The following is a 108,619-nucleotide window of genomic DNA, read 5'->3' as shown; positions in this document are numbered from 1 at the left end:
AGAAAAAACAGTCAGAGATGGCTGTTTTTTTGTATGTAAAAAATAAAAGCCCGCAAGGGCGAAACTACAGAGCGTGAGGGTTTCGAAGAGCATAAAGGAACGCTGACGAAAGGCGTTCACGTCCTGTGACAAACGTAGAAGTCAGCACGTCCTGTGCAAGTGACTGCAGCTGACGCAGAGATCTGCCGCTCAGCGGAAGCCTCAAGCCCCGAATACGGTCGTTAAGCTCGTGCGCCGATGGTAATTGGGGGCAAAGGACACTTCCTGTCCCTGCGTCTACTCGCTATGCTTCGAAGATGGCTTTCTCGGGACAAGCCAGCAAATAGGAGTTTAATCATGTTGTAGGCTCCCTGTGAAAGTAGGACGTTGCTGGGCAAGAGAAAAAACAGTCAGAGATGGCTGTTTTTTTGTATGTAAAAAATAAAAGCCCGCAAGGGCAAAATCTTCGGAGCGTGAGGGTTTCGAAGAGCGTTTAAAGGAACGTGAGACCAAAGCCTGTGCCAGCCCCTTACAAGTGTTTTAGGTGACGAGGAAGGGTCAATGTTGCCCCTGAGGTTTTAGTATCGTCAAGTCTATGATAAGGTACCTCTTGATTTTGCCTTTCATATCATAAAATCTTTAATAGTAAATGATGACATAGTCCTTATGGCTTTCGATAGAAGTGTGATAAGCTATAGTTAATTATTTTAGAGAACAACTATTGGAAGGGTAATATAAATGAAAATTAAGGTACTCCTTATAGCTCCTTATACAGGCTTGAAGACACTGGCGTTAAAGTTAGCAAAAGAACAAAAAGAACTAGATATTACAGTAAGAGAAGGCGATTTAAAAGAAGCATTGATTGTCATGGAAGAAATGGCGGATACACCTTTTGACATTATTATTAGCCGAGGTGGGACAGCAAAGTTATTAAGGGAAAATTTAAATCAACCTGTGATCGAGATTCCATTGTCAGGATATGATATTTTAAGAACTTTAACCCTAATAAAGGACTACAAGGTTCCTTTAGAAATGGTCGCTTTTCCGAGTATTTGTCAAGGTCTACATGCGGTTTCAAATTTATTAAATATAAATATCCCTTATAGAATCATTGAACAGCAAGAAGAAGTTGAGAAATTAATTTTAGAAGCGAAGGAAAACGGTGCAAAAGTTATCGTTGGTGATACGATAACTGTCCGAATAGCAGAGAAACATGGTCTGCAGGGGATTCTCATTACTTCAGGCCGTGAATCAGTTTTAGAATCATTTAATCTTGCTCGTCGGTTATATTCTGTATTGTATAAATATGAAAAAAAGCAGGCAATGCTTGAAAAACTGATTGATTCATTTGAGAATGGAATGGCTATTATAAATAGTAACGGTCAATTGTGTTATTCCAATAATACCTTCCTTGAGATGTTGCATTTAAATAAGACGAGTGACACCCTTTCTCTATTTGAATCTCGACCCGAATGGCTTAATACGATTCGAGAGCTTAATGATGAAGAACCTATTCTTTGCAAGTCAATGATTAACGGTACTGAGGTCTTTTTTTCACTAAGTATTTTTGAACAAAATGGATCGTCCCAATGCTATTTAATCCGATCAAGTTATAGTGAAAATAGTGATGAAGATTTGCAAGTAAAAATTGTTTATTCGCCTATCCATTCTTTTACTCAGATATTAGGAGCAAGTGAACAAATTCAAAAGACGATCTCTAAAGCAAGAGAATTATCCGCAAAAAATATTAAAGCGATATATGGAGAAGAGGGAGCGGGCAAAACTTATCTTGCGTTTGCCATGCATGGATCAGGGGCAAGAAGAGATAAAACCTTTTTAGAGCTTTCCTTCAAGCGATATTCAGAGCAAGCATACAAAAGATTTAATTCTATTATGTCCAAAAATGTAGAGGGAACTTTATTCATAAGAGGGGTGGAGAGACTAGCTAAAGACGATCAAGACCAACTTGTTGACACTTTATTTCAGTTACAAAAAAAACATATTATTTTCTCGTTTGAGGCTTCATCGAAGGACAATTTGAAGATGGCGATTTCTCAAAAGCTTTATCATTTGATTTCCCATCATTCCATTTTTGTGGCGCCACTTAGAGAAAGAGTTGAAGATTTAGATGACCATATTCGGTACTTTATAGGAAGATATAATGAGAAATATGGAAAGCAAATTGTGGGGATTCGCGAAGAGGCATTGAATTTACTTGCGAAGAGGCATTGGGAGCAAAATATTAAAGAGTGTGAAGAAGTCGTGGATCGATTAGTTCAAGAGACTAAGGGAGAGTATATAGAAAAGGAGACGGTAGAAAAAGTCGCCCCAAACCATTCTTTTGAGCTTATAGATGATTCCAGTACATCTATCGTCATTCCCTTGGAAGATTCTTTAGAAGCGATTGAACAGAAAATAATTCAAAAAGTACTTGAAGCTGAGAATATGAACCAGACAAAAACGGCACAACGCTTAGGGATTACTCGGGCAACACTGTGGCGTAAATTAAAGAATATGAGAGATTCATCAAGCAAAAGCGTTTAATTATTAAACGTTTTTGCTTTTTTTATCACTTTTTGTAGAAAAGGTGTTGCGTAATTAAGCGATTTCATGTATTATTCATAGATGTAAACGCTGTTAAATGTTAAACATCTTAAATGAGTGTTTAATTTTTAAACATAAGGGGGATAATCATGAAGATAAAAGCAACTTTAGATCGTATTCCTGGTGGGATGATGGTTGTACCATTATTATTAGCTGCCTGTATCAATACGTTTGCACCGAATTTATTAAGAATTGGTAATTTTACACAATCGTTATTTGTCGATGGGTCTAGTACACTAATTGCACTGTTCCTACTTTGCGCAGGCGCTTCAATTAATGTGCGAAGTGTAGGGGTTTCACTTGGTAAAGGTGTCACCTTGTTAGTCGTAAAATGGGTAGTAGCAGCCATTATTGGTTGTATTGCTTATCTATTTGCAGGTTCCAATGGTTTATTTCTAGGCTTAGCTCCGATCGCTATTATTGCAGCGATGAGTAATAGTAACGGTGGGCTTTACATGGCGATAGTCGGACAATATGGTAAGACAGATGATAAAGCTGCCTATTCAATTCTTGCATTAAACGACGGACCTTTCTTAACAATGGTTGCTCTTTCAATTTTTGGAGCTATGGGATTTGTAAATGGACTGTTCTCAGTTCAGTCTTTCGTGTCTGTGCTTTTACCGATTGTAGTCGGAATGGTATTAGGGAATTTAGACACTGACATGCGTGACTTCCTAGCGAAAGGCTCCGATATGTTAATTCCATTCTTTGCATTTGCACTAGGTATGGGCATTAATTTCAAGGCTATTCTTGACGGTGGTATCGCCGGTGTACTTCTAGGACTTATGACTGTCTTTATCACAGGAACTGCTGGATATTTCGTCTTCAGAGCCTTTCGTTGGAATCCGATTGTTGGTGCCTCTGAAGGGTCAACCGCAGGGAATGCTGTCGCTACACCAGCTGCGATTGCAGCGGCGAACGTAGCTTTCCAGCCCCTTGCCAATCTTGCGACAGTTCAGGTCGCTGCGAGTGTTGTAACAACAGCAATTCTATTACCACTCTACATTGCTTTTCTTGTTAAACGCTTAGAGAAAAAAGGAAAACTTGAAAAGTATGGTATTGAGAAGGTAGTCAAGAATTAAAAAATTGGAGGGAATTCCATTGAAACTGGCGATGATTGCCGATGATTTAACAGGTGCGAATGACAGCGGGGTGCAACTAGCCAGATATGGTATTGATACTTCCGTTCTCTTTAAAAATGAAGTGGATGCTTTAAAAAAACATGAGGCCATAGTTATTGATACCGATAGTCGTTCCCTTACGGACTCAGAAGCCTATACAAAGGTTAAAGAGGCTTCTGAGTTCTTAAAAAAAGGTTCGTTTGACATTATCTATAAAAAAGTTGATTCTACTTTGCGAGGAAATGTAGGGGCGGAAATTAATGCGATATATGATAGTTTTCACCCCGAGCTTGTTGTTATTGCTCCTGCCTTTCCTAAAAATAACCGCTATACAAAAGACGGACATCATTATTTAAATGGAAAGTTACTCAATGAAACTGAAATTGCGCATGATCCTAAGACGCCTGTAAAAGAATCATATATTCCAAAATTAATAGAGGATCAAACGGGAAAAAAAGTGGGTCTCATTACTTATCATGAACTTAAGCTGGGAAAAAAGGCTCTTTTAGAAAAAATAGAGACAATGATTTCTAAAGAGGTTCATTATGTTGTTTTTGATGCAGTGGTTGAAGAGGATTTACAACACATTGCTCAATTTATTGTGCAAAGTAATTTAAAGGTCTGCTGGGTCGGATCAGCAGGGATGGCCAATTATTTACCTGAAGCGTATAAAATAAAGAAGCAACAGGTGATGAAAGCAGGACCAAAAGGAAACCATCCCGTCATGCTTGTTGTCGGTAGTGTAAGTCAAATCACGCGAAAGCAATTAGACATTGTGTTAACAGAGTCGGACTTAAGGGGTATCGAACTTGATTCTGTAGCTGTCGTTTCAGATCCTGAAACGAAACAAAAAGAAATAGCTAGAGTTTTAAAAGAGGCGAGAGCTACCTTAAATAGCCATAAAGGCATTGCCCTTTATTCTTCTGGGCGACGTGAAGATATTATGCGAGCACAGGACGTTGGTAGAACCAACGGATTAGACAAGAGAGACGTCAGTAATCACATTTCAAAGAGTTTAGGTCAAGTCGCAGCCACATTGACACATGACCATGCATTTAAAGGTTTAGTCCTCACAGGTGGAGATACAGCTAAACAAGTGTGTGATCAATTAGGTGTGGTTGGATTTAACTTAATTGATGAAATTGAAACAGGAATTCCTCTAGGACTTGCTATTGGACAGAAAGAATTTCATGCGATTACTAAAGCAGGTGCCTTCGGGACAGACTATTCATTACTTAATTCGATAAAAAAGCTTCAAGGAGATGTTTGAATGAAACCGGTCATTGGAATTACAATGGGTGATGCAGCGGGTATTGGTCCAGAAATTATTGTGAAAGCTTTAGATACTGAAGAACTATATCACACTTGCCAACCTTTGGTCATTGGCGATGCTAAAATATTAGAGCGTGCCATCAATATTGTAAAATCAGAGCTCAAAATTAATAAAATTACTGACGTGAAGGACGCGAAATTTTCATATGGTGAGATTGATTGTATGGACTTAGATCTCCTCCCTGCTGATTTGCCTTTTGGACAAATTTCAGCAGCAGCTGGAGACGCTGCGTTCCGTTTTATTGAGAAAGCTGTTGCACTTGCTAAAAACAATGAAATTCAAGCGATTTGTACAGCGCCATTAAATAAAGAGGCCTTGCATAAAGGTGGGCATATGTTCCCTGGACATACAGAAATCTTAGCAGAATTAACAGGTACTAAGGACTTCTCCATGATGCTTTCATCTCCAAAGTTAAAGGTTATTCATTTAACCACACATGTAGGCTTGATTAAAGCGATTGAAATGATCAATCCTGAAAGAACTTATACAGTGATTAAACTTGCTCATGAGACCTTAACCCGTGCGGGAATGACGAACCCAAGTATTGCGGTTTGTGGGATCAACCCACACGCAGGGGAACATGGCTTATTTGGTAATGGTGAAGAGGAAGAAAAACTTCTTCCAGGTATTGAGCGAGCACAAGCTGAAGGGATTAATGCTTCAGGGCCGCACCCTGCCGATACCTTGTTCTTTAGAGCGGGACGTGGAGACTTCGATATTGTTGTCGCTTGTTATCATGATCAAGGCCACGGTCCAATTAAAGTGCTTGGATTAGAAGCCGGGGTTAATATCACGGTGGGTCTAAAGGGCGGTATTATCCGTACTTCTGTTGACCATGGAACAGCGTTTGATATTGCAGGTAAAAACATTGCTGATAAACGCAGCATGCTTGCCGCGATAGAATCCGCAATTGAATTAGCACCAAAAAACTAAACACCATTTTTTAAAAAAGAGTGCCTAAGGCGCTCTTTTTTTCTTAAAATTATAAGAATGTATAAATTGACGAGGGAAGAAAGCATTTCGGTAGAAAAATTTGTCTTCTTTGATTAGGACTTGGCGGAAGCCAAGTTTTTCTCAAAAGATCAGAAAGTATAAAATTTCTGGTCATCAGGATGGTATGGATTTCCGCTCCAGAACGTTCGCTTTCCTCATGCCGGCAGGACTAAGGAAAGCTGACCTAGCATGTTTTTTTCCCGTTTTTTCTTATACAATGCTAACCCATTCTCTTCAATGGATTTCGAATGCTGCAGCAACAACTTCGGACTCGATTTTCTTCACCAGGCGATAGTGCCCCTTTGCCAATGGATCAACTAAATTTTTCTTATCGATAGACTGTCTATACTGTTTTTGGGGAGCAAGCAGGATGCCGATGGCGGTGAATCCCATATTCTTTTTCAGAGGAATAACGTACCAATGGTGATTGTGCCATTTCTCAATCGAATAAGGTGTGCCAAAGGTTATTTGTTGTGAGCCTAGATTCTCAATAACTAAGATTAATTCCTTTGGGGCCTCTTGGTCAATCGATATTTTAAAGTGAAGCTTATTATTTTGAAAACGATTAGGAAGAGTATCATATTTTGACAAACTCAAGTCGGAGTTATGGTGATGATGATTTGATTTCACGATACCGCAGCCTGATAGAGAACAAAGTAGAAGGGCAACAAAAATATGTTTGAGAGATGCTTTCATTTTAGATCCCCTTACGCGTAATGTTTGACTTAATGACGACCTCTCAATTTCTTTAGTTTCACTTTTTTAATAAATACATACTTTTTTGATTGTTTTTAGAAAGCGATTTCTTTATACTTATAATCAACAGGTCATCTGATGACCCTATGAGTCATATATTTTTAAATAGCGTCATAAGGCACAAGCTTTTTTATCAAAAATATGAGTTGATGGAGGATTTGATAAGTGCAACTGTGGCTTGGCGAAAGCCTTAGTGTATGAAGTGTGCTTAGCGCGGCAGTGAAGTACAAGCCAAACTTTCAAAAGACCACCATGAGGTGAGGCAATGGAATATAAAAAAATTAAAAGCAAAAAGATTTATGAAGTCGTGATTGATGAATTGTTGCAAATGATTAGCACAGGGAAACTCAGGCCAGGAGATAAAGTGGCGTCTGTTCAGCAACTGGCTGAAAACTTTCAAGTCGGTCGTTCGGCTATTCGTGAAGCTCTAAGTGCCCTTCGAGTGATGGGACTTGTTGAAATGCGACAAGGAGAAGGAACATATATAAGGGAGCACAGTCCGAGGGCATTAGCAGAAGCGATGTTCAATACATTGCTCATGAAAGAAGAGGACATCAAAGAACTGCTTGAGGTGAGAAAAATCCTTGAGGTCGGTGCAGTAAGTGCAGCTGCACAACATTGGAACGAGCACGATCTCTTAACTTTAGAAACCGCGTTAGAAGAAATGCAAACCGCAGGTAATGAAGAACTAGGGGAGAAAGCAGATTTTGCTTTTCACATGGCGATCGCAAAGGCTTCACAAAACAGCCTGCTTGTACACCTCATGACGAATGTTTCTGAAATCATGGTGGAAGCCATGCGCGAGACAAGGAAACTATGGTTGTTTTCACAAGAGACCACCGTTGAAAAAATTTATCAGGAGCACCGAGAGATCTTTCAAGCGGTCAAAGAGAGAAATGCCACGTTGGCTCAAGAAAGAATGCTCTCGCATCTAGAACGTGTAGAGGAAACGCTGTTAAATAAGCCTATAACCGGTAAATCATAAGAGATTAGAAGTATAGAGATGAGAGATAGAAGGCATATTTGAGGAGGGACAAAAGTGAAGGTATCCTTGTTTGTGACGTGTTTAGGAGAAATGTTTTATCCAACAGTTGGAAAGGACGTTACAGAGGTATTGGAACATTTAGGATGTGAGGTCGATTTCCCAAAAGGTCAAATTTGTTGTGGGCAACCGGCATATAATAGTGGCTATTTGCAAGAATCTATGAAAGCTGCAAAGCAAATGATCAAAGCTTTTTCGGACGCTGAGTATGTCGTCACACCTTCGGGATCTTGTGCAGCCATGTTAAAAGAGTATCCTAAGATGTTTGAAGAAGATCCTGAATGGCAGGAAAAAGCGACACAGCTTGCACAAAAGACTTATGAATTTACACAGTTTATTGTTAATGTTCTGGGTGTGGAGGATTTAGGGGCCGTATTCCGTGCCAAAGCAACTTACCATACCTCATGTCATATGACACGCTTACTTAACGAAACCGAAGCCCCTTTCAAGCTCTTAAGTCATGTCAAGGGACTCGACTTGGTGCCTTTGCAAAACAATTATGACTGCTGTGGCTTTGGTGGTACCTTCGCTGTGAAAATGGTGCCGATTTCAGAACAGATGGTCGATGAGAAAGTCAAACACGTGGAGGAAACAGAAGCCGATATCCTCATTGGTGCGGATAATGGATGTCTGATGAATATTAAAGGGAGACTAAATCGTAAAGGCAAACCAATAAAAGTGATGCACATTGCTGAAATTCTGAATTTCGGTTTGAAGGGAGGTCATCACTATGCCGATGAAAATCGGAACGGAGCCGTTCTTTGATCGCGTCGATAAAGGGCTTCAGGATCAATTTATGCGCCAAGCCATGGTGTCTGCACAAGATAGTCTAAGAGAAAGAAAACTGAAGGCGACAACAGGTGATCGTTCTTTAATTGATTGGGAGCTTTGGAGAAATGCTGGTGAGGAAATTCGAAGGCATACGCTGGAAAACCTCGATTATTATCTACAGCAACTCAGTGAAACCTATTCGGCACGTGGTGGGCACGTCTATTTTGCAGCAACGGCTGAGGAGGCTAACCAATATATCCAAGAGGTTGTAAAGAAAAAAGGGGCAAAAAAGGTTGTAAAGGCCAAATCAATGGTAACTGAGGAAATCGGTTTGAATGAGGCTTTAGAAGCTGTCGGCTGTGATGTTTTAGAATCTGATTTGGCGGAATATATTTTACAGCTCGATGATCATGATCGGCCTTCACATATTGTTGTTCCCTCGTTGCATAAAAATAAAGAGCAAATTCGTGATACCTTTCGAGAGAAGCGCGGATATACGAAGACAGAAAAACCAGAGGAATTGGCTGCTTTTGCTAGAGAAGAGCTGCGGGAGGCTTTCCTCAATGCTGATGTCGGTATTACAGGTTGTAATTTTGCGGTCGCCGATTCGGGCTCGATTGCTCTTGTGACCAATGAAGGTAATGCCAATATGGTGACGACACTGCCAGAAACGCAAATTACCGTCATGGGGATGGAACGAATTGTACCTTCATGGGAAGAACTCGATGTTTTAGTAACGTTATTATGCCGTAGCGCCGTTGGGCAAAAACTCACAACTTATGTGACCGGTCTGACCCCAGATATTGAGGCGGGCAGTGTTGATAGCCCTCGTGACTATCACCTCGTGATCGTGGATGCCGGACGTTCCAAAGCGCTAGGAACGGAATTCCAATCAGCTCTTCACTGTATTCGCTGTGCGGCTTGCGTGAATGTGTGTCCGGTTTATCGTCATATTGGTGGACATTCTTATGGTTCCATTTATCAAGGACCGATTGGCGCTGTGCTTTCGCCTATTTTGGGTGGTTATGAGGAATATGGTGAATTGCCCTATGCTTCAAGCCTTTGCGCCGCTTGTACAGAAGCTTGTCCAGTTAAGATTCCGCTTCATGAGCATTTGATTCGCCACCGACAACATTACGTTGCAGGGGCAGGAAAGGCTAAATCTGGAGAAAAATTATCCATGAAGGCGTTTGCGATCGGCGCCAGTCATCCTTCGCTCTTTCAGATGGCGAAAAAAATGGCACCGACGATGCTTAAACCGTTCACGAAAGACGAGAACATAAGCAAAGGACCGGGCCCGATGAAGCCATGGACAGAAATTCGTGATTTCCCAGCCCCTAGTCGAGACGATTTTCGCAAATGGTTTGAGGATCACAAGCGTAAGGAGGCAAACTTAAAATGACACAAGGGACTATTCATAATCGTGAAGCCTTTCTAGATAATATTGCTAATAAACTAGGACGTGAAAGAAGAACAAAAGTGTCAAAGCCAAGCTGGAACTATCGCCCACAATGGGAGGTCTTTAAAGGAGACTCACAGGATGAACTCCTGGCAACCTTTAAAAAGGCTTGCGAGCCGGTTCATACATCAGTGAAGGAAACTAAGGCAGAGGCTTTACCTTCAGCTCTAGCTGAGCTGCTGACGACTTATGGGGGTGGCTCGATTGTTGTCGGGCAGGATCCTCGCTTCCATGATTTTGGCCTCCAGGAAGTTCTTGACCAAAATGAAACCCATATCTGGGATACTGATTTGGGCGCTTTAAATATTGATAAAGCAAAGGAGGCAAATATCGGAATTTCTTTTAGTGATATTAGCTTAGCCGAATCAGGAACAGCGGTCTTCTTTAATGATAAGTATAAAGCTCGATCCATCAGTCTCCTGCCGATCACCTCCATTGTCATCGTGCCTAAAAGCATCATTGTGCCGAGAATAACCCAGGCGATGAAAGTTATTCAAGACCGCGTGCAGGCTGGGGAGATGATAGAACCCTATATTAATATGGTCTCCGGGCCGAGTAATAGCGCGGATATTGAGATGAACCTCGTTGTCGGTGTCCATGGTCCTATCAAGGTCGCTTATCTTATTGTTCTTGATCGCTAAGTTTTAATAGAGAGTTTTAATACCGCTAATCGAAGGCCGGGAAGCACTCCCAGTTTTCTTTATAATATCAGCATTTATAAGTTTAACGCTTATAGTGTTGATCGCCACTCCAGGTCGCTCGCTTTCCTCATGCCCACACGACTAAGGAAAGCTGTTAAGAGAATAATCCTCGCAGAAAAATCGCGTTTTTACGATTTTTTGATGTGGGTAGGGTCGGCGTCCGACGCACCATCGGGGTCCCCGAAAAGTGTTCTTTACTTTTTGGGGTGGTAATCGGGGTCCCCGAAAAGTGTTCTTTACTTTTTGGGGTGGTTGAAGTGCTAGCTTTGACGTTGTCACACGGATGTGACGGTTTTAGTCGATCGACCTTAGTATCCTCAGCTAACTTGGGAATAATATAGTGAGGTTCTTAAGTATTTATGACTAAAAACCCCTGTTCCTGCGTCTACGAGTATTGCTTCGTCGTCAGCTTTCTCGGAACAACTCGAAGATTACTCGTGAAGTCACGCTGGCCCCGTTCCCGAAGGACTCTAGTTTAGGCACCCGTGAGTCAGCGGCGCTGAGGAATACACTGAGTATAAGTGTTCCGAATCTCGCGCCTTCCGTTCCGAGCAACGGGTTGCCGCTGGTGCCTTTTGGGATTAAAATCTTATTCCGTGTTTTAATAAGGACCGGGCATGCATTTCGCCCGGTTTTTCTAATTAAAAGTATATAAAATTCTGGTTATCAGGACGATGCGGATTTCCGCTCCAGAAATGGTCGTTTTCCACTCTCATGAACTTGATTGCTAGTGGTGTAAAGGCATTTTTATATTAGGGCTAGCCGCTCTTATTGCTCTGACCTTTTGGCGGTTAAAACGATGATATCCTCAAGCATGGACGACCGTTTTTAAACATAAAATAGTCATGTGTTTTTTAAAAAATCTTCTTTTCATTTATATATAAATATGATAAATTAGTAAATATAAGGGATGAAAACGATTTCAATCGCTTTTATCTTACGGATCTAAAATTGATCATCAAGGTTTTTATGACAACTGTTCTAACATAGTTTGTGTGCATCAGAAAGGAGATTTTAGAGATGGTAACCTTTATTCTTGCTATTATTTTACTTATTGTAGGCTATTTCACTTATGGGAAAGTCATTGAAAAACTTTTTGGGGTAAAAAGTGCGAGAAAGACCCCAGCCTATGCCAACCAAGATAATATTGATTATGTGCCAATGAGTACGAAAAAGAATGCGATGATTCAACTTTTGAACATTGCTGGGGTTGGTCCAATTTTTGGCCCTATTATGGGAGCGCTTTATGGCCCTGTTGCCTTTTTATGGATCGTATTTGGCTGTATTTTTGCTGGGGCTGTTCATGATTACTTAACAGGGATGATTTCCATTCGTAACAGAGGGGCTCATCTTCCTGAACTGGCGGGAAAGTTTTTAGGAAAAGCGATGAAACATGTTGTTAATATTTTTTCAGTCTTGCTTTTGCTTTTAACTGGAACCGTTTTCGTTACTTCGCCTGCTGAATTGCTTCATAATTTGATGAATGGTTGGGTGGCATTGGGAATTATTGTTGCCGTTATCTTTATTTACTATATTGCATCCACAATTTTACCTATTGATAAGATTATCGGACGTATCTATCCGATTTTTGGTATTCTTCTTGTGATTAGTGCCGTTGGGGTCGGTGTGGGCCTTATTGTAACAGGGGCTCCAATTCCTGAACTCTCGATGAGTACCTTGAAAAATCTACATCCTGCTGGGACCCCGATTTTTCCGTTGCTTTTCTTAACCATTTCTTGTGGCGCGTTATCGGGATTTCATGCGACTCAAAGTCCTATAATCTCTCGGACATTGAAGAACGAAAACCAAGCGCGACGGGTGTTTTATGGCATGATGATTGCAGAAGGGATTATTGCCATGATTTGGGCAGCTGCAGCTATGAGCCTCTTCCACGGGACCGACTTAAATGAATTGATTAATACTGCAGGACCGGCAGCCGTTGTAAGCGAAGTATCAACTAAGATGCTTGGCTCAATTGGCGGAACATTGGCGGTTTTAGGGGTTATTATTTTACCAATTACTTCTGGTGACACGTGTTTCCGAAGCGCTCGTATGATTATAGCGGATTACATTAAAGTGGGCCAAACCAAAATTTTAAATCGTATTTGGATCGCAGCTCCTTTATTCATCATTTCGTTTTTATTAACCCGCATTGATTTTAATATCTTATGGCGTTACTTCTCATGGGCCAACCAAACGACAGCTATGATTGCTCTATGGGTAGGGGCAATGTATCTTGTGTTAAGTCGGAAGTTTCATTGGGTGGCTTCGATTCCAGCGACCTTTGCAACCATCTTTACCTTTACGTATATTTTGAATGCACCTATTGGCTTTAATTTACCGATGCCGCTTTCCTTTATCGGCTCGCTTATCATTGCGGTCATCATCATCGGCTTATTCTGGATCAAAGCAAAGCAAAATATGAATGAGCAACTGCCTGTAGATTTAGAAAAGGTCGCTTAATCAATAAATACAATTTGAAAAGCGTATAAAGAAACCCAAGTTCGGCAAAAGAGCTGAACTTGGGTTTTTTCACGATCTGGAGGAGGGGATGTTACAGTTGAGTTCAGCTACTCGTTCCTTTTGAAAGATTTTTTGAATCATGATGTTGACGTTAGAAGCCGTTTGTACCAAAGAAAAGGACATCCGAATAATTTTCTAACGCCTTGATCTCTTTGATGATTTGTTTCCCTTTTAAAGAATCATTGATATTTATTCTTTTTATTTCTAACCTATTGGTCCCAAAGGTATTTATTCCTGTTGTCGTCGTAAAAATGAGCTGATGCTGTTGACTCACGATGTTTTCTATATCTTTGTTATAGGCACCATAGGGATAGGCGAAGGCAAAAACAGAGTTACCGACGTTCTTTTCTATCATTTGTTTAGCCTTGTTAATATCCCTTTTAACAATACGATGATGTTTTTTGTGGGTTAAGTGTTCCCCATCTTTGGAAGTGGGCGTTATTAAAGCTTCTTTACCGGCTTTGTTGTTATATCGCCAATGTAAATCATGGGTATGATTTTGAACTTCCACTAAACCAGAATGATACATTTTCCTTATTTGAGTCCAATTAAGAAAGGGACGGCCCAACCTTTGTCCTTTTTGAACATAACTTGTTGATATAAACAGGCAAACAAATAACTTATATTTCTTGATAATGGGATAGGCATTGGTGTAAATGGAACGATAGCCATCATCAATGGTAATTAATATTGGTTTTGTGGGTAGATGATCTTCACCTTGTAAGTAATCTAATAAGTCCCCAATTGTAATTGTAGAGTAACCCGCTTGTTTTAGGGTCGTCATTTGCTCTTCAAAGTGAGCGGGTGAAGTGTTTATATATGGAAAAGAAGGGGTGTTATCAAATGTATGGTACATTAACACAGGTATATATTTATCCTCTTTTCCAAATGCTAAATGGGGTTTGTTCAGTATACTTTCTAAAATGATTGCTGTCGTGATAAAAATAATCATAAAAAAAGGTCTCATCACCGATTTCCTCCTGTTATTCACCTTTCATAGCCTTTTACTATGAAAAGATTCTATGCATTTTAAAAAAAATTGACGTGAATATTTTTTTATGAAGGGCTGTATTCAGCTTTGTTTACCATTATGAGGCATTTGGTTGAGGAAGTTTTAATTTTATCTCTTGTTTAAATCGCACAAATAGATTAGTATAAAGGAAGATATTTAATACTATATATTGAGTGTGATTTAGTATTTAATACTCTATATTGTGATTGTCTAGAGTTAAGATGCCTTTAGGCTTAATAGGGAATCTAGTGAAAAGCTAGAACTGCCCCCGCAACTGTAAGTGCAACGAACTGAACGTACCACTGTATAATGGTTCTTCAAAACTATTATATGGGAAGGGTTCAAAGTAGGCTAATGCACGAGTCAGTAGACCTGTCTTAATTCAAATAGTTTCAGACTTCTTCGGGGAGTGAGAAGGTGATGCGATGGCAACGAAGGATAGGTTTGCATTCATGCATAATCCTCCTTTTACTGTTATTGTCTCTCGCCCGCTCTTATTCCCTGAGCGGGTTTTTTAATGTCCAAAGGAGGAATTTTTTTGAGTACATATTTACGAAGTGACATTGATTCTGTTTTAGACGCTGTGCAGAGCATCTCTGAAAAATATAACTTAGATGTTACCGAATTAAAACAACAATTGCTAGATTTGGAGGCTACTCAAAGTCAGGCCAATCAACATGCACTTTTTTATTCTTTAAATCATATTGCGATGGATCAACCGAAGTGGACTTTTGCTGCCGCTCATTTGTATCTGAATGCATTGTATAAAGAAGCAGCTGAGAATCGGAAGTATGATGCTGAACAAAAATATGATCGCTTTTATGAACTCATAGAGACTCTAACGAAAAAGGGAATCTATTCAAGCAAACTTTTAGACAGCTATTCACACCAGGAGATTGATGACATTGCTCATGCTATCGATCCTAAGTGTGATGAACTTTTTAACTATATAGGATTGTTTTTACTGGCAGATCGCTATCTTGCGCGTGACCATGACAGACATCTTTATGAGTTACCTCAAGAACGTTTTATGATCATCGCGATGACGCTAATGATGAATGAACCGGAAGATCAGCGTGTGGCGTTGGTTAAAGAGGCCTATTGGGCTTTAAGTCATTTGTACATGACAGTGGCGACGCCTACGTTATCGAACGCGGGAAAAAGTTTTGGGCAGTTGTCCTCTTGTTTTATTGACACCGTCGATGATTCGTTAGATGGCATTTATTTAAATAACTGGGATATTGCTCGTTTAAGTAAAGATGGTGGGGGTATTGGTATTTATTTTGGCAAGGTCCGGGCACTAGGCTCTGATATTAAGAAATTCAAAGGCAATTCTTCTGGTGTTGTTCCCTGGATCCGATTGATTAATGATACGGCAGTGAGTGTTGATCAACTCGGTCAACGGCAAGGGGCTGTAGCCGTCTATCTTGATGTTTTCCATAAGGATATTATGAATGGCTTTCTTGATCTCAAAACAAATAATGGGGACGAACGGCGAAAGGCACACGATATTTTTACTGGTGTGTCGATTCCAGATCATTTCATGGAAAAATTACAAGAGGTAGATGAAAGTGGCAAGAGCATTGGCGAATGGCATGTTTTCTGTCCTCATCAAGTTAAGCAGATCATGGGATGGCAGGATGAAGCCGGAAATCCTTTAGGTTTAGAAGATTTTTACGATGAAACGGATCGAAAGTATTTCACTGAGAAGTATGTGGAAGCCGTCAATCATCCGCTTTTACCGCGGAAAACCTATCGAGCAATGGATATTATGGCCCGGATCATGGTGGCACAGCTTGAAACAGGGACACCTTATATGTTTTATCGTGATGAAGTGAACAGGCAAAATCCGAATAAGCATGTGCTAGGGGAAGGGCGGACGTCCATCTTCTGTAGTAATCTTTGTACAGAAATTGCACAAAATATGTCAGCCACTACGATTGTTAAGGAGTATAGAGATGAAGAAGGCAATATTGTCATCGTTCGTAAGCCTGGTGATTTCGTTGTCTGTAATCTATCGTCTATTAATCTCCCACGTGCAGTGCGTGCGGATGTCTTAGAGCGGTTAATCCCTATTCAAATGAGAATGCTGGATAATGTTATCGATCTTAATACAATAGTGGTCGGGCAAGCGACAGCAACGAATCAAAGGTTTAGAGCAGTAGGTTTAGGAACTTTTGGCTGGCATCACCTGCTTGCACTAAAATCGATAGATTGGGAATCAGATGCAGCGGTCAATTATGCAGATGAACTGTATGAACACATTGCCTATTTAACGATTAAGGCTTCCATGACCTTAGCGAAAGAAAAAGGGGCTTATCGTCAATTCAAAGGTTCAGAATGGGAAACGGGTGTTTACTTTGAAAGAAAGCATTATCACAGCCCTCGCTGGAACGAGCTTAAAGATTTAGTTCGACAAAACGGTGTTCGTAATGGTTGGATGATGGCTGTCGCTCCGAACTCTTCGACTGCGAAAATTGGCGGCTCAACAGATGGCATTGATCCGATTTATGCTGTGGAATATGCAGAGGAAAAGAAAAACTTTAAGTTTAAAGTCACTGCACCTGATCTCGATCACAAGACATATGCGTATTATCGCCGGGCAAGACACATGCTTGATCAACACTGGAGTATTAAGCAAAACGCGGCTCGTCAACGTCATATCGATCAAGCGATTAGTTTTAATTTATACGTGCGACATGATATCAAGGCGAAAGAACTATTAAATCTTCATCTGGATGCCTGGGAGCAAAAATTAAAAACAACTTATTATGTCCGTAGTACGTCTCAAGCAGAAATCGAAGAATGCGAAGCCTGCATGAGTTAATAGCATCAAGCATCAAGGAGGAATGATGACATGGATACAACACAACCTTTAACACGCATTAAACTCTTAAACTCAGAGTTTCCAAATAAATCAACGGGTATTATCAACGGACAATCTTCGGGGTTACTCAATTGGAATGATATTGCTTATCCGCAAATGTATACCTTGTATCAAACGTTGTTGGGGAATTTTTGGAAGGCGCAAGAAATCAATATGCAAGATGATATTAAGCAGTGGGATACATTAACGGAAAAAGAGAAAGACATTTTTCTGCGGATTAATACGCAACTTGCTTCTTTAGATAGTTTACAAACACCGACAATGACACAGGTGATGGACTATGTTACAGATTCGAGCTTTAAGGCGATTCTGGCGGTCATTTCCCAACAAGAAGCTGTTCACAATGAGTCCTATTCCTATATTTTAAGTTCACTCGTCCCTTTACATGTTCAAAACGAGCGTTTTAATCAAGCGAAAGAGGATCCCATTATTCAAAAACGGAATCATCTCATCTTAGAGGCGTATGAGGCCTTTAGACAAAATCCGACACCACAAAATCTCTTTCAGTTGAGCATTAATTCCATTAATTTAGAGGGGATCTACTTTTATGCAGGGTTTGCTTTCTTTTATAACCTCGCGCGCGGGCAAAAAATGTTGAAGACAAGTACGATGATTAGCTATATTCAACGTGATGAAATGCAACATGCTTATTTTATATCGCAGTTTATTAGAATTCTGTTATCTGAGAATCCTGAGTTAAATACGAAGGAAAATATTCAATACATTTACGATACGATCCATCAGGCGGTTCAACTAGAGAAAGAATGGGCAGGTTACATTTTGAAGGACATTGAGGGCATTGATCTAAAGGAGTTTGCGGGTTATATCGAATATCTCGCCAATAAACGGCTTCGACAAATGGGGCTAGAGAATTTCTATGAGGCCCGTGAAAATCCGATGCCCTGGATTCATGTGTTTAGTGATGAGATGATCAATGAAACCAAATCTGATTTCTTTGAACAAAAATCACGGACGTATACGAAGGTGACGCAATCCAATGGCTTTGATGAGCTGTAAGCTAAAGGGGTAGGTCCACTGTGCGTGAAAGAAGTGTAGGTGAGTCGATGAAAATAGCCATCGTGTATACATCAGTAACTGGAAATACGGAAGCACTCATGCGTATAATCAAACAAGCCTTTCAAGAAAAGGATCAAGCGCTCAGTCTCTTTATCTATTCCGTTGACACCTTTGACCTTTCAACTTTAAGTCGTTGGGATGCGGTTGTAGTGGGCACCTATAGTTGGGGAAATGGCAAAATTCCTAGAGAGATGCGGAGCCTATTCACAGCCTTTGAAGAGCAGGAGGTTTCACCGCTCGTGACGGGGGTGTTTGGAACTGGAGATAGCTTTTACCCCCACTTTTGTGGGGCTGTGGATCGGTTTCGCGATATGCTCTATGTGCATACTGATTTGGCGGTGACCTTAAAAGTGGAGCTGCTGCCACAACTACAGGATTTGGAGCGTTGCGCGCTTTTTGTCGAACGGCTCTTGACCCGATTGAAGCAAAGAAACATTGGAAAAGTTTTTGCATAGCGAGTAAAAATGGCTCTATTATCTATGTTGGGTCTAACAATCCTTTAAAAAGTTTCTTTTAAACATCTTCAATAGGTCTCTATTAAATGCGGAGGTTTTCTAAAAGAGTGTTGCCTTTTCAGGTTGTGAAGTGTAGGAGTAGAAGGGAATGGCGACGTCAGTTCGATCGGCTTTGGCAGCTCATACCTTATTATATTTAGTGTTTAACAACCTCTTCGGCAGAATACTTCGCTTTCCGTGGGCACGGCCTCAGCTAACTTTGGAGTCAGTTTTTGGTGCTCCAAAGTGGATCTTCGGACGCGTGCTGTTCCCACTGGAGTCTGCGTATTCTGCCTACGCTAGGTAAGATGATCTGATTTACTTGCAACTAGAGTTAATATTAGCTTGAAAAAAGCAAAGATGCCCAATCTTTTCTTCAAAAAGCATCGACAGCATGGAAGTGGATTGGAGCGAAAGGCGCTCTAGCTTCTTCGGGAACGGGGCCAGCGTGACTTCACGAATACACTTCGAGTTGTTCCGAGAAAGCTGATGAAGAAGCCATACGAATGGACTCAGGAACAGGAAATTTGTAGTATAAAGACTTGGGAACACAAATATAACAACCAAGGAACTTCGGTTGAAAACGTCGCGTCCGTGTGACAACACCGAAGCTAGCACATCAATACCACCCCAAAAAGTAAAAAGCACTTTTCGGGGACCCCGATTACCACCCCAAAAAGTAAAGAACACTTTTCGGGGACCCCGATGGTGCGTCGAACACCGATCCTACCCACATCAAAAAATCGTAAGAACACGATTTTTCTGCGAGGACTAATCTCTTAGTCGCTTTCCTTAGTCCTGCGGGGGCAAAGGCAGCGGTGAGACCCCGGAGCGCGGAGCGTGAAGAGGCTCACCAGCCGCCCGCGGAAAGCGTAGTGGATTTCCAGAGCAGTCAGATTAGACACCCAACTACTTTCTCAAGTTATGTCGCAATCTATAGCCATTATGCTTTTTTACGTTTTGTTTGAGTCTCGCTATTTCGTTTTGAAATCTTATTATTAGTTACAATCTTCTATTTCTCAACATTTGCCTTAGAACGGTAAAAATAAATCTACCACAATTAAAAAAAATGTGGTAGATTTATTTTAAAGCTATAATATTCTCAATCTTCATAACTGGTGATATTTTTGCATATAAGCACATAGTGTTTAAATAGCATGACCCTGCATCCAAGAAGATAAACAAAAAGAATACGTTCAAAAAGGAGTGACACCATCGTCTATTAGATCATGTGCTTATAGAGGTTTGTCTTTTTGTTACTCTGCTTTTTATGAAAGGATTCTAAACTATTATTTTTTGGAGGGGAAAGGATGACAGTTAAGATTGGGTTTATCGGAGTTGGTGGCATCGCCAGTGTGCATTTGCAAAATGTGAGTCAAATAGAAGAGGCACAAATTGTGGCAGTGTGTGATATTGATCAAAACAGGGCAGAAGAAGTTGGCCGGAAGTATGAGGCTAAGGCCTATACAGATCACCAAGACATGATGGATCACGAAAAGCTTGATGCTGTCTATGTGTGTATCCCACCTTTTGCTCATGGGGATGTTGAACTCGCAGTCATTGAACGTAATCTGCCGATGTTGGTAGAAAAACCCCTTTCAATTGAAAGAGAGCCTGCGGAGACCATTGTTAAGGCGGTAAGTCAGCAACAATTAATGACGGGTGTTGGGTACAATTGGCGTTATTCAGAGGCGTCGAATTGGGCAAAAGAGATATTGGAAAATCATAAACCAGGAATGGCTCAAGGATATTGGCTTGGTGGTATGCCTATGGTGCCATGGTGGCGTAAAATGGATGGCTCAGGTGGACAAATGGTAGAACAAACCACACACATTGTTGACCTTTCAAGATATTTACTCGGAGAAGTGGTCCAAGTCTATGCCGCATATGCTCAGCGTGAGATGCAGGATGTTGTCGAGGGGACAACGGTGCCAGATGTGGGAACGATGGTTCTTAAATTTGAAAGCGGTACCATAGCGACGATTTCAAATACGTGTTTATTAAACCAAGGATACACTGTTGGTTTAGACATCTTAGCACGAGAAACGATTCTCGAAGTCCGAAACGGTCATTTAACGGAACGAAGGAATAAAGAAACGATCGAAAGACATAATTCTCTCAATCCCTATCTTGAAGAAGATAAAGCTTTTATTAAAGCAGTGCAAACCGGAGACAGGACCCTTATCCGCTCAAACTATGAAGATGCTTATAGAACGCATTTAGTGACTGTAGCGGCAAACGAATCGGCAAAAACAGGTCAGCCCATAGATCTCCAAAGTCTTTATCCTGTTTTATAACTTAGAAAAAGATGCTTCTCTCAAATCTTGTAAAAGAATCTAAGGAGTGACACACATGAAATATTCGTTATGCATTGGGGCCTATCCGGGCAAAGACGTGCTCTATCATTTAGAAAAAATTAAGGAGCATGGGTTTCATGGTCTTGAGTATTATTCATGGTGGAATCTAGAGGATCTTGATCAAATAGCAAAAGCGCAGGAACGGTTAGGGGTAGGGATTATTGGTACTTGCACTAAAGAGTTTAACCTGGTTGATCCCTCAAAACGAGAGGCTTATTTAGCTGGCCTTAGAGAAACACTTGTGGCTTGCCAGAAACTCAATATTCCAGCGATGATTACACAGACAGGTAATGCAATTGAAGGTGTTTCCAGAGAACAACAACGCAGCACAATGGTCGAGACGCTTAAGCAATGTGCACCATTGCTTGAGGAAGCGGGAGTTATTCTAGAAATTGAACCTCTTAATGGGCTTGTCGATCATGCAGGTCATTATTTACAGCGCTCAGATGAAGCGGTTTCGATTATTGATGAGGTGGATAGTCCAAATATCAAACTTGTGTTTGATGTTTACCATCAACAAATTACCGAGGGTAATGTCATTCGTAATGCGACGCAATATGTAGAGCGCATCAATCATTATCATATTGCTGATAATCCTGGACGCAAACAGCCGGGGACGGGAGAATTAAATTATGTGAATATTCTACGGGCGATTCAGGAGACAGGTTTTGATGGCTTTGTTGGTCTAGAATGTGGGTATACGATTGAGACCGATCAGGCGATTGAGCAATTTAAAGAAACGATTTTGAGCAAGACGGTGAATGTTTAGGATTCCTACAGGCAGAAACAGTATGGCAAGTGGAGGGACTTGACCCCATTCAAGTCTTTCTACCCTTTCTTATTTATTTTAATTTTCTAAGTCTGATGGTTATCTCTCAATTTTGTAAGCGATAACAATAATAACCAGGAGGTTTTCGCATGCGCTATCTTCGCCTTTTTATCGTTTTGGCTTGTCTTTTTTCATTGGTTGCCTGCGGATCCACGTCTTCTTCTACAGGCCAGCACAAAACAAAATTAACACTCTGGTATTGGAATCGTTCGTTATCAGATGATCTTATTGCTCAAGTAGAGAAGAAATTTCCAAATATCCAATTGGAACCACAAAAAATTGGAGGGGATTTCCGCCTCAAATTGCAGACCACGCTGGTGGGTGGCGATGGAGCACCAGATATTGTGATGTTCAATGACTGGATCGCTCAATATTTACCCTATAAGGAGTACTTTGCTAACCTTTATGACTTAGGGGCTGCTGATATTCAAAAGGATTATTTAGATTGGAAATGGAATTTGGCTGAGGCCCCAGGGGATAAGAAGGATCTCATCGCACTTCCCGTTGATACAGGTCCAACCGCCCTATTTTATCGGACAGATTTATTTGAGAAAGCAGGACTGCCGACAGATCCCGATCAAGTGTCCAGTCAATTAAAAACTTGGGAGGATTATATTGCGGCAGGGGAGCAGTTAAAGGAAAAAACAGGGGCCTATATGGTAGACAGTATTGTCAATGTCTATAATCAAGAATTGGGGCAACTGCCAAAAAAATATTTCGATAAAAATGAAAACTACATTGGAGATAGTCCAGAGATTAAAAAAGCTTGGGATATCGCCGTTGAATTTAATAAGCGGGGATTATCAGCCAAAATTGATAGCGGGACAGACTGGAACGCTGCTGTTAATAATGGAAAAATTGCTTCTTTTGTTAATGCCGTCTGGGAAAAACAAATCATGCAAGATGCCGCTCCAGATACGAAAGGCAAATGGCATGTCGCCAGTGCACCAGGTGGCGCCGGAAATGTCGGCGGTTCTTTTATTGGGGTGATGGCGTCCTCTAAACATCAAAAAGAAGCGTATGAAGTGATCAAATGGTTGATGTCACCGGATAACCAACTGAAAAACTATTTGGATGTTAACTTGTTCCCTTCAGCGGTTGGTGCTTTAGAAAGCGATAAGATGAAACAAAAAGAAGACTTCTACGGAGGGCAGGATACTTCTACTGTGTTTGAAGAGTCTGCCAAGGAAGTGCCAAAGACCTATTTTGGCGAACATTACGTGACGATCAATTCGATTTTCCAAGATGAACTAAAATTAGTAGAGCGTTCAGGGAAGAATCCTGATAAGGCATGGAAGGATGCCCAAGCACAAGTGAAAAGGGAACTTACAAGATTTTAAGACAATAATAAAGGGGGAATGAAGGATATGAAAGAAGCCTTAGGAACAAATACCAATGTCCTTCCAGTCAAAAAGCGAAGCCTTTGGAGTGAAATTTGGAAAAATCGTGTCTCGTATTTGTTTATCTCGCCTTTCTATATTTTGTTCTTGATTTTCGGACTTTTTCCGATCTTGTTTTCTCTTTATTTAGCCTTCCATTCATGGACAGGTCTTGGAGAAATGAAGTTTGTTGGGCTTGCCCAATTCAAATACCTTTTAACAGAACCTGACTTCTGGCATTCTGTCGGTAACACTTTTGCTATTTGGTTCATCTCCACGATTCCAATGTTATTCTTTGCTTTAGTTATTGCCTTCTTACTTAATTTACCCCTCCTAAAATTTAGAGGGATCTATAGAACGTTATTCTTTGTTACCAATGTGACCTCGATTGTTGCGGTGGCGATTATCTTTCAATCTATTTTTAATAATAACTATGGACTGGTCAATTACTTCCTCTCTCTATTTGGCGTTGATCCTGTCAAATGGTTGGATAATTCTGTCTTAGTCAAGTTCGTACTTGCGTCAATGGTGGTTTGGCGATTCACGGGCTATAATGCCATTATTTATTTGGCTGGATTGCAGAGTATCCCACAAACACTATATGAAGCAGCAACCATTGATGGTGCAAATCGTAGACAGACCTTTTTCCATATAACGATTCCGCTGCTTCGTCCTGTTATTTTATTTACTGTCATTATGACGACCATCGGTTCTATGCAGCTCTTTACTGAACCGCAAGTATTGCTCGGCGATTCGGGAGGCGTTGGCGGTGCGGGCATGACGCTCAGCTTGTATATGTATAATCAAGCCTTCATTCAAAGTCAGTTTGGTTATGCATCGGCTGTTTCATGGGCATTGTTTATCATTATCGGTTTGTTCTCATTAATTAACTGGAAATTTGTCCAACGCTTCTAAAAGGAGGAATGTCATGATGGTAGGAAAAAGCTGGATTAGTAAAGGACTCACACATCTTGTCTTATTAATTGGTGTTGTTATTTCAGTCTTTCCCTTTTATTGGCTTGCTGTGATGTCGACCAATACCACAAGTCAAATTTTGCACTTTCCACCGAAATTGATTTTCGGCAATCAATTATGGATCAATCTCAAACACGTCTTTGCCAATATAGATTTTTTACAAGGGTTTACGAACACGCTCATTGTTGCTGTTATTTCAGTAGTAGGTACGTTATTTTTCTGCTCATTAGCAGGATTTACGTTCGCTAAGTTTAAATTTCCAGGGCGTAATTTTTTGTTCGTCTCCTTATTAATTACAATGATGATTCCATCACAGATTTCGTTTATTCCCTCATTTATTGTGATGGCGAAAATTGGGTGGGTCAATTCTTATCAATCCTTAATTGTTCCAGGGCTTGCTAATGCATTTGGTATCTTTTGGATTAGACAGTACTGTGATGGCTCAGTTCCTGATGAATTATTGGAAGCCGGACGACTGGATGGCTGTAATCAATTTAGACTCTATTGGAATATTGCTATTCCAATTCTAAGACCCGCACTTGCCTTTCTTGGTATCTTTACTTTTATTGGGGTTTATAATGATTATTTATGGCCCTTGGTTGTCATCAATAATCCAGATCGCTTTACGCTTCAGGTTGTTCTGTCCCAATTAAATGGGATCTACAATACTGACTATGGTATGGTCATGGCCGGAACGCTGTTAGCCACTGTACCGCTCATTATTATCTTCTTTATCTTTAGTCGCAATTTTATTTCAGGGATTGCCGATGGTGCCGTAAAGGATTAGAAGATATAAAGGTTGTCCGATTCACTTCTTTAGGAGGGAGAGCGTGCGGAAAGTTTATCTCCGCACGTTTTTTTAGTATAAGAATGTATAAAATTCTCGTTATCAGCACGGTGTGGATTTCCGCTTCAGAACGCTCGCTTTCCTCATGTCCACACGACTAAGGAAAGCTGCTAAGAGAATCATCCTCACAGAAAAATCGTGTTTTTACGATTTTTTGATGTGGGTAGGGTCGGCGTTCGACGCACCATCGGGGTCCCCGAAAAGTGCCCTTTACTTTTTGGGGTGGTAATCGGGGTCCCCGAAAAGTGCCCTTTACTTTTTGGGGTGGTAATCGGGGTCCCCGAAAAGTGTTCTTTACTTTTTGTGGTGGTTGAGGTGCTAGCTTTGACGTTTTCACACGGATGTGACGGTTTTAGTCGAAGTTCCTTAATGACGTGACGTTTTTAGCCGATCGACCTTAGTGGCCTCAGCACATTTGGAATGGTTAATCTGTGTGTTCCAAAGTATTTATGATTAAAAGGCACCTGTTCTTGCGTCTACTCGTATCGCTTCGTCGTCAGCCTTTCTCGGAACACCTCGAAGTTTACTCGTGAAGTCACGCTGGCCCCGTTTCCGAAGGACTCTAGTTTAGGCACCCGTGAGTCAGCGGCGCTGAGGAATACACTGTATTTAAGTATCCCAAATCTCGCGCCTTCCGTTCCGATCAACAGGGTTGCTGCCGGTGCCTTTTGGGATTAAAATCTTATTCCGTGTTTTAATAAGGACCGGGCATGTTTTTACGCCCGGTCTTTCTCACATCATAATAGAACTTTAGTTTTGGACTTGTTTGACTTGCAAACCTGCTTTTTGATAATAGGCCCATTTAGCTTGATTGTATTGTGTTGTATAACGATTGAATTGTTCTTTTTTATTATCCAAATTTTTGTAGGCTTGATTGATTTTTTTTATGTTGTCTTCTAGCTTTTTAACCTCAATATCGCTCTCTCCACTTAACCTTTTATAGGCTTTATCATTCAAATCTAATACATGGCGATATTCTTTGCTGTACGTGTGATAGAGTTGATGGCGCATTTCTATTAATTTTAATACCTTTAAGCCTGCTTCTTTTTGTTTTGAATCCTTAATATCTTTTATAAGAGGTTTTGCATTCGTTGCTAGGCTATAGCCTTGATTAAAAATTTTATCGCAATCATTTAACGTGCGTCTCTGTTCTTCATTATAATGTTGTGCTTTTTTAATCGTTGCATGAATGTCTTGGTTTTGATCAATTTGAAGGGCCAAGAGTGTTTTATAAGCTTTCCTTTCTTTGGTACTATTTTGAGTTAATGATTCTTGATGTTTAGCCAAGCGTTGCTCGATTTGTGCTGATTTTTCTAAGTCAACATGGAGCTTCTCGGCTTGTTTTTGGTCATGATGGCAACCCGTCATAACAAATATAACTAAAATTAAGAGGGGGGCAGGTCTTAAGCTTTTGAATATTTTCATACTTGGATGAGCGTCTCCTTATATCATTAATGCATGGAATGACAACGTCCTTCACATTGAAAGGTCAAAGGAGGCATGGCATTCGTTAATTTTTTGGTCTGATAGCCATGCTTGTTTAGATAGTCTAAGAGCTGTGGCAAATAGTGGACAGTCGTCGCCTTGTCATGCATGAGTATAACGGGTGCCATCCCTGTTTTCTCAAGATTTTGGATATCCTGAATCACATTTTGAACAAATCGCTGATCTTTGAGTTCCCAATCTTGACTATCAATATTCCAATCCCATGTCTTAAAGCCATTTTTATTCAGCAAACTGCGCATATCGACTGTTAAATATGGGATACTGCCATAAGGCAAGCGGACAAGTTCAGATTGGACCCCAGCTATTTCCTTTAATATCTTTTGGTCCTGAGTCATTTCCTTTAATGGGGCTGCTTTTGAACTATAGATCTTGTGGGCGTCGTGAGTAATCCCGTGTAATCCGACTCCAAAGTCTTCTTTGACCATGCGTTTGACGACGTGTTTTCGGCTTTCCATATTAGGTCCAAGCATAAAAAAAGTTGCTTTGGCGTTGTAGTGATCAAGAACGTCAAGTAATTGATCGGCTTCCAGTGATGGACCATCATCAAAGGTTAAATAGATGACCTTATGTTTATGATCCTTTTCTAATTGCTGCTGTGCCTTTTGGTTCACTGCTTGCTCACGGCTAAGTTCCTTTTTATTTTGAATCGAGTGATTCAGATCGGAAGCCGCAAAGGATTGTTTAGGCTTGAAGGATGATGACAAGGGCTGGGCAGGAATCAAAGCAATCGTTGGTTTGTTTTTCCCAGAATTGGCTTTAACAATTGTTCCCCAGCCAACGAGTAGACTTAGAATCAGGGTTAACATTAAGAAAATAGTTATTTTTCCCTTACGATTTAAAGGCATACCTCTCATCACCTCGTCCTTCCTCCAAATCCATCATCTTTCCCGGATCATTCTATAATACTAGTAATATAGACGACAAAAAAGTTGAAAGAGTTTCAAATATCGACAGAAAAACGAGAGAGGTAACCATATTGATTGAGAAACAATAGTAGACTTGGCATCTATCACCGCTTCGCAAAATTACCTTCACGGCGAAAATCAAAGTTGCGTCTATCGGTTGTTATGCATTTTGATGTATAAAAACAGCCTCTTCGTCATGAAGAGGCTTAAAAGGGATTAATGTATTTATAAATTGGGATAAGGCTTATACGTTTTTATCTCTTAGGCCCAATTTCCTTTTCTAAAGAGGGGAATACGCTCACCATCATAGGTTTCTCCGTCGATGTCAAGGTCGGCTGAGCCGATCATAAAGTCAACATGCCCGAGGCTTTGGTTGACACCTTTCTCTACAAGTTCTTCTTTGGTAAGTTGGCCAGCACCTTTAATGTTCATGCCAATCGCACTACCGAGGGCAATGTGACAAGAGGCATTTTCATCATATAACGTATTGTTGAAAATGATGCCAGAATTAGAGATGGGTGAATCGTATGGGACAAGGGCAACTTCGCCAAGAAATTTCATACCCTCATCGATACTTAGTGCTTCTTTAAGGGCATCATAGCCTTTTTCAGCTTTAAAATCGACAACCTTACCGTCTTTAAAGGTGAGACTGAAGTTTTCAATCATGTTCCCCATAAAAGAAAGTGGTTTTGTACTCGTAACGATACCGTTGACACCCTGCTTTAATGGGGCAGTGAAGACCTCTTCAGTTGGCATATTAGGGATATAGCTTGTCCCGAAGGTCGAATGATGACCTGCGCCAAGCCAGATATGGTCAGGATGCAGATCAATACTGAGATCGGTGACCGGGCTTTTATAATGGAGCGTTTTAAAATGCTTGGCATTGAGTTCATCCATTTTGGCCACAAGCGTTTTTGAATGTTCTTCCCAAGCTTTTACTGGGTCTTCTTGGTCTACTCGTACGGTTTTAAGCACAGCTTCCCAGAGAAGATCTAAGGCCACTTCTGCGGGTTTATCAGGAAAGACGGTTGCGGCCCAAGCTTTTGTGGGCACACCCACAATGGCCCAATGTAAATCACCATTTAATTGTGCTTTTTGGAAGAAATGAAGTTTGTTCCCGCTGGTTTTTGACGTCAATGTCAATCGTTGTGGATCGACACCTTCAAAGGCTTTAGGATCACCACCTGTAATATTGAGAATGGCGCCTTTGTTGTCAGTGAGGTCTTTCATTTCAGCAATTTGCCATTCAGGGATTTCTTTAAGGGTCTCCTCAGGTGCATTTTCAATATGTATACGTTGAGTTGCGGCATCATTCCAGCGAACTGAAACTCTTTTACAACCATTGTCATAGGCATGCTTCATAACCCTTTTTACAAATTCTACAGCTTCGAGGGGAGCACTAATTAACAGCGTTTGTCCTTTTTGAATATTTACCCCTATTTTTACAGTGATTTCAGCATATCTATCAAGTTTTTCTTCAAAGTGTTGGATCATAAATTTCACCCCTTTTCTGTATTGTAGCATATTTCAGTGAACTTGAATGGGGGCTTAGGTTCTTTTTCGTTAACTTTTGGTTTTTCTTTAAGCTTTAAACCGTGAGTTCTAGTGGAACGATCCCTACTTTGGTAGCAAAGATCTAGGGGGCGCATGGCTTACGAATCGGTAGTAACCAGGCTAAAGAAAACATTAAATTCAAAGGAGGTTTAGGACTTTGAGACCACCTCTATATGGAAAAGTGGCCATATAGGACAAAAATAAATCCGCCAGCTTTACCGGCGGATAGTTTACACTTAGTCAGCTTAGTGCTCCTTTTACAATGGGTAACAAGATATGGCTTGGATAGCGGTCATCGTGATACACTTTTTGATGAGCAATGATATATTTTGTATCGTCGGCAGGGTTATTTCCTGTATTATGGTTAGGAAATGAAAGATGATCAGCACCGGAAGTTATAGACACGCGAATGCGATGACCTTTTTTGAAACAGTTGGCGATCTTAGTCATTTTTAGTTCATATTTTTCAACTTTACCTGGCTCAAGTAATTCCGGATTTTCGAAGGAATGCCGATACCTTGCTCGAATGATACCGTCAGATAAGCGAATGGAATGACCTTCTTCGTCTACATCGGTTAATCGGACGACCCAATCGGTATCCCTCGCCGTACTTGATGCGTAAATCACAGCATAAACATTTCCAGCGATTTCTACATCCTCAGTTAGTGGTGTGGAAGTATAGACAAGAACATCGTCACGTGCTTCAACCTCTTCATAATTTTCTGGGACACTACACTCATTTTCAGAGACATCAATTAAAAAGGGTGTTGGATTTTCCGGATCAAAGGTATATTGATCCTCTAATTGATTACCAGGTTTCGAGACACTTAATATCCCATCATCGGGACTCGTTCTTGCCTGCCCTTGACTATGCAGATACACAATCGTATCGTTGGCTCCTTCAGGTGGCCAGCTTTCAGAAGTATTCCATTCATTTTTACCGACTGTATAATACTGAATCTTTGGCTCATCTTCAACATGATTATCGATATCTTTTAAAAACCGGTCAAACCAGCGTTGACACATAACGTCCAAATCATATCGAATCGCGTTCAGCCCAAAAGGAACATTATGGATTTCTCTTGTTGAGTTGGCCTTGTGATACCAAGGACCAAGGATTAACTTTTGATGGTCTCGTTCATACTTTTCATTTACTTCCCATGATTCCGTCGTTCCAACACCGTCATCATCATACCAACCTGAAATATGTAAAGCAGGGACGTTTATGTTCTCACCCCAATGTGACCAATCGGATTTCCTCCAAAACTCATCATAGTTAGAATGATTCATCCATTCGTTCCAAAAAGGGATCTCTCGACCAAGAGCTTTTTTGGGGATGTCCCTAATGGGTCTTATTTTAAGGACTTCATCCCAATCAGTACGATTGAGCGCATGAATATTCATTTTTCGTTCCGCCATCATGAATGACCATGCCGAAATCCCTGATAAAATAGTGCCGCCTTTTCTTGGGAGATCCCCAAAGGGACTTCCAGCGGTGACAAAACTGACAATGGCTTTCAAATAAGGATTGCCACTTGCTGCTGCCGCCCACTGAACAAATCCACCGTAAGACCCGCCAATCATCCCAACCCTCTTGTTTGACCATTCTTGGGCAGCAATCCAATTTAACGTATCATCACCGTCTTCAATTTCATGAATACATGGAATCCATTCACCCTCAGAATCCTCACGACATCTAACATCTTGAGCGACAACGGCGTAACCGCGATGAACAAAACGGAGCTTATCTTCACCGGCGACTCGTCGACCATAAGGTGTTCGCAAAAGAATCGTCGGTAAAACGTGATCTTCAGGGATCTCTTTAGGTAACCAAACTTCTGTGGCTAACTTTACTCCATCGCGCATGTCTAAGAAAAAAGTCCCTTGATGATTGACGCTGTAACTAGCTTGAGAGACTGCCGGATCCTGCCAAAGCGTGAGCGGCGTAAATTCTTCATAGGTGTCTTCGACAAGGATGATACTTTCCTCACGACTATGATATAAAAAGGCGATTATTCTTTTATCATAAACGATGACATCAATGGGGGCCTTCGTATTAGGCATCGCCCAGATCCAAGCTTCTTGTTCATTGCCATCCTTATGGTGAGAGATCTTTTTATATCTTTTAAAACTATAGCCTGAAGGAAATTGAACCGTATTGCCTTCCCAATGTATCGTTTCTGATTCTGTCTTTATCCTATGGACATCATGATTCGGTATCACATATTTGTTTTCAATCACTGTATGAAAGGGAGACCACTCATTTGTGTCTATATTTTTCTCAGAGCATTTTAACTGATCTGTATCCCACATCATTTTTGCGAGGAGGACACCAGACCTATAATATGAATACATGATAATACCTCCTGAAAATTCCGAAATTATCCTCCGATAATAGCTTTAACAAGGTAAGATATTGAGAAACCGAGGTAGTTTCCTAAAACGTTTCCAATGGATCCTAATATAATGGCAGTTCCAATGATGCCGTTCCACTTACCGGTACCAGCAACCATCGCTGAAGTGCTTCCGTCAGCGAAACCAGCGACGATCGCGATCAATCCATATTGATACTCAATCTTAAATAGCCGGCAGAAAATGATATGGAGCAGAAGGGCACCTAAAATGATGACTAAATAAAAAACTGTAATAAGTGGTGCGGAATGTACAAATTCTTTAAGACTAATTGAAATACCGATTATGACCAAGAAGAACATTGCTACAAAAATACCTAGATCTGTATTCCCTTTGATTTGTCTGATTGGTTTAAACTGAGCGAGAATGATCGACATGGTCGTGATGAATACAATCCTCATTGTTCCCGAATACAGATCAGGGAAATATCCAGCTAAAATTGTAGAAAGGCCCGTGACAATAAAAGCGATCGCAAATAATAAAGCAATATCTGTGATGGACCATGTTTTTTCAGCAAAGAGCGCGTTCTCTCCTTCTGAACTCGCAGCCGTTTCGTTGATGGAATACGGCCATTTTCTTTTGAACCACTTCGATTTAGATAAAAGGGCGGGTAAAGCAAAAAATATAATCAATACAGGTGTGCCAATAACATAATCTGCAGCGTTGGCACTTGCGAAAGTGGTTGCTGTCACATTCAAGCCTGTTCCAACCGCGGTTAAATTGGAACTTCCCCCTGTTAACGTACCGACAAACATACCGGCGACTTTCCAGCCCTCAGGAATTTTATCGGCAAAAAGTAGACTCGCAATAAAGGCGACAACGCCTACACTAATAACAGCAATACACATCGCCATTAGCGGTTTTTTCGCGAGCCGTAACCATTCTTTCAAATTGACGTTTAATAACATCATGGTTAATGAAACGGGAATGGCATATTCCAAAAAGGTACCATATACTGGACTGTCGCTTGAAACAATGTGGAGATTGGACAATACGGCACCTATAACAACACAAATTAGGGCAGGACCTACCCATTTGGCCCATGCAAAACGCAAAACAAAAAATGAAAATGCGACGGTAGAAAAGATAACCGCCAAGATCGAAATATCACTGGTGAGTAATGGTTTCATTTAAAGACTCCTTTATAGACTCTGAGATAGTTTTTTCCCAAGATCAACGCAATGTCTTCATCGGAATAGCCGCGCTGAATGAGAACACGTGTCACTTTTTTCATTTCCTTATGTCCCTTGACGACATCAAACGGTTTTTCCTTCATTCTGGCAAGCTCATCTGGGGAGATATATTTCATAAAGGCATCGCAAAGGTCAAGACCAATCCCAACATGTTCAACCCCTACGAGTTGGACGATATGGTCCAAGTGATCAATTAAATGTTCGATATCACCATCTTCAGGCTTATCCGCAACAAACATATTCGCCGCATTCATACCAATGACACCGCCTTTTTTAGCAATGGCCTTGATCTGATCGTCTGTCAGGTTACGCATGGTCTGGGTTACAGCCCGGGCATTTGAGTGGGAAGCAATAACAGGTTTTTTGGCAAACGCCATGACATCCCAAAATCCTTCATCATTTAAGTGACTGACATCAATAAACATGCCCAGTGCTTCAGCAGCTTCAATAAGTTGAACGCCAAACTCAGAAAGCCCACCCTTTTTTCCTTCTTTAACCGGTGAAAAATGACTGCCGTCTGCTGCATAGTTTCTTCTACTCCATACTAGACCTACGATTCGGACACCTAGCTCATAAAAAATTCGTAGTAGCCTTAGGTCATTTCCTATAGGTTCAACACCTTCTAGCGAAAGAAGAAAACCAATCTTATTTTCTCTCTTTGCCTTTAATATATCTTCATAGTTTTTACAAATCATGATAAGATCGCTTGATTCATCAACTTCTTCATATAAGGCAGTGACTTGAGCTAAAGCCTTTCGAGTTCCCATCTCCGGTAAAAATTCGCTGTCAATAAAAAGGGAGGCCACGATAAGGTTTATTCCGCCGTCTTTGAAGTCGTTGACATAATCGGTTTCAATGACTTTTCGTCTTCCTTTTGCTCTTTGTATCTCAACGTCCATTAAAATATCAAAATGCCCGTCTATTATCAGAGATTCATTGTGTAAGTGCTGAATGCGCTCCATGTGTTAACCCTCCTGTGTATGAATGCAAGACTGAATAGCCTCGTCTTTCAAATAAATAAATGACTATCATCAATAAAATCATAGTGTTCCTTTCTCTTTTGAAAACGTTCGTGATAATTAATAGAGACACCCGCGATGAGCGCGTTTAATAATGAAAAAAGCGAAGGGGTTGCATCGAGAGTGGATTGTTCTGTTTGATATACAGACAAGAGTATATCTGTATACTTCGAAATAGGTGCCACTGGAGAATCAGTAATACCGATCACGAATGCGCCTTGTTTTTTGGCCAATTGAGCAAAATGGACGGTTTCTCGTATGTATCGATGAAAGGAAATGGCAACCACCGTTGTCTCTTTATTCAGTTGACTAATTTTCTGTACAAAATCATCTGTGTCTGGGCGATATAAATAGCTGTCCCCTCGAATGACATCTAATGTAAAACTTAACCAATGGGCGGCCGCGTAAGATGCTCTTAATCCAGTGACAAGGATCTTCTTTGCTTCTCCTAACTTTTTAACCGCCTTAACGAGATCGTCTTCTTTTAAATGATAAATGGTTTTTTCTATATTGGCGCAGTCCTCTTTCATAACCTTGGAATAAAAATCAGGCCGTTTAGCAAATTTTGATTTTTCAGAATAATAGAGTTCCAAACTGCTACTATTAGAAGAAAGAAGTTGTTCCCTTACCTTTTTTTGCAACTCACTAAATCCGCTGAGTCCAATGGAGTAACAAAAGCGAATAACAGTAGTTTCACTAACATTCGCCTTTAAACCAATGTCGCTGGCAGAGTTTATTGCAAAAAGATGTGGATTATCAACCAACAATTTACCTACTTTCTGTTGTCCTTTAGATAATTGATGGAAATGTTGTTGAACTAAATCGAGAAAATAATGGGTGGTCAAAAGTTCACCTCCAAAAAATGAAGTAGATACTTCAAAAGTTAAATTATAGAATTCATAGCTTCATGATTTTTTTAATTTATCACACACTCTAAACTTACGCAATAATGTATTTTCAGTATTGCGAGAATAATCAGCCTGTGGTATCGTATTTGGAAAAGCTAGAACTTCATTTTTAGTAAGATAAGAAGGATTCACTTCAAATAAAAAATGATGATTGTTTTAAAGCCTAGCGACTGGGAGATATGATCAATACAGCAAATTGAGAAGGAAATGTTAAATTTCACCTTTACTCACTCATCTAATGACATCCACATGGATGAGCTTTTAAGGCTTTAACAAACTTTTTATTAAGGAGGGAGAATATTGAAAGGACTCGATGGCGGTTTTGCAGAAGAGGTAACACAGCTTTTTACCTATTTACATGAACATCCTGAAATAAGTTGGCAGGAGTTTGAAACGACTCAGTTTGTGAAACGGCTGTTGGAGAAAAAAGGTTGCAGAATCCGTACATTTGAGGATTGCCCAGGAGTGATCGGTGAAATCGGTGAAGGGTCACCGGTGATTGCTTTACGAGCGGATATGGATGCGCTTTGGCAACAGGTAAAGGGTAAGTTTCAGGCTAATCATTCATGTGGACATGATGCACATATGACGATGGTTCTTGGCGTTTTGTTGGCTCTGAAAAAAAGGGCTGTTATTCGTCAAGGGACAGTCCGTTTTATCTTTCAGCCCGCTGAGGAAAAAGGAACTGGGGCTTTGAAAATGGTGGAAAAAGGCGTTGTTGACGATGTTGATTATCTTTACGGTGTCCATTTGCGTCCTTTTCAAGAGGTGGAAAATGGGAAGGCCTCACCGGCCATTGTTCATGGGGCGGCCAGGTTGATACAAGGAGAAATCATTGGTGAGGATGCTCATGGCGCAAGGCCACATCTTGGAAAGAGCGCGATTGAGGTGGGAGCGGCACTTGTCAATTTTATCAATGAAATCCACCTCGACCCCATGATCCCTTACTCTATCAAACTTACAAAATTAACGGCAGGTGGAAAGAATGCCAATATTATTCCAGGTTATGGTGAGTTCAGTGTTGATTTACGTGCGCAAACTAACGCGGCGATGGAGGCATTATACCAGAGACTACATCAAATCATCCAACAATTATCCCAACAGTTTGGGGTTGATATACGATTCTTAAATATGACGCATGTCGCGGGTGCGATAGTAAATAAAGAAGCACAGGAAGTTATGACTGAATCCATTTGTAAGGCCTTGGGTGTCGAAAACTTGGAGGCACCAGTTGTAACAACAGGCGGGGATGATTTTCACTTTTATGCATTAAAACGCCCTCATATAAAAGCAACCATGCTTGGTCTTGGCTGTGGCTTGACGCCTGGCCTGCACCATCCAGATATGACCTTTGATCGAAAGGCCTTATTTTCGGGCATTGAGATTTTGACGGAAACGGTTTTGATCACATTAGAGAAATATGGGGGTTCTGTTGATTATGAGTAATGCGGTAATCAGGAAATTGAGTACAGTCGCTGAATTAGAAGAAATGCAGAAGCTTGAGGAAGAAGTATGGCATACGGCACCGATCCCAATTCATCAAACCCTAACCGCTGCAAAAAACGGTGGAATTGTACTAGGTGCCTATGAAAGGGATCACCTCGTCGGCTTTTTATATAGTTTTGCGGGCTTTAAGGACGGGAATAGTTATTTGTGTTCGCATATGCTGGGGATCAAGCGCGATTTTCAGAAGCAGAAAATGGGTGAAAGGTTAAAACAACGGCAATACGAGTTGGCACGTGAGGCTGGCTATTCATCGATTGTTTGGACGTTTGATCCATTGTTGAGTTTAAACGCTTATTTGAATTTGCATAAGTTAGGTGCATTCGCGAGTCAATATATCGAAAATAGTTATGGTGAGATGACAGACGCATTGAATGCCGGACTGCCTACCGATCGTTTTTTGGCCGAATGGCCTATAGCGAGTAAGCGATCATCGGGTTTGGGTGATAGAGTAACGTTTGCGACTGGACAACTGACGAAACCTAATGATGCTCACGCGTCTAGAGAAACCCAGATAGATGAGGCCCATTGCTTATTGAAGGTAGTCATCAATAAACAGGGATTACCGGTGCCGGAGACTTCCTTTTTACAGGATGTCGATATCGCCACAAGTCCAGAATGGTTTGTTCCCGTTCCATATGATTTTCAGACGATACGCTCTCTTGATCATGAATTAGCTATGAATTGGCGTATAGCAACAAGAGAGGTATTCAATAGTTTAATAGCACAAGGCTTTGTTGGTGTGGATTTGATAAAAAAGAGTGATGCTGTGAGTTACTATCGTTTTGTACTAAAAAAACTCACGAGTTTAAGGGAGGATGAGTAGCATGAAAGAGACATTTAAAATTAAAAAAATAATCTTGCGCCAATTGCAGATGAAAATGAAGGCGCCTTTTACCACAAGTTTCGGGACGATACATAATAAGGATTTCCTTTTGATAGAAGCCGTTGATGAAAACGGGCTGAGCGGCTGGGGCGAGTCCGTTGCGATGGGTTCCCCTTGGTACAGTGAAGAAACAGTTCAAACGAGTCAACACATGCTGGAGGATTTTCTTTTTCCTACTTTGCTGAATGCGCCACTCACTCATCCAGATGAGGTGAGCGAAAAATTTTCCCATATCAGACGAAATAATATGGCGAAAGCGGCTGTGGAAGGTGCTGTTTGGGATTTGTATGCTAAACGAACCGGGGAGCCTTTAGCCAAGGCCCTAGGCGGTACCCGAGATAAGATCGGTGTTGGTATCAGCATTGGTATTCAATCCTCGGTCAACGCACTGCTCCATCTTATAGACGGTTACCTGACGGAAGGTTACCAGAGGCTTAAACTTAAGATAAAGCCTGGTCGGGATGTTGAAGTGTTGAGAGAAATTAGACGTGTCTACCCAGACGTGCCTATTATGGCAGACGCGAATTCAGCCTATACATTAAAAGATATTGACCTTTTAAAGCGATTAGATGATTTTAACTTAATGATGATTGAGCAGCCACTCGAACATGATGATATCATCGATCACGCCAAGTTACAGAAGGAGCTGTCAACGCCGATTTGCCTGGATGAAAGTATTCATTCTGTTTCGGATGCCCGCAAAGCTATTGAACTTGGGAGTTGCAAGATTATCAATATTAAAATTGGTCGTGTTGGGGGGTTAACCGAATCGAAAAAAATTCACGATCTCTGTGCTAAAAATGGCATCGATGTTTGGTGTGGCGGAATGCTTGAAGCCGGTGTGGGGCGCGCCCATAACATTGCGATCACCACTTTGCCACAATTCACCCTTCCTGGTGATACAGCGGGTTCTTCACGCTATTGGGAAGAAGATATCATTGTTCCAGAGGTCACCGTGAATGCTGATGGCACCATCAATGTCCCTAATCAACCTGGCATTGGTTACGAAGTGAATATGAAGGCTATTGAAAAATATAAGGTAAGTGAGAAGGTATTTACTGCTTAAGATGTTGCTGAGCCTGTCTCTTAAATTTGACTCTTCTCTTCAAGTTTGTGGAAAAGGTTTAATTTAACAATGGCAGTTATTTGCCCGATTTTTAGGTTGTGAGGAGAAGGTGGGGCTCTTGAATGGGCCACATGAGAAGCCAATAATGCAGCGCTGAAGAGTTATGGAGGTCTTTAATGCATGGTAGTTAATAGCGAAGAGGGCTTTTAAATATTAGTCTTGAAGTCTAGAGGGGATCGTGCTAGAGTTTAAGAGTAAAAGTATATATACGATTTGAGCACTAGGGGGGCTGGTGTGGCCAGCTGAGATTAAGACCCGTTAAACGTCTTTGACCCTTGGAACCTGATCTGGTTTATACCAGCGTAGGGAAGTGACTGCCGCATGAACGATTAATACATAGTGACGACAGACGCAAACCTATTCTGGTTTGCGTCTTTTTTTTTAGTCATAAGGAAGTCGATGGATGGTCAGCTACTATCCAAGTTTTATCCGTAATTGGAAGGCATTTTATAGTGTGATATAGGAGAGGGGGATACTTTTGACATGTTGTTAACGCGAAAGCTTGTAATAACAGCCTTTTTTATTGCTCTAGGCATCGTGACAGGCGATATCATCTTCATACCATTAGGTGTTTCAAAGCTTTTTCCTGTGCAACATCTGATTAATGTTCTTACAGCAGTGCTTGTCGGGCCTTGGTATAGCTTAGGATGTGCTTTTGTGATCTCCTTGTTGCGAAATCTTATGGGAACAGGGTCACTTCTTGCTTTTCCAGGGAGCATGATTGGGGCTTTCCTCGCAGGTAATTTATTTAGAAAAACAAGACGGATAGGTTGGGCGGCTGTGGGAGAAGTCATCGGCACTGGAGTAATGGGTGCTCTTGTGAGTTTCCCACTGGCGAAGTTCCTTTATGGTGTAGATAGCGCCGTCTTTTATTTCATCACGCCTTTTACTCTTGCTTCCCTTGTTGGAAGCTTGATTGCGTATTTTCTCTTAAAAGGATTAAAAAGACATAAAGTCATTTCAGACTGGTTAAGAAGGGATGAAGATGGAAATGAAAACAGCACTGACGATAGCAGGGTCTGATTCCTCCGGAGGAGCAGGGATTCAAGCCGATTTAAAAACCTTTTCTGCCCTAGGTGTTTACGGGATGAGCGTGATTACGGCCGTGACAGCGCAAAATACACAGGGTGTTTTTGGGGTTGAAGAGCTGTCTGAGAAGATAATCACCGGGCAACTCGATGCCGTTTTTCAAGATATACCCGTTGATAGTGTGAAAATCGGTATGCTTTCAAACGCTGAAATTATTCAAATCATTGCGAGAAAACTTCGCGTTTATCAGCCTCATCATGTCGTGCTAGATCCGGTCATGGTTTCTAAAAGCGGCTACGATTTACTAAGGCCAGAGGCAAAAGCAGCTTTGATCGAACATCTTCTTCCGTTAGCAACTGTACTTACACCGAATTTAAAAGAGGCAAGTGTTCTTGTTGGTCATCCGGTCGAAACTCTGTCGGATATGAAGGAGGCCGCAAAAGCGCTTGCTGAAAAAGGGCCACAAGCGGTTTTAGTCAAGGGCGGTCATTTGCAAGGAGAGGCGATCGATATTTTATATGATGGCGAGAAGTGGCGGACTTTTGAAGGGAAAAGGATTGCGACGAAGAATACCCATGGTACTGGTTGTACTTTATCTTCAGCCATTGCTGCTTTTTTAGCGAAAGGTCACTCATTAGAAGAGGCCATCCAACGTGCCAAGCAATATATCCAAGGGGCTATTGCCCATGCGCTTGAGTTAGGACATGGTGCAGGTCCCACTCACCATTTTCATGAATGGTATACGGCGACAGGAAGTAAACAGGGATAAATGAATGAAAAGGAATGAGAGTATGACTATTTATGAAGCGATTCATCATTTAATTGAAGACATTAAAGCGTCTCGACCATTGATCCATCATATTACGAATGCGGTCACAATCAATGATTGTGCCAATGTTACTCTAGCGGTGGGGGCAAGTCCAGTAATGGCGGATGACCCCCAAGACGCTGAGGAGATGACGGCACATGCCGAGGCCTTGGTGATTAATATGGGCACCTTGTCAGAGCGAACGGTGCAAGCCATGCTGGTCTCTGGCAAAGTTGCGAATAAAAAAGGCATTCCTGTTATTTTCGATCCTGTTGGCGTTGGTGCCACAAGTTATCGAATGGAAGTTGCTAAGATTCTTTTGCACTCCATCCGCTTTTCAGTGATTCGTGGCAATAGCTCAGAAATAAGGGCGCTAGCGGGGATTGAGTCTAATGGTAGGGGCGTCGATGCTGGTGATTCAATGGAGGATGTAGCAACGATTGCTAAGCACCTTGCTGAACAACATGCCTGCATTGTAGCAGTTACCGGTCAAAAAGATGTGATTACCGATGGACGACAGTTAGCTGAAATTACGGGTGGGCATCCAATGCTCGCTCAAGTTTCTGGTACAGGCTGTATGACGAATTCTCTCATTGCTTCTGCTTGTGCAGTAACTAAGGATCACATGTCAGCCACCATTACAGGGATCGCGCTAATGAATCGGGCAGGCGAGCTTGGCTATGCCCGTCTCCAGCAAAATGAAGGGACAGGAATGTTTCGTGTCCGCTTAATCGATGCGCTCTCTCTTATGACCAAGGAAGCGCTGCAAGAAGGAGGAACCATCCTTGTTAGATAAGCATGCCATAGATTATTCTGTTTATTTGGTGACTGAAAAATATGACGGGCGTCATGAAGAGCTTTTTTTAAAGAAAATCGAACAAGCGTTAAAAGGTGGAGTCACTCTTGTGCAGTTACGAGAAAAGGCCTTGGAAACACGTGCGCTTTATACATTAGCGAAGCGGGTAAAAACGCTCACCACTCGCTATAACGTTCCTTTTATTATCAATGATCGGCTCGATCTCGCGCTTGCGATAGAGGCCGATGGGCTACATCTTGGACAAAAAGATCTTCCAGCCAGTGTTGCGAGACGCCTGTTAGGTGAAGATAAGCTCTTGGGGGTATCCGCTGAGACGGTTGAACAAGCGAAGCGAGCCGAATGTGACGGTGCCGATTATTTAGGCGTAGGGTCTGTATTCCCAACGAAAACAAAGGATGACGCGACGATTATTTCGATAGATGCTTTAAGAAAAATAAAAGCAGCCGTTTCTTTGCCTATCGTCGCCATTGGAGGGATTACTCTACAAAATGCAGGACTGATTATAAAGGAGAAGGTCGCTGGCGTTGCTGTTGTCTCTGCCATTTTAGGTGCCAATCAACCTGAGCAAGCGGCTGCAGCCTTCCGTAAACTCTATAAGACGATTGAAGTTAACTAAGAAAAAAATTAAAAGCATAGGAAAAGGGGATTAGCGTGAGCGTTAGTCCTCTTTTGTAAGGATAGGGAGGGAGAAGCCCAGTTTTCTAAAAGAAATAAGAAATTCTAGTCACCAGGATGGTGTGGCATTACGCTTTAGAACGCTCGTCGTCAGCTTTCTCGGACCAACTCGAAGTTTATTCGAGAAGTAACGCTGGCCCGGTTCCCGATGGACTCTCGTTTAGGCATCCGTGGGTCAGCGGCGCTAAGGAACACACTCTGTATAAGTGTGCCGAATCTCCCGTCTTCCACTCCTTACCACTTTATGCTGACGGTGCATTTTGGTAAGAAACCTTTTAAACTTCACTGAATGAAGGCCGGGCATGCCTTTCGCCCGGTCCTCATTAGGTCCACTTTGATCCCCAAATCTTCATTTCCTTGATCATTTTATGCAGGGCTTGTCCTTTCTCTGTTAACGCATATTCGACAGTGGCAGGGACAGTAGGATACACGGTTCGTGTAAGAATTTCGTTATTTTCAAGATGTCTGAGTGTACTTGTTAAAGCGGTTGGGCTAATTCCGTGAATCGCTTTTTTCAATTCACTAAATCTGCGTGTTCCTTCAAACAGTTCCTTGAGAACGAGGAAGGACCATTTGCCTCCTATCACATTTAAAGCCTTTTCAATTGAGCATTCGATCAATTCAGGATTTGTTGCTTCCAAGTGATCACTCCTATACGTTTTAAAAACTTACTATAAAAATGATACTAAATAGTTATAAATTCAGTATATGAAAAATATTTCAGTTCTTCAAATCCTTTGTTTCTCTGCTTATTATAAAGATAAGCGATGTCAAGAATTCGATTCGCCATATGAATAAGGAGGAAAAAGGATGACAAAGGTTGTTGTGACAGGTGGAAGTGGTTTGCTTGGTCCTTCTGTTATTAAGGAATTTATAGATCATGGCTATGATGTTGTGAATGTTGATAGAGTCAAACCCCAAGAAGAACTCTGTCCGACCGTTATTACTGATTTAACGCAGTTAGGCGAAGTCTATGGTGTTCTTGCGGGGGCAGATGCGGTGGTTCATTTGGCAGCAATTCCCGTTGCTTATTCACATCCGAATGAGGTCACTTTTCAAAATAACGTCATGTCCACCTATAATATCCTTGAGGCTGCGGCCCATTTAGGGATTAAGAAATCGGTGATCACCTCAAGTGAATCTTCTTATGGTATTGTTTTTGCCATTCGCCCATTAGAACCACAGTATGTCCCTGTTGATGAGGATCACCCCCGGTTGCCACAAGACAGCTATGGGTTGTCTAAGATTGTAAATGAAAAAACAGCGGATATGATTCATCAACGAACAGGAATGCAAATTGTTTCCATGCGATTAGGGAATGTCATTGCACCTGATCGATATAAATATTTTCCAAGCTTTATTCATGATCCTGAGCAACGGAAAAGTATTTTGTGGAGCTATATTGATACAAGAGATGCAGCAGTGGCTTACAGATTAGCCATTGAAACAGATGATCTTGGCTGTGTCGCCCTTAATATTGCTGCTGATGATTCCAGTATGGCTATCCCTAGTCGAGAACTCATGGCACAAGCTTACCCTAACGTCACGGACTTTCGGGAACCATTAGAGGGATATGAGTCATTATTGAGTAACAAGAAAGCTAAAACCCTATTAAACTGGCAACCGCAACATCACTGGCGCGACTATGTCAAAAGCTCAGAAGTAAAATCCTAATAATTATGAAGAAAGGGTGTTACATGATGAAGTATCGACGTTTAGGAAACAGTGGGATGAAAATAAGTGAGATCGGTCTTGGCAGCTGGCTGACCTATGGTGAAACCGTAGGGAATCAAAATGCAAAAGAAATTATTCATAAGGCCTTTGATTTAGGTATTAATTTCTTTGATACAGCCAATGCATATAATCGAGGTGCGGCGGAAAAGGTTGTCGGAGAAATCTTATCAGAGTTTTCTAGATCAAGTTACGTTTTGGCTACAAAAGTCTATTTCCCAATGGGCGAGGGCCCTAATGACCGGGGACTCTCAAGAAAGCATATTATCGAACAGTGTGAAGCAAGCTTAACACGTTTAGGCGTGGATTACATAGATCTGTATCAGTGTCACCGTTTTGATGAGGAAACCCCTACAGAGGAAACATTAATGGCATTGGACGATCTCGTTCGCCAAGGGAAAATTTTATATTATGGTGTGAGTGAATGGTCAGCGGCTCAAATTACGGACGCTGTACACCTCACGAAGTCAAGAAATCTTCATCCCCTTGTTTCGAATCAGCCGATCTATAATATGCTGGTTCGCTACATTGAAAAGGAAGTGCTCCCAGTGAGTGAGGAGAATGGCATCGGTCAAGTTGTTTTCTCCCCTCTTGCCCAAGGGATTCTTACAGGGAAATATAAGCCGGGTCATGAGATCCCATCAGATAGCCGGGCAGCGAATGAAAAAATCAATGGACTCATCCAAACCTATCTCAAAGATGAGATTCTTGAACGTGTGGCAAAACTTGAAGCTCTTGCCAAAAATGAATTGAATGTGAAATTATCACAGCTTGCGATTGCTTGGGTCTTGAGACAACCTGGTGTGAGCTCAGCGATTGTGGGCGCCAGTCGCCCTGCGCAAGTTGAGGAGAATGCTAAAGCTAGCGACATTGTGTTATCCGAAGCTCTTTTAGAAGAAATCAGTGGGATCTTACAAGAAATTGATGGCTTTTTGCCTAAATGGTGATTAGAGAGTGTCAAAAAGCGGCCTTGGGTATGTTACTACTATGCCATAAGGATTTCCTAGGAAATATCTAGCAGAAGGCATTGTGAAAAAGGATTTACTCTAGATAAGAGAAGTGTAACGACAATTTTTATGATAGCACCCTAACCGGTGCTTTTTTTATTTATTTTTTTGGCTATTAAAGGATGGCTTTTTGACTGATTAGTCACTTTGTAAATTTAATGTTAATTGGTATTTTGTTGTTGACGTTTGACTCATTGGTCATTTATACTGGAGAGCAAGTAAATGTCCTGTGAAATAGGGGAAAAAAGGGACGAAGGAGGACTAATGTGAGTCAAACAAATCAAAGCACTGTAGGGGAGCTTAAAAAGGGACCTATCGTTGCGTTAATGTTGGTGGGTGCTTTTGTGGGGTTGCTTAATGAAACCTTACTTAATACGGCATTACCTCATATCATGGATGCTTTTAATATAAGCGAGAGCAGTGTTCAGTGGTTAACCACAGCTTTCTTATTGACTAATGGAATTATGATTCCGATCAGTGCTTTTCTGATTGAAAAATTTTCAACGAGAAGACTTTTCTTAACCTCAATGACTTTATTTGCCATTGGGACTTTGATTGCAGCAACAGCACCAAGTTTTTCTGTTTTGTTGTTGGGACGCATTGTTCAGGCAGCAGGTTCAGGTGTGATGATGCCTTTAATGATGAATGTTTTTCTCGCCATTTTTCCTGTTGAAAAACGCGGGGCCGCCATGGGGTTATCAGGTATAGTCATTGCGTTTGCACCGGCGATCGGTCCATCCTTATCGGGCTGGCTTGTTGAATATCACTCTTGGAGAACGCTTTTTTATGTGGTCTTACCGATTGCTGTTCTCGACATTCTCTTTTCCATCTTTTTTATGAAGAATGTGCTTCAACTTACCAAACCAAAAGTAGATGTTCTGTCTATTATTCTTTCCTCGGTGGGCTTTGGTGGACTGCTTTATGGGTTCAGTAGTGCCGGGAACAAGCACTGGGACAGTCCGCAAGTTTACATCAGTATTATAGTGGGAGCCATCGTGCTGATCTTCTTCATCTGGCGACAATTAACGATGAAAAAGCCTTTGCTCGAATTTCGCGTTTTCAAATATGGTATCTTTGCCTTGACCATAACGGTAGGCATGGTCGTCATGATGTCATTAATTGGTGCAGAAACGCTTCTGCCTATGTATATGCAAAATATGCGGGACTTTACAGCTTTTGAATCTGGACTCATGCTTCTGCCAGGTGCCTTAGTCATGGGGATCATGTCACCTGTTACAGGGATGATTTTTGATAAGGTAGGCGCAAAGTGGTTAGCGGTTATAGGGATGGCAATTGTTGCATTTGGAACCTTCCCGTTTACATTTTTAGATACATCAACGTCCTTTGCTTATTTATCCATTCTCTATGCGATTCGCATGTTTGGGCTATCCATGGCAATGATGCCACTCTTTACGGCTGGGTTAAATAGCTTGCCTCCTGAGTTGCATCCACATGGTACAGCCATGCTGAATACTTTGCAACAAGTCGCAGGATCAATTGGAACAGCCGTGCTCTTTACAATTATGAGTAATGTTGCTGATCATAAGGTTCAAGATACGGTTTCTGCTGGTGGCAAGCCAAATCCCATAGAGGCAATGATTCATGGTGTCAACGTTTCATTTATTGTTGTGACTAGCTTAGCTTTTGTCGCTTTGATACTGGCCTTCTTCCTGAAAAATAACAAAGGCACTGAACAAGAGACAAAAGAAGTTGTGAAAACGCCAGTTACTGAGCATTAATCCATCTTAAGAGGTATTCTGTTTTCTTTTGATTAAAGAAACGGAATATCTCTTTATTTATAACTTCACCGCTTATTACTCCAGATGGCTTGTTGATGTTGTCGAAGGGGGTCGACAAAAACTTTCTTTCATTTTATGAGTATCGGAAGGGTTTTCATAATAATACATTGAAGTAGTAAGTATAACTTTTTAAGGAGGTTTTAGATATGGTTTTACCAACGCTATCAATCACTGAAAGACTTGCTGATTTTCTCAAAGGGAAGAAAAAGCTTTATATTAATGGTGAATGGGTGGAATCAGCCACTGGAAAAACTTTTGAGACCCTTAATCCGGCAACAGGAGAAGTCTTAGCTGAAGTTTATGAAGCGGGTGAAGAGGATGTTAATCGTGCGGTTGAAGCTGCTCGTTATGCCTTTGATGAAGGCGAATGGTCACGTCTAGGGACCGCTGATCGCAGCAGACTGATATATAAACTGGCTGATCTTATGGAGGCTCACAAAGAAGAGTTAGCACAGCTAGATACGTTGGATAATGGAAAACCTATTCGAGAAACCACTGCAGCTGATGTTCCGCTTGCGATTGAACATTTTCGTTACTACGCAGGATGGGCAACCAAAATCGTTGGCCAGACTATCCCGGTTCAAGGCGATTTCTTTACTTACACTAGACATGAGCCTGTTGGTGTTGTGGGGCAAATTATCCCATGGAATTTCCCTTTGCTCATGGCGGCGTGGAAACTGGGAGCGGCACTGGCTTCAGGTTGTACAATTGTTTTAAAACCAGCCGAACAAACGCCACTTTCAGCTTTATACTTAGCTCAATTGGCTGAAGAAGCCGGATTCCCTAAAGGCGTTTTAAATGTTATCCCGGGGTTTGGTGAAACAGCAGGGGCACCGTTGGTCAAGCATCCTTTGGTCAATAAAATTGCCTTTACTGGATCGACAGAGGTTGGAAAATCGATTATGGCAGAAGCCTCAAAATCCTTAAAAAGAGTGACCTTAGAACTTGGTGGGAAATCGCCTAATATCATTTTGCCTGATGCTGATATGACCCGCGCCATTCCTGGGGCTTTATCAGGTATTATGTTTAACCAAGGGCAAGTCTGTTGTGCGGGTTCACGCCTCTTTATCCAAAAGAAATCGTTTGATAATGTTATGGCAGATCTCGTGTCACATTCAAAATCTATAAAGCAGGGTGAAGGTCTTAATAGTGAAACGGAAATGGGGCCACTTGTATCAAAAGAACAACAAAACCGTGTAGTCAATTATATTAATAAAGGGAAAGAAGAAGGGGCTGAATTACTGACTGGTGGTAAATTTACAGAAAAAGGCTACTTTGTTGAGCCCACTATTTTTGCCGATGTCGATGACCGCATGACGATTGCCAAAGAAGAGATCTTCGGCCCCGTTGTTGCTGCAATGCCATTTGAGGACCTTGATGAAGTGATCGAGCGAGCCAATCGCACGAATTATGGTTTAGCGGCGGGCTTATGGACAGAAAACGTAAAATCAGCTCATTATGTCGCTAATCGTATTAAAGCCGGAACGGTTTGGGTCAATTGTTATAATGCCTTTGATGCCGCGGCCCCGTTTGGTGGGTATAAAGAATCTGGTATCGGTAGGGAAATGGGGTCTTATGCGCTTAACAACTATAATGAAATCAAAACGGTTTGGATTAATATGAATTAAATAAGATCTTCTTAAATAAAAAAACAGAGAAGCTTCCGGGCTTCTCTGTTTTCATGTATGAATTAACAAAAACGGTCATCTGAGCTTGGCACTTTCATCCCAAACAATGGACGGATGTAGAGCGCTGTAAACGATCCAGCCATTGCAAAGATGAGCCATACCCAGCCGTGAAGGCTAAAGGAAGCAATGCCGCTAAAGTAAGCACCAATATTACATCCAAAGGCGAGGCGGGCACCATAGCCCATAAGAATGCCACCAATCAATGCACTGAGCATGAGTTTAACGGGTAGCTTTGTAAAGAAAAAGAGACCGCCAAGGGTGGCTGCGATAAAGGCACCAATGATGACACCAAAGTTTAATATAGAGGTTGAATCAGCAAAAATCGATTGATGAAGCACTGCGCCTTTTTCTCCTTGCCAATACACCCAGCTTTCTGGATGAAACCCAATTCCATTAGCAATTTTAGATCCCCAAAGTGCAAACGCAGAAGTGACGCCCCAAGGGGAGTTGCGGACAGCTAAAGTGATGGCGTTAAGAACTGCAAGGACAATGGCACCAATCATAACGGGCCAAGATCCACGTAAGATACGTGCCCAGCCTTTACTTGTTGGAATCGGCGCCATTTTTGGTGCTTGACGCTTTTTCTCAACGACTAACGTGATAAAGAAAACTGCGGCAAAAATAATCATTTGTATTACCCAGCCACCAAAGTAACCAAGACCGGTAGATGTTGCGAATGAAAAAGGTTTAAAAGAAGGGAGGTCATTCACCCAAAAATTCCAATGATAAGCACCTAAAGCAGATCCAGCAACAAAACCTACAATAGTAAGATAATTTTCAGATTTACCTCCGCCGATATGATAAAGCGTACCTGAAGCACAGCCCTCACCCATTTGCATGCCAATTCCAAAAAGGAAAGCACCGACAACAAGGCTAACACCTATAGGAGATACGCTGGCTGAAGGTGTTCCGCCAAAGAATGAAAAGCCCGTGCCCAAAATGATGGCAAAGAGTGTACTCGCAACAGCAAGCATCACCATTTGAGCGCGAATGCCCTCTCCGTTACCGACCGCTAGGAAACGTCTAAATGCTGATGTAAAGCCAAAACGAGAGTGGAAGAGTGCGAGACCAAGGGCAACCCCAAGCCATAACTGGACGCCAAGCTGAGTCCCGCCATAATGGAAAGCTAAAATATCAACTATAATTGCTAAAATAATGCCAAGTCCAATTAATAGTGGTTGTGGTTTCCCGAGACGTTTGACGAGATCTTCAACCTTTGAACTAGATTCATTATTTAAATTCGCGGTTGTCATAAAAATCCTCCATTTCATATGCTTTTACTAGGAATAATAATAAATCGAAGTTTAATGTACCACCATTAACACCAATCGTCAATAACTTTGATATAAAAAATGAGTATGGCTGGTGAGATAGTTGCTAATTTAATGCAAGGTATTTATGATCACCTATGGCTAAAAAGCAGTTTGAGGTGAGCTAAAAGCACATAGTTCCATGTTTAAAACAGAATGAATGACGATGAGCGTATTGTTTTGTGTCCCGCAGGATGTTTGATAGAATCGAAAATAAGTCTTTGGATATTAGACATAATATATAGAAGACATCGAGTCGAGTGACAATAGTGTCACTCCATTTTTATTACCTAAAGAGAGGAGAATTTTTATCGTATGACCACTCAACAGCAAGAAGTTCCTGAATTTAAACGGGGATTGATCGTTGCGGTTTTAATCTCTGGTGCATTTGTTGCGATTTTGAATCAGACGTTACTGGCGACGGCACTCCCACACATAATGAGTGATTTGAGCTTAGATAACACGACAGTTCAATGGTTACAAACCATCTTTTTGTTAGTCAATGGGATTATGATTCCGATCACTGCCTTTCTCATCGGAAGTTTTTCAACGCGTAAGTTATTTTTGACCGCGATTGCATTATTTGGTATCGGGACACTTATCTGTGCGATAGCTCCCAACTTTGCTTTCTTACTTGTGGGAAGAATTATCCAAGCTTCGGGCGCAGGGATTATTATGCCTCTCATGCAAACGATCTTTTTTGCTATTTTTCCTATTGAGAAGCGAGGAGCGGCAATGGGGATGTTTGGTTTAGTGATTGCTTTTGCTCCCGCCATAGGTCCGACTTTATCAGGTTGGATCGTCACCAATCATTCGTGGCGCGTGTTATTCTATATTGTATTACCTATTGCTATTTTGGACTTCATTTTTGCTTTCTTCATATTAAAAAATGTTACCAAGCTGACCTATCCAAAATTGGATGTTTTATCGATTCTTCTATCGACAATAGGATTCGGCGGTTTATTATATGGATTCAGTACGGCGGGATCAAAAGGATGGAGCGATATAGAAGTCATCGCTACTCTAATCGTAGGTGCAATCGCGCTTATTCTTTTCATCGTTCGGCAATTAAAGCTCGAGCAACCTATTCTTGAGTTTAGGGTATTTAAATATGGGGTATTTGCCTTGACGACAGCCATCGGAATGATTGTGTTCTTAGTCATGATTTCAGGAGCTACGATTCTTCCGCTCTATATGCAAGATATGCTAGGCTACTCCCCGTTAAAATCTGGGTTAATGTTACTCCCTGGGGCGATTGTCATGGGTGTGATGTCTCCGATTACAGGGAGGATATTTGATAAAATTGGTGCGAAATGGTTAGCTCTCATAGGATTGATTATTGCGACCGTTACCACCTTTACCTTCACACATCTCACGGCGAATACTTCTTATACTTACTTAGCCACTATGTGGGCCATCCGCATGTTTGGTATCTCTATGGTGATGATGCCAGTGACCACAGCAGGTCTCAATCAACTCCCACAGCGTCTTATTCCTCATGGTTCAGCAATGAATAACACCATGCGGCAAGTGGCAGGTTCAATTGGGACAGCACTCATGTTTACAATTATGGCGAATACGGCATTGGATGTAAAAACGCATGGCATGCAAGGCGTTATTCATGGAGTGAATATTGCCTTTTTCGTTGCAGCCTGTATCTGTATTATTGGTATTCTCCTATCGTTTTTTATTCGGAAAACACGTCCGACAGCTCAATAATTGTAACTGAAGGTGTTTAAGACAGACTTTCTAAGGGGCCTACTGCTTTTTAGAAAGTCTTTTTCTTTATAACATCAGAATGTAAGTTATCAAGGGACCTTATATGTGCAACTTTGGCTAGTCGCATTAACGCTTGGAGACAAGCCAAGTTTTCTAAAAGAATAAGAATGTATAAAATTCTGTTCACCAGGATGGAGTGGATTTCCGCTTCAGAACGCTCGCTTTCCTCATGCCCACACGAAGTGGGTAGGGTCGGCGTTCGACGCACCATCGGGGTCCCCAAAAAGTACTTTTTACTTTTTGGGGTGGTTGATGTGCTAGCTTCGACGTTGTCACACGGATGTGACGCTTTTAGTCGAAGTTCCTTAATGACGTGACGCATTTAGCCGATCGTCCTTAGTGACCTCAGCACATTTTGGAATTGGATATCTGTGTGTTCCAAAGTCTTTATGCTACAAAACCCCTGTTCCTGCGTCTACTTGTATCGCTTCGTAGTCAGCTTTCTCGGAACAACTCGAAGTTTATTCGTGAAGTAGCGCTGGTCCCGTTCCCGAAGGAGCCAGAGCGTCTTTCGCTCCATCCATCTGTGTTGGGATTAAAACTTTTTAGGTCTTTTAATAAAGACCGGCTTTGCCCGGTTTTTATTAAAAGTTGAAAACAGACATAGGCATGATTTTTTGTTTAAACCTTTGGTTAAGAGGAAATATAAAAGGTACGAATGAAATACATAAAGGTGGAGAGGGCTTTGATCAAACTGATGACAGATAGAGGGGAAGTCGACCAGTATGAAGATATTGGTAAATACTTAAAGAATATAGACGACTACCAATGGGTTTGGGTCGATTTTTTGGCACCTAATAAGGAAGAGATTGCCATACTAAGCGATGTCTTTCATTTTCATCCGCTCGCGATTGAAGACTGCTTGCACTATTTGCAGCGACCAAAACTGGATTATTATGATGGCTATAATTTTTATGTTTTACACTCTTTAAATCAGGAGACTTTAGATTCAGAAGAGGTGGATCTGTTCGTTTCTGAACGTTTTTTGGTCACCTTTCATCAGGAACCCGTGGTCGAAATTGAAGAGGTTTGGAACAGCATCCTTGTGTCGAGACAAGTGAACTCTCCTGCGCAATTATTGTACTTTATTTTCGATAAAATTGTGGACATGTACTTTCCAGCTGCATATCAGATTGAAGATGCGTTAAATGATTTGGAGGACGAACTTGAAGACCGTGTAAAAGGTGATCTGATTGATCAAATTTTTGACATGCGTAAGGATCTGATAAAACTACGGCGCTCCTTCCAATCCACGCGCGAGCTTGTTTATCGGATGTTGAATTCTGAACGCTTGCAAGAAGTAAAGGAGCGAAAAGTCTATTTTAATGATATTTACGATCACCTTATTCGGCTGACTGAAATTATTGATTCTAGCCGTGAAATGACGGCGGATATGCGCGATAGTTATTTTTCACTGAACTCCAATCGCATGAATTCAATCATGATGACGCTAACGGTTATATCCTCCATTTTTATTCCACTCACCTTTATTGTCGGCGTTTATGGGATGAATTTCGATAATATGCCAGAACTGCATTGGCATTTTGGTTATTATGGGATCATGATTTGTATGCTGGTGATTGCCGTTGGGATGATCACCTGGTTTATTAAAAAAGGATGGTTTAAATCTTAATCTTTTTTAAAAAAGGGAATAGGGAAAATTCGGGTTGTCATTAAGATAGAAGATGTTAATCGCCACACCATGCTGCCCATTTTGTGTGTGTTTCTAAAGAATTTAGGCTATGAATGCCTTGTTTCCGCGTCTACTTGTTATGATTTTCTAGGTCCATGTTATAATGAAGAGAGCTTGTTAAACGGAGGATGAAGAGGGGAGAAGCAGGGTGAACATTGGTCTTTTTGCTCATGTTGATGCAGGGAAAACGACAACGACAGAGCAGATACTTTATCGAAGTGGGAAAATTCGTAGCCTTGGAAGTGTTGATACAGGAACAACTCAAACCGACTGGCTTGAAGTGGAGCGCAATAGAGGGATCTCTATTAAATCAGCAGTGACGCGTTTTAATTGGAAGGATCAGTGGATAAATCTTGTCGATACACCTGGTCATGTCGATTTTATAGCGGAAGTTGAACGAGCATTACATATTATGGATGGCGCCATTCTTATTGTTTCGGCAGTAGAAGGCGTTCAAGCTCAGACCGAAGTGGTGTGGCAAGCGCTTCGTGACTTACATATCCCTACATTCATTTATATGAATAAAATGGATCGTGTTGGAGCCGATCCTAGCCGCGTTTTATCAGAAATCGAGCAGCACCTCACAAGAGAGGCTTTACCGATACAAGCGCCATGTGGAGAAGAAAGAACCTTTTCAGGCGTGATGGATCTTTTAGATGAAGGCATGTCTCTTGATGCCACTCTAAATCCCTATCAAATAGAATTAATGGAGTCCCTAGCTGAGGAAAACGAAACCCTAATGGCCAATTATCTTGAAAAGGGAACGCTTCAGGCTTCGGAAATGCTCCCGGAACTCATTCAAAGGGTTCGGGAAACCACTGTCTTCCCTGTCTTGTTTGGTGCTTCGAATCAAGGAATAGGGATTACGGAGCTTATGGATGCCATTGTGAACTTTTTTCCAAAACCAGAAATCCTCACCAACGCTCCGGTTTCTGGCATTATTTTTAAAATGGAAAGAGACGAAACCATGGGAAAGGTCTCCTATGTTCGTCTCTATAAAGGAAAAATCGAGAACAGGGAAAATGTTTATAATCTCTCACGGGGGATTGAGGAAAAAGTTACCCAGATTCGTAGAATAGAAGGGAATAAAGCGCAAGACATTGGTAAACTTGAAGCTGGAGATATTGCCGCCGTGTATGGCTGGAGTGAGGCCAAGATTGGTGACATTATCGGTTCCGCTGATGGTGTCCCTACAATGAGATCCCTTGGTGTACCTTTATTAACCGTACAAGTGATGTGGGAAAATGAAGATAACTATACTAAAGTGGTTGAAGCCTTACAAATGTTGACCGATGAAGATCCACTCCTTGGTCTCCAATGGATAAAGGAAAAACGAGAATTGCACTTAAAAGTAATGGGAAGTATTCAAATGGAGATCCTCGTTCAGCTTGTTAAAAGTCGTTTTAATCTCGATATTTCTTTTGGCAAACCCTCCGTCATTTATCAAGAAACACCGAAGACCTCCGGGGAAGGATTTATTGCTTATACGATGCCTAAACCATGTTGGGCTGTTTTAAGATTTAAAATTGAACCTGGGGAACGGGGGAGTGGCATTAGCTACCATTCAATTGTAAGGAAAGAAGATATTCTTGAGCGCTATCAAAATGAGGTAGCAAGAACAGTCCCTGAAGCACTCAAGCAAGGGCTGTATGGTTGGGAAGTGACGGATCTTAAGGTGACGCTCGTGGCAGGAGAGCACCATGTTATGCATACCCATCCTTTAGATTTTGTGGTAGCGACACCTATGGGAATCATGGATGGCTTGGCAAATGTAGGGACGAAGCTTTTGGAACCCATACTCCATTTTAAACTGACAACACCTGAAACTTTTAGTGGGAAACTCATGAATGAGCTCATACAAATGCGAGGAACCTTTGACACGCCTAAAGTGAACAATGGCCGTATGGAACTCAGCGGGAGTCTCCCAGTTGCCACCTCACTTGATTTTCCTGCACGTCTAGGCTCATTGACGAAAGGAAGAGGAACACTTAAAACCCAGTTTAAGGGCTATCAAGAGTGTCCTCCCGATGTGGAGGCTACCAGACCAAGAATCGGCGTCAATCCGCTTGATCAGTCGAAGTATATTCTCTCTGTTCGAAACGCGTTAAAATAAAGCAAATAAAAAATCGTTCCTTTGTATCGTTTTGTCCGTAGTTTAAATGATACAACTGGAGCGATTTTTTGTTTCTATTATTTAATGCAAGGGTTTTTTCTTGAAAAGCGCAGATACTCTCAAGGCCATCAATTTTCGTAGTTGAAGGAAATTGCGACGTAACTATTAAGCTAAGAGTTCACAAGTGATTACTGCTTGCTTATGGTGTGGATTTGAGCTTCAGGTCGCTCGCTTTCCTCGGGCACGGCCTCAGCTAACTTGGGAATGGATTAATGGGTTTCCCAAGTGGATCTTCGGACACGTGCTGTTCCCGAAGGAGTCTCGCGCCTTACGCTCCAATCCACTGGATTGCTGTCGATGCTTTTCTTAACTGGTTTTAATGTTGGTAGAATTAGCGTTGTCACCTCCTGCCTTTCTCTCACACGGTTCTTGCGTATTTCCTTCGTTTGATATGAATCGTGAACTCAAAAACAATCTTACTTAGCGTAGGCAGAATACGTAGACTCCTGTGGGAACAGCACGTGTCTGAAGACCCGCAGCGGTGGGGTGTCCGTGAGGAGGCTGAAGCCGTGCCCACGGAAAGCGAAGTATTCTGCTGAAGCGGTAATTTAGCACCAAATAAAGTAAGGTATGAGATGCCAACGCCGATCGAATTTACGTCGGAATCTATATCAATCTTGCATTAAATGGTAGTTTTTATAATTTTTCAGTCTGGTTTTAAGGAATTGGGCTTGAACGTCAGCTGTGCTTAGCAATGCGGGAAGTACAAGCTAAGTTATTCTTTATAAAGATCCTTATAAAGAATAATGCTCCAGAGAGGCCTTCTTTTTGCGAAAAGTGGTCGGTGTCATGCCCTTTTTTTGCCTGAACACGCGGGAAAAGGTTTTAAAGGATTGATAGCCTACTTCAACGGAAACGTCTGCGATAGAAAGGTCAGTTGATAAAAGCAGGCTGCAGGCATGACGAATGCGAACTTCATGCAAAAAGCTAACAAAATTAAGACCGACGAATTTTTTAAACTGCTCACTTAAATAAGGCACACTGAGATTAAAAAGCTTTGCTAGATGGCCTAAAGTGATATTTTCATCATGATGGGTATGGATGTAATGCACAATGGGCCAGATCATCCCACTATTCTTTATAGACTCAACAGCTGTTTTTTGGGAACGTGATTGCCTAAAGCGGTCAAACAGGATCAGAATTTCAATCACCTTGGCTTTAATTAGGAGGCTGCGCCACTCTTCTTCAGATTGGTATTCTTGATAGATAGAATCTAAAATGTCCTTCATGGTTGCAAATTGGGTTTGATTGAGTTGTATAAAGGAAGGACGCTCTTCTGTACCCATGCCATTGTAGAGAAGGCTCGTCAGTCCACTGTCTTTTTTATTGGCATCCATGATGAGATCTAAATCGAAGTTACAATTGTACAAGGTGAGTGGCTTAGCGTTATGGGCATGGATTTCATGGATTTGATAAGGTGAAACAAAAGTAAAAGTACCCGGAAGCAGGGCATGCGTTGCCCCATTAATCACTTCTCTGCCCTCGCCCTCAAGCACTAAAGAAAACTCAAGAAAATCGTGACGGTGAGGCGGGAAATAGTGATTAATCTTATTGATGGATAGATGAAAAGGAAATCCACTATCAATATTAGGATAGTTTGAAAGTGATATTGGGATTAGGGTCATAGAGACATCGAACTCCTCTAATGAAAAAATGAGATATATCTCTGAAAATCTGTCGCGCTTTATAATTACAGTTAGTTTATCATAAAGTGGTACGAGATTTTAGAGAATGCTGAAATATCTCTATACGCATCAAGTATTTTAGGAGCGGTGCCCTCCATTAAAGTATAAGAGGGAGACTTATGAAAGCGGTTAACTATTAATTGAGTTTAAGAAGGAGGTAAGGCTAATGAAGTTTGCGTTTATGACGGCAAATTATGTGGCAAGAGAATTAAATTATACAGATAGTTTAGATTGGGGGAAATGCCACCAAGCAACATTCGAGGCTTTCCACGGAGACCAGTTCTCTACGAAGTTTGAAGAACTTATTTCGACAATTAAAGGACTAGGCTTTGACGCTATTGAATTATGGATTGCTCATCTTGATCCGCTTAAGGCGACACCTAAAATGATAGAAGAGGCGAATGCTATTTTAAAAAGGTATGGGGTGGATGTGATTTCCTATACGGCAGGTTTTGGAGCACCTGGCGTGACAGAAGAAGAAGTAAGGCGAACATTAGAAACCGCGAAGGCTATTGGTGCCCCTGTTTTAGCGCAAGGTTTCCATCCTGATAATGGGCCAGTCGTTCGTCCCTTAGCTGAGGAATATGGCATTTATGTAGGTCTGGAGAATCATCCGGAGAAAACACCTCAAGATGTTATTAATAAAGTGGCCACGTTTTCACCATGGGTCGGTTCGGCTCTTGATACGGGTTGGTTTGCAACCCAAGGCTATGATGCCGTCCAAGCCGTGTATGACTTAAAGGATCACTTGGTTCATGTACATTTGAAGGATGTTAAAGCTGTTGGTGCTCATGATACGTGTGCATTGGGTGATGGGATCGTTGATATTAAGGGTGTTATGGCAGCATTGAAGGCCATCGGTTACACAGGGCCGATGACTGTAGAGCATGAGCCGCATATCTATGATCCAAGTGCTGAAGCGAAGGAAAGTCTAGAGCGTGTGCGTACTTGGTGGCAAGAAATTAACGCCTAAGAATGCCTAAGGACAGAGGAGGAACAAAAATGGGAGAACCAAAGAAAATTCGTTTAGGTATGGTGGGTGCAGGCTCCATCGGGAATGTGCATATGCAAACATTTGGTAAATTGCCAGAAGAAGCTGAATTCATTGCGGTGACTGATGTCTATTTGCCATTGGCTGAAAAGGCAGCATCTAAGTATAAGATACCTAAAGTGTATGCCACTGCTGAAGAGCTTTTTGCAGATGAAGAGGTGGATGCTGTCATTATTGGTGTGCCGAATAAATTTCATGCGCCACTGGCAGTCCAAGCACTCCAAGCAGGTAAACATGTCCTTGTTGAAAAGCCGATGGGTATAAACGCCGAAGCGGCTAAAGAGATTGTAAGGGCACAAAGAGAAGCAGGGAAAATTGTCATGGTCGGGCATCAGATGCGCTGGCAATGGCAAGCCAGAGCGATTAAAAAACAGGTTGAAGCCGGTGCCCTTGGAACGATCTATAATGCAAAGACCGGTTGGTGGCGTCGTAAAGGGATTCCAGGCTGGGGGACTTGGTTTACACAAAAAGAGGTCTCCGGTGGTGGACCACTTATCGATATCGGTGTTCACATGCTCGACCTCGCTTTATATCTCATGGGTAATCCTAAACCTGTATCTGTTTTCGGTTCCACCTATGCTGAATTTGGTCCCAAGAAAAAAGGGATTGGGACGTGGGGAACACCGAATTGGCAAGGGACTTATGATGTTGAAGATTTAGCGACGGCTTTGATCAAGATGGAAGATGGGTCGACGTTATCTTTAGAAGTCAGCTGGGCTGTGAATATGGATAGTGATAATCAACCCTTCATCCATTTGATGGGGTCAGAGGGCGGGGCCTCATTAGTCGGTGAGGGTTACAAGCTCTTAACTGAGAAGTTCGATCAAGCGGTTGATGTTGAAGGTAAAAGGACCGATGATAAAGAAGACCGTGTGCTCTTAAGTCAACATTTCTTATCCTGTATTCGCGAGGGGAAAGAACCGTTGACTTCAGCGATGAGTGGTCTAAAAACGAATTTGGTTCTTGATGCTATTTTTGAATCGTCACGGACAGGACATGAAGTCGAGCTGAACTGGGAGATATAAGATATAAAAGGAAGGAGCAGGCTGCGGCCGGCTCCTTTAGGGTTAAAACGTTAGAAATATTAGATTGTGGAAGACGTACATCTTTGGGCTCCTCCATAAAGACTGAACGACAACTTTAAGTGTGAGGGTGTATGCTTGAACATTAGGCTGTGCATAGCGAAGCGGGGAGTGTTAGATACGCCCCGTTTGAAGATAAAAAAAGGTGCATAGGTCAATGAGGCAGGGTCAAATGATAGCCTAATGCCAATTGCTGTTCATATCGCATGTTTCATGATAAATTGAATACACTAAAGCCTGCACTTAATAAAGGCGGGTCGGTAAATTTGCATTATGAGGAGCAGAAATCATGAAAATAGAGGTTTGGTCTGACTTTGTCTGTCCTTTCTGTTATATCGGAAAACGTCGTTTGGAAGAAGCTTTGAATCAGCTTCCTAACATGGAGAATATAGAGGTTCAATTTAAGAGCTTTGAACTGGATCCACAAGCGAAGCGAGATTATGGTAAGGATATCCATACTATGCTTGCGGAAAAGTTCGGAACAAGCTATGAACAAGGGAAAGTGATGAATGATCGCATGAAGGAGCAAGCGAAGGAAGTCGGTCTCACCTATAATTTTGATACGATGATTCCAACGAATACTTTTGACGCTCATCGCCTCATGCATTTTGCACATGATCATAATAAAGAAGCTGAGATGACTGAGCGTTTGTTACACGCTTATTTTACTGAATCCAAGCATATCGGTGATCATGAGACCTTGAGTGAGCTTGCAAGTGAAGTCGGTCTTGATCAAAACGCTGTTAAGACTATGCTCGTGGGCACGGATTATGCTGATGCTGTGAGAGCAGATGAGCAAGAAGCACGACAGTTGGGAGTTCAAGGCGTCCCTTTCTTTGTCTTAAACCGTAAATACGCGATTTCAGGAGCCCAACCGCTTAACGTTTTTGTAGAGGCATTGCAAAAGGTGCAACAGGAGGAACAGCCTTTAACCGTGTTAAACCCAACAACGGATGAAGCAGGAAATAATGGTGAGTGTGTCGATGGAGCTTGTCAAGTGTCTCCTAATAAGGAATAAAACGAAAAAAGTCGCTTAGCGGCTTTTTTTAACGTCAGAATTTATTACTAGCGGAAGACCTTATAAGGGCAACTTAGGCTTTCCCCAAAAGGCTTGGCGACAAGCCAAGTTTTCTTAGATGAGGGATGAAAGAGCACTTAATGATAATAGGTTGATTTGCCTATTTTTGCTTTCATTACGTTTAGCCGATGACAGCGTCATAGAATAGTGGTATTATGGTTGAAGCTATCCTGAGGAAGAAGGAAGATACGGTGTTAACTTGGAAACGAAATTTGTGGGTACTTTGGATTGGTGCTTTTTTTACTTCCGCTAGTTTCACCATGGTTATCCCTTTTTTGCCTCTCTTTTTATTACAATTAGGTGTTCATCAGCATACAGAAATATGGTCTGGGCTTATTTATAGCGCAGCCTTTTTTGCTGGAGCGTTTGCCTCACCTATTTGGGGGGCTTTAGGGGATAAGTACGGGCGGAAGCCAATGATCATTCGCGCGGGATTTTTTTTATTTCTTATTTATACGCTTACCGCTTTTGTCACAAATCCCTATGAAATTTTAATTTTGCGGCTAATGCAAGGGTTATTAACAGGCTTTATTCCTGGTAGTATTGCGTTAATCGGAACGAATACACCGAAGGATAAAGTCGGTTACGCACTCGCCATGGTTTCAACAGCAACTGCAGCCGGGAGCATTATTGGTCCACTGTTTGGTGGGGTGATCGCAGAACTTGTGGGTAATCGTATCGCTTTTGCGACGGCGGGTATACAGGTTTTATTTTCAACGGTGCTCGTCTTCTTTTTTGTCAAAGAAGAAAAGTTTACGCCAAGTAAAGACAAAACGTCTGTCATCAGGGATATCCGTCTAGCAGGGGCGAATCGCCCATTTTTGATGGTGCTTCTTTTAACTGTCGTAGCCCAATGCTCCGTGATGACATTAGAACCGGTATTGCCTCTTTACATTGTCGACCTTGGAGGGTCGGCAGATAAGACGTCATTATTAGCCGGGGTTGTTTTCTCTTTACCAGGTATCGCCAGTGTTATTTTTGGTCCGTATTGGGGGAAATTAGCGGATAAAATAGGTTTCCATAAGATCTTAATTATCGGGCTATTTGGCGGCGGTCTTGGGACCTTTGCGCAAATTATTTTTAGTGAACTTTGGGGCTTTTCGATCACACGATTTATTTTTGGCATCTTCTTTTGCGCGGTTTTCCCTGCTTTAAATGGATTGGTTGTAAAGTCAACACCTGAAGATTTTCGTGGGCGCGCCTTTGGTCTCAATCAGACGGCTAATCAAATTGGCGGTATGCTTGGACCTATGGTCGGTGGCTTTATTGGAGGGATTTTCCCGACTTATATGGTGTTTTTGACGACTGGAATTCTTTTGTTGGCTGCGATGAGCCTAGCGTATGGCACGCGGGGTCAGGAAGTAGTCCCAGAGAAGCGATTGAGAGGCAATCATTAGAGTCTTTTAGAGAGTGGGCATTAGAGGTTTAAATTGTTGACAAAGTGTGCTTTCGAGATTAATATAATAAAAGCTTACTAACTTACTAATAGTAATGTAATTGTTTATAATAAAGAAGACCCTATTTTTATGCCTGTTTTTTTCCTACCTACCTTAGGTGGGACTTTTATTTGGTTGAAATGTAAAAATATCTCATTTATTCGATTGCGTTGTCTAAGGAGTTAGGCATTTATTTTAATTTATTGTATGGAGGTTTGGTAGCAATGACATCTGAAAGTAGTACCCCTAAGAATATTAAAGTTGTACCTATTTTTGGGATTATGATTGCGGGCGCATTAGTTGCATTCTTGAATCAAACATTGATCAATATAGCTTTACCGCAACTCATGAATCATTTTAATATATCTGCTACAACTGCAGATTGGTTAACGACTATTTTTATGCTCGTGAATGGGATTGTCATTCCAATTACGGCATTTTTGATGAATCGATTTACAACAAGGCAGCTCTATCTGACCGCTATGAGTCTGTTTACCATAGGGACAGTCATATGTGCAGTGGCACCTTCATTCTCTGTTATTCTAGTCGGTAGGGTCATTCAAGCGGCTGGTGCGGGTATTCTGTTTCCACTTATTACTAATGTTATTTTTACTATTTTCCCGCCAAAACGTCGTGGGTTTGCCATGGGGATTTTTGGGGTAGCGATGAACTTCGCCCCTGCCATTGGGCCAACATTATCCGGTTGGATTGTCCAAAGCTATTCTTGGCGTGTTTTGTTCTATATCATCTTACCTATCGCGATTCTCGACCTTATCATTGCTTTCTTCCTTGTGAAAAATGTAACAGAAACCAAGCGTCCGAAGCTGGATGTTTTAGGTGTGATCTTATCTACAATTGGATTTGGTGGATTATTATATGGTTTTGCCACAGTCGGTGACAAAGGCTGGGGAAATGATGAAGTGATTGCTTCCTTAATCATAGGTGGTATAAGTGTCATTCTCTTTGTGATTTGGCAGTTAATCACCGACGAACCAATCTTAGAGTTCAGGATCTTCCGTTATCGGATCTTTACTTTAACAACAGCGATTAATGTTGTGATCACGATGGCGATGTTCTCGGGTATGATCCTCATGCCAATCTACATGCAAAACATTCGCGGCTTCTCTCCAATTATGTCTGGTTTATTACTTTTACCAGGTGGGGTTGTCATGGGAATTATGTCGCCGATTACGGGACGTTTATTTGATAAGTTTGGTGCGAAGTGGCTAGCCATTATCGGTCTTTTCATTACGATTGTAACGACCTTTGCTTTAACCCGTTTGGTCGTGAATACGTCCTTTACGTACGTTGTTGTCGTTTATACCATTCGGATGTTTGGGATGTCCTTGATCATGATGCCAATCTTTACAGCCGGTTTAAATGAACTTGCATTGAGCTTGAATAAATATGGTACAGCCATGGTCAATACATTAAGGAATGTCTCTGGAGCAGTGGGAATGGCCTTTTTCGTTTCTATTATGTCAAACCAAGGCCTCAAGCATGTCAAAGACATTATTTCTCAGCACCACATTCTTTCAAGTGACAAAGCTCAGATCGCTTTGGCCCAACAACAAGGTTCTGTCATGGGTGTGAATGATGCTTTTATGGTCGCGACAGCATTATCAATCATCGCCTTTATTCTTGCATTCTTCATTAAACCGACGGAGCCAAAAGAGGATACGATTACCAATCGCGTACGCAAGCCTCACAAATTTCGTCTATCCATTTTCCCTAAAAAGCCACAGGGAAGTAGGTAAATAGGGATTCATTAAGAAAAGCTTGGCTCAGGCAACGTGCTTGAGTGCATGACTTATAAAAAAGAAAGTTATTTTAGATGATCCACTCCTTTGTTTGGAGTGGATTTTTTTTGAGCCACGTGCTCATTTGTTAGCTGCGGCTCTCTACTGTGAGTCAGCTGCCTCTTTTGTTGACCAGTCACCTTTTTAGTGCGTGCGCAGGGCTCATTTGTTAGTCCACTATAAAGTGGTCCTCAATGAGAAGTCATGATGAAAAAGTAAAATAAGTCAGAAACCCTGGTAATGCAAAAAGCTCTCGGTCATTAACCAAGAGCTTTTTGCTTTTAAGAATATATTTATTTGAGCTTTGCAATAAAACGCTCAAGACGGTCGAGTCCTTGCTCGAGGAGGTCTTGGGAGTAGGCGTAAGAAATCCGAATATAACGATCTCCATAGGATGAAAATGCCTCTCCAGGAACAACAGCAAGATTTTCACTTTGAAGTAGGTTTTCAGCGAAATCGTTTGACGTCATACCAAATTTATCAATAGAAGGAAAGAGATAAAAGGCCCCCCCAGGCTTCGTCGTTGGTAATCCCATGTCCAAAAGTCGTTCATAAGAATATTCTAGACGTTTTTGATAAGCCTCTCGCATAATCGCCGCATCGTCAATCCCCCTTGTTAGTGCCTCAAGAGCTGCATATTGTGTGATCGATGACACACAGGTGACATTATACTGATGAACTTTTAGGATTTGCTCTGCAATCTCTTCAGGGGCTAGAAGAAACCCCATCCGCCAACCGGTCATTGCATGCGACTTTGAAAGCCCGTTAATGACAATAGTCTTGTTCCACATTCCTTCAAATGATGCAATTGAGGTATGGTGGGTACCGTAAGTTAACTCGCTATAGATTTCATCCGAGACGATGAAGATATCTCGCTCCTGTAACACGTCCGCAATCTCTTGGAGTTCATGGGCCGAAAGCACCATCCCTGTAGGATTCGATGGGTAAGGGAGGATCAGGCATTTCGTTTTTTCCGTTAGAGCTGCTTCTATATCGCGAGCCGTTAATTTAAAGTCAGTATGCGTCGTATCGATATGTACAGGAATCGCACCGCATAAATGAATGACGGGTTCATAACCTGGGTAGACCGGTCCTGGTAAAAGCACTTCATCTCCGGGTTCTAATAAAGTGCGAAGTGTAATGTCAATAGCTTCACTGGCACCCGTTGTAGCAATAATTTCTGTAGCGGCTTTATAGTTTAATTGATATTTCTTTGCGACAAACTGCTGTATAGCCTGACGTAGCTCGATCATTCCAGCATTATGAGTATAGGTTGTATAGTTTTGGTCAATGGCCCGCTTAGCCGCCTCTTTAATATGGTCGGGGGTGGGGAAATCAGGTTGGCCTATGGTAAGTGACAAAGCCTCAGGATACTGAGCGACTTTATTAAAAAATCTTCGTATCCCACTAATTTGAATATCCTTTACCTGAGGATTTAATAATTCCTTCAAGACAATCTTCCTTTTTGTACAAACTGTATCGCGAAATGGAGCATTCGTCAATTGTTCTAGATTTTCTTCAAAAATCAAAAAAGTAATAGAACTCAAAAAAAGATGTTGACATGGAGTGTTTTAAGAGGTATTTTATTTACATAAAGTTCATTATATAAAACAAAAAGATGAAAATTCCGTTAACACCGAAGGTAATATTGCACTTTTTACATATTCTAAAGTCAATATATCTCTTATAACGAACAAAAGGAATTTTTTTTCATTAAAATTTGTACTAAAGGCCATCATCCAATGACTGTCACTACGTATGATTTTTTTTGCTCATAAGGTTCTTTATAATGAACATCCAGTTCGTTAAAAATGAAAATAGAGGAGTACAAGGCAATATGACAAAAGAGATTAATTTGAAAGAGATATTACATATCATGCGAAGAAGAATATGGGTCATTCTGGTTTCAACTCTTTTAATGACAGTGGCCGCTTATTTATATAGTCATATTGTTGTTGAATCCCCTCTCTATCAATCTTCTGCACGAATCCTTGTTGGGGCCGAGGCGCAATCGGATAACATGAGTACTTTGATGGTTATGATAAAGGATCCAACAGTTTTAGAAAAAATTAGTCAAAAACTTAAGGTTAAGAAAGATCCCATGGATTTAGACCAAGACATTACTGCATCGAATATTGATGATTCACACGTTGTCTTAATCCAAGTGACTGCAGAACATCCAAGTGAAGCTGCTGAAATAGCCAACGCGGCTGCTCTTGTATTGAAGGACGAAGCCGCCAGTCTACTTAACTTTTCCAATGTTCGTTTATTATCTGAAGCCACAACCAATCCAACTCCAATTAATCCAGAGAATAATCACAAGATGATCTTAGGTCTTATTGGAGGCATCGTTGTAGGCATCGGTCTTGCCTTCTTATTGAATGCTTTGGATGATACTGTTCAATCAGAAAAGGAACTAGGTCAATTGTTGGAAACCCCGGCCTTGGGAAGCATTGCGAAAATGGGAAAGAAGAATACACGAGAACCTATTGAATTTCACTCTAGGGCGTTCGCAAAAGAAACAGGGAGTAGAAAGAGACGTTCTCAACGTACAGATTCCTTTCAAAAGGAAAAGGTCAATGAAAAAAGTTCAGAGTTTTTTTAAAGCAACTCCATCGACAAGAATCGGAGGTAGTCTTGAATGAGGCTCTATAATGAAAGAGTTTGGAAAGCGTTCAAAAGGAAGAGCTTGGTTTCCTATTATTATCAAGGCTCTAAGATATCTGAGCAATATAGAAAAATTTATGCAAAGATTAAGTTTTCATCAAGTGACCATTTAAATCACATCATTGTCGTCACCTCACCAGATTATAAAGAAGGTAAAACGACAACGACGGTCAATTTAGGCACTTCTATTGCGCAGTTGGGCGAAAAAGTATTAATTGTTGACGCAGATATTCGTAAGCCGACCTTACATAGGTTGTTTAATCTTAATAATGATATTGGATTGACTAATATTCTCCAAGACCAAAAGAGCCTGGATGATGTCATAAAAAAAACAGTCATTGATACTTTAGATATAGTGACAAGTGGTCCTTTACCAACGAATGTACCAGCATTACTCAATGCACCCTCAATGAATGCATTGATGCGTAGGCTAACAAATGATTATGATATTGTGCTTTTCGATACACCGCCATTATTAGAAGTGACGGATCCTACGATCATTGCTAATGAAGGGGCTGGGGTTATCCTTGTTGTTAAGAACGGTAAAACTTCAAACGAGAAAATAATTGAATCCAAACGGTTATTAGATCTTTCAAGGGTTAGACTCATTGGGTCAATTCTTAACAATAAGAGAGCATAAATGAATGAAGAAGGTGCGAACGAAGATATTTATGTTCGTTATTTAGAACTTGTTATTCATAGGTAATGCCTCCTCACCTTTATCAATGGAGACACTCGGCCATGCTGTGGGTTAAATAACCTTAGACGTTGATCGTCGAAGGTATGGTGTGAGGTTGGGTTGAATGCCCATTTACATATTATTATTGCCATTTGAGGTGTTGAAAAGCTTCATATAAGAGAGAGGACCCGATTAAAAGTTTTAGCTATGGGGTTGAGAAGAGAGAAGAACCTTGTAGCTAAAACCTTTAAGTTTTTGAGAAAGAGAGAAAGGGACAATTTTTTAGGGGAACAGGGGGAAAAAGATGACGTATCACAAGCGATTTACCTTATTCGCCGTCGGTGATTCCATCATCGTCGTCATTTCTATTTTTTCTAGTTATTTTTTAATCAATAAAGATTTTCACATATTGACCTTACCAATGATGGTAAATTTAGTTTTTTTATTACTGAGCCACCATCTTCTTTTCTTAATCTATAAGCTTTACAAAAAGGCTTGGGAATATGCAAGTGTTGGAGAATTGCTAAGCTTATTAAAAGCTGTAACCTTTTCTATAATTGGGACTGCACTTGTTCAAGAGATAGTAGTACAGGAGATTTTCTTTCGTGTCTTGATCGTCACTTGGATGATGCAGATGTTCCTCATCGGGGGTTCTCGATTTATGTGGAGATTGCTTCGTGATGTCTATTTTAAACGCTCTGATCAAAAGAAGCGGACATTAATCATTGGGGCGGGATCAGCGGGGACTATGGTTGTGAGGCAATTGCTCAAAAATAAACAAACAGAGCTCCACCCAGTAGCTTACATTGATGATGATATCAAAAAGCAGCACCTGTATATTTTAGGGCTCCCAGTTGTTGGGGGGGTGACAGAAATAGCACCCATAGTTGAACGGATGAATATTGATACAATCATTATTGCCATTCCATCGATGCGAAAAAGTGCATTGAATAATATTTTTCAAGAGTGCTTAAAGACAAACGCAAAGACACAAATTCTCCCCATGCTTGAGGATATTGTCACAGGGAAAGTTTCAGTGAGCCAATTTCGTGATGTTGAAGTTGAAGATTTGTTAGGCAGAGAGCCTGTTGAATTAGATATGGAGAAAATTTCCGATTATGTTACAGATAAAACGATCCTAGTGACAGGGGCGGGGGGATCCATTGGTTCCGAGATATGTAGACAATTGACGGCCTTTAAACCTAAAAGACTTGTATTAGTGGGTCATGGTGAAAACAGTATATATACTATAGACATGGAGCTTAAAGAACGAGGTCATAAATCCAACATTGAAGTGATACCAATTATCGCTGATTTACAAGATGCGGAGAGAATACAAGCGATTGTGAAAGAGTATCGACCACATGTCGTCTATCATGCGGCCGCCCATAAGCATGTGCCGTTAATGGAGGCCAACCCTGAAGAGGCGGTAAAAAATAATGTCATAGGCACAAAGAATATTGCTGAAGCTGCAAATGCATATGGGGTTCAAACCTTTGTCATGATTTCATCGGATAAAGCTGTCAACCCAACAAGTGTGATGGGGGCAACCAAACGATTAGCAGAAATGATCATCCAAAAACTAAGTTTAACAAGTACAACGACATTTGTTGCCGTTCGATTTGGAAATGTTCTTGGCAGTCGTGGAAGTGTCATCCCATTATTTAAGAAACAAATTCAACAGGGCGGGCCGGTAACGGTCACGCATCCTGACATGATCCGATACTTTATGACAATTCCTGAAGCCTCACGACTCGTTATTCAGGCAGGAGCTGTTGCAAAGGGCGGTGAGATTTTTGTTCTTGATATGGGAGCTCCCGTCAAAATCGTGGATTTGGCTAAAAATTTAATCCGACTTTCTGGTCATTCTATAGAAGATATTGGCATTACTTATTCGGGGATAAGGCCGGGTGAGAAATTATTTGAAGAGCTTTTGAAGAAGGAAGAACTTCTGGAAGAACAAGTCTTTCCGAAGATTTATATAGGTAAGGCTTATACTCTATTATTTAATGAAATTGAGGACCTTATTAATCAATTCTCAGGCTATGATAACAAGGAGCTAAGAGAAAAACTTGTATATCTAGCCAATAAAAAAGTAACTCCAGCTCTGATGTCTGTTCCAAGTTAAAGGATGAGAACCAGGTGATAAAGAGGGTATTATTTTGTGCAACCGTTGATATTCATTTTAGCAAATTCCATTTACCTTATTTTAAATGGTTCAAAGAAAACGGGTGGGAGGTCCATGTTGCGGCTGCTGGTGAGCTTAAACTGCCTTTTGTAGATAAAAGATTCATTATTCCTATTGAAAGATCTCCAATAAGTCTCAAAAACATTATGGCTTATTGGCAATTAAAAGAAATGATTCAACATAACGATTACGCCTTAATTCATTGCCACACCCCAATGGGCGGTGCTTTGACGCGTTTGGCTGCAAGAGGGGTAAGGCAAAAGGGGGTAAAGGTGATTTATACTGCTCACGGATTCCATTTTTATAAAGGGGCGCCAATACTGAATTGGATCCTCTATTATCCGATGGAACGATGGTTAGCTCATTATACCGATTGTCTTATTACAATTAATCAAGAGGATAAATCACTTGCCGATCAACACGGATTTAAAGCAGGTGCAACTGAACATGTGCATGGCGTTGGTGTGGATACGCGAAGGTTCTATTCTATTGATGAAAGAAGCAAACAAAATCTTAGAATAAGCTATGGCTACGGGGCGGATGAGATTTTATTATTTTATGCGGCAGAGTTTAATGAAAATAAAAATCAACGACTCATGATTGATGCATTAGCTTTGATAAAGGAGGATGCCCCACAGGTAAAGTTACTATTAGCAGGGGACGGTCCACTACTTGCCACTTGTAAAAAATATGCAAAAACGTGTGGCGTTGCGGATAGGGTCAAATTTCTCGGCTATCAGGATCAAGTTGAAGAATATTTACAAATGAGCGATATTGTCCTAGCGTCGAGTATTCGAGAAGGGCTACCCGTAAATGTAATGGAAGGAATGGCTTGTGGCTTACCTGTACTTGCAAGTCGAAATAGAGGCCACAATGAACTGATTGTTAATGGTGTGAATGGTTATATTGTTCCCTATACAGATTATCGCCTCTTTGCATCAAGACTTTTTCAATTGATCAAATCAAGAAGGTTGAGAAAACAAATGGGACTGGAAAGTATGAAGGTAATAAAGAAGACCTACTCCCTTCAAATGGTGAGTACCGAACTCTATGAAATCTATTCAAGATATATGGAGGGTGAGCCGGATAGAGGCAAGAGAGAGGCGGACATTGTCAGACAGGGGGAATATTTGTGAGTCAGCCAGAGCGGGTATTACATGTTGTTGTCAACATGAACCGAGGAGGGGCTGAGACCCTGATTATGAATGTATACAGAAAGATTGATCGCGCAAAGATACAGTTTGACTTTCTTACCAGTAAAAAAGGAAGCTTTGATGAGGAAATTAAGTCTCTTGGTGGTAAAGTGTTCCGAATACCTTATGTAAGTGATGTGGGGCATCGCCACTATATTCGGTCCTTGAGCCATTTTTTTTTGACTCATAAAGAGTACCAAGTGGTCCATTCGCATCTGGATAAAATGAGTGGTTTTGTTCTTAAAACAGCCAAAAAAGCCGGGATTCCTTTTCGCATTTCTCATAGTCACAATACCAGCAGTGAAGGAAGTATTCTTGCTAAAGCCTATAAGTGGTATGCGGGCCGGCATATTTTTTCCAATGCCTCTGAATTTTTCGCCTGCTCAGAAGCAGCTGCACATTGGCTTTATAAAAGGCAGGCGAATAAAGCGAAGATCATAAAAAATGGTGTGGATCCTCACCATTTTCATTATTCTGAGGATGTTAGGCAAAGGGTGAGAGAGAGATTAAATATACTAAATGGCACATTTGTTATCGGTCATGTCGGTCGGTTTAATAGGCAAAAAAATCATGAGAAAATTATTGAAATTTTTTTTGAAGTAACCAAAAGGGAACCACAATCCCACCTTCTTTTAATAGGAGAAGGTCCTTTAAAAAAGAAAATGGAACAAATGGTCAGGACCCTAGGTTTGCAAGATCACGTGGACTTTCTTGGTGTCAGAAGTGATGTCCATGAACTCTTGCAAAGTTTTGATCTCCTGCTATTTCCTTCACTCCACGAAGGTCTTCCGGTTACTTTAATAGAAGCACAGGCTAGTCGTCTTCCCTGTTTGATCTCAGAGGTGATCTCAGATGAAGTTGACATTGGAGCACAGCTTATTTCCTATGAAAGACTGGAAAGTAATGCCCACTTATGGGCGATGAAGGCCTTGGAGCTGAATCAAGTGAGAAAGGAAGGTCAGGGCGCTTGGTTCTCGCCTGATTACGATATTCACACGACAGTTAAGAAACTGCAAAACTTTTATTTAGGATTACATAGCAAAAGGAGGGAGGTGGTTCCATGACCGCTATGATTACGGTGTTTACCCCTACATATAATAGGGCCTATACGCTACATCTTTGCTATGAAAGTTTAAAGCGGCAAACATGTCAGGAGTTTATCTGGCTTATCATCGATGATGGGTCAACAGACGATACCCATGCGTTAGTAAAGCAGTGGATACTCGACGCTGAGATTTCCATACGTTACCATTATCAAGAAAATCAAGGGATGCACGGGGCACATAATACGGCCTATGCGTTAATTGATACAGAACTTAATCTTTGCATCGACTCTGATGATTATTTGTCGGACAATGCAATTGAAACCATCGTCTCCTTTTGGAAACGTTATGGAAGTGATCAGGTTGCAGGTATTGTTGGACTCGACGCTACACCAGAGGGTGATATTATTGGAACACCCATGCCTAAAGACATTAAGACAACAACGCTCTTAGATCTCTATCGAAAATATAAGGTGAAGGGGGATAAAAAGCTTGTCTATCGATCCGAGCTCACAAAGAAGAGCCCACCTTATCCAATATTTAATGGAGAAAAATATTTTCCATTAGCGTATAAATATATATTGATTGACCAAAATTGTCCACTCCTCGTATTAAATAAGGTGCTGTGTCATGTGGAATATCTAGAGGATGGTTCGAGCATGAATATTATTCAGCAATATAAAAAGAATCCCCGTGGCTTTATTCTTTATCGAGAACTCAGCATGCGTTATGCAGCTACATTTAAAGAAAGATATCGGGCGGCTATCCACTATGTATCTAGTAATTTTATGATAAAAAATTACCATTTATTACAGAAATCACCGGATAAATGGACAACACTTTTAGCGATGCCCTTAGGTATGGCTCTTTATTTTTATATTAAACATACAAAAAGAGCAACTGTGTTAAAAACCCGTTAATTCATCGTCTCATAGTTCTGTTTTATAGGGAGTAAGAATATATGGAAATTCTGTGGTTCAATTTTGCTTTTGTTTATATTTCTTCATTATTTTCTAGGTTTTTATCACGACCTTTGGAACATGAACCCTATATTAAGCCTAACAAATTACTTGTCCTTTTTACTATGCTTTCACTTATCTTGGTCGCTGGATTGCGAAGAAACATTGGTGATACGTATTTTTATATGCATGCCTATGAAGTCGATACTTTTCAGCTTAGCCAAATTAATTTTAAGGATGAATTTGGTTTTTACTTTCTTCAATGGCTCTTACACCGATTATCAGATAACCCGCAAATTCTTGTCTTTGTAGCGGCCTTAATCACAAATGGCTTGATTGTCCTCGTTCTTTATAAATATTCGAGGATGTTTGAACTAGGAATTTACGTATATATTGCCTCAGGCGCTTTTACCGTTTCAATGAATGGGATCCGGCAGTCTTTAGCAGCAGCCATTATTTTTGCGGCAACGAAATATATCTTAGAAGGCCATTGGAAAAGGTTTATTCTTGTTGTATTACTTGCAGCAACCATTCATCAGTCAGCACTTATTTTTATTCCCATTTATTTTATCGTGCGTCGAAAAGCCTGGACGAAGGTGACATTTCTCTTACTCCTTGGCGCGGTGGTTATCGCTTTTGGTTTTAACACGTTTTCTAGTCTTTTATTTGATGCTCTAAGTGATACAAAATATGGGCATTACAGTACCTTCTCTGAAGGGGGCGCAAATATTTTAAGGATTGCGGTGACGGCTGTCCCTTTGCTCATCGCTTATTTAGGTCGTGAAAGACTAAGAGCATTCTGGCCAAAAAGCGATTACATCGTTAACTTATCTTTATTAGGCTTCATTTTTATGATTATTGCCAGTAAAAACTGGATTTTTGCACGTTTTGATATCTATTTTGATTTATATAGCCTGATTCTTATCACTTGGATCATTCCATTATTTATAGAAAAAAATAGGTTTCTCGTTTATTACGGTGTCATTGTTTGTTATTTTATCTATTTTTACTATGAACAGGTCGTGACATTAGGGATTGAATATAATAGTGATTACATCCACTGATTGTAAAAGGAATTCCTTATAGATGGAATCATAACTAATTGATGGGGGAAGACGATGGTTATCTCGGAACACTTAAATCAGCAAAAGTTAAAGGAAATATTAATATACATTGTTCAAAAAGGGCAAGAGACTGATGAAATAGGTGTCATTGAAATTGTAGAGGATATAAAACAACAAATTGCAGCAACTGTTGATGATTGAAATGAAGGAGAGAAGGGATGTTTTGTTGAAACGGTGGTTTGATCTCTCTGTTTCGCTTGTCTTATTATTGACTTTATCACCATTACTGATCATTATTGCCGTCATGGTTAGGGTAAACATGGGGTCTCCGATTATTTTTAAGCAACAACGCCCCGGACTTCATGGCAAGCCATTTTATTTGTACAAATTTAGAACTATGACAAATCAGGTTGATAAAACAAGGAATCTTTTACCTGATGATCAGCGGGTAACCCCTTTAGGAAAATTTCTTAGGAAATATAGCCTGGATGAATTAATGCAATTGATCAATGTGATCAAAGGAGAAATTAGCCTTGTGGGTCCGAGGCCATTACTCATGGAATATCTCCCACTCTATACCAAAGAGCAAGCAGAACGCCATCTCGTAAAGCCAGGTATAACAGGTTGGGCACAAGTTAATGGACGAAATGCTATTACATGGGAGGAAAAATTCGCTTTAGATGTCTGGTATGTCAGGTATCATTCTTTTTTACTAGACCTTAAGATACTCTTGTTAACATTGTATAAAGTGATGCGTTCTGACGGCGTTTTTGATCCGAGAAATGGAACAGTAGAAAAGTTTCAAGGATCTATATCCTCAGTAAAAGAGGGACAAAGATGAAATTAGCGCTCATCGGTCATGGTGGTCATAGTAAAGTAGTTCAAGAAATTGTGATGGCACGTTCCGAGAATCAAATTATAGGTTACTTTGATGATCGGTATCAGGAAGTAAAGAAAGAAAATAATGTCTATATAGGGCCTATCCATGCACTCAAACATTTTTTGAGCCAGGATGCCAATATAAAACTAGTGATAGCGATTGGAAATAATCATGTAAGAAAAAGAATAAGAGAACAACTTGATCTACCGGATGAAGTGTTTTTAACAGTAGTACATCCAACGGCATCGATAAGTTCTAGTGCAGATATCGGCAATGGAACGGTGGTCATGCCCTATGTAGTGGTGAATGCAGAGGCGAGGATTGGTCATCATGTCATTCTCAATACCGGTGTTATTATTGAACATGATAGCAAGATAGAAGATTTTGTTCATGTCTCCCCTCATGCAACTGTGACAGGTTCTGTTCGTTTAAAGGAAGGCGTTCATTTGGGTACAGGAGCCACAGTTATTCCAAATATTAATGTAGGCGAATGGTCGAAGGTGGGAGCTGGTTCAACAGTAATTGAAAATTTACCCCCAAATTGTACAGCAGTCGGTTCACCGACAAGGGTGGTAAAGTCAAAAGATATGGGGGTTATTGAGATGTCAGATGTTAAGAAAAAAATCTTTCTATCATCACCACATATGAGTGGAAATGAGTGGAAATACCTTCAAGAAGCTTTTGATACGAATTGGGTGACATCACTTGGACCAAATGTAGATGCTTTTGAAAAGGAAATTGCAGAATATGTGGGCGCAAATGGAGCAGTAGCTGTGAGTTCTGGAACAGCAGCCATCCATTTAGCGCTTTCTTTATTAGATGTAAAAAAAGGAGATACCGTCTTTTGCTCAAGTTTAACATTTGTTGCCAGTGCTAATCCAATTTTATATCAAAATGCTGAACCTGTTTTTATTGATTCAGAGCCAGAGTCTTGGAATATGTCACCAAAAGCACTAGAACAAGCCTTACAAGAAGCGGCCATTATAGGAAAACTTCCTAAAGCGGTCGTCGTTGTCCATCTCTATGGGCAAATGGCAAAAATGGATGAAATTATAGCGCTTTGTGAACAGTATGAGGTCCCAATTATCGAAGATGCAGCGGAATCTCTCGGTTCAATTTACAAAGGTCAAGCAAGTGGAACTTTTGGTAAATTTGGTATTTTTTCATTTAATGGTAATAAAATCATTACCACTTCGGGAGGAGGGATCTTAATATCGGAGGATACAGATCTTCTTGATAAAGCGAGATTTTTAGCTTCACAGGCAAGAGATCTTGCACCTTATTATCAACATAGTACGATGGGTTATAACTATCGTCTCAGCAATCTTCTCGCAGGTGTCGGAAGATCGCAATTAGAGGTATTGGATCATCGCGTTCGAAAGCGTCGTCTTATTTTTGATCGATATTATAAGGCCTTTTCACATCTCAAAGGCTTTTGTTTTATGGATGAATTAAAGAATACAAGATCCAATCGCTGGTTAACAACATTGACGATTGATGACAGTTTGACAGGAGTTTCTGGGGGCCACTTAGTTGATGCGTTAAATAAGGAAAATATTGAAGCAAGAAGGGTCTGGAAGCCACTACATCTTCAGCCCTTATTTAAAGATGCAAAGTTTTATATGCATGGTGAGAGCAACCATAGTGTCGCGGAAGACCTTTTTGAGAAGGGCATCTGCTTACCTTCAGGAACGAATATGTCACTAGAGGAACAACAAAGGGTGATGGCCTGTATTCTTAATGAACTCACCTTAGCGAGAAATTTAAACAGTCCTTCAAAAATAGGATAAACGAGGTATGATGAATGATAGGTAGAAATATACAAGAAGTTCGAAAAGAAAGAGGATTTACATTATCAGAAGTTGCAGATCAGGCACATATATCGAAATCCTATCTGAGTAATATTGAACGTAATGTCAACAAAAACCCTTCCATCCAAGTATTAAAAAAAATTGCTTTGGCTTTAGATGTGGATCTAAGGGTGATTTTGAATGGAATTAAGCAACAACCACAACCGCTTGAAAAAGAGTGGCTCGATTTTATTTATGATTTAAAAACATCTGGTATTGATAAAGATCAAGTAAAAGATTACAGAACATTGATTGAGTTTATACAATGGCAAAAAAGGAAGGAGAATGACACCTGCAATGACAATAAAGAGAAGAACAATTCCTAAAACGATCCATTATTGTTGGTTTGGAAAAAAAGAGCAGCCTGAAATGATTAAGAAGTGCATCAGTAGCTGGAACAAACTATTAATAGACTACGAGTTCAAAGAATGGAATGAAGATAATTTTGATATTCACTGTCATCCCTATGTGAGTAAGGCTTATCAACTAGGAAAATATGCTTTTGTTAGTGATTATGTTCGAGTTTACGCATTATATCATTTTGGAGGTATTTATCTCGATACGGATGTAGAGGTCTTTAAGCCATTCGATGACCTGCTCGATCATGAATCCTTTTGGGGGTTTGAGCAAGAAAACTATATAGCCACAAGTACGATAGGTGCTTTAAAAGGGAATCCACTCCTTAAAGAATTCCTCGGGTTATATGATACACAAACATTTATGAATGAACCGGGAAAGCTTAATGACTTGACGAATGTAGCGGCTGTTACTCAACTTTTAGAAGCTAAGGGATTAAAGACAAATGGACAGTATCAAAAGTTAGAAGGCATAGGTGCTTTTTATCCAAAAACTTATTTTTCACCCTATGATTATATTAACTGCCGAAAGTTTATAACAAATGATACTTATACGATCCATCATTTTTATAAAAGTTGGTTGCCAGTGAGAGCTAGAGTGAAGTCAAAAATCAAAAAAGTGGCGGCAAGTGTTATAGGTGGGGAGAGTATAGCCAAGATTAGGAAAACAACGTCACGCTTATAGGGGAAGGATAAATGAAAGATGTATTATTTGCCTCTTACGACATGGAAGTAGGAGGTGTCGAGCGCAGTCTGATCAATTTACTGGACCATTTTGATTATACGAATCATAAAGTTGACCTCATGCTTTATAGGCATCAAGGTGACTTTATGAATGATATTTATCCTAAAGTGAATGTGTTAAAAGAAGTATCACAATATGCTACATTTAGGATGCCGGTGACTGAGATCCTAAATAATAGACATTATACTATCGGGCTAACAAGAATCTATTCTAAATTGCAAGCTTCTCTAGTGGGAAAAGTAAAAGGGAAACAGGAGATAGGTTATTATCAAATGCAATTAATGTGGAAGTATGCATTTCCCTTTTTACCAAAATTAAAGAAGCACTATGATGTCGCTATTAGTTACTTATGGCCACATGATTTTATCGCGAAAAAGGTGACTGCTAATCAAAAAATTGCCTGGATTCATACGGATTATTCAACGATTGAAACAGATAATAAATTGGATTTAAAAGTGTGGGATAAGTTTGATCAGATTGTTGCTGTGTCAGAAACATGCAAGGAGGCTTTTTTAAAAAAATATCCGCAATTGAAGCGCAAAATTATTGTTATTGAAAATATAAACTCCCCAGGGTTTATTAGGGAAAAGGCTGTTGAAGGTCATAATAAAGATCATCCAATGCTTAGCGATAAACGTTTTAAACTGGTAACTGTTGCACGATTATCCCACGCAAAAGGTATTGATCAGGCCGTTAAGGCGTTTAGACTTTTAAAAAATAGAGGTTATCAAAACCTTGTTTGGTATATCGTTGGTTACGGTGGTGATGAAGAAATTATTAGACGTTTAATAGAAAAAAATAATTTAACAGATTCATTTGTTCTACTAGGCAAGAAAACGAATCCTTATCCCTATATTCAATCGGCTGATTTATACGTTCAACCATCAAGATACGAAGGCAAGGCGGTTACAGTTACTGAGGCGCAGATATTAGGGAAGCCTATACTCATCACGAACTATCAAACAGCCAAAAGTCAGATTCGAGATCAAGTTGATGGGTATATCACCGAATTATCAGTCGAAGGAATAGCAAATGGAATTGAAGATTTATATAACAATCATATCTTACGAACAAGCTTAGCGGCTACGTGTAAAAACTCAGACTATAGTAATACCCATGAATTAGAAAAGTTGTACAAAATTATGAATGGAATGGAACCCAATTTTTTATAGATCAACCGGGGTTAAATTCTTTGTAAGAAGTGTTTCAAGATTAAAATGATGAAGCTAACGTGACAGGCGGTAAATATCCATGGAAAAGAAAGTAAGTATAGTTGTGCCCATATATAAAGTGGAGCGCTATTTAGAGAAATGTGTATCGAGTCTATTAAACCAAACTTACAAAAATATAGAAGTCTTATTGGTTGACGATGGTTCTCCTGACCGCTGTGGTGAACTGGCAGAGACCTTTGCCCTTAAAGACCAAAGGGTAAGGGTGTTTCACAAAAAGAATGGGGGTCTTTCAGATGCAAGGAATTATGGGTTGAAGTATGTTACAGGGGATTATGTCATGTTTGTGGATAGTGACGATTGGCTAGATGAAGGCATTGTAGAAGAAATGGTTACTCATCTTAAAAGATATCAGGCTGATATCGTTCAGACAGCTTTTTATTACGCTTATGACGACTACCTACTATTTGATGATCGCTATCATTCTGAGCAGGATTTACCCACTCTCCTAGACCAAAAAACTGTAATGCTTGAATTAGTGAAAAATGAACGGGTGAAGAATTTTGCATGGGGAAAGCTTTATAGGACTAACCTTTTAAAAGGGCTTCCCTTTAAAAAAGGGGTTTTATTTGAAGATGTCTTTTGGGCCCACCAGGTGATGGATCGCGTAGACCGGTATTTGATCCTCCATCGTCCTTATTATTACTACTATCAACGAAAGGATAGTATCGTTGCTACATTTACCCCAAAGAATCTTGATATTCTGGAGGGTTTAAAAACAAGGCTAAAATTTATAGAGAAAAACTATGAGCATCTAATAGATTTAACTTACATGGAACTTTTAAAGGCTAGTTTTATTCAATATCACCTGCTTCTAAGGAACAAACATATGGATAAGAAGGGGTTATATCGAAATTCGATTCGCTCGTTTATTGAAGCTCACTATCCAAAACTTAATAAGGCGACCCAGCAAGATCGAGAGTTAAAGAGACAATTAAGGCTATTTATGATCCATCCATACTTAAATGTCTTTTTTTTATGGATGGAAAAGGTGATGAGGAATTTAAAAATTACAAAGCGTCCAGTTAAATTGAAACGTGTCAGTTATAAGGAGGTTAACCCATATAGAAATTTGAGAGAGCCTAAAGGCAAGGAGTATCATTCAAAAACCTCATAATAGAAAAAGATGTGGAGGGGTTAAAGGTGAAAAGGGGCATCGATAAAGAATGGCTGTATATGATGTTACTGGCAAAGGAACTGGGTGTAACAAAAGAAGAAGTGCGTGAGTGTATACATGTTCACCGATTAGTAGCTTCCAGCAAGGAAAGTGGCGAATCCTTTAATACCATTAAGTGTATCTCCAATGTGCATGATAAGGGGGGAGATTTATGAGGCTAATCAATCACGCGAAAAAATGCGTTGTCCTTAGTCTCATTTCCTTTTTCAACTTGTTTCCGATCAAAGCGAATAAGATTTTTTTGTTTAGTTATTACGGAAGCCAATATGGATGTAACCCAAAATATATTACAGAATACATCCTGAAAAATGTTCCAAAAGATACCTTTGATTTGGTGTGGGCCTTTAACGATGTAAAGTCTAAAGCGAATCTCAATGGCTTTAGAAAAGTTAAGACCATGTCCATAAGGTATTTTTATGAACTGTGTACATCTAAAGTGATCATAACGAACTTCCGAACGACTGATATGTTTGTGAAAAGGAAGGAGCAATATTATATACAAACCTGGCATGGTTCCCTTGCACTAAAACATATTGAAAAAGATGCTGAAGATTCACTTCCACTTAACTATATTAAAATGGCACAGAAAGATTCACTTAAATGTGATCTTTTAATATCTGGATACGCATATAGTACGGAAATATTTAAGCGGGCATTTTGGTATAATGGTGACATTTTTGAGTATGGTTCTCCAAGAAATGACATCCTTTTTCGAAAAATTGAATCTGTTAAAACTGAGGTTTATTCCAAACTAAATTTATCGAGAGAAATGAAAGTGATTCTTTATGCACCAACCTTTAGAAAAGATAAGGCACTTGATGTTTATGATCTGGATTATTCAGGTGTCTTAGAAAATATGAAGAGTACATTTGATGGTGAATGGGTTGTATTAAGAAGGCTACATCCTCATTTTATTGGTACAACAGAAAATGTGGAATCTAACGAAAAGGTGATAGATGTCACCACATATGACGATGTACAAGAATTACTGAGCATAACAGACGTTTTAATCACAGATTATTCGTCACTAATGTTTGATTTTTCAATTACCGAACGCCCATGTTTTCTATATATTCCGGATATGGAGGACTATTTAGGTGGAGATAGAAAGTTGTACTTTAATGTAAAAGATCTCCCTTTTGAATCTGCAACGAGTAATGATGAGCTTCTGACGAAAATAGCAAACTATAATATTTCTGAGTATAGATCTCGTTTACATACGTTTAATGATCAAAATGGAACATTTGAAGACGGTAAAGCGTGTGAGCGCATAACTTTGCATATTTACAAGGTGTGCTTTGGTGAAAAGAAAAGGAGCGTTAAAATTGAAGCCAGCTATTAGTATTATTGTTCCTGTCTATAATGATGGCCCCTACTTAAGAGATTGTATTGATAGTATCCTTTATCAAGAATTTAAAAATTACGAAGTGATCCTTGTTAATGATGGTTCCACAGATGATAGCAAAAAAATTTGTGACACCTACGCCCAATTAGACCCAAGAATTCGTGTTATTCACCAAGAATATGCCGGTGTGAGTTCAGCAAGAAATAGAGGGATTAATATTGCAAAAGGTGAGTATATTGGCTTTGTTGATGGAGATGATCGGATCGATAAATCCATGTATGAAATCCTTTATAATTTAGCCATGACTACAAAAAGTGATGTATCTATTTGTCAGTTAGGGCGAGAGATAAATGGCAAATTAATTAACGAGGAAGAAAAAAGATATGAACTAGAATTGAGTAATCTCGAAGCGATGCAAGAGCTTTTTAAGGGAAATCTCTATCGTTATTCGCTATGCAATAAACTTTTCCATAAGAAATGTTTCAGTAAAATAAAATTTCCAGTGGGTCGTATTCATGAGGATTTATCAACTATATATATTCTACTTTCCCGTGCCAACAAGGTAGTTTTCACAAATTACATTGGTTATATTTATGTAAAACGCCAAAATAGTATCTTAACAACTAAGTATAACAATAACCGACTGGATGCTTTTCTTGGCTGGGAAGAGATACTATCTTTTATGAGGGGAAGTTACCCAAGTATTTATAATGAGGTAACTTCTGGATTTGCCTATTGGATAGTTGATGATGTTTATTACATTCTAAATCAAGTGGATGAAAAAGGAGAAAGAAATTACTTATTAAATGAGATTAGGCGCTATCTACGAAACCATTTTAAAGAAATAAAAGAGAATGACCTTTTGTCTCTTAAATATAAATCGATTATTACGCTATTAAATATGAATTATAAAGTCCTGTTAATTATCAATCGGATTAAAGCTTTGACAAAAAATAGTAAAAGCAAGAATTTAAAAAATCCCCTCTAAGGTGGTTCTATGATTTTATTATCTGTTGCTATGTTGGTAATACTAGTTTTCTTTTGGTTGTTACATACAAAAAAAATTGTATTGGATATTTGGTCAATTGCAGTATTTAAATCTCAAAATTTAATTTTCAAACTGCCCCATGAGAAAAAACTTGATAAAGTTACATTGTGTGCTTCAGATATTTTAGATGTACACGCGGAATTTGTTGCCGATCCATTTATCATTTTCCATAACTCTTTTTTCTATATGTTTTTTGAAATCATGGACAAAAGTTCAGGCAAGGGAATCATTGGTTTAGCAACAAGTAAAGATGGTGAGGAATGGAAATATGACCGAGTTGTTCTTAGAGAAAACTACCATTTATCATTTCCGTATGTCTTTAAACATAAAGGTGAATATTATATGATCCCTGAATCTTGTGAAGCAAACCAAGTATTTTTATATAAAGCAAAAAACTTCCCATATGAATGGAACAAAGTAAATGGACTAGTTAAAGGTAAGTATGTTGATTCCAGTATTTTTTACTATAACAATAAATGGTGGATGTTTGCAGGGGAAAGTGGGAATTTGCATTTGTTTTACTCCGAGAGACTTGAAGAAGATTGGGAAGAGCACCCCAAAAGTCCTATGATATCAAATAATTATAATATTACAAGGTCTGGGGGCAGGGTCATTGTCGATAGCGGGAAGATTTATAGATACACCCAGGACTGCAAACCGAACTATGGAAGTGCTGTTCGAGTATTTGAAATAACTCAATTGTCTGAGAGAGACTATCTTGAAGAAGAGGTTAACTTGGTTCTAAGGGGTTCTAATAGATCAACAGACTGGAATCGAGATGGAATGCACAATATTGATCAGCTAAAGTTGGTGGGAAACAATTGGTTGATTGCTGTTGATGGTCATAAATCAGAAAATAAGAGCTACCTTTTATGGAAATTAGACAGGGTATTTGTGAAGGTTTTTATTAGAAAAAAGAAAGGGTGTATTAGGGTTGAGGGATTCGGTAAGTAAGTTATTAACACTCTTTAATAAAAAGGATAAAAAAGCTTTAATTATATTATTTTTATTGATGGTCGTTGCAGCTCTATTTGAAACGATTGGAATTGGAATGATTGTTCCAATAGTAGGAGTTTTAACAGATCCTAAAATTATTCATGAACAAGCATTTCTTTCATATTTCTATAAAATATTTAATTTCCATTCAACATCGTCATTTGTTGTGTTAACCGTCATAAGTTTACTTTTAGTTTTTGTCTTAAAAAATTTATATTTATTTTTTTTTAACTTTATACAATATAAAGTGGTCCTCAATCAGCAGGTTAAATTATCCCGAAGATTATTCAAAGAATATTTAACTAAACCCTACACGTTCCATTTGCAACGAAATACAGCGGAATTGCTACGTAATGTAAATAACGAAGTGCCTAGAGTCTTTCAAGGAATAATCATTTCCGGATTTCAATTATTAACAGAATTCCTAGTCTCGGCGTGTATTTTAGTCTTATTAATAAAAACAGCACCACTTGCAACAATTTCATCCGCTATTTTACTTGGTGGAAGTATTTTTGTTTTCTTAAGGATCTTCCGTAAAAAGATTAATACTCTAGGTGAAGAACAACAACAAGTAAATTCTGAAATGATTAAATGGGTAAATCAAGGTTTAGGAGCAAGCAAGGAAGTTAAAGTTAAAGGAAAGGAAGCTTTCTTTATTGATGCCTATACAACCCAAAGTCGGATTAGTGTTAATAATAGCCGTTATATGGATATCTTAGGTCAAGTACCAAGGCTTTTTATTGAAACGTTATTAGTTTCGTGTGTACTCATTACTATGCTCATTATTGTTTTTCAGGGAATGGATACTACAAAGATGGTATCGACAATGGCGCTCTTTGCCATGGCCGCTTTCCGAATAATGCCTTCAATTACACGTATAATGGGACTTATTACGACGATTCGTTATAGTCAACCAGCCTTATCTGTTATCTATAAGGATTTGTTTATGAATAAAGAAAGCTATCCAAGTAAGGACCTTATTCAGGATAATGAAGCAGCAAAGTTAAATGAAAAAGAACTTACTTTTAGTGATTCTATTAAACTAAGTGATGTTTCTTTTCGTTATCCCAATCAAGAGAAATATTCAGTAAAGGATGTCACTTTAACGATTCCAATTGGTCAATCCATTGGATTTATTGGTGAATCTGGTGCTGGGAAGACAACTCTTGTTGATATAATACTTGGATTACTCCAACCAGAATATGGTCACGTATTGGTTGATGGGAAAAATTTGTTTGAACAAAAATCTATATGGCAAAAGAAAATAGGGTATATTCCACAATCGATTTATCTTACTGATGATTCAGTACGTGGAAATGTTGCCTTCGGGATAAAGAATGATCTTATTGATGATGAAGCGGTATGGAAAGCATTAGAACAAGCTCAATTAAAACAATTTGTGGAAACATTGCCAAGTGGATTGGAAACAAAAGTTGGTGAACGTGGTGTAAGGTTATCTGGAGGTCAGCGTCAACGGATAGGAATTGCGCGAGCGCTATACCATAATCCGGAGATTTTATTCATGGATGAAGCAACTTCATCACTAGATAATGAAACAGAAAAGGAAATTATGAAAGCAATAAATGGTTTAAAAGGTGAAAAGACACTCATAATTATTGCGCATAGACTAAGTACAATTGAAAATTGTGATATTGTATTCAAAATCAATAAGGGAAGATTGCAATCAATTGAAAATAAATTAAAACAACCATCTATTATGTGAAATAGGCCATAAGATGAAAATACTTAATAAAATTGGAATGAAGATCCTAAGTTAATATAGGGTCTTATTTTAGTGGAGGAGATTACAGTGAAGAAAATTGCAATTGTGACTTGGAAAATGGTTTTGGGGGGGACAGAAAAATCCCTTATTTCATTACTTGAAGCAATTCCTAAGGATAAGTATCTAATAGACTTATTAATCATGGATGAAGGTGGCGAATTGAATGATCAAATCCCGAAACAAATAAATGTTGAATACCTACATAAGAGCGAAACTTCAGCAAAACATCAGGTAGCTCACTTTGTTAGTCATGGTAAATTGTTGAAAGCTATTAAAGTAGGTTGGTTCTCAGTCATGTCCATAAGGTCAAAATCTAAATTTAAATGGGAAGAAAATCATTCGAAAGTTTTACAAAAAATTGATAAATTCTACGATATGGCAATAGCTTACCATGTTCCTACTTCACTTTCAGTTATGTATGTCATCAATAATATTGATGCGAAGTATAAAGTTGCATGGATCCATAATGATGTTGAATATGAAAAAGATATCAAGTTGTACAAGAAATATTATTTAAAGTATAACAAAATATTTTGTGTATCAAAACAGTCTAAGGAAAATTTCATAAAAATGTTCCCAGAGTTAAGGGAGCGCACTTCTGTCTTCTATAATATTTTAGATGCTATAAAAATCTACAATCTTGCTGAAGAGGAAAAAGGATTTGATGATTCATTCAATGGGATACGAATCTTAACAGTTGGAAGAATGGACAGTGCAAAGGGATATGATATTATCCCGCTGATCCTTCATCGATTATTATCAGATGGGCTTCACGTAAAGTGGTATTGTGTGGGTGATGGGGACTATCGAGAAACTGTCGAGGGATTAATAAAAAAATATAACCTTGAAAAAAATATGATTTTATTAGGATTAAAAAAGAACCCTTATCCTTATTTTAGGGAATGCGATATTTATGTTCAGCCATCAAGAAATGAAGGTTTTTGTAATACGCTATCTGAGGCGAAGGTTTTTTCTAAGCCTATAATTTCAACTGATTTTGTTGGTGCGAGAGAGCAAATTAAAGAGGGCAAAACAGGACTTATCGTAAAATTCGATGAGGATGAATTGTTTTTAGCAATTAAAAAATTATATTTAAATAAGAATTTATGCAGGACATTAAGTCGGAATCTAAAAGCAGATAACCTTTTAAATAAAACGGAGGTTACTAAGTTGCTAAGTATCATTGCCTAAGAAGTGTAAAGAAAGGAGCAATTAATGAATGAGCGCTTTAACGTTTATCAAAAATGTATCTAGGCCACTTAGGATTAAATATTATGATTGGAAACATTGGAACGATCTTAAAAATAAAATAAAAAGACATGGAAGAGATGTTCCAAAAATGGAACAAGAGATTCAATATATAAACAAGCCAGGAATTGTCTTTTCTTTTGATGATAGTTTTAGAGTTGATGGGTGGTATAAACATGTCAGAGATTTATTCGGATATTATGATATAAAAGCGACTTTTAACGTAAATGCCTTTCATCATTTTGAGGGACAAAGAGAACATACACAAGAAGAAATTGATCAGTTATTAGAATTGCAATCTCACGGTCATGAAATTGCCCATCATACTTATAAACATCAAAATGCAGTCCTGTATGCTAATGAGTTTGGAATTAAAAAGTGGATTGAAGATGAAATAGAACCGTTATTCAATTGGCTTGAAAAGCAACAGCATTCCAAAACCAGAGAGAAGTTTAAGAGACCTGTATCTTTTGCCTTTCCTTTTTTTGTTAAGGATGATAAAACAATAAAGGCATTATCGCCAAAATATTTTAAAGTTGTAAGAGGCGGGCCAAATGAAAAGCTAGTAACTCCTTTTAACCAAACCGGAGTAATCCCTTCAATCGATATAGATAAAAATTTAATACCTAATCCAAGAAATATTAAAAAACTGATAAGACATCTTAAACAATCAAGATGTAATATTATTTTAACTTGTCATTCTGTTCTTGAGGATAACATTAATTGGCATGATTTTGATTTTGGTGAAGAAGGTGAAGATGCAGGACAATATAGGATCTCGCCTGAAACTTTAAGTTACATAATAAAAGAAGCTAAAAAGAAGAATTTGGAATTTTATACAACATCTGAAATTGCAGGTATTGCGACATTTATAGATGAAAATTTTGAAAACCATGTTAGGGATATTTTGTCTATACCTTCTGACCAATGGATAAAAATTTCAGATTTAATTTCAATCAAAGAGTTAGATTTAAGTAATAAAGAGATAAATAATTTAGATGGATTACAGTACTTTTTAAATTTAGAAAAACTTGATATCAGCAATAATGATATTAACGATCTAAGATTAGTTGAAAGGTTACCCAAACTTAAAAATATTATAAATCAATCAAAATTAAAGGAAGAAATAGTTTAAAACATACATCGGGTAACCAAAAAAAATTACTAACTATTCAGTGAGGTTAGTGACATTATATGAAAAAATGGTGTATAGGGGGGATGATGTACTTGAAACCAATTATTAGTATTATTGTGCCGATATATAATATTGAAAATTATATTGAGAAATGTATAAACTCTATCTTGGAGCAAACGTTTCCACATTTTGAATTAATTCTTATAAATGACGGCTCAACAGATCATTCCGGTGAAATATGTGAGGAGTACGCAAAAAAGGATATAAGAGTAAGGGTTATACATAAGGAAAATGGTGGGCCTGCGTCTGCAAGAAACTTAGGACTTGATGTGGCAAAAGGTGATTACATTGGCTTTGTTGATGGTGATGATTATATAGATAAAGATATGTACGAATTATTATATACTCTTGCCTTAAAACATGATGCGGATGTTGTGGAATGCAATTTAAAAATAGTTAAAAATGGGCATATAGAAATAAAAGAAGATCAGGGGAAAATTGAAGTGGGTAATAATTTATTTGCTTTAAAGGGTTTATTAGAGTTCCCTATAAGGAATTCGCCTGTCAATAAACTATATAAAAGGGACTTATTTAATGACTTAAGGTATCCAGATAAATTATATGAAGATGGATTTTTGGCGTATAAAGTCTATTACAAGTTAAATAAATATGTTTTTATAGAAACAGGAAAATACAATTATATTAAAAGAAAAGGAAGCAGAATGGATAAACAAGAAACTTATTCACTGCGAAATTTAGATGGTGTTGAATCACAGGAGGAAAGATATTATTTTCTTAAGGAAAATATTAAAGATCCTTATATCTTGAAATTGGCTGAATTTCGATTTTTTAAAGACATATATAATAATTACAGAGGTCTTCAAAAAAATAAGCATGTTGATCCAGATAAGATATATAGGGATGACTTACGAAAAAAGATTAACAAAAATTATTCAGGATTTTTTACAAATTATCGGTTAAGTGAATTTAAATTTTATGTAAAAATATCCCATTATAATATTTTTATCTTTGATCATCTATATAAACTCTACAGAATTTACTTCAGTACACTTCTACAAGTGAAAAGACCTATGAGTAAAGTAAAACGGAGATTAAGAAACAGTTTCACACATTAATGCAAATCGAGGAGAATATTTTTGATTATTAAACATGATAATTTTTTTGTGAATAATTTGAAAAATATGAATCCAAGCAGTCTATTGAAGAGGAGGGATTATTTCCTTCTCTTTGTTTATGCTGTGAAAATTTCCTTTGTTAAAGGTCGCTATTTGCGTTGAATAGAAAGGAGGAAAAAGATGCACCAACGCTTTGAGCAATTAGATTCGCTCCGTGGCCTTGCAGCTTCTTGTGTTTTAATCGGGCATGTCTCATTGGTTTTTCCAGCTGTTCCATTACTTGTGACGCAGTTATTAACTTGGTCACCATTGCGAATCTTAGTCAATGGTGGAGGAGCCGTTATGTTTTTCTTCGTTTTAAGTGGTTTCGTTCTCGCCTTACCGTTTTTAAGCCAAACCAAGGTGGAGTATTTTCCTTACTTAATCAAACGAATCTTTAGGATATATATTCCTTTTGTTATCGCGCTTGGTTTTTCGGTCATGTTATCGTATTTCATTTCAGGAGATGTTGATAAAGCCAGTGCTTTTGTGAATATACCTTGGAGTGCGCATCCTTTTAATAAGTATTTATTAGAGAGCCTTACTCTGGTTGGGAATATTCACTCTGATGCTTATGATCCTGTCATTTGGTCATTAGCCCATGAAATGCGGCTCTCTATTATTTTTCCACTTATAGTACTGTGCGTGAATAAATTTAACTTGAAGAGCACGCTCTTTATTTGTTTTATTTTAGCAATTATCGGTGGCTTAAATAATAAATTCACATTTGAACTATCTAATGGGTATGCAACGACATATTTTGATACATTGCGCTTTATCCCTATGTTTATAATGGGCGTGCTCATTGCAAAGTATAGAATACACATTATCGATGGGGTTAATAGACTTTCAATGAAAATGAAACTCTCATTGTTGCTCATCTCTCTTATTGTCTACAATTTTTCAGAATCCATTTTTCCCTATATTATAGAGCATGTTCTTGAATCCAATCACTTAATGAGTGTGGTGGGCAATGGATTAGTTGATTTGGGCATTAATCAGTATGGAGAAATGCTGGGAGCGATAGGAATTATTGTCATAGTGCTTAGTTCTGTTAAAGTTGAAAAATGGTTACTTAAAAAGCCTTTTTTATTTTTAGGAAGGATCTCTTATAGTCTCTACCTTTACCATCTTCCGGTTATGCTTTTTATTGTTCATTTATTGTATAGGCATCTGCCCATTGTCCCCATCTTATTGCTGTCAATTGTTGTGAGTTTTATGGTAGCAACCATCGCACGACGTTATATTGAAATCCCGTGTATAAGCTGTGGTAGATTACTTTCAAAAAAAGTGACGAAAGTGATCCATAAAAGAAGACTACCGAAAAGTGCTTAGGGGCTATTGGAGGTTAATACTTTGCAGAGAAATTATACTATAGACTTAATCAAATGTTTTTGTATGTATCTCGTTGTGTGGTTTCATGCAGCCCCAGCTGATGCTTATATTGGGGGAATTAATGGTATCTATTTTCATTATGTCATCCTCCTTTTTCCTAGATTTGTTGTTTCCTACTTTTTTGTGGTTTCAGGTTTTTTATTAGGTGTGAAAATTTTAAATAAGCAAGGGCAGACCCTCTATGTTAAAAGGTACTTAATGAAAATCATCAAACTATTTGTGACTTGGTATTTATTTTATTTTATTTATGACCTCATAAAGTGTATGTTACTCTCACATCTCAAAGGATTAGATGTAGGGCATGAAGTCACATCCTTTATTTATTCTCAGGCAAAATTACTTCCCATTTACTACGGATATGGGCAAACATCCTATCAGCTTTGGTATTTAACAGCTTTGATCTGGTCAATCCTTATTTTATCTTTATTTATCAAAGTGAATAAGATAGGATTACTTCTCGGCATTGGTTTTTGCTTAAATGTGATTGGGCTATTTGGGCAAACCTACTCTGGGATATTCCGTTTGCCAATCAATACTAATGATGCTTTATTTTATGGCTTGTTTTATACGACCTTGGGCTGTTTTATAGCTTATCATTATGAAGGTCTATTAAGGAGGATAGAAAAGATTAAAACATCTACCTTTGTGATCTTTTTTATTATTTTCTCTATTTTAGGTGTTGGTGAAGCGATGATAACAATTGGTCCACTTAATGGATATAGTAGTGGAAGTAATTATAATTTAAGTACACTTCCTTTAACCCTCATCTTATTCTGTGTTGCTATTAAAAATAAGCAGTACGGCAGGCAAACAATTTTCACAAAAATTGGAGCGCAAGCAGTAGGAATATATATTACGCATGTCCTATTCCTAAGTATTATGACGAACCTTTTTATTTTATTTAATATTGAATCGTTGCAATCTTATATTGCTTTTCATCTCTTTATCTCAGTGGTTATTTTCATCACTTCCTACTATTTTTATAGTCTGCTACAGGTCTTTAAAAAGGTCCTATCAGGTTATTTTTATTCTATTGTTTCATTTTTGAAGAAGCCAATAAGAGAGCGATCTTATGGTCGTAGTAAACTTTAAAAAAGGAGACAGTGTTAATCAATGAAACGTCGAAAACTTAAATTAACATTCATCATTATCGGGACCCTTTTAGGTCTTTTTTTTGTGTCGGTTGGCGGCTATGCTTATTATTTATACCATTCTGTGAAACAAACGGCTCAGGAGGTCTATAAGCCTTTAAGCAAGGATGAAGATGACGTTCTTCCACTGGATAAGAGTAGGTCAAAAGATGCAAAGAAAACGGCAGAAGAGGAAAGTCCCCCAGCTATTAATATACTCCTTCTCGGGGTTGATGAGCGTAAAGGGGATAAGGGGCGGTCCGACACAATGATTGTTGCGACCTTAAATCCAAGGAAAAAGGCCTTAACGATGACAAGCATACCAAGGGATACAAGGGTTCATATTGAGGGGCGATCAGGATTCAGTAAGATCAATGCCGCTTATGCTTACGGTGACGAGGCCTTAGCAGTTCAAACCGTTGAGGATTATCTCAATATTGATATTGCTTATTACGTGAAAATTAACATGGAAGGGTTGGATAATCTCGTTGATGCCGTTGGGGGAGTCACTGTGAATAATACTTTGGATTGGAAGGACTCAGATTTTCACTTCACAACCGGAACACTTCACTTAAATGGTAAAGAGGCGCTGGCTTATTCAAGAATGCGACATGATGATCCACAGGGTGACTTTGGGCGAAATGAACGTCAGCGGCAAGTCATTCAAGCGATTATTAATCAAGGAAAAAGCCTTATTGCAGTAAAGAATATTAATACGATTTTAAGTGCATTAGGAGATAATGTTCAGACGAATTTAAGCTTTAGTGATATGAAACTCTTGGCTACTGATTATAGGGACTGTAGACAAAAGATAAGTAATTACGAGGTACAGGGAACTCCAAAATATTTAGATGGTGTGAGCTGGGTATTGGTCTCTGACGAAGAGAGGCAGCATGTGCATGATCTCATAGAAACAGCATTTAAAGGTTAAGGATAAAAGAAAATTTCAGGCGACTAATATAGGGAGAAGGTGATCAATAATGATGACAGTTTTAGTCACCGGTGGAGCGGGATACATCGGATCGCATACCTGCGTTGAACTACTAAGGGCAGGTTACAAGGTGATAATTCTTGATAATTTTTCAAACAGTAAACAAGAAGTTTTGCACAGGGTTCAAAGCATTAGTGGAAAATCGTTTAAATGCTATCAAGTTGATTTGCTAGATTCTATGGAGATTCGTCGTGTGTTTGTTGAAAATAACATCAATGCTGTGATTCATTTTGCGGGATTAAAAGCAGTTGGAGAATCGGTAGAAAAGCCACTTGCTTATTATCATCATAATATAACCGGAACGCTCAATCTTTGTGAAGCGATGCAGACTTTTGGAGTGAGGCGTTTAGTTTTTAGCTCTTCAGCTACTGTTTATGGAAGAAACACCTGTGTGCCCTTTACCGAGGAAGCCCCTTTATCGGCGACCAATCCTTACGGGCGATCGAAACTCATGCTTGAGAATATCTTACACGATGTTTATAAAGCCCATCCACAATGGTCTATTCAAATTTTACGCTATTTTAATCCAGTGGGGGCTCATGAAAGTGGGCATATTGGCGAAGACCCGCTTGGGACTCCGAATAATCTGGTTCCTTATGTGGCTCAGGTGGCCATCGGTAGACACCCATATCTCAATATTTACGGAAATGATTATGACACTCCAGACGGTACAGGGATTCGGGATTATGTCCATGTTGTTGATTTGGCCCAAGGGCATGTAAAAGCACTGGAGAAAAGTAAGGATGATGCAGGTATAAATGCTTATAATCTTGGAACAGGGCAGGGGTATAGTGTACTTGAATTGATCTCAACTTTTGAAAGGATTTCCGGGAGACAAATTCCCTGTAAAATAGTGGAACGACGTCAGGGAGACATTGGGGAAAGTTATGCTAATGTCGCAAAAGCGCAACGTGAACTTGGATGGACGGCTCAGAAAAGCTTAGAAGATATGTGTAGAGACACATGGCGGTGGCAAACTCAAAATCCTAATGGCTATCAAGTTAAGAAAAAGGTCGCTATAAGGCATTAGTGGAAATTTTAGTTCGTTATTAAGAACAGCGGCAATTGAAAACGGGCTACTCACTATACGATGTGAGTGGCCCGTTTATTTATTTTATGAGTTTTGACTCTTTATGTTCTTTAATTTTAAGGATTATGGAAAAATTGATTAAAACGAAGCTAATGCCAACCACGATAATGAGAATAGCCAGCGGTAAGGCGACAATAAAATCACTGGTAATAAAAGAGAGGGCTAAAAGGAGCAGCGCTATGATTAAAAGCATCATTGAGTTAAGTTTCATGTTTTCCACTCCTGATCCATATAATGTCTATCCTTATTTTAGCACGGGATCAAAGCGAATTAAGATGTAAGTTGTAACAGTTAAGTGACAATCTTCGTGAATATCTAAGCACATAAACTCTTTTTTGGTGGATTTTGTTGGTTGCGTCAGAAGTCTTTTTATTTTTTAATGAGAATAGCCTCTAGATGTAATGCACATAAGAACACTTGAATTGTACTCATTTCGGACTTTCGGAAAAACAAACGAATATTCCCCTTATCACCAAGTGGAAAATAGAGAGGTTTTCCCAATTTTTTTATTGGAAATTAATGCTATAATCAGAATGTAATTATTTATCAGTAAAGTGAGGTGTGATGATTGCAAGCAGCTAATAGTGTCAGTAGGTTGACGGATTTACTCAATGAGTTTTACTTTAATGTGAAAGTTCAAAATTTAACAAGAGCAACAACACTATATAAACAACTTGAGGATTCCTATGATGAATTTGAAGCAAATCATCAACTCCAAACACAATTTAATGTCGTGTTATTTGGCTATGCTCTGTTGAATGTTGATTTTGAAAAAGCACAAGATCTGCTAGAAAAAATTGAGCCCGTTAAGCAACTTTTAGACGACCAATGGTGTTATCGCTTTTATCTTTTTAAAGGTCTTCATTCTATTATTTGTAACAGTGATTTTAATGATGCTAGAACGAGTTTTGAAGTTGCTGAACAACGCTTAGGGTCTATTGATGACGAGATCGAACGAGCTGAGTATGATTATAAAATGGCTTTTATGTATTATCATCTAGAAGATACACTTCACTCTGTTCAATATATTACAAAAGCCTTAGAAACTTTTCGAGATAAGTTAGAGTATAATAAGAAAATTGCTTCCTGTGAATTGATTCTAGGTCTTAATTCTATTGATATGAAGCAATATGAGCAAGCAGAGGAACAGTTTTATAGAGTGCTAGATTATGCCAATCAGATTGGTGATAATTCATTAAAATCTAATGCTTTACACAATTTGGGATTACTCTATGCCAGTCAAAATAAAGCAAGTGCAGCAGTCCACTGGCTTGTTAAAAGTTTATCTGCAAGGAAAGAAGTACATTATATAACAGCTTATCTACTGTCAAGAGAAAATTACAAGTTAGGAAATAAGGAAGACGCATCAGAATGGTTGCAAAAAGGAATAGAGTCGTGTAATAATTATGGTAATAATGAGTACTTAGTAAGATTTAAATTATTGGAAGCATATTACGAAAATTATGGCACTAGTAATTTCAAAACAGTCTATGAAGAAGGAATTGCATACTTCCATAAAGAAAAGTTATGGAGGTACGTTGATGAATATAGTGAACAATTGGCGAGTTATTACAGACAACAAGAATTATATAAAGAAGCTGCAGAATATTATGCTTTAGCTTCAAATGCAAGAAATAAAATATGCCAATCGGAGGGATTAAATTGAAAAAAATTAAAACAACATTAGTAGTGCTAGGTCTAGGTTTATTGGCTGTGCTTATCTTCTCTTTCTCACAAAACTTTGCCCCACAACAAAAAAACGCTGAAAGAGAAGGATTAGTTACTGGCGTATCTGCTTGGGCACTTGATTTTAATCAAGTTTTCGATTCCTCACAAAATCGCTAATTATAATGGAAAGTCTTTGAAAATTGTAAAACGAATTTAAGCCAACTTGCTCACTAATTCATAAACGTTCTATTAGTTTGTACTTTTGAAAGCTTCAAATCCTTATGGAGGGTTTTGGAGCTTTTTTATTTTCGACTTTAGGGGTTTGTCAGTTTGATAGATATGAATGAGGTGTTCGCTTAATGTATACGCTTTGTTAAGACTTCTGATGTTCGCTCGCTATGTGTGCCATCATTGAACATCGAAAGGAATAGGAAGGGGTCGCCTCTCATTATACTTGGAGGCGCTATCGCGTTTGTGGCTTTGTGTGAGAGACGTTAATCTCTTACAAGTGGCTTTAGAGAGGCTTGCGTTATAGAAATGAGACTGTCTAAAGAGAGTTCAATTTGAACACCGATTTTACCACCACTAACCACTATAGAATTAAGGGTATTCGCTTGTTCATCGATAAAGGTTGGGTAGTTTTTTTTCATACCGACGGGCGAACAGCCACCGCGAATATAACCTGTCCATTTTTGTAGGTCTTTGACAGGAAGAAGATCAATTTTTTTCTCTCCCGCTGCTTGTGCAGCTTTTTTTAAGTCCAATGCGTCTTTAACAGGAATAACATAGACGTAGATGGCTTTGGAAACCCCTTGGGTGACTAAGGTTTTATAGACTTTATTTGGATCAATGCCTACTTTTTGAGCCACAGAAACACCATCAATTTTTCCATCATGGACTTCATAGCTATAGCTATCATACGGTAGCCTTTTCTCCTTTAATAAGCGCATGGCATTGGTTTTTCCTTTGAATTTCCCCATTTTGGTAGCCCTCCGGTTTTCGTTTTCAAAGACTTTTATTGACTTAAAACTAGAAAACCCTTCAAAGTTGAAGGGCGTGTTGATTTGGGTATTATTTGGTGAAGGGACGGAAGCCTTCTTCTAATAAATAATCTACAGCTTCGTCATAGGTGCCAAACATATTGTCAAGGTTTTCCCCAGCATAGACATTCCAGACGTCTTCATCCTCTTGGACAAGGGTTAATGTATGCCCTTCACGGTTCTTCCATGTTTCATTGACTTCCTCCTCAGGCGTTTGTTCGCCTGCTGGCTTTTCCGTCATAAAGTGGATGGATTTTTCAATAATTGTCCGCAGCGCTTTTTCTGAGTAATCACGAATGTTCACATAGCCTTTTTCATCCGTATCATAAAATCTGAGGTGTGCGCCATAAACGTAACCATTTCCATTAGGATGCAGGTGGTAGACAACATTTTTCTTATCTAAAATACTCTCATCGTAACTGAAATTGACTCGCCCTAATGAAACATCCTTTCTTTTTAATTGCGGAAAGGATTCAATAATTCTAAGTTTCTCTTCAAACGTTAGCATATGGCCTCCAAAGTGTGTTTAGTTTTTGATGTGTTTGCATGTGTAGACCTATCAAAGATAAATGAAGGAAGCATTTACCTCGTCTTATTGCCTCATTATAGCATAAGGGATAAGGAATAAGACATGCTGAAATCAATCGAGTTGTTCATTTAATACACTTTTCTCTAAGACAGAATACTTGTCACCATAAACTTTGTCGAGGTGTTTTTCTCCCCAGGCGCATAGGGCGTCTAAAATGCCTTTCAATCCCCAACCGTAATCACTGAGTTCATATTCCACTTTTGGCGGCACTTGGTTATAAACAATGCGATTAATGATGCCATCTTCTTCTAATTCTCTTAATTGTTGCGTGAGCATTTTTTGGGTGATTTGTGGGATTAAGCGTCTTAATTCACTTGTACGTTTTTTTCCATGGGTTAGGTGACAAAGAATCACACATTTCCATTTCCCTCCGATAACTTCCAAGGTTGCTTCGACTGAGATATTATATTTCTTTGCTTGCATAATCTTCTCTCCTATTCTATAGGAACTTTAAAGTGCCTATATCACCTTAAGGTATCTAGAGTACTTTAAAGTGCGTACTTTTCATTATGATCTCCAAGTCTCATAATAACATTTGTTGGCCGAAGAATCTCGTTTTTTTGAGTGGTTCAAATAAATATGTCAGCTATACAAGGAGGAAAATGCATTGAGTTTAGATAAAAAAAGAAGTACTTTGGCATTGCTTGCGTTAGCCGTCAGTGCTTTTGCGATAGGAACAACTGAATTTATCAGTGTCGGTCTCTTACCTCTTATATCAAGTGATTTAAATATTCCTGTGACGACAGCGGGATTAACGGTTTCGCTGTATGCATTAGGTGTCACTTTTGGTGCACCGATTATCACTTCATTAACCTCGAGTATGTCACGGAAGTCTTTATTAATATGGATCATGATTGTCTTTATTATTGGCAATGGTCTAGCCGCAAGTGCAACAAGTATCGGTCTGTTATTGGTGGCCCGTGTCATCTCAGCTTTCTCTCACGGTGTTTTTATGTCCATTGGCTCAACGATTGCTGCTGATCTCGTTCCAGAAAATCGAAGAGCCAGTGCAATCTCAATCATGTTTACAGGACTCACCATTGCAACGGTGACGGGTGTTCCAATTGGCACGTTTATTGGGCAACAGTTTGGTTGGCGATTGGCTTTTCTCGTCATTGTCGCTGTAGGTATTGTGGCATTAATCGCGAATAGCTTTTTGGTGCCTGGCGATTTAAGAAAAGGGGCTCGGACATCGCTACGTGACCAAGTGAAACTGGTGACGAATGGTCGGTTGTTACTATTATTCATTATTACCGCGTTAGGATATGGCGGTACTTTCGTTGTTTTCACTTACTTGTCCCCGTTGTTACAAACGGTGACAGGGATCAAAGCAGGAACTGTAGCGATTATTTTGCTCATTTATGGTGTGGCGATTGCTGTAGGAAATACCATTGGTGGGAAATTAGCCAACCACAAACCGCTGGTTGCCTTATTTTATATGTTTAGTGTCCAAGCTATTGTTTTGTTTGTTTTAACCTTTACTGCGCCTTTTAAAGTCGCAGGAATTATTACCATCTTATTTATGGGGCTTTTTGCGTTTATGAATGTCCCGGGCTTGCAAGTCTATGTTGTTATGTTAGCAGAGCGCTTTGTCCCTAGTGCTGTCGATGTCGCATCCGCGGTCAATATTGCTGCTTTTAATGCTGGGATTGCGATTGGATCCTATTTAGGTGGGCTGATTACTGATTCGATGGGTCTGATTCATACAGCATGGATTGGCGCCATTATGGTTGCGATTGCGGTTGTGTTAACCGGATGGAGTCGCGCTTTAGAACGAAAGGATCGGAAAGCCAACGCTTAGAGCAAGTAAAACTATTCCTTGAAAGGAGGTGAGGCAAGTCTTAGCGCTAGAGAAATGAAAGAATGTAGCTCAAAATGAATTTTTGGAGGAACTTTTAATGGTAAAAAGTTTACAGAATAGAACGCAATTAAATAATGGAGTAAAAATGCCTTGGTTCGGTATTGGTGTTTTTAAAGTTGAAGAAGGTCCGGATCTTATCCAAGCCGTTAAAGCTGCTATCAAACATGGCTACCGGAATATTGATACAGCTGCGATTTATGGGAATGAAGAGGGTGTCGGACAAGCGATTCGTGAAGCTATTCAAGAAACAGGCATTTCCCGTGAAGCGTTATTTGTAACATCTAAAGTGTGGAATGATGATTTAGGTTATGAAGCTACACTCGCGGCTTATGAAACCAGCCTACAAAAACTTGGCCTGGATTACTTAGACCTTTATCTTATTCATTGGCCAGTTGAAGGGAAATTTAAAGACGCTTGGCGTGCATTAGAAACTCTGTATAAAGAGGAGAAAGTCAAGGCTATTGGTGTGAGTAACTTCCAGATTCATCACCTTGAAGACCTTATGAAAGATGCAGAAATTAAACCCGTGCTCAATCAAGTGGAATATCATCCTCGTTTGACACAAAAAGAGCTGCAAGCCTTCTGTGTGAAAAACGGTATTCAGCTTGGTGCTTGGTCACCTTTAATGCAAGGGCAGCTGTTGGATAACCCTGAGTTGAAAGAGTTAGCGGGAAAATACAATAAGTCCGTTGCACAAATCATATTACGTTGGGATCTACAAAATGGCGTTGTAACCATTCCAAAATCAATCAAAGAGCATCGTATCATTGAAAATGCTGCAGTCTTTGATTTCGAGTTAGCGAAAGAAGATATGGAACGCATTGATGGCTTAAACCAAAACAAGCGGGTCGGTCCAGATCCTGATCATTTTGATTTTTAATGATTTAGAGAAAAAGTGATAGCATTTAAACATTACTAAAAAAGCCTAATTCCTAGTATAATCACAATTATAGATGATTGTAGATAAAGGGGAGGAGAGCTATTTATTTTGAACAAGCGTATCGAGACTACTATTCTCTACTTTTTTCCATAGCGTATCGCTTTTTAGGGACAGTAAGTGAAGCAGAGGATATTGTCCATGATGTCTTTGTGTCATTAGAATCAACCGACTGGAGTAAAGTGAAGCATCCTCAGGCTTTTTTAAGTAAAGCTGTGAGCAATAGGTGTATCAACGTGATGAAATCAGCTGCCAAAAAGAAAGAAGTCTATGTTGGTACGTGGTTACCTGAACCTTTTTATAAGGCGGAGAATGAACCTTTAGACCATATAAAAAGGCAAGAGGAGATGTCGTATGCTTATTTAGTCATGCTTGAAGTTTTATCCCCATTGGAGCGTGTTGTCTATGTCCTAAGAGAGTCCTATAGTTTTTCTTATAAGGATCTCTCTGAAACCATTGGGAAAACAGAGGCCAACTGTCGGCAACTCTATAGCCGTGCTCATCGGAAAATAGGACGGACTCATATATCCGAAGCTAAGAACACTGTGCAGCCTATTGTCGCTGAACAGTTTATTCAGGCTTTAAAGCAGGGGAATATATCTGAACTTGTAAAATTGGTGACTGAGGATACAGTCATTCAAACCGATGGTGGTGGAAAAACAAGGGCAGCAACACGATCGATTTCAGGAATTCAACGGATTTTTGCCTTTTTTAAGGGAATTTGGTCAAAGGGGAGTTTTGGAGATGAGCAGGTGCCCATCAAAGTGAACGATGAAGTCGCAATGATGGTGGTTGAAAATGCGGCCCCAAAAGCAATCTGGCTTTTTGACGTCAATCCCGACACACGGACAGTCATGCATATTTATGGTGTCCTTAATCCTGATAAACTACCAAAAATAATTTAGCTTTGGTGTCACAAAAAGATCCTTTTAGTTGTCTTAATGAGTGAAAGACAATTAAAAGGAGGCATATGATGATATGGACACACGATTTCAAATGCATCAAATCAATCCCGAAAGCTACAAAGTCATGGCAGAGCTTGAACGTTATGTAAGTGGGACGGGACAATCCCCTCAATTAAGAGAGCTTATTAAAATTAGAGCTTCACAGCTCAATGGCTGTGCTTTTTGTATTGACATGCATACAAAAGATGCACGAAAGCAAGGGGAAACGGAACAACGGATATATGGACTGAATGCTTGGAGAGAAGCGCCTTTTTATACACCTGAAGAGCGTGCAGTTTTAGCTTTTACTGAAGCGGTGACTCTGATTTCTGAACATCAAGTTCCGGATGATGTTTACTCAGAGATGCAGCGCTATTTTGATGACAAGGAAATAAGTGAAATGCTTATGCAAATCATCGCGATCAATGCTTGGAATCGGATCGGCATTACGACAAAACTTATGCCACCAGTGGATGATTAATCCTTTATAGTGAAAGATGAAACCGGAGGAAGGGCTTGTAAAAGCATCCCCTCCGGTTTTTTTAAGAACAAGAAAGTAGTACAAAGTTTTGATTATCATGACGGTGTGGACTCCCGCTTCAGAACGCTCGCTTTCCTCATGCCCTCACGATGTGGGTAGGGTCGGCTTGGCCATAAGAGATCGGAAAAAAAATTATCTAAGCCAAGTTTTTCGTATCTATTCGGTCAGAGCAGCAGCTTCGACTGTATGCTTGAGTAGCATTGAAATGGTAACGGGACCCACCCCACCTGGTACAGGGGTAATGGCACTGGCATTTTCGAGGCAGGCTTCGTAATCAATATCACCTATATTGCCTTTGTTGTAGCCGGCATCTAGAATTACGGCTCCCTTTTTAATCCAATCCCCTTGGATGAATTTAGGTTTACCCACGGCAGCGATCACAATATCGGCTTGTTTGACGATCTCAGGTAAATTGGTAGTATGGGAATGGCAGGTTGTGACGGTGGCATTCCTATTCAATAGTAGAGCAGAGACGGGTTTGCCTAAAATGGGGCTTCGCCCGACAACAACCGCGTGTTTTCCATCGACTGGGATGTCATAGTCGTCAATAATTTTCATAATGGCAGCAGGTGTACATGAAGGATATTTGCCAAAACCCAAGGCTGTTTGTCCATAACCTGCGCTAGTCACACCATCAACATCCTTTTCAATCGCAATGGATTCAAAAGCTGCTCGTTCATCAATATGTGAAGGAACAGGATGTTGCAGAAGAATCCCGTGAACAGAACTATCGTGATTGAGGTTTTCAATGGTCTCTATAAGGGTCTCTGTTGTCGTTTCTTTGGGTAGGTGAAGGCGGATGGACTTAATGCCCACCTTTTCGCAGGCATTTCCCTTCATTTTGACATAGGTTTCTGAGGAGGGATCATCACCAACCAGAATCGTCGCCAGACAAGGAATAATTCCTTTTGCTTTTAAGTCAGTGACTTTTTCCTTTAAGCTTTCTCTCACTTTTTTTGATACCTGTTTTCCATCTAAAATGATTTGTTCCATCTTAAATAGCCACCTCTTTCGTTTTTCCTCGCGCTTTGCAGTGGGAAAATAAAAGAGATAAGGAGCTCATTCTCCTTATCTCTGCCCAGACGACCCGACGTTATGTCCATGCAGCTCCCCTGTGGTTGGTTCCACAAATGTCGTCAGTTACTGCATCCGCTTCTTATTGATTTGATCATATCATAGAGACAAACGATGATCAATTGGATTCAGCAATTTTCTAAAAAAGGCGTTCCTGTACGTCTTAAAGTTCCTGCCTACTTGCTTAATCATATTGTTCATTAATCTTGTTATCAATTCTTTTTTTCTCTTCGGTCCACCATAAGGCTTCTTCAGGATCCTCTAATATTTCTTTGATTTCTTGTTTTTCTTCAACCGCTGGAGCTGAGCCTCTAAGCGGTTTACCCGATGGATCTTTCACTAAAAAGGTTACGACCCCAATGCCAATCAGTGAGGAAAGAATGAGATAATAAGCAGGGATAAAATTACTCGACGTTAAACTGATGAACCAAGCAATGACCAGTGGGGCGGTTCCTCCAAATATGGAAGCAGATATATTATAGGTAATGGCTAAAGCCCCATATCTAACATCGGTAAAAAATAACGAAGGCAGCAAGGATGGCATCGTTCCCTGAAACGAGGCTAAAAAGACGGCTAAAATCATCAAGCCGAAAAAGACAAGCCAGTTGTTGCCACTGCCGATCATTAAGAAGGAGGGGAAGGATAAGAGAATTAATCCGATTAATCCCCCTTGAATAATTCTTTTAGACCCAATGCGGTCGCCAAAATAACCCATGATTAAGACAATCGGAATCATAATGAACATTACAATTAAAATAAGAAGTAGCCCTTTGGTTTCGCCATAATTAAGTACAGCGTTTAAATGGGAGGGCATATAGGACAATACGGTATAATCAACAATATTATAGAAGAAGACTAAAATCATACCAACCAGTAACGGTTTACGGTGGTAAACTAAAATATCTTTCATAGAGACATGGCGATTTTCATTCTCCTTCTCTTTTTCCATGGCTTCGAAGGCTGGGGATTCCTCCAAATTATTTCGTAAATAAAGGCCAATAAGTCCAATAGGAGCTGCAATTAAAAAGGGAATGCGCCAACCCCAGCTTAACATGGAGTCTGATCCTAGAATAAAGGTGAGTAAGGTGACGATTCCTGATCCAAAAATATAACCGACTAATGTTCCCACTTCTAAGCCACTTGACATAATACCGCGTTTTTTGTCCGGTGTGGACTCAGCAATAAATGTCATTGCGCCTGAGTATTCGCCACCTGTTGAAAAGCCTTGGATCAAGCGGGCAACGAGCAACAAAATAGGTGCAGTGATACCGATCGAATGGTAACTAGGGATCAATCCGATACAAAGTGTTGCAAAGGCCATCATGACCAATGTAATCGCTAAAATCTTTTTCCGTCCCAATCGATCGCCTAACATCCCGAAAAACATGCCTCCAATAGGGCGGACAAGGAAGGCGATGGCAAACGTCGCAAAACTAAAGACGAGTTGCGTGGGGCCAGTAAATTCTGGGAAAAAGATTTTACCGATTGTCGCGGCAAGGTAAGAATAAATGCCAAAGTCAAACCATTCCATAGCATTCCCCATCCCTGTTGCCACGACAGCTTTTTTAGCGACTTTGGTGTCCACAATGGTGATATCTTCTTTTTGAAGAAGAGCCGCTTTTTTCTTTCGTGAAAATCGTGAATGTTTCTTTTCTTTTTGCTCTTTATCCAACACGCTTTCCTCCTTGTTTTTTCTTAGTTTGTTCAGGGGTCATTTTCTTAATACCCTATTTAAAGTTGAAAAAAACATTGAGTAAGAAAAGATTTTACTGTCTTTTAAAAATTTTCGCTGATTATTTCGCTTTTTATGGTATCATACGATTATCAAATTTGAGGAGGATTTATTATGCAAAAAATTCTATCTGTTATCCGTAAAGAGGCGGGAGTGACAGATCTTTTAGTTTAGGAAAAGTTCATTCCTGCTTCTTTATGCCTATAGATGGCTCAAGAAAATAGAGGCAGGAGGAAATAGTGTGAAGAAGAAAACACTCGCAGCACATAATATCCGTATTTTATTTTTATACAATCTTTTGGGAACCATTAGCTTTATACAGCCCGTGTTAACCTTGTTTTACCTTTCAAGAGGTTTGGATGAGACCGACATTATTTGGATGCTAATGTTTTGGAGTGGTTTTGTTTTAATTGGTGAGGTGCCATCAGGAATATTTGCCGATCGCTTTGGTGCGAAGCGGTCCTTTATCACTGGGGGCTTGATTCATTTTATAAGTATTCTCGTGTTAGTTTTTGCTCATAACCCTTGGCAATTTTTTTTAAGTAGTGCTCTAAGTGGATTGGCAGCAACTTTTTTTTCGGGGGCTGATGAAGCTTTAATTTATGACTCCTTAAAAGAATCTCACGAGGAAAATAAGATGGACCACGCCATGGGGAGAATCAACGCCGCGGAATTCATAACGATGATGATCGCGGTGATTCTTGGTGCTTTCTTAGCCCATGATTTGACTGAAGCTCAATTTTTAGTATTACTGTATTTGGGACTTGGCTTTCAAGCCATTGGGATTGTGATCCTCTTTTTTGTGAAAAAGCCGATTCATAGTATGAGCTATCGAGATAATCCCTTTAAGCAGGTTCGTGAAGGGGTAAGAGTGATTCGGAGAACCCCCCAACTTCTTATCATGTTCTTAAATGTTACCATTGTCTTTATTCCAGCAGGCGCTGTGTTCGGGAATTTTGATCAGCCCTTTTTACAGGGAGCAGGACTTCCGGTCTCTTGGATAGGGATTATTTATGCCTTGGCTGCAGGGATTGGCTTTTTTGCTTCTTATTTCATTGGCTGGTTCACTAGGCGATTATCGAGAGTATTTTTAATGCATGTGACTGGATTTCTTGCTGTTGGTGGATTGCTCCTTGCTAGCTTTTTCGGAGAGCGTTTAACAGTAGCGTTGTTCTCGTTTTTTATTTTGCGTTTCGTCCGTGCTATTCGCTATCCGATCTACTCTCAACTCAGTAATGATTGGATACCGTCTACCGTTCGTGCCACGACGATTTCGCTTTTATCGATTATAGACTCTGCAGCTGATTTGATTATCTTCAGTACAATCGCGAGTATCGCTGCTTTTGGTTTACCAAGAATCTTTTTGATTTGTGCGGTCATTGCTTTAATCGGAACATTATTCCCTATTCGCAAGGGAGATAAAGTAAACCTTCATTAAACCACTTTTTATGTTTTTTCATTATAGTGAAGGTAAGCCCCTGTGGTATTTTTTTAGAAAAAGGCCTTTTCTTAGAAGCGTGTTGCACTTATTCAAGTACAAGAATGTTCGCAGTTGAAGGGAATGGCGACGTCAATTCGATCGGCTTTGACAGCTCATACCTTATTATATTTAGTGTTTAACAACCGCTTCGGCAGAATACTTCGCTTTCCGTGGGCACGGCCACAGCTAACTTTGGAGTCAGTTTTTGGTGCTCCAAAGTGGATCTTCGGACGCGTGCTGTTCCCACTGGAGTCTCGCGCCTTACGCTCCAATTCACTTGATAGCTGCGATGCTTTTTGTTAGTTAACTGCCTCTTTTGTGCACGCGCAGCTTTTGTGAGTTTCCCTCTTGTTTCGTGCGCCTTTTGTGAGTTAATGCTGTTTTTAGTGCGCGCTGTAACCGCTTTTGTGAGTCAGAGTCTTCTTAAGTGCGAGCACGGCATCCTTTTGTGAGTTTCCCTCTTGATTCGTGCGTCATTTGTGAGTTGTGGCTGCCTTTTTTGTGAGTCCAACGCTTCTTATGTGCAGGCGCAGTTGCTCTTTTGTTAGTTTCTTCTTCGATATGTGCGCCTTTTGTGAGTGGGGCAGTTCTTTTGTTAGTCAGCTACTTCTTTTGTGTGAGCGCGGCTACACCTATCTGTTACGTCGCAATCTATATCAATAGCGGAAAATGATATGAATTGATTAGAACTGGCATTAAAACTTCCTTTCATGAAACGCTTTGCTTTCGGAAATCCTAATAGGGAAACGAAAGGAGGGTGAGGAATGGGAGGACAACACGATAATAAATTGTTTCACCCAGGGGAACAAGTGCCTAACTCAGGGGATTATAGAGAAATTGGTGAAAAAGGGACAACCATCGAAACACCGACTACTGTGCATTTAAAGGCAGGCCAAAAATTTCCGACTGCTGCCAACCAAGATCGTGTATGGATGAGAGTGCCCCAACCAAGACGATAATAATGATGCAAGTGGGGAAGGTCTTTCTTCCTCCACTGCTTTTAGAGGCTTGAAATTTTAACGACGGCTTTTGACAGCAACAATATATTCGAGATAGAAACTTAATGACTAGAAAACGCTAATATCCTGGTGAAGAGGATACTAGCGTTTTTTTTAGCACTAGTACGTAGAATCAGGGTTTAAACGTTCTGTTTTATTAATAATTGCAGTACCAACCAAGTCACCTGTTACATTTAAAGCGGTGCAGCCCATGCCAACAAGAGCATCGATAGCTGTTAACAGTCCAACCGTTTCCATTGGGAGTCCAACTTGAGCGAAAACTGTAGCAATCATAATAATCCCTGCTCCGGGAACACCAGCGGTCCCGATGGAAGCGAGGGTACCGACAAGGACTATTTCTAACATATCGGTAAAAGTGAGGTTCATACCGACTATATTAGCTGCAAAGACAGCAGATACAGCGATCCGAATCGCAGCCCCGTCCATATTGATGGTGGAACCCAGTGGTAAGCTAAATCCATAAAGACTTTTTGACAAGCCTAAATTTTTTGCTGCATTGAGGGTAAGCGGAAGGGTCCCAGAACTACTTTGAGTAATAAATGCAGTAATCATCGGGGTCCGCACTTGAGCGAAAAAGCGGCCGGGATGTACTTTTGCCATTAGCATGAACAGAATGTATATCCCTACTTGAACAATAAGCGCAAGATAGAGTACAGTAATCATTTTTCCAAGTGAGAGCAAAGTATGTGTCCCTTGTTCGCCCACTGTTTTTGCAGTGATCGCTAGGATGCCAATCGGTACATACTGTAGAACACCTTTCATAATGGTGAGAGTCGCTTCGTTTAACCCATCTACAACTTTATAGACATGTTCACCTAATTCATGATGTTCTTTTGAATTTCTCAAGTAGGAAATCGCTACTCCAAAGACAAGCGCTGTAAAAATTATTCCTAATAAATTCATGTCGCTAAATGCTGTTATAATGTTTGTCGGAATGATATTTAAAATGACACTAAGAACTCCTGGATTATCAGGGACCTGGAATTTTTCATTGTGGTTAAAAGTCATGCCACTTCCTGGATGTAACACACTAGCGACGACGAGGCCGACAACAATAGCAAAGGCTGAAGTTAAAATATAATAGACAAAGATTTTACCCCCCATACGCCCTAAATGACTTAATGTTGTCTGATTTATCCCAACGATTAAGGTCAATAAAATAAGGGGGACGATTAAAAAACTGAGTACATGCATTAAAAGGTCGCCAAAAATTGATAAAGCACTTGCATCTTCACCAAGGATAAGTCCAATAATAATGCCAAGAATTAGAGCGATTGTAATTTTAAGTATCAACGAAGCCCGCAAGTATCCTTTCCAAATGATCTTCACATTTTTCCTCCTAACTTTTAATTCTCAGTATACATATCGGAATTAATGAATTAAAATTTACAGGACATCACTCTTTGAGTCAAAAGATATGATTAAACACTGCGGTAGATAAGTTAAGGAGGGTTTTTGTGATGATAAAAGAGGAAGATGGAGATTGAGTGGACTTTTGGTTAGACTCAAAATAAACCGGATACTCTTAAGTAACCGGTTTAAATGTATCGATGGTCATTTTTGTTGAGAAAGGCTGTTGACTAATTGGCTTAATAGTTGTTTATCAATAAAGGGAGCTATTTCAGCGATAAAGTCAGGTGTTAAATCTTGTTGTGACATGAAAGGGATCAGAGCAGTTAATTTCCCTCGACTTACAAATGGGGCTAGCTCCAGCACTTGCTCTGGACGAAGAGAGGTTTCTGAAAAATTTTCTAATAAGGCATCAAGGTTTTCCCGACCGATAAACGGGGCCAACCCCATGATATCGACCCATTTCAGTTCTTTTAGGTTGAAGTTTTCGAACCATCGGCTAAGCTCCTGTCTAAGGAATGGAGCAAGGGAAATGATAGTGTGGACCTCAGGTGGTTCACTCATTGTTTCCTCGATCAGTTCAGCCAGTGTATTTGACTGGACAAACGGAGCAATATTTTCAATATCAGACCATTGTAAACGCTCTGATGTCACTCTCTTAATAAAACCATCAAGATGCTTTCTTAGAAAGGGTGCAAGTTGGGAAAGATGATGAAAATCAAGCGTTTCTTCTTTAATGTTCTCTAAGAGTGTGACAATGCGCTCCGGAGAAATAAACGGGGCTAAATCTATGATGGCTTCTAGTCCAACGTCTTCGGTTTCTAAAGAGTGAACAAGGGTATTGAGGGTCTCGCGCTCAAGGAAAGGGGCTAAATCAATCAAATGCTGCACAGAAAAACTTGTTCGATGAATCCCACCTGCCACTTCTTGTAAAGCGCTTGTTTTGGTTATTGGAGCAATTTCAATAAGACCTTCTACATCAGCTTCTCCATTATTAATCATTGCCGATGCCGCCTGTGGTTGTTTTGTCGCTACTTTTTCAATAAGCGCATCGACTCCTTGATACAGTTTATGGCTTTTCCTACCGCTTAATAGGGTATCTACTGTCGTATTGAATTGTTTAGCGATTTCTAAAAGCGTACCAATATCGGGGAGAGATTCACCGCGTTCCCATTTCGATACTGCTTGGTGACTAACATTTAAACGCTCAGCCAGCTCCACCTGTGTTAAATCCGCTTTTTTTCTTAAATCTGAAATATAAGATCCGGTTACTCTTGCATCAAGCATGGTTAAATTCCTCCTTAATATTTTACAGAGGCCACTGTTTAAAATGATCATAGCATAGGTATGTTGTTGTGACGATCAACGGTAGGTTGCAAAAGTTAATGAACCATTCTACCATCAGTAGAATAGTGAAGATAGCTTATAAAGTGTTGCTATTACAAGATGATTCAGGATGATATTGATATTTTGAAAGCTCTAATGTGTCATCATCTTTAAAAAGAATTCCTTCGTTTTCAAGAGTGATTTTTTGGATGAAGCGATGTTCATCCTCTTTTATAGCTATTTTACCTTTAACATTAATGACTCTGTGCCATGGAAGATTGTGCTTTTTACTAGAGGAATGAAGTATGCGAACCACCTGTCGTGCGCCCCTAGGACTTCCAGCCAACCGAGCAATTTGGCCATAAGTCATCACTTGGCCTTTAGGGATATTCTTTATGATTTCTATTACTCTAAGCGTAAAATCCTCCATTTTCTCACGTCTTTCGTTGATTTATTTGTACTGCTGATCTAATTGTCGAAACGCAAGATGAAAAGTCCAACTTTGTTTTTCTATATATATATGGTAGTTATTTATTCTCTTTTGTGTCAAAGCTTTTTTATAGAAAGGGAATATTCATTGAAAGTTTTCGACATTACCACTAATAACCAATTGACGTTATTTGATAGAGATGATATGATATTAAACATCGCTTTAAAAACTACAACTTAATGAACATCACGATATTATAACGATACGAAAAAAAGTGTTGTTTTTATATTGCGAATGTGTTACTATATTTAAGTCGCTTCAAACGGATGCGATATTGAGTAAAAAAGTTATTGACAACACGTTGATAACTTGATATAATATAAAAGTTGCTGTTAAAACAACTCAGAGAAAAATTGTTCCTTTAAAACTGAACAAAAGCCAAGCGCAAAAAGAGAAATCTTTTAAATGACG

General features: G+C 39.7%; 92 protein-coding genes, 1 pseudogene and 3 riboswitches. Of the genes and pseudogenes, 71 read left to right on the top strand and 22 right to left on the bottom strand.

Annotated features, from left to right (window positions below; all coding sequences use genetic code 11):
• The first annotated feature begins 717 nt into the window (after nt 1-717).
• The 4 genes from IEV91_RS10095 to pdxA all read left to right on the top strand — a co-directional run bounded on the left by IEV91_RS10095 (nt 718) and on the right by pdxA (nt 5,970).
• On the top strand, nt 718-2,523 hold the full coding sequence (locus tag IEV91_RS10095; protein ID WP_188497303.1) for a sigma-54-dependent Fis family transcriptional regulator: 1,806 nt from the start codon (nt 718-720) through the stop codon (nt 2,521-2,523).
• A gap of 149 nt (nt 2,524-2,672) precedes the next feature.
• Complete coding sequence (locus tag IEV91_RS10090; RefSeq protein WP_188497302.1) at nt 2,673-3,665, top strand: 2-keto-3-deoxygluconate permease; 993 nt, start codon at nt 2,673-2,675, stop codon at nt 3,663-3,665.
• A gap of 19 nt (nt 3,666-3,684) precedes the next feature.
• Nucleotides 3,685-4,974 (top strand): four-carbon acid sugar kinase family protein, encoded by a 1,290-nt coding sequence (locus IEV91_RS10085; RefSeq protein WP_188497301.1) that lies wholly within the window; start codon nt 3,685-3,687, stop codon nt 4,972-4,974.
• Nucleotides 4,975-5,970: a 4-hydroxythreonine-4-phosphate dehydrogenase PdxA gene (gene pdxA, locus IEV91_RS10080; protein ID WP_188497300.1), complete on the top strand. Its 996-nt coding sequence runs from the start codon at nt 4,975-4,977 to the stop codon at nt 5,968-5,970.
• A 294-nt stretch (nt 5,971-6,264) separates the two neighbouring features.
• Here pdxA and IEV91_RS10075 read toward each other — a convergent pair whose 3' ends face one another.
• Entirely contained in the window at nt 6,265-6,726 is a 462-nt protein-coding gene (locus IEV91_RS10075) for an immunoglobulin-like domain-containing protein (protein WP_188497299.1), read from the bottom strand.
• 325 nt (nt 6,727-7,051) lie between these two features.
• Here IEV91_RS10075 and IEV91_RS10070 point away from each other — a divergent pair, with 325 nt between their 5' ends.
• From IEV91_RS10070 to IEV91_RS10050, 5 genes are all read left to right on the top strand, one after another.
• Entirely contained in the window at nt 7,052-7,771 is a 720-nt protein-coding gene (locus IEV91_RS10070; RefSeq protein ID WP_188497298.1) for a FadR/GntR family transcriptional regulator, read from the top strand.
• A gap of 54 nt (nt 7,772-7,825) precedes the next feature.
• Complete coding sequence (locus tag IEV91_RS10065) at nt 7,826-8,593, top strand: (Fe-S)-binding protein (RefSeq protein ID WP_188497297.1); 768 nt, start codon at nt 7,826-7,828, stop codon at nt 8,591-8,593.
• Nucleotides 8,559-10,001: a LutB/LldF family L-lactate oxidation iron-sulfur protein gene (locus tag IEV91_RS10060; RefSeq protein ID WP_188497296.1), complete on the top strand. Its 1,443-nt coding sequence runs from the start codon at nt 8,559-8,561 to the stop codon at nt 9,999-10,001. Before IEV91_RS10065 ends, IEV91_RS10060 begins: the two co-directional genes overlap by 35 nt.
• Nucleotides 9,998-10,699 carry a LutC/YkgG family protein gene (locus IEV91_RS10055; protein WP_188497295.1) on the top strand — a complete coding sequence of 234 codons (702 nt, stop codon included), beginning with the start codon at nt 9,998-10,000 and terminating at the stop codon, nt 10,697-10,699. The genes IEV91_RS10060 and IEV91_RS10055 overlap by 4 nt, the downstream gene beginning before the upstream one ends.
• Nucleotides 10,700-11,779: 1,080 nt before the next feature.
• Nucleotides 11,780-13,222, top strand: coding sequence for a carbon starvation CstA family protein (locus IEV91_RS10050; protein ID WP_188497294.1), 1,443 nt, complete (start codon nt 11,780-11,782; stop codon nt 13,220-13,222).
• Between the two features lie 151 nt (nt 13,223-13,373).
• On the opposite strand, the gene IEV91_RS10045 is transcribed toward IEV91_RS10050, so the two are convergent.
• The gene (locus IEV91_RS10045) at nt 13,374-14,249 is read right to left on the bottom strand and encodes a polysaccharide deacetylase family protein (RefSeq protein ID WP_188497293.1); all 876 of its coding nucleotides are present in this window, start codon (nt 14,247-14,249) and stop codon (nt 13,374-13,376) included.
• A gap of 247 nt (nt 14,250-14,496) precedes the next feature.
• Nucleotides 14,497-14,688, top strand: a riboswitch (cobalamin riboswitch).
• A gap of 144 nt (nt 14,689-14,832) precedes the next feature.
• On the opposite strand from IEV91_RS10045, the gene IEV91_RS10040 reads away from it, so the two are divergent.
• From IEV91_RS10040 to IEV91_RS10005, 8 genes are all read left to right on the top strand, one after another.
• The gene (locus IEV91_RS10040; RefSeq protein WP_229745513.1) at nt 14,833-17,121 is read left to right on the top strand and encodes a ribonucleoside-diphosphate reductase subunit alpha; all 2,289 of its coding nucleotides are present in this window, start codon (nt 14,833-14,835) and stop codon (nt 17,119-17,121) included.
• 30 nt (nt 17,122-17,151) lie between these two features.
• Nucleotides 17,152-18,198 (top strand): ribonucleotide-diphosphate reductase subunit beta, encoded by a 1,047-nt coding sequence (locus IEV91_RS10035; RefSeq protein WP_188497291.1) that lies wholly within the window; start codon nt 17,152-17,154, stop codon nt 18,196-18,198.
• A gap of 20 nt (nt 18,199-18,218) precedes the next feature.
• Entirely contained in the window at nt 18,219-18,713 is a 495-nt protein-coding gene (locus IEV91_RS10030) for a flavodoxin domain-containing protein (RefSeq protein ID WP_308420028.1), read from the top strand.
• Between the two features lie 1,349 nt (nt 18,714-20,062).
• Nucleotides 20,063-21,049, top strand: a complete 987-nt coding sequence (locus IEV91_RS10025) for a Gfo/Idh/MocA family protein (protein WP_188497290.1) — start codon at nt 20,063-20,065, stop codon at nt 21,047-21,049.
• 55 nt (nt 21,050-21,104) lie between these two features.
• On the top strand, nt 21,105-21,878 hold the full coding sequence (locus tag IEV91_RS10020; protein ID WP_188497289.1) for a hydroxypyruvate isomerase family protein: 774 nt from the start codon (nt 21,105-21,107) through the stop codon (nt 21,876-21,878).
• 149 nt (nt 21,879-22,027) lie between these two features.
• Nucleotides 22,028-23,278, top strand: coding sequence for an ABC transporter substrate-binding protein (locus IEV91_RS10015; protein WP_188497288.1), 1,251 nt, complete (start codon nt 22,028-22,030; stop codon nt 23,276-23,278).
• Nucleotides 23,279-23,305: 27 nt separating this feature from the next.
• Nucleotides 23,306-24,232 (top strand): carbohydrate ABC transporter permease, encoded by a 927-nt coding sequence (locus tag IEV91_RS10010; RefSeq protein ID WP_188497287.1) that lies wholly within the window; start codon nt 23,306-23,308, stop codon nt 24,230-24,232.
• A 13-nt stretch (nt 24,233-24,245) separates the two neighbouring features.
• Nucleotides 24,246-25,079: a carbohydrate ABC transporter permease gene (locus IEV91_RS10005; protein WP_188497286.1), complete on the top strand. Its 834-nt coding sequence runs from the start codon at nt 24,246-24,248 to the stop codon at nt 25,077-25,079.
• 810 nt (nt 25,080-25,889) lie between these two features.
• Here IEV91_RS10005 and IEV91_RS10000 read toward each other — a convergent pair.
• From IEV91_RS10000 to IEV91_RS09970, 7 genes are all read right to left on the bottom strand, one after another.
• A complete protein-coding gene (locus tag IEV91_RS10000; protein WP_188497285.1) occupies nt 25,890-26,564 on the bottom strand; it encodes a YkyA family protein in 675 nt (224 codons plus the stop codon).
• A 26-nt stretch (nt 26,565-26,590) separates the two neighbouring features.
• Nucleotides 26,591-27,499, bottom strand: a complete 909-nt coding sequence (locus tag IEV91_RS09995) for a polysaccharide deacetylase family protein (protein ID WP_188497311.1) — start codon at nt 27,497-27,499, stop codon at nt 26,591-26,593.
• Between the two features lie 312 nt (nt 27,500-27,811).
• Nucleotides 27,812-29,044: an aminopeptidase gene (locus tag IEV91_RS09990; RefSeq protein WP_188497284.1), complete on the bottom strand. Its 1,233-nt coding sequence runs from the start codon at nt 29,042-29,044 to the stop codon at nt 27,812-27,814.
• A gap of 300 nt (nt 29,045-29,344) precedes the next feature.
• Nucleotides 29,345-31,459 (bottom strand): CocE/NonD family hydrolase, encoded by a 2,115-nt coding sequence (locus IEV91_RS09985; RefSeq protein WP_188497283.1) that lies wholly within the window; start codon nt 31,457-31,459, stop codon nt 29,345-29,347.
• A gap of 26 nt (nt 31,460-31,485) precedes the next feature.
• Entirely contained in the window at nt 31,486-32,646 is a 1,161-nt protein-coding gene (locus IEV91_RS09980; protein ID WP_188497282.1) for a DUF819 family protein, read from the bottom strand.
• Nucleotides 32,643-33,671 carry a dipeptidase gene (locus tag IEV91_RS09975; RefSeq protein WP_188497281.1) on the bottom strand — a complete coding sequence of 343 codons (1,029 nt, stop codon included), beginning with the start codon at nt 33,669-33,671 and terminating at the stop codon, nt 32,643-32,645. The genes IEV91_RS09980 and IEV91_RS09975 overlap by 4 nt, the downstream gene beginning before the upstream one ends.
• Nucleotides 33,672-33,718: 47 nt before the next feature.
• Nucleotides 33,719-34,573, bottom strand: coding sequence for a MurR/RpiR family transcriptional regulator (locus tag IEV91_RS09970; protein ID WP_188497280.1), 855 nt, complete (start codon nt 34,571-34,573; stop codon nt 33,719-33,721).
• Nucleotides 34,574-34,936: 363 nt separating this feature from the next.
• On the opposite strand from IEV91_RS09970, the gene IEV91_RS09965 reads away from it, so the two are divergent.
• The 7 genes from IEV91_RS09965 (at nt 34,937) to thiE (ending at nt 41,421) form a co-directional block, all read left to right on the top strand.
• On the top strand, nt 34,937-36,082 hold the full coding sequence (locus IEV91_RS09965; RefSeq protein ID WP_188497279.1) for a M20 peptidase aminoacylase family protein: 1,146 nt from the start codon (nt 34,937-34,939) through the stop codon (nt 36,080-36,082).
• Nucleotides 36,075-36,965 (top strand): GNAT family N-acetyltransferase, encoded by an 891-nt coding sequence (locus tag IEV91_RS09960; RefSeq protein ID WP_188497278.1) that lies wholly within the window; start codon nt 36,075-36,077, stop codon nt 36,963-36,965. Before IEV91_RS09965 ends, IEV91_RS09960 begins: the two co-directional genes overlap by 8 nt.
• A 1-nt stretch (nt 36,966) precedes the next feature.
• Entirely contained in the window at nt 36,967-38,091 is a 1,125-nt protein-coding gene (gene menC, locus IEV91_RS09955) for an o-succinylbenzoate synthase (RefSeq protein WP_188497277.1), read from the top strand.
• Between the two features lie 272 nt (nt 38,092-38,363).
• A riboswitch (TPP riboswitch) is annotated at nt 38,364-38,477 on the top strand.
• 157 nt (nt 38,478-38,634) lie between these two features.
• A complete protein-coding gene (thiW, locus tag IEV91_RS09950) occupies nt 38,635-39,174 on the top strand; it encodes an energy coupling factor transporter S component ThiW (protein ID WP_204871298.1) in 540 nt (179 codons plus the stop codon).
• The gene (thiD, locus tag IEV91_RS09945; protein ID WP_188497309.1) at nt 39,143-39,949 is read left to right on the top strand and encodes a bifunctional hydroxymethylpyrimidine kinase/phosphomethylpyrimidine kinase; all 807 of its coding nucleotides are present in this window, start codon (nt 39,143-39,145) and stop codon (nt 39,947-39,949) included. The genes thiW and thiD overlap by 32 nt, the downstream gene beginning before the upstream one ends.
• 22 nt (nt 39,950-39,971) lie before the next feature.
• The gene (gene thiM, locus IEV91_RS09940; protein ID WP_188497276.1) at nt 39,972-40,784 is read left to right on the top strand and encodes a hydroxyethylthiazole kinase; all 813 of its coding nucleotides are present in this window, start codon (nt 39,972-39,974) and stop codon (nt 40,782-40,784) included.
• Nucleotides 40,774-41,421, top strand: coding sequence for a thiamine phosphate synthase (gene thiE, locus IEV91_RS09935; RefSeq protein ID WP_188497275.1), 648 nt, complete (start codon nt 40,774-40,776; stop codon nt 41,419-41,421). Before thiM ends, thiE begins: the two co-directional genes overlap by 11 nt.
• A gap of 382 nt (nt 41,422-41,803) precedes the next feature.
• Here thiE and IEV91_RS09930 read toward each other — a convergent pair whose 3' ends face one another.
• Nucleotides 41,804-42,121: a winged helix-turn-helix transcriptional regulator gene (locus tag IEV91_RS09930; protein ID WP_188497274.1), complete on the bottom strand. Its 318-nt coding sequence runs from the start codon at nt 42,119-42,121 to the stop codon at nt 41,804-41,806.
• 169 nt (nt 42,122-42,290) lie between these two features.
• Between IEV91_RS09930 and IEV91_RS09925 the strand changes: the two genes are divergently transcribed.
• The 4 genes from IEV91_RS09925 to IEV91_RS09910 all read left to right on the top strand — a co-directional run bounded on the left by IEV91_RS09925 (nt 42,291) and on the right by IEV91_RS09910 (nt 47,645).
• Nucleotides 42,291-43,154 carry an NAD-dependent epimerase/dehydratase family protein gene (locus tag IEV91_RS09925; RefSeq protein ID WP_188497273.1) on the top strand — a complete coding sequence of 288 codons (864 nt, stop codon included), beginning with the start codon at nt 42,291-42,293 and terminating at the stop codon, nt 43,152-43,154.
• Between the two features lie 26 nt (nt 43,155-43,180).
• A complete protein-coding gene (locus tag IEV91_RS09920) occupies nt 43,181-44,158 on the top strand; it encodes an aldo/keto reductase family protein (RefSeq protein ID WP_188497272.1) in 978 nt (325 codons plus the stop codon).
• A gap of 326 nt (nt 44,159-44,484) precedes the next feature.
• Nucleotides 44,485-45,957, top strand: a complete 1,473-nt coding sequence (locus IEV91_RS09915) for an MDR family MFS transporter (protein WP_308420027.1) — start codon at nt 44,485-44,487, stop codon at nt 45,955-45,957.
• Between the two features lie 206 nt (nt 45,958-46,163).
• The gene (locus IEV91_RS09910) at nt 46,164-47,645 is read left to right on the top strand and encodes an aldehyde dehydrogenase family protein (RefSeq protein WP_188497271.1); all 1,482 of its coding nucleotides are present in this window, start codon (nt 46,164-46,166) and stop codon (nt 47,643-47,645) included.
• Nucleotides 47,646-47,707: 62 nt separating this feature from the next.
• Here IEV91_RS09910 and IEV91_RS09905 read toward each other — a convergent pair whose 3' ends face one another.
• Nucleotides 47,708-48,958: a YeeE/YedE family protein gene (locus IEV91_RS09905; RefSeq protein ID WP_188497270.1), complete on the bottom strand. Its 1,251-nt coding sequence runs from the start codon at nt 48,956-48,958 to the stop codon at nt 47,708-47,710.
• Nucleotides 48,959-49,330: 372 nt separating this feature from the next.
• Here IEV91_RS09905 and IEV91_RS09900 point away from each other — a divergent pair, with 372 nt between their 5' ends.
• The 3 genes from IEV91_RS09900 (at nt 49,331) to IEV91_RS09890 (ending at nt 54,600) form a co-directional block, all read left to right on the top strand.
• Entirely contained in the window at nt 49,331-50,734 is a 1,404-nt protein-coding gene (locus IEV91_RS09900; RefSeq protein WP_188497269.1) for a DHA2 family efflux MFS transporter permease subunit, read from the top strand.
• 745 nt (nt 50,735-51,479) lie between these two features.
• A complete protein-coding gene (corA, locus tag IEV91_RS09895) occupies nt 51,480-52,427 on the top strand; it encodes a magnesium/cobalt transporter CorA (protein WP_229745511.1) in 948 nt (315 codons plus the stop codon).
• 208 nt (nt 52,428-52,635) lie between these two features.
• Nucleotides 52,636-54,600, top strand: a complete 1,965-nt coding sequence (locus IEV91_RS09890) for an elongation factor G (protein WP_188497267.1) — start codon at nt 52,636-52,638, stop codon at nt 54,598-54,600.
• 794 nt (nt 54,601-55,394) lie between these two features.
• On the opposite strand, the gene IEV91_RS09885 is transcribed toward IEV91_RS09890, so the two are convergent.
• Nucleotides 55,395-56,285 (bottom strand): helix-turn-helix domain-containing protein, encoded by an 891-nt coding sequence (locus IEV91_RS09885; protein ID WP_188497266.1) that lies wholly within the window; start codon nt 56,283-56,285, stop codon nt 55,395-55,397.
• Nucleotides 56,286-56,511: 226 nt separating this feature from the next.
• On the opposite strand from IEV91_RS09885, the gene IEV91_RS09880 reads away from it, so the two are divergent.
• The 5 genes from IEV91_RS09880 to IEV91_RS09860 all read left to right on the top strand — a co-directional run bounded on the left by IEV91_RS09880 (nt 56,512) and on the right by IEV91_RS09860 (nt 62,749).
• Nucleotides 56,512-57,318, top strand: a complete 807-nt coding sequence (locus IEV91_RS09880; RefSeq protein ID WP_188497265.1) for a sugar phosphate isomerase/epimerase family protein — start codon at nt 56,512-56,514, stop codon at nt 57,316-57,318.
• 29 nt (nt 57,319-57,347) lie between these two features.
• The gene (locus tag IEV91_RS09875; RefSeq protein ID WP_188497264.1) at nt 57,348-58,421 is read left to right on the top strand and encodes a Gfo/Idh/MocA family protein; all 1,074 of its coding nucleotides are present in this window, start codon (nt 57,348-57,350) and stop codon (nt 58,419-58,421) included.
• A gap of 346 nt (nt 58,422-58,767) precedes the next feature.
• Nucleotides 58,768-59,496 (top strand): DsbA family oxidoreductase, encoded by a 729-nt coding sequence (locus IEV91_RS09870; protein ID WP_188497263.1) that lies wholly within the window; start codon nt 58,768-58,770, stop codon nt 59,494-59,496.
• 251 nt (nt 59,497-59,747) lie between these two features.
• The gene (locus IEV91_RS09865; protein WP_188497262.1) at nt 59,748-60,953 is read left to right on the top strand and encodes an MFS transporter; all 1,206 of its coding nucleotides are present in this window, start codon (nt 59,748-59,750) and stop codon (nt 60,951-60,953) included.
• A gap of 263 nt (nt 60,954-61,216) precedes the next feature.
• Nucleotides 61,217-62,749 (top strand): DHA2 family efflux MFS transporter permease subunit, encoded by a 1,533-nt coding sequence (locus tag IEV91_RS09860; protein WP_188497261.1) that lies wholly within the window; start codon nt 61,217-61,219, stop codon nt 62,747-62,749.
• Nucleotides 62,750-63,084: 335 nt separating this feature from the next.
• Here the strand turns inward: IEV91_RS09860 and IEV91_RS09855 are convergent, their stop codons facing one another.
• Nucleotides 63,085-64,242 (bottom strand): aminotransferase A, encoded by a 1,158-nt coding sequence (locus tag IEV91_RS09855; RefSeq protein WP_188497260.1) that lies wholly within the window; start codon nt 64,240-64,242, stop codon nt 63,085-63,087.
• 386 nt (nt 64,243-64,628) lie between these two features.
• Between IEV91_RS09855 and IEV91_RS09850 the strand changes: the two genes are divergently transcribed.
• The 27 genes and pseudogenes from IEV91_RS09850 to galE all read left to right on the top strand — a co-directional run bounded on the left by IEV91_RS09850 (nt 64,629) and on the right by galE (nt 92,097).
• Nucleotides 64,629-65,396: a YveK family protein gene (locus IEV91_RS09850; protein ID WP_188497259.1), complete on the top strand. Its 768-nt coding sequence runs from the start codon at nt 64,629-64,631 to the stop codon at nt 65,394-65,396.
• A 36-nt stretch (nt 65,397-65,432) separates the two neighbouring features.
• Nucleotides 65,433-66,098, top strand: coding sequence for a CpsD/CapB family tyrosine-protein kinase (locus tag IEV91_RS09845; RefSeq protein ID WP_188497258.1), 666 nt, complete (start codon nt 65,433-65,435; stop codon nt 66,096-66,098).
• 343 nt (nt 66,099-66,441) lie between these two features.
• The gene (locus IEV91_RS09840; RefSeq protein ID WP_188497257.1) at nt 66,442-68,265 is read left to right on the top strand and encodes a polysaccharide biosynthesis protein; all 1,824 of its coding nucleotides are present in this window, start codon (nt 66,442-66,444) and stop codon (nt 68,263-68,265) included.
• 14 nt (nt 68,266-68,279) lie between these two features.
• On the top strand, nt 68,280-69,461 hold the full coding sequence (locus IEV91_RS09835) for a glycosyltransferase family 4 protein (RefSeq protein ID WP_188497256.1): 1,182 nt from the start codon (nt 68,280-68,282) through the stop codon (nt 69,459-69,461).
• On the top strand, nt 69,458-70,582 hold the full coding sequence (locus tag IEV91_RS09830) for a glycosyltransferase family 1 protein (RefSeq protein ID WP_188497255.1): 1,125 nt from the start codon (nt 69,458-69,460) through the stop codon (nt 70,580-70,582). The genes IEV91_RS09835 and IEV91_RS09830 overlap by 4 nt, the downstream gene beginning before the upstream one ends.
• Nucleotides 70,579-71,481 (top strand): glycosyltransferase family 2 protein, encoded by a 903-nt coding sequence (locus tag IEV91_RS09825; RefSeq protein WP_188497254.1) that lies wholly within the window; start codon nt 70,579-70,581, stop codon nt 71,479-71,481. The genes IEV91_RS09830 and IEV91_RS09825 overlap by 4 nt, the downstream gene beginning before the upstream one ends.
• A 41-nt stretch (nt 71,482-71,522) precedes the next feature.
• On the top strand, nt 71,523-72,584 hold the full coding sequence (locus IEV91_RS09820; RefSeq protein WP_188497253.1) for an EpsG family protein: 1,062 nt from the start codon (nt 71,523-71,525) through the stop codon (nt 72,582-72,584).
• Nucleotides 72,585-72,638: 54 nt separating this feature from the next.
• A complete protein-coding gene (locus tag IEV91_RS09815; RefSeq protein ID WP_188497252.1) occupies nt 72,639-72,785 on the top strand; it encodes a YwzD family small protein in 147 nt (48 codons plus the stop codon).
• A 25-nt stretch (nt 72,786-72,810) separates the two neighbouring features.
• Complete coding sequence (locus IEV91_RS09810) at nt 72,811-73,425, top strand: sugar transferase (protein WP_275584384.1); 615 nt, start codon at nt 72,811-72,813, stop codon at nt 73,423-73,425.
• Nucleotides 73,422-74,021: pseudogene (locus IEV91_RS21690) on the top strand (acetyltransferase); the annotation flags it as partial. The gene IEV91_RS09810 and the pseudogene IEV91_RS21690, both read left to right, overlap by 4 nt.
• A 45-nt stretch (nt 74,022-74,066) precedes the next feature.
• Nucleotides 74,067-75,254, top strand: a complete 1,188-nt coding sequence (locus tag IEV91_RS21685; RefSeq protein WP_229745518.1) for an aminotransferase class I/II-fold pyridoxal phosphate-dependent enzyme — start codon at nt 74,067-74,069, stop codon at nt 75,252-75,254.
• 14 nt (nt 75,255-75,268) lie between these two features.
• Complete coding sequence (locus IEV91_RS09800; protein WP_188497250.1) at nt 75,269-75,640, top strand: helix-turn-helix domain-containing protein; 372 nt, start codon at nt 75,269-75,271, stop codon at nt 75,638-75,640.
• Nucleotides 75,612-76,355 (top strand): glycosyltransferase family 32 protein, encoded by a 744-nt coding sequence (locus IEV91_RS09795; RefSeq protein ID WP_188497249.1) that lies wholly within the window; start codon nt 75,612-75,614, stop codon nt 76,353-76,355. The genes IEV91_RS09800 and IEV91_RS09795 overlap by 29 nt, the downstream gene beginning before the upstream one ends.
• An 11-nt stretch (nt 76,356-76,366) precedes the next feature.
• Nucleotides 76,367-77,587 (top strand): glycosyltransferase, encoded by a 1,221-nt coding sequence (locus tag IEV91_RS09790; protein WP_188497248.1) that lies wholly within the window; start codon nt 76,367-76,369, stop codon nt 77,585-77,587.
• A gap of 79 nt (nt 77,588-77,666) precedes the next feature.
• Nucleotides 77,667-78,761, top strand: a complete 1,095-nt coding sequence (locus IEV91_RS09785) for a glycosyltransferase family 2 protein (RefSeq protein WP_188497247.1) — start codon at nt 77,667-77,669, stop codon at nt 78,759-78,761.
• Between the two features lie 26 nt (nt 78,762-78,787).
• Nucleotides 78,788-78,976 (top strand): anti-repressor SinI family protein, encoded by a 189-nt coding sequence (locus tag IEV91_RS09780; RefSeq protein ID WP_188497246.1) that lies wholly within the window; start codon nt 78,788-78,790, stop codon nt 78,974-78,976.
• Entirely contained in the window at nt 78,973-80,163 is a 1,191-nt protein-coding gene (locus IEV91_RS09775) for a CDP-glycerol glycerophosphotransferase family protein (RefSeq protein ID WP_188497245.1), read from the top strand. Before IEV91_RS09780 ends, IEV91_RS09775 begins: the two co-directional genes overlap by 4 nt.
• A complete protein-coding gene (locus tag IEV91_RS09770; RefSeq protein WP_188497244.1) occupies nt 80,147-81,154 on the top strand; it encodes a glycosyltransferase family 2 protein in 1,008 nt (335 codons plus the stop codon). The genes IEV91_RS09775 and IEV91_RS09770 overlap by 17 nt, the downstream gene beginning before the upstream one ends.
• 9 nt (nt 81,155-81,163) lie before the next feature.
• Complete coding sequence (locus IEV91_RS09765; protein ID WP_188497243.1) at nt 81,164-82,168, top strand: glucosamine inositolphosphorylceramide transferase family protein; 1,005 nt, start codon at nt 81,164-81,166, stop codon at nt 82,166-82,168.
• A complete protein-coding gene (locus tag IEV91_RS09760; RefSeq protein WP_188497242.1) occupies nt 82,149-83,933 on the top strand; it encodes an ABC transporter ATP-binding protein in 1,785 nt (594 codons plus the stop codon). Before IEV91_RS09765 ends, IEV91_RS09760 begins: the two co-directional genes overlap by 20 nt.
• 87 nt (nt 83,934-84,020) lie before the next feature.
• Complete coding sequence (locus IEV91_RS09755; protein WP_188497241.1) at nt 84,021-85,184, top strand: glycosyltransferase; 1,164 nt, start codon at nt 84,021-84,023, stop codon at nt 85,182-85,184.
• 28 nt (nt 85,185-85,212) lie between these two features.
• Nucleotides 85,213-86,376, top strand: a complete 1,164-nt coding sequence (locus tag IEV91_RS09750) for a polysaccharide deacetylase family protein (protein ID WP_188497240.1) — start codon at nt 85,213-85,215, stop codon at nt 86,374-86,376.
• 92 nt (nt 86,377-86,468) lie between these two features.
• Nucleotides 86,469-87,512, top strand: a complete 1,044-nt coding sequence (locus IEV91_RS09745) for a glycosyltransferase family 2 protein (RefSeq protein ID WP_188497239.1) — start codon at nt 86,469-86,471, stop codon at nt 87,510-87,512.
• 180 nt (nt 87,513-87,692) lie between these two features.
• Complete coding sequence (locus IEV91_RS09740; RefSeq protein WP_188497238.1) at nt 87,693-88,886, top strand: acyltransferase family protein; 1,194 nt, start codon at nt 87,693-87,695, stop codon at nt 88,884-88,886.
• A 21-nt stretch (nt 88,887-88,907) separates the two neighbouring features.
• Nucleotides 88,908-90,038 (top strand): acyltransferase family protein, encoded by a 1,131-nt coding sequence (locus IEV91_RS09735; protein WP_188497237.1) that lies wholly within the window; start codon nt 88,908-88,910, stop codon nt 90,036-90,038.
• A gap of 21 nt (nt 90,039-90,059) precedes the next feature.
• Nucleotides 90,060-91,007, top strand: coding sequence for an LCP family glycopolymer transferase (locus tag IEV91_RS09730; RefSeq protein ID WP_188497236.1), 948 nt, complete (start codon nt 90,060-90,062; stop codon nt 91,005-91,007).
• Between the two features lie 52 nt (nt 91,008-91,059).
• Nucleotides 91,060-92,097: a UDP-glucose 4-epimerase GalE gene (gene galE, locus IEV91_RS09725; protein WP_188497306.1), complete on the top strand. Its 1,038-nt coding sequence runs from the start codon at nt 91,060-91,062 to the stop codon at nt 92,095-92,097.
• A 79-nt stretch (nt 92,098-92,176) separates the two neighbouring features.
• On the opposite strand, the gene IEV91_RS09720 is transcribed toward galE, so the two are convergent.
• The gene (locus IEV91_RS09720) at nt 92,177-92,368 is read right to left on the bottom strand and encodes a hypothetical protein (protein WP_188497235.1); all 192 of its coding nucleotides are present in this window, start codon (nt 92,366-92,368) and stop codon (nt 92,177-92,179) included.
• A gap of 357 nt (nt 92,369-92,725) precedes the next feature.
• On the opposite strand from IEV91_RS09720, the gene IEV91_RS09715 reads away from it, so the two are divergent.
• Together IEV91_RS09715 and IEV91_RS09710 are read left to right on the top strand one after the other, a co-directional pair.
• Nucleotides 92,726-93,823: a tetratricopeptide repeat protein gene (locus IEV91_RS09715; RefSeq protein WP_188497234.1), complete on the top strand. Its 1,098-nt coding sequence runs from the start codon at nt 92,726-92,728 to the stop codon at nt 93,821-93,823.
• Complete coding sequence (locus IEV91_RS09710) at nt 93,820-94,002, top strand: hypothetical protein (RefSeq protein ID WP_188497233.1); 183 nt, start codon at nt 93,820-93,822, stop codon at nt 94,000-94,002. Before IEV91_RS09715 ends, IEV91_RS09710 begins: the two co-directional genes overlap by 4 nt.
• Before the next feature lie 317 nt (nt 94,003-94,319).
• Here IEV91_RS09710 and ybaK read toward each other — a convergent pair whose 3' ends face one another.
• From ybaK to IEV91_RS09695, 3 genes are all read right to left on the bottom strand, one after another.
• Nucleotides 94,320-94,805: a Cys-tRNA(Pro) deacylase gene (ybaK, locus tag IEV91_RS09705; protein ID WP_188497232.1), complete on the bottom strand. Its 486-nt coding sequence runs from the start codon at nt 94,803-94,805 to the stop codon at nt 94,320-94,322.
• A gap of 91 nt (nt 94,806-94,896) precedes the next feature.
• The gene (locus tag IEV91_RS09700; RefSeq protein WP_188497231.1) at nt 94,897-95,373 is read right to left on the bottom strand and encodes a hypothetical protein; all 477 of its coding nucleotides are present in this window, start codon (nt 95,371-95,373) and stop codon (nt 94,897-94,899) included.
• A gap of 132 nt (nt 95,374-95,505) precedes the next feature.
• Nucleotides 95,506-95,877, bottom strand: coding sequence for a winged helix-turn-helix transcriptional regulator (locus IEV91_RS09695; protein ID WP_188497230.1), 372 nt, complete (start codon nt 95,875-95,877; stop codon nt 95,506-95,508).
• A gap of 184 nt (nt 95,878-96,061) precedes the next feature.
• On the opposite strand from IEV91_RS09695, the gene IEV91_RS09690 reads away from it, so the two are divergent.
• The 4 genes from IEV91_RS09690 to IEV91_RS09675 all read left to right on the top strand — a co-directional run bounded on the left by IEV91_RS09690 (nt 96,062) and on the right by IEV91_RS09675 (nt 99,677).
• Nucleotides 96,062-97,255, top strand: a complete 1,194-nt coding sequence (locus tag IEV91_RS09690; protein WP_188497229.1) for an MFS transporter — start codon at nt 96,062-96,064, stop codon at nt 97,253-97,255.
• A gap of 97 nt (nt 97,256-97,352) precedes the next feature.
• Entirely contained in the window at nt 97,353-98,195 is an 843-nt protein-coding gene (locus tag IEV91_RS09685; protein ID WP_188497228.1) for an aldo/keto reductase, read from the top strand.
• Between the two features lie 83 nt (nt 98,196-98,278).
• Nucleotides 98,279-99,157, top strand: coding sequence for a sigma-70 family RNA polymerase sigma factor (locus IEV91_RS09680; RefSeq protein WP_188497305.1), 879 nt, complete (start codon nt 98,279-98,281; stop codon nt 99,155-99,157).
• Between the two features lie 73 nt (nt 99,158-99,230).
• Complete coding sequence (locus IEV91_RS09675; RefSeq protein WP_188497227.1) at nt 99,231-99,677, top strand: carboxymuconolactone decarboxylase family protein; 447 nt, start codon at nt 99,231-99,233, stop codon at nt 99,675-99,677.
• Between the two features lie 216 nt (nt 99,678-99,893).
• Here IEV91_RS09675 and IEV91_RS09670 read toward each other — a convergent pair whose 3' ends face one another.
• Together IEV91_RS09670 and IEV91_RS09665 are read right to left on the bottom strand one after the other, a co-directional pair.
• A complete protein-coding gene (locus IEV91_RS09670; protein ID WP_188497226.1) occupies nt 99,894-100,730 on the bottom strand; it encodes a bifunctional 5,10-methylenetetrahydrofolate dehydrogenase/5,10-methenyltetrahydrofolate cyclohydrolase in 837 nt (278 codons plus the stop codon).
• Nucleotides 100,731-100,806: 76 nt separating this feature from the next.
• A riboswitch (ZMP/ZTP riboswitch) is annotated at nt 100,807-100,891 on the bottom strand.
• Between the two features lie 104 nt (nt 100,892-100,995).
• Nucleotides 100,996-102,486 carry an MFS transporter gene (locus tag IEV91_RS09665; protein ID WP_373284420.1) on the bottom strand — a complete coding sequence of 497 codons (1,491 nt, stop codon included), beginning with the start codon at nt 102,484-102,486 and terminating at the stop codon, nt 100,996-100,998.
• A 298-nt stretch (nt 102,487-102,784) separates the two neighbouring features.
• On the opposite strand from IEV91_RS09665, the gene IEV91_RS09660 reads away from it, so the two are divergent.
• On the top strand, nt 102,785-103,981 hold the full coding sequence (locus tag IEV91_RS09660) for an MFS transporter (RefSeq protein ID WP_188497225.1): 1,197 nt from the start codon (nt 102,785-102,787) through the stop codon (nt 103,979-103,981).
• Between the two features lie 806 nt (nt 103,982-104,787).
• Complete coding sequence (locus tag IEV91_RS09655) at nt 104,788-104,982, top strand: YjzC family protein (protein ID WP_188497224.1); 195 nt, start codon at nt 104,788-104,790, stop codon at nt 104,980-104,982.
• Between the two features lie 159 nt (nt 104,983-105,141).
• Here the strand turns inward: IEV91_RS09655 and IEV91_RS09650 are convergent, their stop codons facing one another.
• The 3 genes from IEV91_RS09650 to IEV91_RS09640 all read right to left on the bottom strand — a co-directional run bounded on the left by IEV91_RS09650 (nt 105,142) and on the right by IEV91_RS09640 (nt 108,148).
• Nucleotides 105,142-106,371, bottom strand: coding sequence for a dicarboxylate/amino acid:cation symporter (locus IEV91_RS09650; RefSeq protein ID WP_188497223.1), 1,230 nt, complete (start codon nt 106,369-106,371; stop codon nt 105,142-105,144).
• A gap of 225 nt (nt 106,372-106,596) precedes the next feature.
• On the bottom strand, nt 106,597-107,679 hold the full coding sequence (locus tag IEV91_RS09645; protein ID WP_188497222.1) for a helix-turn-helix domain-containing protein: 1,083 nt from the start codon (nt 107,677-107,679) through the stop codon (nt 106,597-106,599).
• A 136-nt stretch (nt 107,680-107,815) separates the two neighbouring features.
• Nucleotides 107,816-108,148 carry an MGMT family protein gene (locus IEV91_RS09640; protein ID WP_188497221.1) on the bottom strand — a complete coding sequence of 111 codons (333 nt, stop codon included), beginning with the start codon at nt 108,146-108,148 and terminating at the stop codon, nt 107,816-107,818.
• Between the last annotated feature and the right edge of the window lie 471 nt (nt 108,149-108,619).

Origin of the sequence: Pullulanibacillus pueri, assembly GCF_014639255.1 — a bacterium.
Classification (GTDB): domain Bacteria; phylum Bacillota; class Bacilli; order Bacillales; family Sporolactobacillaceae; genus Pullulanibacillus; species Pullulanibacillus pueri.
This window is presented reverse-complemented; position numbering and strand designations above follow the sequence as displayed.

What these genes read in the sequence shown, in the direction of transcription:
- IEV91_RS10095 (WP_188497303.1), top strand. Translation starts at nt 718, where the DNA reads ATGAAAATTAAGGTACTCCTTATAGCTCCTTATACAGGCTTGAAGACA.
- IEV91_RS10090 (WP_188497302.1), top strand. Translation starts at nt 2,673, where the DNA reads ATGAAGATAAAAGCAACTTTAGATCGTATTCCTGGTGGGATGATGGTT.
- pdxA (WP_188497300.1), top strand. Translation starts at nt 4,975, where the DNA reads ATGAAACCGGTCATTGGAATTACAATGGGTGATGCAGCGGGTATTGGT.
- IEV91_RS10075 (WP_188497299.1), bottom strand. Translation starts at nt 6,726, where the DNA reads ATGAAAGCATCTCTCAAACATATTTTTGTTGCCCTTCTACTTTGTTCT.
- IEV91_RS10070 (WP_188497298.1), top strand. Translation starts at nt 7,052, where the DNA reads ATGGAATATAAAAAAATTAAAAGCAAAAAGATTTATGAAGTCGTGATT.
- IEV91_RS10060 (WP_188497296.1), top strand. Translation starts at nt 8,559, where the DNA reads ATGCCGATGAAAATCGGAACGGAGCCGTTCTTTGATCGCGTCGATAAA.
- IEV91_RS10055 (WP_188497295.1), top strand. Translation starts at nt 9,998, where the DNA reads ATGACACAAGGGACTATTCATAATCGTGAAGCCTTTCTAGATAATATT.
- IEV91_RS10050 (WP_188497294.1), top strand. Translation starts at nt 11,780, where the DNA reads ATGGTAACCTTTATTCTTGCTATTATTTTACTTATTGTAGGCTATTTC.
- IEV91_RS10045 (WP_188497293.1), bottom strand. Translation starts at nt 14,249, where the DNA reads ATGAGACCTTTTTTTATGATTATTTTTATCACGACAGCAATCATTTTA.
- IEV91_RS10035 (WP_188497291.1), top strand. Translation starts at nt 17,152, where the DNA reads ATGGATACAACACAACCTTTAACACGCATTAAACTCTTAAACTCAGAG.
- IEV91_RS10025 (WP_188497290.1), top strand. Translation starts at nt 20,063, where the DNA reads ATGACAGTTAAGATTGGGTTTATCGGAGTTGGTGGCATCGCCAGTGTG.
- IEV91_RS10020 (WP_188497289.1), top strand. Translation starts at nt 21,105, where the DNA reads ATGAAATATTCGTTATGCATTGGGGCCTATCCGGGCAAAGACGTGCTC.
- IEV91_RS10015 (WP_188497288.1), top strand. Translation starts at nt 22,028, where the DNA reads ATGCGCTATCTTCGCCTTTTTATCGTTTTGGCTTGTCTTTTTTCATTG.
- IEV91_RS10010 (WP_188497287.1), top strand. Translation starts at nt 23,306, where the DNA reads ATGAAAGAAGCCTTAGGAACAAATACCAATGTCCTTCCAGTCAAAAAG.
- IEV91_RS10005 (WP_188497286.1), top strand. Translation starts at nt 24,246, where the DNA reads ATGATGGTAGGAAAAAGCTGGATTAGTAAAGGACTCACACATCTTGTC.
- IEV91_RS10000 (WP_188497285.1), bottom strand. Translation starts at nt 26,564, where the DNA reads ATGAAAATATTCAAAAGCTTAAGACCTGCCCCCCTCTTAATTTTAGTT.
- IEV91_RS09995 (WP_188497311.1), bottom strand. Translation starts at nt 27,499, where the DNA reads ATGAGAGGTATGCCTTTAAATCGTAAGGGAAAAATAACTATTTTCTTA.
- IEV91_RS09990 (WP_188497284.1), bottom strand. Translation starts at nt 29,044, where the DNA reads ATGATCCAACACTTTGAAGAAAAACTTGATAGATATGCTGAAATCACT.
- IEV91_RS09985 (WP_188497283.1), bottom strand. Translation starts at nt 31,459, where the DNA reads ATGTATTCATATTATAGGTCTGGTGTCCTCCTCGCAAAAATGATGTGG.
- IEV91_RS09980 (WP_188497282.1), bottom strand. Translation starts at nt 32,646, where the DNA reads ATGAAACCATTACTCACCAGTGATATTTCGATCTTGGCGGTTATCTTT.
- IEV91_RS09975 (WP_188497281.1), bottom strand. Translation starts at nt 33,671, where the DNA reads ATGGAGCGCATTCAGCACTTACACAATGAATCTCTGATAATAGACGGG.
- IEV91_RS09960 (WP_188497278.1), top strand. Translation starts at nt 36,075, where the DNA reads ATGAGTAATGCGGTAATCAGGAAATTGAGTACAGTCGCTGAATTAGAA.
- menC (WP_188497277.1), top strand. Translation starts at nt 36,967, where the DNA reads ATGAAAGAGACATTTAAAATTAAAAAAATAATCTTGCGCCAATTGCAG.
- thiW (WP_204871298.1), top strand. Translation starts at nt 38,635, where the DNA reads ATGTTGTTAACGCGAAAGCTTGTAATAACAGCCTTTTTTATTGCTCTA.
- thiD (WP_188497309.1), top strand. Translation starts at nt 39,143, where the DNA reads ATGAAAACAGCACTGACGATAGCAGGGTCTGATTCCTCCGGAGGAGCA.
- thiM (WP_188497276.1), top strand. Translation starts at nt 39,972, where the DNA reads ATGACTATTTATGAAGCGATTCATCATTTAATTGAAGACATTAAAGCG.
- IEV91_RS09925 (WP_188497273.1), top strand. Translation starts at nt 42,291, where the DNA reads ATGACAAAGGTTGTTGTGACAGGTGGAAGTGGTTTGCTTGGTCCTTCT.
- IEV91_RS09920 (WP_188497272.1), top strand. Translation starts at nt 43,181, where the DNA reads ATGAAGTATCGACGTTTAGGAAACAGTGGGATGAAAATAAGTGAGATC.
- IEV91_RS09910 (WP_188497271.1), top strand. Translation starts at nt 46,164, where the DNA reads ATGGTTTTACCAACGCTATCAATCACTGAAAGACTTGCTGATTTTCTC.
- IEV91_RS09905 (WP_188497270.1), bottom strand. Translation starts at nt 48,958, where the DNA reads ATGACAACCGCGAATTTAAATAATGAATCTAGTTCAAAGGTTGAAGAT.
- IEV91_RS09900 (WP_188497269.1), top strand. Translation starts at nt 49,331, where the DNA reads ATGACCACTCAACAGCAAGAAGTTCCTGAATTTAAACGGGGATTGATC.
- IEV91_RS09885 (WP_188497266.1), bottom strand. Translation starts at nt 56,285, where the DNA reads ATGACCCTAATCCCAATATCACTTTCAAACTATCCTAATATTGATAGT.
- IEV91_RS09880 (WP_188497265.1), top strand. Translation starts at nt 56,512, where the DNA reads ATGAAGTTTGCGTTTATGACGGCAAATTATGTGGCAAGAGAATTAAAT.
- IEV91_RS09875 (WP_188497264.1), top strand. Translation starts at nt 57,348, where the DNA reads ATGGGAGAACCAAAGAAAATTCGTTTAGGTATGGTGGGTGCAGGCTCC.
- IEV91_RS09870 (WP_188497263.1), top strand. Translation starts at nt 58,768, where the DNA reads ATGAAAATAGAGGTTTGGTCTGACTTTGTCTGTCCTTTCTGTTATATC.
- IEV91_RS09860 (WP_188497261.1), top strand. Translation starts at nt 61,217, where the DNA reads ATGACATCTGAAAGTAGTACCCCTAAGAATATTAAAGTTGTACCTATT.
- IEV91_RS09850 (WP_188497259.1), top strand. Translation starts at nt 64,629, where the DNA reads ATGACAAAAGAGATTAATTTGAAAGAGATATTACATATCATGCGAAGA.
- IEV91_RS09845 (WP_188497258.1), top strand. Translation starts at nt 65,433, where the DNA reads ATGAGGCTCTATAATGAAAGAGTTTGGAAAGCGTTCAAAAGGAAGAGC.
- IEV91_RS09840 (WP_188497257.1), top strand. Translation starts at nt 66,442, where the DNA reads ATGACGTATCACAAGCGATTTACCTTATTCGCCGTCGGTGATTCCATC.
- IEV91_RS09825 (WP_188497254.1), top strand. Translation starts at nt 70,579, where the DNA reads ATGACCGCTATGATTACGGTGTTTACCCCTACATATAATAGGGCCTAT.
- IEV91_RS09820 (WP_188497253.1), top strand. Translation starts at nt 71,523, where the DNA reads ATGGAAATTCTGTGGTTCAATTTTGCTTTTGTTTATATTTCTTCATTA.
- IEV91_RS09815 (WP_188497252.1), top strand. Translation starts at nt 72,639, where the DNA reads ATGGTTATCTCGGAACACTTAAATCAGCAAAAGTTAAAGGAAATATTA.
- IEV91_RS21685 (WP_229745518.1), top strand. Translation starts at nt 74,067, where the DNA reads ATGTCAGATGTTAAGAAAAAAATCTTTCTATCATCACCACATATGAGT.
- IEV91_RS09800 (WP_188497250.1), top strand. Translation starts at nt 75,269, where the DNA reads ATGATAGGTAGAAATATACAAGAAGTTCGAAAAGAAAGAGGATTTACA.
- IEV91_RS09795 (WP_188497249.1), top strand. Translation starts at nt 75,612, where the DNA reads ATGACAATAAAGAGAAGAACAATTCCTAAAACGATCCATTATTGTTGG.
- IEV91_RS09790 (WP_188497248.1), top strand. Translation starts at nt 76,367, where the DNA reads ATGAAAGATGTATTATTTGCCTCTTACGACATGGAAGTAGGAGGTGTC.
- IEV91_RS09785 (WP_188497247.1), top strand. Translation starts at nt 77,667, where the DNA reads ATGGAAAAGAAAGTAAGTATAGTTGTGCCCATATATAAAGTGGAGCGC.
- IEV91_RS09775 (WP_188497245.1), top strand. Translation starts at nt 78,973, where the DNA reads ATGAGGCTAATCAATCACGCGAAAAAATGCGTTGTCCTTAGTCTCATT.
- IEV91_RS09765 (WP_188497243.1), top strand. Translation starts at nt 81,164, where the DNA reads ATGATTTTATTATCTGTTGCTATGTTGGTAATACTAGTTTTCTTTTGG.
- IEV91_RS09750 (WP_188497240.1), top strand. Translation starts at nt 85,213, where the DNA reads ATGAGCGCTTTAACGTTTATCAAAAATGTATCTAGGCCACTTAGGATT.
- IEV91_RS09740 (WP_188497238.1), top strand. Translation starts at nt 87,693, where the DNA reads ATGCACCAACGCTTTGAGCAATTAGATTCGCTCCGTGGCCTTGCAGCT.
- IEV91_RS09730 (WP_188497236.1), top strand. Translation starts at nt 90,060, where the DNA reads ATGAAACGTCGAAAACTTAAATTAACATTCATCATTATCGGGACCCTT.
- galE (WP_188497306.1), top strand. Translation starts at nt 91,060, where the DNA reads ATGACAGTTTTAGTCACCGGTGGAGCGGGATACATCGGATCGCATACC.
- IEV91_RS09720 (WP_188497235.1), bottom strand. Translation starts at nt 92,368, where the DNA reads ATGAAACTTAACTCAATGATGCTTTTAATCATAGCGCTGCTCCTTTTA.
- ybaK (WP_188497232.1), bottom strand. Translation starts at nt 94,805, where the DNA reads ATGGGGAAATTCAAAGGAAAAACCAATGCCATGCGCTTATTAAAGGAG.
- IEV91_RS09700 (WP_188497231.1), bottom strand. Translation starts at nt 95,373, where the DNA reads ATGCTAACGTTTGAAGAGAAACTTAGAATTATTGAATCCTTTCCGCAA.
- IEV91_RS09695 (WP_188497230.1), bottom strand. Translation starts at nt 95,877, where the DNA reads ATGCAAGCAAAGAAATATAATATCTCAGTCGAAGCAACCTTGGAAGTT.
- IEV91_RS09685 (WP_188497228.1), top strand. Translation starts at nt 97,353, where the DNA reads ATGGTAAAAAGTTTACAGAATAGAACGCAATTAAATAATGGAGTAAAA.
- IEV91_RS09675 (WP_188497227.1), top strand. Translation starts at nt 99,231, where the DNA reads ATGGACACACGATTTCAAATGCATCAAATCAATCCCGAAAGCTACAAA.
- IEV91_RS09670 (WP_188497226.1), bottom strand. Translation starts at nt 100,730, where the DNA reads ATGGAACAAATCATTTTAGATGGAAAACAGGTATCAAAAAAAGTGAGA.
- IEV91_RS09655 (WP_188497224.1), top strand. Translation starts at nt 104,788, where the DNA reads ATGGGAGGACAACACGATAATAAATTGTTTCACCCAGGGGAACAAGTG.
- IEV91_RS09645 (WP_188497222.1), bottom strand. Translation starts at nt 107,679, where the DNA reads ATGCTTGATGCAAGAGTAACCGGATCTTATATTTCAGATTTAAGAAAA.
- IEV91_RS09640 (WP_188497221.1), bottom strand. Translation starts at nt 108,148, where the DNA reads ATGGAGGATTTTACGCTTAGAGTAATAGAAATCATAAAGAATATCCCT.